The 100,202-nt window shown below is 59.2% G+C and carries 96 protein-coding genes, 1 tRNA gene, 2 pseudogenes and 1 riboswitch (1 of these 100 cut by a window edge); of the genes and pseudogenes, 53 read left to right on the forward strand and 46 right to left on the reverse strand.

The annotated features are described in order from the left end of the window. The 10 genes from CUN63_RS19960 to pcaC all read left to right on the forward strand — a co-directional run. A protein-coding gene (locus CUN63_RS19960; RefSeq protein ID WP_111450928.1) for an MFS transporter crosses the window boundary here: on the forward strand, nucleotides 1–572 show its end. The gene continues 775 nt to the left of window position 1, outside the view; only the last 572 of its 1,347 coding nucleotides appear in the window; the start codon falls outside the window, past its left edge; its stop codon occupies nucleotides 570–572. A 284-nt stretch (nucleotides 573–856) separates the two neighbouring features. Then, complete coding sequence (locus CUN63_RS19965; RefSeq protein ID WP_007947285.1) at nucleotides 857–1,714, forward strand: CoA transferase subunit A; 858 nt, start codon at nucleotides 857–859, stop codon at nucleotides 1,712–1,714. Then, the gene (locus CUN63_RS19970; RefSeq protein ID WP_129441811.1) at nucleotides 1,714–2,493 is read left to right on the forward strand and encodes a CoA-transferase subunit beta; all 780 of its coding nucleotides are present in this window, start codon (nucleotides 1,714–1,716) and stop codon (nucleotides 2,491–2,493) included. The genes CUN63_RS19965 and CUN63_RS19970 overlap by 1 nt, the downstream gene beginning before the upstream one ends. Further along, nucleotides 2,490–3,695: a 3-oxoadipyl-CoA thiolase gene (gene pcaF, locus CUN63_RS19975; protein ID WP_178082711.1), complete on the forward strand. Its 1,206-nt coding sequence runs from the start codon at nucleotides 2,490–2,492 to the stop codon at nucleotides 3,693–3,695. Before CUN63_RS19970 ends, pcaF begins: the two co-directional genes overlap by 4 nt. 37 nt (nucleotides 3,696–3,732) lie before the next feature. Continuing rightward, complete coding sequence (gene pcaH, locus CUN63_RS19980) at nucleotides 3,733–4,437, forward strand: protocatechuate 3,4-dioxygenase subunit beta (RefSeq protein WP_129441815.1); 705 nt, start codon at nucleotides 3,733–3,735, stop codon at nucleotides 4,435–4,437. A 1-nt stretch (nucleotide 4,438) separates the two neighbouring features. Next, nucleotides 4,439–5,005, forward strand: a complete 567-nt coding sequence (pcaG, locus tag CUN63_RS19985; RefSeq protein ID WP_129441817.1) for a protocatechuate 3,4-dioxygenase subunit alpha — start codon at nucleotides 4,439–4,441, stop codon at nucleotides 5,003–5,005. Between the two features lie 194 nt (nucleotides 5,006–5,199). Beyond that, nucleotides 5,200–6,504 carry an MFS family transporter gene (locus tag CUN63_RS19995; RefSeq protein ID WP_129441818.1) on the forward strand — a complete coding sequence of 435 codons (1,305 nt, stop codon included), beginning with the start codon at nucleotides 5,200–5,202 and terminating at the stop codon, nucleotides 6,502–6,504. Between the two features lie 45 nt (nucleotides 6,505–6,549). Beyond that, a complete protein-coding gene (locus tag CUN63_RS20000; RefSeq protein ID WP_129441820.1) occupies nucleotides 6,550–7,914 on the forward strand; it encodes a 3-carboxy-cis,cis-muconate cycloisomerase in 1,365 nt (454 codons plus the stop codon). Between the two features lie 11 nt (nucleotides 7,915–7,925). Further along, a complete protein-coding gene (pcaD, locus tag CUN63_RS20005) occupies nucleotides 7,926–8,732 on the forward strand; it encodes a 3-oxoadipate enol-lactonase (RefSeq protein WP_129441822.1) in 807 nt (268 codons plus the stop codon). Between the two features lie 10 nt (nucleotides 8,733–8,742). Next, on the forward strand, nucleotides 8,743–9,135 hold the full coding sequence (gene pcaC, locus CUN63_RS20010) for a 4-carboxymuconolactone decarboxylase (RefSeq protein ID WP_033060940.1): 393 nt from the start codon (nucleotides 8,743–8,745) through the stop codon (nucleotides 9,133–9,135). Between the two features lie 159 nt (nucleotides 9,136–9,294). On the opposite strand, the pseudogene CUN63_RS20015 reads toward pcaC, so the two are convergent. The 7 genes and pseudogenes from CUN63_RS20015 to emhA all read right to left on the reverse strand — a co-directional run bounded on the left by CUN63_RS20015 (nucleotide 9,295) and on the right by emhA (nucleotide 19,408). Next, nucleotides 9,295–10,113, reverse strand: a pseudogene (locus CUN63_RS20015) (methyltransferase domain-containing protein). 20 nt (nucleotides 10,114–10,133) lie between these two features. Continuing rightward, nucleotides 10,134–10,517, reverse strand: coding sequence for a DUF1641 domain-containing protein (locus CUN63_RS20020; protein WP_129441824.1), 384 nt, complete (start codon nucleotides 10,515–10,517; stop codon nucleotides 10,134–10,136). Between the two features lie 21 nt (nucleotides 10,518–10,538). Then, the gene (locus CUN63_RS20025) at nucleotides 10,539–11,729 is read right to left on the reverse strand and encodes an FAD/NAD(P)-binding oxidoreductase (protein ID WP_129441826.1); all 1,191 of its coding nucleotides are present in this window, start codon (nucleotides 11,727–11,729) and stop codon (nucleotides 10,539–10,541) included. A 197-nt stretch (nucleotides 11,730–11,926) separates the two neighbouring features. Continuing rightward, nucleotides 11,927–13,186, reverse strand: a complete 1,260-nt coding sequence (locus tag CUN63_RS20030; protein ID WP_129441828.1) for an OprD family porin — start codon at nucleotides 13,184–13,186, stop codon at nucleotides 11,927–11,929. A 439-nt stretch (nucleotides 13,187–13,625) separates the two neighbouring features. After that, entirely contained in the window at nucleotides 13,626–15,086 is a 1,461-nt protein-coding gene (gene emhC / locus CUN63_RS20035) for an efflux RND transporter outer membrane subunit EmhC (protein WP_129441830.1), read from the reverse strand. After that, nucleotides 15,086–18,247, reverse strand: coding sequence for an efflux RND transporter permease subunit EmhB (gene emhB, locus CUN63_RS20040; RefSeq protein ID WP_129441831.1), 3,162 nt, complete (start codon nucleotides 18,245–18,247; stop codon nucleotides 15,086–15,088). Before emhB ends, emhC begins: the two co-directional genes overlap by 1 nt. Before the next feature lie 3 nt (nucleotides 18,248–18,250). Beyond that, the gene (gene emhA, locus CUN63_RS20045) at nucleotides 18,251–19,408 is read right to left on the reverse strand and encodes an efflux RND transporter periplasmic adaptor subunit EmhA (protein WP_129441833.1); all 1,158 of its coding nucleotides are present in this window, start codon (nucleotides 19,406–19,408) and stop codon (nucleotides 18,251–18,253) included. 265 nt (nucleotides 19,409–19,673) lie between these two features. Between emhA and emhR the strand changes: the two genes are divergently transcribed. Continuing rightward, nucleotides 19,674–20,306 (forward strand): efflux system transcriptional repressor EmhR, encoded by a 633-nt coding sequence (emhR, locus tag CUN63_RS20050; protein ID WP_129441835.1) that lies wholly within the window; start codon nucleotides 19,674–19,676, stop codon nucleotides 20,304–20,306. A gap of 150 nt (nucleotides 20,307–20,456) precedes the next feature. Here the strand turns inward: emhR and CUN63_RS20055 are convergent, their stop codons facing one another. From CUN63_RS20055 to CUN63_RS20065, 3 genes are read right to left on the reverse strand one after another with little or no spacing between them, the layout of a single operon-like run. Next, nucleotides 20,457–21,506, reverse strand: a complete 1,050-nt coding sequence (locus tag CUN63_RS20055; protein ID WP_129441837.1) for an alkene reductase — start codon at nucleotides 21,504–21,506, stop codon at nucleotides 20,457–20,459. 21 nt (nucleotides 21,507–21,527) lie between these two features. Continuing rightward, nucleotides 21,528–22,694: an MFS transporter gene (locus CUN63_RS20060; protein WP_129441839.1), complete on the reverse strand. Its 1,167-nt coding sequence runs from the start codon at nucleotides 22,692–22,694 to the stop codon at nucleotides 21,528–21,530. Nucleotides 22,695–22,697: 3 nt separating this feature from the next. Further along, entirely contained in the window at nucleotides 22,698–23,018 is a 321-nt protein-coding gene (locus tag CUN63_RS20065) for a helix-turn-helix transcriptional regulator (protein WP_129441841.1), read from the reverse strand. Nucleotides 23,019–23,171: 153 nt separating this feature from the next. Between CUN63_RS20065 and CUN63_RS20070 the strand changes: the two genes are divergently transcribed. Continuing rightward, a complete protein-coding gene (locus tag CUN63_RS20070; RefSeq protein WP_129441843.1) occupies nucleotides 23,172–23,750 on the forward strand; it encodes an ACP phosphodiesterase in 579 nt (192 codons plus the stop codon). Nucleotides 23,751–23,858: 108 nt separating this feature from the next. On the opposite strand, the gene CUN63_RS20080 is transcribed toward CUN63_RS20070, so the two are convergent. Then, the gene (locus CUN63_RS20080; protein ID WP_129441845.1) at nucleotides 23,859–24,650 is read right to left on the reverse strand and encodes a 1-acyl-sn-glycerol-3-phosphate acyltransferase; all 792 of its coding nucleotides are present in this window, start codon (nucleotides 24,648–24,650) and stop codon (nucleotides 23,859–23,861) included. Then, nucleotides 24,650–25,405, reverse strand: a complete 756-nt coding sequence (gene olsB, locus CUN63_RS20085) for an L-ornithine N(alpha)-acyltransferase (RefSeq protein WP_008152922.1) — start codon at nucleotides 25,403–25,405, stop codon at nucleotides 24,650–24,652. Before olsB ends, CUN63_RS20080 begins: the two co-directional genes overlap by 1 nt. A gap of 154 nt (nucleotides 25,406–25,559) precedes the next feature. On the opposite strand from olsB, the gene CUN63_RS20090 reads away from it, so the two are divergent. The 5 genes from CUN63_RS20090 (at nucleotide 25,560) to CUN63_RS20110 (ending at nucleotide 29,998) form a co-directional block, all read left to right on the forward strand. Further along, nucleotides 25,560–26,447: an acyl-CoA dehydrogenase family protein gene (locus CUN63_RS20090; protein ID WP_129441847.1), complete on the forward strand. Its 888-nt coding sequence runs from the start codon at nucleotides 25,560–25,562 to the stop codon at nucleotides 26,445–26,447. Nucleotides 26,448–26,619: 172 nt separating this feature from the next. Continuing rightward, nucleotides 26,620–27,714, forward strand: a complete 1,095-nt coding sequence (locus CUN63_RS20095) for a serine hydrolase (protein ID WP_129441849.1) — start codon at nucleotides 26,620–26,622, stop codon at nucleotides 27,712–27,714. Further along, the gene (locus tag CUN63_RS20100) at nucleotides 27,711–28,040 is read left to right on the forward strand and encodes an amidase (RefSeq protein WP_129441851.1); all 330 of its coding nucleotides are present in this window, start codon (nucleotides 27,711–27,713) and stop codon (nucleotides 28,038–28,040) included. The genes CUN63_RS20095 and CUN63_RS20100 overlap by 4 nt, the downstream gene beginning before the upstream one ends. Before the next feature lie 208 nt (nucleotides 28,041–28,248). Then, nucleotides 28,249–28,839: a YceI family protein gene (locus CUN63_RS20105; RefSeq protein ID WP_129441853.1), complete on the forward strand. Its 591-nt coding sequence runs from the start codon at nucleotides 28,249–28,251 to the stop codon at nucleotides 28,837–28,839. Between the two features lies 1 nt (nucleotide 28,840). Beyond that, complete coding sequence (locus tag CUN63_RS20110) at nucleotides 28,841–29,998, forward strand: phosphatidylserine/phosphatidylglycerophosphate/cardiolipin synthase family protein (RefSeq protein WP_129441855.1); 1,158 nt, start codon at nucleotides 28,841–28,843, stop codon at nucleotides 29,996–29,998. A gap of 97 nt (nucleotides 29,999–30,095) precedes the next feature. On the opposite strand, the gene bglX is transcribed toward CUN63_RS20110, so the two are convergent. After that, a complete protein-coding gene (gene bglX, locus CUN63_RS20115; RefSeq protein ID WP_129441857.1) occupies nucleotides 30,096–32,387 on the reverse strand; it encodes a beta-glucosidase BglX in 2,292 nt (763 codons plus the stop codon). A gap of 236 nt (nucleotides 32,388–32,623) precedes the next feature. Between bglX and CUN63_RS20120 the strand changes: the two genes are divergently transcribed. The 4 genes from CUN63_RS20120 to CUN63_RS20135 all read left to right on the forward strand — a co-directional run bounded on the left by CUN63_RS20120 (nucleotide 32,624) and on the right by CUN63_RS20135 (nucleotide 36,168). Then, nucleotides 32,624–33,235: a LemA family protein gene (locus CUN63_RS20120; RefSeq protein WP_129441859.1), complete on the forward strand. Its 612-nt coding sequence runs from the start codon at nucleotides 32,624–32,626 to the stop codon at nucleotides 33,233–33,235. Between the two features lie 43 nt (nucleotides 33,236–33,278). Further along, nucleotides 33,279–34,034 (forward strand): YgcG family protein, encoded by a 756-nt coding sequence (locus CUN63_RS32575; RefSeq protein WP_129441861.1) that lies wholly within the window; start codon nucleotides 33,279–33,281, stop codon nucleotides 34,032–34,034. 43 nt (nucleotides 34,035–34,077) lie between these two features. Then, a complete protein-coding gene (locus CUN63_RS20130) occupies nucleotides 34,078–34,695 on the forward strand; it encodes a TPM domain-containing protein (RefSeq protein ID WP_129441863.1) in 618 nt (205 codons plus the stop codon). Nucleotides 34,696–34,950: 255 nt separating this feature from the next. Beyond that, complete coding sequence (locus CUN63_RS20135; RefSeq protein ID WP_129441865.1) at nucleotides 34,951–36,168, forward strand: SAM-dependent methyltransferase; 1,218 nt, start codon at nucleotides 34,951–34,953, stop codon at nucleotides 36,166–36,168. Between the two features lie 92 nt (nucleotides 36,169–36,260). Here the strand turns inward: CUN63_RS20135 and CUN63_RS20140 are convergent, their stop codons facing one another. Then, nucleotides 36,261–37,151, reverse strand: a complete 891-nt coding sequence (locus CUN63_RS20140; RefSeq protein ID WP_129441867.1) for a DMT family transporter — start codon at nucleotides 37,149–37,151, stop codon at nucleotides 36,261–36,263. A 330-nt stretch (nucleotides 37,152–37,481) separates the two neighbouring features. On the opposite strand from CUN63_RS20140, the gene CUN63_RS20145 reads away from it, so the two are divergent. The 3 genes from CUN63_RS20145 to CUN63_RS20155 all read left to right on the forward strand — a co-directional run bounded on the left by CUN63_RS20145 (nucleotide 37,482) and on the right by CUN63_RS20155 (nucleotide 38,869). Then, the gene (locus CUN63_RS20145; RefSeq protein WP_129441869.1) at nucleotides 37,482–38,063 is read left to right on the forward strand and encodes a DJ-1/PfpI family protein; all 582 of its coding nucleotides are present in this window, start codon (nucleotides 37,482–37,484) and stop codon (nucleotides 38,061–38,063) included. A 14-nt stretch (nucleotides 38,064–38,077) separates the two neighbouring features. Next, on the forward strand, nucleotides 38,078–38,377 hold the full coding sequence (locus tag CUN63_RS20150; protein ID WP_129441870.1) for a ribbon-helix-helix domain-containing protein: 300 nt from the start codon (nucleotides 38,078–38,080) through the stop codon (nucleotides 38,375–38,377). 147 nt (nucleotides 38,378–38,524) lie between these two features. Beyond that, the gene (locus CUN63_RS20155; protein ID WP_129441871.1) at nucleotides 38,525–38,869 is read left to right on the forward strand and encodes a YegP family protein; all 345 of its coding nucleotides are present in this window, start codon (nucleotides 38,525–38,527) and stop codon (nucleotides 38,867–38,869) included. 63 nt (nucleotides 38,870–38,932) lie between these two features. Here CUN63_RS20155 and CUN63_RS20160 read toward each other — a convergent pair whose 3' ends face one another. Continuing rightward, nucleotides 38,933–39,952 carry a DUF4917 family protein gene (locus CUN63_RS20160; protein WP_129441872.1) on the reverse strand — a complete coding sequence of 340 codons (1,020 nt, stop codon included), beginning with the start codon at nucleotides 39,950–39,952 and terminating at the stop codon, nucleotides 38,933–38,935. 157 nt (nucleotides 39,953–40,109) lie between these two features. Between CUN63_RS20160 and yiaY the strand changes: the two genes are divergently transcribed. Next, nucleotides 40,110–41,258 (forward strand): L-threonine dehydrogenase, encoded by a 1,149-nt coding sequence (gene yiaY / locus CUN63_RS20165; RefSeq protein WP_129441873.1) that lies wholly within the window; start codon nucleotides 40,110–40,112, stop codon nucleotides 41,256–41,258. Here yiaY and CUN63_RS20170 read toward each other — a convergent pair. Then, on the reverse strand, nucleotides 41,255–42,421 hold the full coding sequence (locus CUN63_RS20170; protein WP_129441874.1) for an MFS transporter: 1,167 nt from the start codon (nucleotides 42,419–42,421) through the stop codon (nucleotides 41,255–41,257). The genes yiaY and CUN63_RS20170 overlap by 4 nt on opposite strands. Nucleotides 42,422–42,442: 21 nt before the next feature. Then, a complete protein-coding gene (locus tag CUN63_RS20175; protein WP_129441875.1) occupies nucleotides 42,443–43,678 on the reverse strand; it encodes an aminotransferase class I/II-fold pyridoxal phosphate-dependent enzyme in 1,236 nt (411 codons plus the stop codon). Nucleotides 43,679–43,917: 239 nt separating this feature from the next. Here CUN63_RS20175 and CUN63_RS20180 point away from each other — a divergent pair, with 239 nt between their 5' ends. The 4 genes from CUN63_RS20180 to CUN63_RS20200 all read left to right on the forward strand — a co-directional run bounded on the left by CUN63_RS20180 (nucleotide 43,918) and on the right by CUN63_RS20200 (nucleotide 48,568). After that, on the forward strand, nucleotides 43,918–44,826 hold the full coding sequence (locus CUN63_RS20180; protein WP_129441876.1) for a LysR family transcriptional regulator: 909 nt from the start codon (nucleotides 43,918–43,920) through the stop codon (nucleotides 44,824–44,826). Nucleotides 44,827–44,932: 106 nt separating this feature from the next. After that, a complete protein-coding gene (locus tag CUN63_RS20185; RefSeq protein ID WP_129441877.1) occupies nucleotides 44,933–46,126 on the forward strand; it encodes a CaiB/BaiF CoA-transferase family protein in 1,194 nt (397 codons plus the stop codon). Continuing rightward, nucleotides 46,123–47,049 (forward strand): hydroxymethylglutaryl-CoA lyase, encoded by a 927-nt coding sequence (locus CUN63_RS20190; RefSeq protein WP_129441878.1) that lies wholly within the window; start codon nucleotides 46,123–46,125, stop codon nucleotides 47,047–47,049. Before CUN63_RS20185 ends, CUN63_RS20190 begins: the two co-directional genes overlap by 4 nt. Before the next feature lie 187 nt (nucleotides 47,050–47,236). Beyond that, on the forward strand, nucleotides 47,237–48,568 hold the full coding sequence (locus CUN63_RS20200; RefSeq protein ID WP_129441880.1) for an MFS transporter: 1,332 nt from the start codon (nucleotides 47,237–47,239) through the stop codon (nucleotides 48,566–48,568). Nucleotides 48,569–48,636: 68 nt separating this feature from the next. Here CUN63_RS20200 and CUN63_RS20205 read toward each other — a convergent pair whose 3' ends face one another. Then, a complete protein-coding gene (locus tag CUN63_RS20205; protein WP_129441881.1) occupies nucleotides 48,637–49,125 on the reverse strand; it encodes a DMT family transporter in 489 nt (162 codons plus the stop codon). 77 nt (nucleotides 49,126–49,202) lie between these two features. Between CUN63_RS20205 and CUN63_RS20210 the strand changes: the two genes are divergently transcribed. The 6 genes from CUN63_RS20210 to CUN63_RS20235 all read left to right on the forward strand — a co-directional run bounded on the left by CUN63_RS20210 (nucleotide 49,203) and on the right by CUN63_RS20235 (nucleotide 53,925). Next, complete coding sequence (locus tag CUN63_RS20210) at nucleotides 49,203–50,114, forward strand: LysR substrate-binding domain-containing protein (protein ID WP_129441882.1); 912 nt, start codon at nucleotides 49,203–49,205, stop codon at nucleotides 50,112–50,114. A gap of 405 nt (nucleotides 50,115–50,519) precedes the next feature. Then, nucleotides 50,520–50,936, forward strand: coding sequence for a fosfomycin resistance glutathione transferase (gene fos, locus CUN63_RS20215; RefSeq protein ID WP_129445122.1), 417 nt, complete (start codon nucleotides 50,520–50,522; stop codon nucleotides 50,934–50,936). Nucleotides 50,937–50,998: 62 nt separating this feature from the next. Beyond that, nucleotides 50,999–51,637: a LysE family translocator gene (locus CUN63_RS20220; protein ID WP_129441883.1), complete on the forward strand. Its 639-nt coding sequence runs from the start codon at nucleotides 50,999–51,001 to the stop codon at nucleotides 51,635–51,637. An 85-nt stretch (nucleotides 51,638–51,722) separates the two neighbouring features. Beyond that, the gene (locus CUN63_RS20225) at nucleotides 51,723–53,072 is read left to right on the forward strand and encodes a GGDEF domain-containing protein (protein ID WP_129441884.1); all 1,350 of its coding nucleotides are present in this window, start codon (nucleotides 51,723–51,725) and stop codon (nucleotides 53,070–53,072) included. A gap of 117 nt (nucleotides 53,073–53,189) precedes the next feature. Beyond that, on the forward strand, nucleotides 53,190–53,348 hold the full coding sequence (locus CUN63_RS20230) for a KGG domain-containing protein (protein WP_129441885.1): 159 nt from the start codon (nucleotides 53,190–53,192) through the stop codon (nucleotides 53,346–53,348). A gap of 73 nt (nucleotides 53,349–53,421) precedes the next feature. Further along, the gene (locus tag CUN63_RS20235) at nucleotides 53,422–53,925 is read left to right on the forward strand and encodes a DUF4142 domain-containing protein (RefSeq protein ID WP_129441886.1); all 504 of its coding nucleotides are present in this window, start codon (nucleotides 53,422–53,424) and stop codon (nucleotides 53,923–53,925) included. A gap of 45 nt (nucleotides 53,926–53,970) precedes the next feature. Here CUN63_RS20235 and CUN63_RS20240 read toward each other — a convergent pair whose 3' ends face one another. Next, nucleotides 53,971–54,381 carry a low affinity iron permease family protein gene (locus CUN63_RS20240; RefSeq protein WP_129441887.1) on the reverse strand — a complete coding sequence of 137 codons (411 nt, stop codon included), beginning with the start codon at nucleotides 54,379–54,381 and terminating at the stop codon, nucleotides 53,971–53,973. 300 nt (nucleotides 54,382–54,681) lie between these two features. Here CUN63_RS20240 and CUN63_RS20245 point away from each other — a divergent pair, with 300 nt between their 5' ends. Further along, the gene (locus CUN63_RS20245) at nucleotides 54,682–55,767 is read left to right on the forward strand and encodes a type I restriction endonuclease (protein ID WP_129441888.1); all 1,086 of its coding nucleotides are present in this window, start codon (nucleotides 54,682–54,684) and stop codon (nucleotides 55,765–55,767) included. A gap of 49 nt (nucleotides 55,768–55,816) precedes the next feature. Here CUN63_RS20245 and CUN63_RS20250 read toward each other — a convergent pair. The 3 genes and pseudogenes from CUN63_RS20250 to CUN63_RS20260 form a co-directional block, all read right to left on the reverse strand. Then, nucleotides 55,817–56,874 (reverse strand): annotated as a pseudogene (locus CUN63_RS20250) (transposase domain-containing protein). Nucleotides 56,875–56,988: 114 nt separating this feature from the next. Beyond that, nucleotides 56,989–57,528 carry an AidA/PixA family protein gene (locus CUN63_RS20255; protein ID WP_129441889.1) on the reverse strand — a complete coding sequence of 180 codons (540 nt, stop codon included), beginning with the start codon at nucleotides 57,526–57,528 and terminating at the stop codon, nucleotides 56,989–56,991. 124 nt (nucleotides 57,529–57,652) lie between these two features. Beyond that, nucleotides 57,653–58,156: an inclusion body family protein gene (locus tag CUN63_RS20260; protein ID WP_033061388.1), complete on the reverse strand. Its 504-nt coding sequence runs from the start codon at nucleotides 58,154–58,156 to the stop codon at nucleotides 57,653–57,655. Between the two features lie 445 nt (nucleotides 58,157–58,601). Here CUN63_RS20260 and tam point away from each other — a divergent pair, with 445 nt between their 5' ends. Beyond that, on the forward strand, nucleotides 58,602–59,372 hold the full coding sequence (gene tam, locus CUN63_RS20265) for a trans-aconitate 2-methyltransferase (protein ID WP_129441890.1): 771 nt from the start codon (nucleotides 58,602–58,604) through the stop codon (nucleotides 59,370–59,372). 79 nt (nucleotides 59,373–59,451) lie between these two features. Here the strand turns inward: tam and CUN63_RS20270 are convergent, their stop codons facing one another. Beyond that, nucleotides 59,452–59,793 (reverse strand): hypothetical protein, encoded by a 342-nt coding sequence (locus CUN63_RS20270; protein ID WP_129441891.1) that lies wholly within the window; start codon nucleotides 59,791–59,793, stop codon nucleotides 59,452–59,454. 439 nt (nucleotides 59,794–60,232) lie between these two features. Here CUN63_RS20270 and CUN63_RS20275 point away from each other — a divergent pair, with 439 nt between their 5' ends. From CUN63_RS20275 to CUN63_RS20295, 5 genes are read left to right on the forward strand one after another with little or no spacing between them, the layout of a single operon-like run. After that, nucleotides 60,233–61,705 carry a cytochrome c oxidase subunit II gene (locus CUN63_RS20275; protein WP_129441892.1) on the forward strand — a complete coding sequence of 491 codons (1,473 nt, stop codon included), beginning with the start codon at nucleotides 60,233–60,235 and terminating at the stop codon, nucleotides 61,703–61,705. Between the two features lie 49 nt (nucleotides 61,706–61,754). Next, nucleotides 61,755–63,530 carry a cytochrome c oxidase subunit I gene (ctaD, locus tag CUN63_RS20280; protein WP_129445123.1) on the forward strand — a complete coding sequence of 592 codons (1,776 nt, stop codon included), beginning with the start codon at nucleotides 61,755–61,757 and terminating at the stop codon, nucleotides 63,528–63,530. Further along, a complete protein-coding gene (locus CUN63_RS20285) occupies nucleotides 63,527–64,213 on the forward strand; it encodes a cytochrome c oxidase subunit 3 (protein WP_129441893.1) in 687 nt (228 codons plus the stop codon). Before ctaD ends, CUN63_RS20285 begins: the two co-directional genes overlap by 4 nt. 6 nt (nucleotides 64,214–64,219) lie before the next feature. Then, on the forward strand, nucleotides 64,220–64,933 hold the full coding sequence (locus CUN63_RS20290) for a heme-copper oxidase subunit III family protein (RefSeq protein WP_129441894.1): 714 nt from the start codon (nucleotides 64,220–64,222) through the stop codon (nucleotides 64,931–64,933). Nucleotides 64,934–64,946: 13 nt separating this feature from the next. Then, a complete protein-coding gene (locus CUN63_RS20295) occupies nucleotides 64,947–65,264 on the forward strand; it encodes a cytochrome C oxidase subunit IV family protein (RefSeq protein ID WP_033061398.1) in 318 nt (105 codons plus the stop codon). A 32-nt stretch (nucleotides 65,265–65,296) separates the two neighbouring features. Here the strand turns inward: CUN63_RS20295 and CUN63_RS20300 are convergent, their stop codons facing one another. The 13 genes from CUN63_RS20300 to CUN63_RS20360 form a co-directional block, all read right to left on the reverse strand. Further along, nucleotides 65,297–65,857: a magnesium transporter gene (locus CUN63_RS20300; RefSeq protein ID WP_129441895.1), complete on the reverse strand. Its 561-nt coding sequence runs from the start codon at nucleotides 65,855–65,857 to the stop codon at nucleotides 65,297–65,299. Between the two features lie 290 nt (nucleotides 65,858–66,147). Then, nucleotides 66,148–66,221, reverse strand: a tRNA-Gly gene (locus CUN63_RS20305). Nucleotides 66,222–66,401: 180 nt separating this feature from the next. Continuing rightward, entirely contained in the window at nucleotides 66,402–67,286 is an 885-nt protein-coding gene (locus tag CUN63_RS20310) for an alpha/beta fold hydrolase (RefSeq protein ID WP_129441896.1), read from the reverse strand. A gap of 312 nt (nucleotides 67,287–67,598) precedes the next feature. Then, nucleotides 67,599–68,291, reverse strand: a complete 693-nt coding sequence (locus tag CUN63_RS20315) for a pseudouridine synthase (protein WP_129441897.1) — start codon at nucleotides 68,289–68,291, stop codon at nucleotides 67,599–67,601. Nucleotides 68,292–68,347: 56 nt separating this feature from the next. Further along, the gene (locus CUN63_RS20320; protein ID WP_008153014.1) at nucleotides 68,348–68,542 is read right to left on the reverse strand and encodes a cysteine-rich CWC family protein; all 195 of its coding nucleotides are present in this window, start codon (nucleotides 68,540–68,542) and stop codon (nucleotides 68,348–68,350) included. Between the two features lie 6 nt (nucleotides 68,543–68,548). Then, entirely contained in the window at nucleotides 68,549–70,036 is a 1,488-nt protein-coding gene (locus CUN63_RS20325) for a sensor domain-containing diguanylate cyclase (protein WP_129441898.1), read from the reverse strand. Between the two features lie 224 nt (nucleotides 70,037–70,260). After that, a complete protein-coding gene (gene atzF, locus CUN63_RS20330; protein ID WP_129441900.1) occupies nucleotides 70,261–72,039 on the reverse strand; it encodes an allophanate hydrolase in 1,779 nt (592 codons plus the stop codon). Nucleotides 72,040–72,064: 25 nt separating this feature from the next. Beyond that, a complete protein-coding gene (uca, locus tag CUN63_RS20335) occupies nucleotides 72,065–75,727 on the reverse strand; it encodes an urea carboxylase (RefSeq protein WP_129441902.1) in 3,663 nt (1,220 codons plus the stop codon). A gap of 306 nt (nucleotides 75,728–76,033) precedes the next feature. Further along, entirely contained in the window at nucleotides 76,034–76,675 is a 642-nt protein-coding gene (locus CUN63_RS20340) for an urea amidolyase associated protein UAAP2 (protein WP_129441904.1), read from the reverse strand. 11 nt (nucleotides 76,676–76,686) lie between these two features. Next, nucleotides 76,687–77,412 (reverse strand): urea amidolyase associated protein UAAP1, encoded by a 726-nt coding sequence (locus CUN63_RS20345; RefSeq protein ID WP_129441906.1) that lies wholly within the window; start codon nucleotides 77,410–77,412, stop codon nucleotides 76,687–76,689. Between the two features lie 14 nt (nucleotides 77,413–77,426). Further along, nucleotides 77,427–78,215: an ABC transporter ATP-binding protein gene (locus tag CUN63_RS20350; protein WP_129441908.1), complete on the reverse strand. Its 789-nt coding sequence runs from the start codon at nucleotides 78,213–78,215 to the stop codon at nucleotides 77,427–77,429. After that, entirely contained in the window at nucleotides 78,212–79,027 is an 816-nt protein-coding gene (locus CUN63_RS20355) for an ABC transporter permease (RefSeq protein WP_129441910.1), read from the reverse strand. Before CUN63_RS20355 ends, CUN63_RS20350 begins: the two co-directional genes overlap by 4 nt. A gap of 16 nt (nucleotides 79,028–79,043) precedes the next feature. Then, nucleotides 79,044–80,111 carry a putative urea ABC transporter substrate-binding protein gene (locus CUN63_RS20360; protein WP_129441912.1) on the reverse strand — a complete coding sequence of 356 codons (1,068 nt, stop codon included), beginning with the start codon at nucleotides 80,109–80,111 and terminating at the stop codon, nucleotides 79,044–79,046. A 62-nt stretch (nucleotides 80,112–80,173) separates the two neighbouring features. Beyond that, nucleotides 80,174–80,274: riboswitch (guanidine-I (ykkC/yxkD leader) on the reverse strand. Between the two features lie 277 nt (nucleotides 80,275–80,551). Here CUN63_RS20360 and CUN63_RS20365 point away from each other — a divergent pair. Both CUN63_RS20365 and CUN63_RS20370 read left to right on the forward strand, forming a co-directional pair. Further along, the gene (locus tag CUN63_RS20365) at nucleotides 80,552–80,794 is read left to right on the forward strand and encodes a hypothetical protein (protein ID WP_129441914.1); all 243 of its coding nucleotides are present in this window, start codon (nucleotides 80,552–80,554) and stop codon (nucleotides 80,792–80,794) included. A gap of 167 nt (nucleotides 80,795–80,961) precedes the next feature. Further along, entirely contained in the window at nucleotides 80,962–81,390 is a 429-nt protein-coding gene (locus CUN63_RS20370; RefSeq protein ID WP_129441916.1) for a hypothetical protein, read from the forward strand. A 60-nt stretch (nucleotides 81,391–81,450) separates the two neighbouring features. Here CUN63_RS20370 and CUN63_RS20375 read toward each other — a convergent pair whose 3' ends face one another. Beyond that, entirely contained in the window at nucleotides 81,451–82,554 is a 1,104-nt protein-coding gene (locus CUN63_RS20375; protein WP_129441917.1) for an enoyl-CoA hydratase/isomerase family protein, read from the reverse strand. Between the two features lie 132 nt (nucleotides 82,555–82,686). Here CUN63_RS20375 and ung point away from each other — a divergent pair, with 132 nt between their 5' ends. After that, the gene (ung, locus tag CUN63_RS20380) at nucleotides 82,687–83,379 is read left to right on the forward strand and encodes a uracil-DNA glycosylase (RefSeq protein ID WP_129441919.1); all 693 of its coding nucleotides are present in this window, start codon (nucleotides 82,687–82,689) and stop codon (nucleotides 83,377–83,379) included. An 84-nt stretch (nucleotides 83,380–83,463) separates the two neighbouring features. On the opposite strand, the gene CUN63_RS20385 is transcribed toward ung, so the two are convergent. The 5 genes from CUN63_RS20385 to CUN63_RS20405 form a co-directional block, all read right to left on the reverse strand. Beyond that, a complete protein-coding gene (locus CUN63_RS20385) occupies nucleotides 83,464–84,504 on the reverse strand; it encodes an AbrB family transcriptional regulator (RefSeq protein ID WP_129441921.1) in 1,041 nt (346 codons plus the stop codon). Then, the gene (locus CUN63_RS20390; protein ID WP_129441923.1) at nucleotides 84,497–86,011 is read right to left on the reverse strand and encodes a tripartite tricarboxylate transporter permease; all 1,515 of its coding nucleotides are present in this window, start codon (nucleotides 86,009–86,011) and stop codon (nucleotides 84,497–84,499) included. Before CUN63_RS20390 ends, CUN63_RS20385 begins: the two co-directional genes overlap by 8 nt. A gap of 1 nt (nucleotide 86,012) precedes the next feature. Beyond that, nucleotides 86,013–86,471 (reverse strand): tripartite tricarboxylate transporter TctB family protein, encoded by a 459-nt coding sequence (locus tag CUN63_RS20395; protein WP_129441925.1) that lies wholly within the window; start codon nucleotides 86,469–86,471, stop codon nucleotides 86,013–86,015. A 59-nt stretch (nucleotides 86,472–86,530) separates the two neighbouring features. After that, nucleotides 86,531–87,508: a tripartite tricarboxylate transporter substrate binding protein gene (locus CUN63_RS20400; protein WP_129441926.1), complete on the reverse strand. Its 978-nt coding sequence runs from the start codon at nucleotides 87,506–87,508 to the stop codon at nucleotides 86,531–86,533. 84 nt (nucleotides 87,509–87,592) lie between these two features. Beyond that, complete coding sequence (locus tag CUN63_RS20405; RefSeq protein ID WP_129441928.1) at nucleotides 87,593–88,885, reverse strand: OprD family porin; 1,293 nt, start codon at nucleotides 88,883–88,885, stop codon at nucleotides 87,593–87,595. Nucleotides 88,886–89,120: 235 nt separating this feature from the next. On the opposite strand from CUN63_RS20405, the gene CUN63_RS20410 reads away from it, so the two are divergent. Further along, nucleotides 89,121–89,792 carry a response regulator gene (locus tag CUN63_RS20410; RefSeq protein ID WP_123366793.1) on the forward strand — a complete coding sequence of 224 codons (672 nt, stop codon included), beginning with the start codon at nucleotides 89,121–89,123 and terminating at the stop codon, nucleotides 89,790–89,792. Further along, nucleotides 89,785–91,170 carry a sensor histidine kinase gene (locus CUN63_RS20415; RefSeq protein ID WP_129441930.1) on the forward strand — a complete coding sequence of 462 codons (1,386 nt, stop codon included), beginning with the start codon at nucleotides 89,785–89,787 and terminating at the stop codon, nucleotides 91,168–91,170. The genes CUN63_RS20410 and CUN63_RS20415 overlap by 8 nt, the downstream gene beginning before the upstream one ends. A 126-nt stretch (nucleotides 91,171–91,296) precedes the next feature. Here CUN63_RS20415 and CUN63_RS20420 read toward each other — a convergent pair whose 3' ends face one another. Continuing rightward, nucleotides 91,297–92,118 carry an HDOD domain-containing protein gene (locus CUN63_RS20420; RefSeq protein ID WP_129441932.1) on the reverse strand — a complete coding sequence of 274 codons (822 nt, stop codon included), beginning with the start codon at nucleotides 92,116–92,118 and terminating at the stop codon, nucleotides 91,297–91,299. Between the two features lie 34 nt (nucleotides 92,119–92,152). After that, nucleotides 92,153–93,094, reverse strand: coding sequence for a folate-binding protein YgfZ (locus tag CUN63_RS20425; protein ID WP_129441934.1), 942 nt, complete (start codon nucleotides 93,092–93,094; stop codon nucleotides 92,153–92,155). Between the two features lie 149 nt (nucleotides 93,095–93,243). On the opposite strand from CUN63_RS20425, the gene CUN63_RS20430 reads away from it, so the two are divergent. Further along, nucleotides 93,244–93,498: a succinate dehydrogenase assembly factor 2 gene (locus CUN63_RS20430; protein WP_033054070.1), complete on the forward strand. Its 255-nt coding sequence runs from the start codon at nucleotides 93,244–93,246 to the stop codon at nucleotides 93,496–93,498. Continuing rightward, the gene (locus tag CUN63_RS20435; protein ID WP_129441936.1) at nucleotides 93,482–93,934 is read left to right on the forward strand and encodes a protein YgfX; all 453 of its coding nucleotides are present in this window, start codon (nucleotides 93,482–93,484) and stop codon (nucleotides 93,932–93,934) included. Before CUN63_RS20430 ends, CUN63_RS20435 begins: the two co-directional genes overlap by 17 nt. Here CUN63_RS20435 and nadB read toward each other — a convergent pair. Continuing rightward, nucleotides 93,903–95,519 carry an L-aspartate oxidase gene (gene nadB, locus CUN63_RS20440; RefSeq protein WP_033054068.1) on the reverse strand — a complete coding sequence of 539 codons (1,617 nt, stop codon included), beginning with the start codon at nucleotides 95,517–95,519 and terminating at the stop codon, nucleotides 93,903–93,905. The genes CUN63_RS20435 and nadB overlap by 32 nt on opposite strands. A gap of 558 nt (nucleotides 95,520–96,077) precedes the next feature. Here nadB and rpoE point away from each other — a divergent pair. The 4 genes from rpoE to CUN63_RS20465 all read left to right on the forward strand — a co-directional run bounded on the left by rpoE (nucleotide 96,078) and on the right by CUN63_RS20465 (nucleotide 99,851). Then, entirely contained in the window at nucleotides 96,078–96,659 is a 582-nt protein-coding gene (gene rpoE / locus CUN63_RS20445) for an RNA polymerase sigma factor RpoE (protein ID WP_007944079.1), read from the forward strand. A gap of 30 nt (nucleotides 96,660–96,689) precedes the next feature. Beyond that, nucleotides 96,690–97,277, forward strand: coding sequence for a sigma-E factor negative regulatory protein (locus CUN63_RS20450; protein ID WP_033054066.1), 588 nt, complete (start codon nucleotides 96,690–96,692; stop codon nucleotides 97,275–97,277). 8 nt (nucleotides 97,278–97,285) lie between these two features. Beyond that, the gene (locus CUN63_RS20455; protein ID WP_129441938.1) at nucleotides 97,286–98,242 is read left to right on the forward strand and encodes a MucB/RseB C-terminal domain-containing protein; all 957 of its coding nucleotides are present in this window, start codon (nucleotides 97,286–97,288) and stop codon (nucleotides 98,240–98,242) included. A 181-nt stretch (nucleotides 98,243–98,423) separates the two neighbouring features. Then, the gene (locus CUN63_RS20465) at nucleotides 98,424–99,851 is read left to right on the forward strand and encodes a DegQ family serine endoprotease (RefSeq protein WP_129441940.1); all 1,428 of its coding nucleotides are present in this window, start codon (nucleotides 98,424–98,426) and stop codon (nucleotides 99,849–99,851) included. Nucleotides 99,852–100,011: 160 nt separating this feature from the next. On the opposite strand, the gene CUN63_RS31925 is transcribed toward CUN63_RS20465, so the two are convergent. Continuing rightward, on the reverse strand, nucleotides 100,012–100,202 hold a 191-nt coding region (locus CUN63_RS31925), incomplete at its 5' end, for a hypothetical protein (RefSeq protein WP_218570133.1).

The following is a 100,202-nucleotide window of genomic DNA, read 5'->3' on the forward strand; positions in this document are numbered from 1 at the left end:
GTACCTACAGCACCGGCACCTTGTTGCTGTGGCTGACCTACTTCATGGGGCTGGTGATCGTCTATCTGCTGACCAGTTGGCTGCCGACGCTGATGCGTGACAGTGGCGCGAGCATGGAGCAGGCGGCATTCATCGGCGCGTTGTTCCAGTTTGGTGGGGTATTGAGCGCGGTGGGCGTGGGCTGGGCGATGGACCGATTCAATCCGCACAAGGTTATCGGCATTTTCTATCTATTCGCCGGGGTATTTGCCTACGCGGTAGGGCAGAGCCTGGGCAACATCACGCTATTGGCGACGTTGGTGCTGGTGGCCGGGATGTGCGTCAACGGCGCGCAATCGGCAATGCCTTCACTGGCGGCGCGGTTTTATCCGACGCAGGGGCGGGCGACTGGGGTGTCGTGGATGCTCGGGATTGGCCGCTTTGGCGCGATTCTCGGTGCGTGGATGGGCGCAACGCTACTGGGGCTGGGCTGGAACTTCGAGCAGGTGCTGACAGCGCTGGTGATTCCAGCGGCATTGGCGACCACGGCGGTGGTGATCAAGGGCATGGTCAGTCATGCGGATGCGACCTGAGGGTCTGATCCGAATCTCATGTGGTTTTGATGACCTCTTCGCGAGCAAGCCTGCTCCCACAGTTGATCGCATTCCCCTGTGGGAGCGGGCTTGCTCCGGGCGGCGTTCCGACGAAGCATTTGATCTTATCGATAGCCAGACAACAATCTGTTCGATAAACGAACACTCAGTCGATTATCGGATTGTTTGGCGTTTTTCAGGGGCTTACTCTTCAGTCATTCCGGCGCTGCGCATCGCGCCTTTTTCTTCCACTGTCGGTTCATAACAAAACGGGAGCCTGCCCCATGGCTGAAATCCTTTCGCTGCACGACGCGGTGAAGCAATTCGTTAACGACGGCGATACGGTCGCGCTCGAAGGCTTCACTCACCTGATCCCTACGGCGGCGGGTCACGAAATCATTCGCCAGGGCAAGAAAGACCTGACCCTGGTGCGGATGACGCCTGACCTGATCTACGACCAGTTGATCGGCGCCGGTTGTGCTCGCAAGCTGATTTTCTCCTGGGGCGGAAACCCGGGCGTCGGTTCGCTGCATCGCCTGCGTGACGCCGTCGAGAAGCAGTGGCCGCACGCGCTGGAAATCGAAGAGCACAGCCACGCCGACCTGGCCAATGCCTACGTCGCTGGCGCTTCCGGCCTACCGTTCGCGGTGCTGCGTGCCTACGCCGGCTCCGACCTGCCGAAGGTCAACCCGCTGATCAAAACCGTCACCTGCCCATTCACCGGCGAAGTATTGGCGGCCGTGCCTTCGGTGCGCCCGGACATTACCGTGATTCACGCACAGAAAGCCGACCGCAAAGGCAACGTGTTGCTGTGGGGCATTCTCGGCGTGCAGAAAGAAGCCGCACTGGCCGCCAAGCGCTGCATCGTCACCGTCGAGGAAATCGTCGACGACCTCAATGCACCGATGAACTCCTGCGTTCTGCCGACCTGGGCCTTGAGCGCGGTCTGCCACGTTCCCGGCGGTGCGCATCCGTCCTACGCTCACGGCTACAACGAACGTGATAACCGTTTCTACCAGGCTTGGGACCCGATTGCCCGCGACCGTGAAACCTTCACCGCGTGGATCAACGAGTACATCCACGGCTGCGCTGACTTCAGCGAGTTCCAGGCCAAACTGGCCGCTGCTTCGGAGGCCAAGTAATGACTTACACCACCAATGAAATGATGACCGTCGCCGCTGCCCGCCGTCTGAAAAACGGTTCGGTGTGCTTCGTTGGCATCGGCCTGCCGTCGAAAGCCGCCAACCTGGCGCGTCTGACTTCTTCGCCGGATGTAGTCCTTATCTATGAATCGGGTCCGATCGGTGCCAAGCCGAGCGTACTGCCGCTGTCGATCGGTGACGGTGAGCTGGCGGAAACCGCCGACACCGTCGTCCCGACCGGTGAGATTTTTCGCTATTGGTTGCAGGGCGGGCGCATCGACGTCGGTTTCCTCGGCGCCGCGCAAGTCGACCGCTTCGGCAATATCAACACCACCGTGGTGGGCGACTACCATCAGCCGAAAGTCCGCCTGCCGGGTGCCGGCGGTGCGCCGGAGATTGCTGGCTCGGCCAAAAGCGTGCTGATCATCCTCAAGCAGTCGGCGCGTTCCTTTGTCGACAAACTCGACTTCATTACCTCGGTCGGCCATGGCGAGGGCGGTGATTCGCGCAAGCGTCTCGGCCTGCCGGGCGCGGGTCCGGTCGGCATCATTACCGACCTGTGCATCATGGAGCCGGAAGCTGAAACCCATGAATTCGTGGTCACCGCGCTGCACCCAGGCGTGACCCGCGAGCAAGTCATCGCGGCTACCGGTTGGGCGATTCGTTTTGCCGAGACAGTTGAAAACACCGCCGAGCCGACCGAGGTCGAACTGAAGGCGCTCAGGGATCTGGAAGCCCGCACTGCCGCGGCCCACGGCCAAGCACCCGGAGAAGCCTGATGCGTGACGTTTATATCTGTGATGCGATTCGCACCCCCATCGGCCGTTTCGGCGGTGGCCTGTCGGCGGTTCGCGCCGACGACCTGGCCGCCGTGCCGATCAAGGCACTGATGGAACGCAACCCGTCGGTGGACTGGAACGCGGTGGACGAGGTGTTCCTCGGTTGCGCCAACCAGGCCGGCGAAGACAACCGCAACGTGGCGCGCATGGCGCTGTTGCTGGCGGGCCTGCCGGAAACCATTCCGGGCGTGACCCTCAATCGCCTCTGCGCCTCGGGTATGGATGCCATCGGCACCGCTTTCCGGGCGATCGCCAGTGGCGAGATGGAGCTGGCAATTGCCGGCGGCGTCGAGTCGATGTCCCGCGCACCGTTCGTGATGGGCAAAGCTGATGCGGCGTTCTCGCGCAACATGAAGCTGGAAGACACCACCATCGGCTGGCGCTTCATCAACCCGTTGATGAAAGCCCAATACGGCGTGGATGCGATGCCGCAGACCGGCGATAACGTGGCTGACGATTACGAAGTTTCCCGCGAGGATCAGGACGCTTTCGCACTGCGCAGCCAGCAACGGACAGCCGCCGCGCAAGCTGCAGGATTTTTCGCCGAAGAAATCGTTGAAGTGCGCATTGCCCACAAGAAGGGGGAAAGTGTCGTCAACCAGGATGAGCATCCGCGCGGCGACACCTCGCTGGAAGTCCTGGCCAAACTCAAACCGGTCAATGGCCCGGACAAGACCGTCACCGCCGGCAACTCCTCGGGTGTGAACGACGGTGCCGCGGCGTTGATTCTCGCCTCAGCCGAAGCCGTGAAAAAGCACGGCCTGACCGCTCGCGCCAAAGTGCTGGGCATGTCCAGTGCCGGTGTCGCACCGCGTGTAATGGGCATCGGCCCGGTCCCGGCGGTACGCAAATTGACCGAGCGCCTCGGCCTGGCCGTCAGCGATTTCGATGTGATCGAAGTCAACGAAGCCTTCGCCAGCCAGGGATTGGCAGTGCTGCGAGAACTGGGGCTGGCGGACGATGCTGCCCAGGTCAACCCGAACGGTGGCGCCATTGCCTTGGGCCATCCGTTGGGCATGAGCGGCGCCCGTCTGGTACTGACCGCGCTGCATCAGCTGGAAAAGACCGGTGGCAAGAAAGGTCTGGCGACCATGTGCGTCGGCGTGGGTCAGGGTCTGGCCTTGGCGATCGAACGGGTCTGACGCGCAGCGTTGATGAATAAGAACTGAGGAATGCTTCATGACTGACAAGCCTGGTTACCGCCGCCCACAAGAGGGCACCCAGCCGGACTACCTGCACCCGGCCTATCAATCCACCAACCGTCGCTCGCCGTCCAAACCATTGGTGTTTTTGCCCCATTCGCTGTCGGAAATTACCGGTCCGACCATCGGTGCCGAGCGCATTCAAGCGCAGGACAACGACCTCACCGCCCAGCACAAGGGTGAGCCACTGGGTGAGCGCATCATCATTCACGGCCGCGTGCTGGATGAAGATGGTTTGCCGGTGCCGGGCATTCTGGTGGAGATCTGGCAGGCCAATGCCGCCGGTCGCTACAACCATGACCGCGACCTGCACGATGCGCCGCTGGACCCGAATTTCACCGGCACTGGCCGCACCGTGACCGACGCCGATGGCGGGTACCAGTTCCAGACCATCAAGCCCGGCGCCTACCCATGGGGCAACCACCACAACGCGTGGCGCCCGGCGCACATCCATTTCTCACTGTTCGGGCCGAGCATTCTGACGCGCCTGGTCACGCAGATGTATTTCCCGGGCGACCCGCTGTTGGCCTATGACCCGATCTACAACTGCGTACCGGATACCAGCGCCAAAGAGCGTTTGATCGCTAGTTTCGACCTGGAAAAAACCATCCCTTCCTATGCCCTCGGTTATCGCTGGGACATCGTCTTGCGCGGCCGCGAAGCCACGCCGATGGAGAAATAAGATGACGCTGAACGCGACCACATCCCACACCGTCGGGCCGTATTACCACATCGGTTTGACCTGGCTGAACCGCGAAGACCTGACGGTCGAACAAACCCTGGGCGAGCGCGTGGCGATCACCGGGCAAGTCATCGACGGCAACGGCGACGTCGTCAACGACGCGATGCTGGAAGTCTGGCAAGCCAACGCCGCCGGCAAGTATGACCACCCCGAAGACGATCAGGACAAACCCCTGGACCCGAACTTCGAAGGGTTTGGCCGGGTGCCGGTGGATGCCGAAGGGCGCTTTCGTTTCACCACGATCAAGCCAGGTACGGTAGAAGGCTTGAAAGGCACGAACCAGGCGCCGCATCTGGTGGTGCTGGTGTTTGCTCGCGGGTTGGTGAAGCACTTGCTGACACGGATTTACTTTGATGGCGAACCGACCAACGTGGGGGATCCGTTGTTGGAGTGTGTGCCGGCTGAACGTCGCAGTACTTTGCTGGCGAAGAAGGATGCGTCGGGTGTTTACCAGTGGAATGTGATCCTGCAAGGCACCGATGCCGAGACAGTGTTCTTCGACTATTGAGTAAACACCACAACCCCTGTGGGAGCGGGCTTGCTCGCGAAGGCGTCGTGTCAGTCGATATCAATGTTGCCTGACACACCGCTTTCGCGAGCAAGCCCGCTCCCACAGGGGGATCTGTGTTGCTAATGCTTCTGTGGAGCGGGACTGTTGCGAGGTGTGTCTAGACTCTCACTGTCCCCATTGAGTGAAAAACAATGACAACTAACACTGCTACTACAGCGCACTACACCGGCGAAGAGCGCAGTAAACGGATCTTTGCGATTGTCGGCGCCTCGTCCGGCAACCTCGTCGAATGGTTCGACTTCTACGTCTACGCCTTCTGCGCGATCTATTTCGCCCCTGCCTTTTTCCCGTCCGATAACCCGACTGTGCAGCTTGTGAATACGGCTGGCGTATTCGCCGCCGGCTTCCTGATGCGGCCCATCGGCGGCTGGATCTTCGGCCGGCTGGCGGACAAGCACGGACGCAAGAATTCGATGATGATTTCGATTCTGATGATGTGCTTCGGTTCGTTGCTCATCGCCTGCCTGCCGACGTACAACAGCATCGGCGTCTGGGCGCCGATCATGCTGCTTTTCGCCCGCCTGATTCAGGGGTTGTCGGTGGGCGGTGAGTACGGCACCACCGCGACCTACATGAGCGAAGTCGCCCTCAAGGGCCAGCGCGGTTTCTTCGCCTCGTTCCAGTACGTGACGCTGATTGGCGGGCAATTGCTGGCGGTGTCGCTGGTGGTGATCCTGCAACAGTTCCTCACTGAAGATGATTTGCGTGCCTATGGTTGGCGGATCCCGTTTGTGGTGGGTGCGTTGGCGGCGTTGATTTCGCTGTTCCTGCGTCGTTCGCTCAAGGAAACCACCAGCAAGGAAATGCGCGAAAACAAGGACGCCGGCAGCATCCGTGCGCTGTTTCGCGACCACAAGGCTGCGTTCATTACCGTGCTCGGTTACACCGCCGGTGGCTCGCTGATTTTCTACACCTTCACCACGTACATGCAGAAGTACCTGGTGAACACCGCCGGCATGCAAGCCAAGACCGCCAGCTACATCATGACCGGCGCACTGTTCCTTTATATGTGCATGCAACCGTTGTTCGGCATGCTCGCGGACAAGATCGGCCGACGTAACTCGATGCTCTGGTTCGGCGCCCTCGGTACGCTGTTCACCGTGCCGATTCTGTTGAGTCTGAAAAGTGTCAGCAGTCCGTTCCTGGCCTTCGTGCTGATTACCGTGGCGCTGGCGATCGTCAGTTTTTACACCTCCATCAGTGGCCTGGTAAAAGCCGAAATGTTCCCACCGGAAGTGCGCGCCTTGGGCGTCGGCCTGGCGTATGCGGTGGCGAATGCAATCTTCGGCGGTTCGGCGGAATACGTGGCCCTGAGCCTCAAAGCCGGGGGCATGGAAAACTCTTTCTACTGGTACGTGACGGTGATGATGGCGGTGGCGTTCCTGTTCAGCCTGCGCTTGCCGAAACAGGCGAAGTATTTGGAAAACGACCATTGATCTTTACCCGTGGGCCTGACCGGCCCACGCCTTCAGGGACTGTTTATGAACGAGCGACCGGGCAATCAATTGTTCGATGCCTATTTCACTGCCCGCGACATGCGTGAGGTGTTCTGCGATCAGGGCCGGGTTCAAGCGATGCTTGATTTCGAAGCGGCACTGGCCCGGGCCGAAGCGCGAGTCGGGCTGATTCCGCAAACGGCTGTCGCGCCGATTGAAGCGGCCTGTCAGGCCGGGCATTACGACTTCACCGCCCTCGGCGAGGCGATTGCCACGGCGGGCAATTCGGCGATTCCGTTGGTCAAGGCGCTGGGTAAACAGATCGCGGCCAACCATGCCGAAGCCGAGCGCTATGTGCATTTGGGCGCGACCAGCCAGGACGTGATGGACACCGGCCTGGTGTTGCAACTGCGTGGCGCGCTGGAGCTGATCGAAAGCGATCTGGCGCAACTGGGCGAAACGCTGGCGACCCAGGCGTTGCGCTATGTCGCCACACCACTGGCCGGACGCACCTGGTTGCAGCACGCGACGCCCGTCACCCTCGGTATGAAAATCGCCGGTTGGCTGGGCGCTGTCACTCGAAGCCGTCAGCGTCTGCGGGAACTCAAGCCGCGACTGCTGGTGCTGCAATTCGGCGGCGCCTCTGGAACCCTCGCGGCCCTCGGCGAGCAGGCGATGCCGATTGCCCAGGCGCTGGCTGAAGAATTGAAACTGACACTGCCGGATCAACCTTGGCACACCCAGCGAGACCGCTTGGTGGAGTTCGGCTCGGTACTGGGATTGATCGCCGGCAGCCTCGGCAAACTCGGCCGCGACATCAGCCTGTTGATGCAGACCGAAGCCGCTGAAGTGTTCGAACCCTCGGCACCGGGCAAGGGCGGTTCTTCGACCATGCCGCACAAACGCAACCCGGTGGGCGCGGCGGTACTGATCGGCGCAGCGACGCGCGTTCCGGGTTTGCTCTCGACGCTGTTCAGCGCCATGCCTCAAGAACACGAGCGCAGCCTGGGCCTGTGGCATGCCGAGTGGGAAACCCTGCCGGAGATTTGCTGCCTGGTGTCCGGCAGCCTGAAGCAGGCGCGGCTGGTGGCGGAAGGACTGGAAGTGGACGCCGAGCGCATGGCCCGCAACCTCGACCTGACTCAAGGGCTGGTGCTCGCCGAAGCGGTGAGCATCGTCCTCGCTCAACGGGTGGGGCGCGACACTGCGCACCATTTGCTGGAGCAATGCTGCAAGCGCGCAGTGGCTGAACAACGTCATCTGCGAGCGGTACTCGGCGACGAGCCGCAAGTGACCGCCGAACTCTCGCCTGCTGAACTCGATCATCTGCTGGACCCCGCCCATTACCTCGGTCAGGCCCATACCTGGGTCGAGCGAGCGGTGGCTGAACATTCTGCGTTGACTGCCTGAAGGAGATTGCTGTGGCTTTCGTACAACTCGCCGAGGGCGAACTGCACTACCAAATTCAAGGGCCGCAACTCGATGGCCCGGCTGATGCGCCGGTACTGGTGCTGTCCAACTCGCTGGGCACCGACCTGCACATGTGGGACGCGCAGATTGCGGCGTTCACCGAGCATTTTCGCGTGTTGCGTTTCGACACCCGTGGCCATGGCAAATCGCTGGTCACACCGGGGCCGTACAGCATCGAGCAACTGGGCCGCGACGTGCTGTCGCTATTGGATGCCTTGCACATCGAGCGCGCGCATTTCTGCGGTCTGTCCATGGGCGGGCTGATCGGCCAGTGGCTGGGGATCAACGCTGGTGATCGCCTGAACAAACTGGTGGTGTGCAACACCGCGGCGAAAATCGGTGATCCGTCGGTATGGAACCCGCGCATTGAAACCGTGCTGCGTGACGGTCCGGCCGCCATGGTCGCGCTGCGCGATGCGTCGATTGCGCGCTGGTTCACCGCGGATTTTGCTGAAGCCAATCCTGCTGCCGCGAAGAAGATTACTGACATGCTCGCCACCACCTCGCCTGAAGGTTATGCCGCGAATTGTGCCGCCGTGCGCGATGCCGATTTCCGCGATCAGTTGTCCTCGATCAAGGTGCCGCTGCTGGTCATCGCCGGCACCGAAGACGCGGTCACGCCGCCGTCCGGCGGGCACTTCATTCAGGAACACGTGCAGGGCGCCGAGTACGCCGAGTTCTACGCCGCGCACTTGTCCAACGTCCAGGCCGGTGCTGCGTTCAGTGACCGGGTAGTGACGTTTTTGTCAGCTCATTAAGGGGATTGTTGTGGACGAGAAACAACGTTACGACGAAGGCCTGAAAGTCCGCCGTGCCGTACTCGGCGACGCCCATGTCGACCGCAGCCTGAACGCGCTGACCGAGTTCAACTCGGAGTTTCAGGAGATGATCACCCGTCACGCCTGGGGCGACATCTGGACCCGTCCGGGCCTGCCGCGTCATACCCGCAGCCTGATCACCATGGCCATGCTGATCGGCATGAACCGCAATGAAGAACTCAAACTGCACCTGCGTGCCGCCGCCAACAACGGCGTGACCCGCGGCGAGATCAAGGAAGTGATCATGCAGAGTGCGATCTACTGCGGCATTCCGGCAGCGAATGCGACGTTCCACCTGGCGGAGTCGGTGTGGGATGAGTTGGGGGTTGAATCGCGGGAGTGATCCTGGCGATTTGCGGTATCTGAGCTGACGCCATCGCGAGCAAGCTCGCTCCCACAGTTTTCCGGTGTGAATTCAAATGATGTGTTCACCCAAAATCCCCTGTGGGAGCGAGCTTGCTCGCGATGGCGGTGGCCGGCTTGATACATCATTAGCGGTCAATCAAACCGTGGCCACAATGAAGATCCGCTTGAACGGAAACAACGTGTGCCCGTCGCTCTCCGGCGGGTAATGCGCATGCACGCGCATCAGGTAGTGGTAAATGAACCGCGCCTGTTCATCATCCTTCAGCCCCTGCATCACCGGCCGCAACGCCGAGACTTTGACCCAGTCATAGATCGGCGACTTGCCGTCGACAACCTGTAGCTGTTCGGTCTCCCAGATATCCAGTGTCCGGGTGATCGGCGAGAGCAACCGGTAGTAATTTTCCAAAGACAACAGCGGCCGTGCAGCCATGGCCTCGCGCAATTGCGGGGTGCCAAGTGGTTTGCCACCGGGGCCTGCCTCTTCAAGGGTGTCGAGCATCAGTTGATACCACAGCGCATCCCGCCAGTCGGGCATGTGCGCGGCCAGGCATCCACCCGAATTGAGCTGGCCGAGCAGTCGCGGCAATAACTGTTCGTGACCACTGACGAAGTGCAGTACCGCGGCGGCGAACAGCAGGTCCGCCGGTTGTTCGGGTTGCCAGTCGAGTAGATCGCACTGTTTCCACAACGCCTTGATCGGCAGGTAACGGGCTTCGTCCAGCATTTGCTGCGAACTGTCGATGCCCTGCAACTGCGCTCGAGGCCAACGCTTGGCCAATAGTTGCGTGGCTATGCCGGTGCCGCATCCCAGGTCATAGATGCGTTTGGGCTGTTTGAGTTCGACACGGTCGAGCAATTCATTGACCGGTCGTCGCCTGAGGCGGGAAAACTACTGGTACGCCTTGGCGTCCCAGTCGGTGCAGGCTTTCCCTGCCGATTCAAGTTTGACGCTCATGAGGTGATCCTCTCTGGCGGTTACAGCTGCCTTCCGATGACGTTCAGTGTTTTCAGGACAACGGCCACGCCTTTGCGCGTGTCCGGCTCGTTTAGCAGTTTGATCAAGGCATAGGCCCCCGGCGGCTCGGGGGCGGCTGCGACCTCGGCCTTGGCCAGGCGCACGGCGTTACTGACGGTCCAGGTGGCCGCCGTAGCGTTTTCGAACAGCCGCGCCAGCTTTTCCACCATCGCTGCGTCCAGCAGGTCGGTCATGTCCGAGACCAGCGATAGCACATCGACAATGTTGTCCAGCCGACCGCCGTCGATCAGCGGTTGAATTTTCGCCATCAAGGCGACGAGTCCCGGCGTCGCTGGCATGCCGGCAGCGCTGGTCGCCAGCGTTTCATCTGATAGGTTCGTCATTGTTTACGCCTCCTGAGCGGATCAAAGCATTCCACGGGCAACCGCCCAGTACAGGCCACGATTGAAGCCATTTCTCAACAGGCCGCCGAGCTTGGTCGGCGGTGTCGGCAGGACGTCATGGGCGTAGTCGTACCACAGCGGCATACCGGCGTTGAGACCCATCTGCGCCACGGCCTGAACCCGTCCGTCGTAGACGCTGTTGGGCGCACCGAGGCGAATCTCGGCAGCAATGTTGTTGGCGATGACCGGCGCCTGGTTATGGCAAGCACCACCGGCCTTGCTCACCGGCAGATCGACGGTGTCGCCAATCACGTAGACGTGTTCCAGGCCGTAGACCTGCAGGGTCTCGTGGTGGGTCGGCAACCAACCTTCGTTGTTGGGCGCTTGAGACGCTCCGGACTCCAGCACGGCATCGACGGCGCGGATCGGCGGTGTCGCCATCAGGATGTCGAAGGGTTGCTCTTCGCCTTCTTCTGAATAGGCGATTTTTCGTTCGGGATCGACACGGCTGAGGGTGAAACCGCGTTGGAAGCGGATGTTCTTCTGCTCGAAAATGCCGGGCAGAATGTCCCCGGTGGGGCGTTGCAGAAACAGGCAGTTACGCAGCAACTGAGCCGTGGTCGGGTAGGTGTAGACGATTTCCACCTGGTCCCGCACGCCCCGACGACGCAGGAAGTCGTCGAGCATCAACGTCGTTTCTACCGGTGCAATGCCGCATTGGTGCGGCACGTTGGGTGTCTGCGGGAAAGACACAGTGATGAAGATCCGGCCTTTTTTGATCGTGTTCAGCCGTTCTGCCAACTGCCGGGCGGGCTGATATTGGTAGAAGTGGTCGCCGGCTTCTTTCAAGCCATCGATGCGTTCCGGCGCAGGCACGCAACCAGTGGCGATGACCAGAAAGTCATAGCCATAGCGCTTGCCGCTGCGGGTTTTCAGGCCTTGCCCGGGGAAATCGAAACCCGTGACCTCTTCGACGTAAAAGCTGATTTCCGGGCGCAACAGTGAACGTTCCGGACGCTTGAGTTCTTCTTCAAAGAACTGATTGAACGCCACGTACATGAACGCAGGTTTATAGAAGTGATCGGGGGAGTTGGACAGCAGTGCAATCGAGACTTCGCCGCGCAGGATTTCTGGATACAGCTTGCTGGCCAGTTGATTGGCCAACATGGTTCCACCTACGCCGCCACCGACGATAACTATTCGCTTGCTCATACCTGACCTCCGTGGTCATGGCCGCTTCGCGTACAGCATCCGGAGATAACGGAAGAAAAAAAGGGGCTCCTACATCAGGATGGAGAATTAAACACGCTTCTTGCCTGTATCTGCGAACACACAAAGCGCTAGTTTGCGCCGACAGGTGGTTACAGGCACGCGACCGCCTCAATCCAACGGTCGCTGCCAGAACGCGGCTATAGCAGGCTGATCGGATAGCTGGCGATTAACCGGTTCTCGTCAAACTCGTTGTTGCTGAAGTCGCGGCGAATGGTCGAGTTGCGCCATTTGACGTTGAGGTTTTTGAGCGCGCCGCTTTGCACGGTGTAACCCAATTCGCTTTCGCGGCCCCATTCCTTGCCGTCGGTAATGGTGCCGGTGTGCACATTGTCGCCGCTGATGTAGCGGTTCATCAGGGTCAGGCCGGGAATGCCGAGGGCGACGAAGTTGTAGTCATGACGTACCTGCCAGGATTTTTCCTGAGCGTTGTCATAACTGGCGTTGTAACTGTCGTTGGCCAGGGTGCCGCCGCTGGTGCCGTTGACCCGCATCCAGGCGTTGTCGCCGGTGAGTTTTTGCAGGCCGACGTAGAAGGTGTTGCCGCCGTATTTGGCCGAGAACAGGCCCGACCAGGTCTTGTTGTCCAGCTCGCCGGCCCGGGCGCTGCCGTCATCCTTGCCATAGAAGAAACCGAGGTTGGCGCCCAGGGTCCAGTCGCCGATGGGTTGGCTGTGGATCAGATTCACGTACTGCTGGCTGTAAATGTCCTTGAGTTCGGCGTTCCACACACCGATCTGGGTGCGCTTCTCGTTGAAGACGTATTCGCCGCCCTGAAAGTTGAAACGGTCGGAGGTAAACGCCGGTTTGCCGGTCATCGACATGTCGCTCATGCTGCTGTCGTCGCGCGGGCTGTTGGCGCGGAACTGGCCGCCGTAGAGCGTCAGGCCGTCGATTTCCTTCGAGGTGATCTGGCCGCCACGGAAGGTTTGCGGCAGGGAACGACCATCGTCCGAACGCAGGATCGGCAGCACCGGCATCCATTCGCCCACCTTCACTTCGGTCTGCGACAGCTTGGCCTTGAACGCCACGTTGGTGCGCCCGAAGTTATCCGCCGGGCGACCGTCGTGATCCAGCGGCAGCAACTGCGTACCGCCGGTGCCTTTACCGCCGTCGAGTTTCACCGAGTACAGCCCCAGCACGTCCATGCCGAACCCGACGGTGCCCTGAGTGAACCCGGACTTGGCGTCGAGAATGAAACTTTGTGTCCACTCTTCTGCCTTGCCCTGAGCTTTGGTCGGGTTGGTGAAGTTGCGGTTGATGTAGAAGTTGCGCAAGTTCAGGTTGACCTTGGCACCTTCGACAAAGCCTGACTCCTCGGCCAAGGCAGGCAGAGCCGTACTGGCCAGTGCAACGGCGATGAGGCTGGGGAACAAGTATTGCGTGCTGGAAGGTGTCATGTGTTCGGGGCTCTCTAGTATTTAGGCGTGAAACGGGGCGCTGCCGCAACGTGGGGTTGCAGACAAAAATTTGAAATCAGGGCAAAAACGAACGGGATCAGCCGGACAGGGCAGGGCGTGGGGGCATGGTGTCGAACCTGTTGTTATTGGTCTTGTGCGACGAATGGTGCGGGGGATGGGCGGGGCGATTCAATTGGGGAAAGCGGGTTTTGGGCGATTATCGAACGTAAGATTGGCTCGGAATTTGTGTTGTCTGTTCCGGCCTCATCGCGAGCAAGCTCGCTCCCACAGTTGATCTCTGCTGGTCATCAATATTGTGTTCACCCTAGATCCCCTGTGGGAGCGAGCTTGCTCGCGATGAGGCCAGTCCTGGCGCCACAATTTTCCTGTAGACAACAAAAAGCCCACCAATCGGTGGGCTTCTTGTTTTACAGCGCTATCAGAACAACTTCAGCTTCGGCGCTTCTTCTTTCAGCGGTTCGTTCTGCGCCGTCTGCTCGTTCCAGCCACCGCCCAGTGCCTTGTACAGATTGACGGCACTGACCAGTTGCGCCAGACGGTCGGTGATCAGTACCTGTTGGGCACTGAACAGCTGGCGCTGGGCATCGAGGAAGGTCAGGTTGCTGTCGACACCAATGCGGTAACGACGCTCGGCCAGACGGTAGTAGTCCTGGTTCGCGGTGACGAAATCACGCTGGGCCTGTAACTGATCGGTATAGGTCTGGCGGGCAGCCAGGCCATCGGCGACTTCCTGGAAGGCCGTTTGAATGGACTTCTCGTAGTTCGCCACGCCGATGTCTTTCTGGATTTTTGAATAATCCAGGCTGGCGCGCAGGCTGCCGGCGTTGAAGATCGGCAGGTTGATCTGCGGCTGGAACAACCATGTGCCCGAACCGCCCTTGAACAGACCGGACAGGTCCGGGCTCAGGGTCCCGGCGTTGGCCGTCAGGCTGATGCTCGGGAAGAACGCAGCCCGCGCCGCGCCGATGTTGGCGTTGGCGGCTTTCAGGTTGTATTCGGCCTGGAGGATGTCCGGACGACGTTGCAGCAAGTCCGATGGCAGGCCGGCCGGCACTTCGCTCAGCAGGTCGTCAGCCAATGGCTTGGCCGCTTGCAGGTTGGCCGGGACGCCGGTGCCGAGCAGCAGCACCAGGCTATTTTCATCCTGGGCAACCTGACGGGTGTACTTGGCCTGTTGCGCGCGGGCGTTTTCCACCGAGGTACGCGACTGGGCCAGGTCCAGCGCCGAGGCGACACCCACTTCGTTGCTGCGGGAGGTGAGCTTGTAGCTCTCCTCGAACGCACCCAGGGTGTCCTGGGTCAGTTTCAGCAGCTCCTTGTCAGCCTGCCAGGCCAGATAAGCATTGGCCACGCTGGCCACCAGGCTGATCTGGGTGCTGCGTCGTGCTTCTTCGGTGGCGAAGTACTTCTGCAGCGCTTCTTCGCTCAGGCTGCGAACCCGACCGAACAGGTCGAGTTCATAGGCGCTGATGCCGACCGTGGCCGAGTAGGAACTGGTGATGTCCGCTTCGCCGGTCTGCGAGGCCCGAGCCGGGACCCGCTGACGGCTGCCGGTACCGTTGGCCGACACGGCCGGGAACAGATCGGCACGCTGGATGCGGTATTGAGCCGCAAAGGCGTCGATGTTCAGCGCTGCGACACGCAGGTCACGGTTGTTTTCCAGGGCGACCTGGATCAGCTGTTGCAGTGCCGGGTCATGGAAAAACTGCTTCCAGCCCTGTTCGGCGGCAGCCTGGGCAGGCGCCTGGGCCGACGAATACGCCGGACCTTGCGGGTACTGACCCGCCACCGGAGCTTCAGGCTGCTGATAATCGGGAATCAGCGAGCAGCCGCCGAGCACGAAGGCGGCAACAGCCAGGGAGAGTAGCGACTTGCTCATTAGCTAGCCTCTTTAGAAGGTTCAATAGCGTCGTCCTGGTCAGCGGTTTTGCGCTGCCCCATGGCCGACACGGTGACGAAAAACAGCGGGACCCAGAAGATCGCCAGGATCGTGGCCGTGAGCATACCGCCAATCACCCCGGTACCGATCGCATGTTGGCTACCCGAACCTGCACCCGTGGAAATCGCCAGTGGTACCACACCGAGGACGAAAGCGAGCGAGGTCATGATGATCGGTCGCAAACGCATCCGGCAGGCTTCAATTGCCGCATCGCGCAGGCTACGCCCTTGTTCATGCAGTTCCTTGGCAAATTCGACAATCAAAATGGCGTTTTTCGCCGCCAAACCAATGGTCGTCAACAGGCCCACCTGGAAATACACGTCGTTGGACAGGCCGCGCAGGCTGGTCGCCATCAGCGCACCGATGATCCCCAGTGGTACCACCAACATCACCGCGATCGGGATCGACCAGCTTTCGTACAGCGCCGCCAAACACAGGAACACCATCAGCAGCGACAGGGCGTACAGCGCTGGCGCTTGCGAACCGGACAACCGTTCCTCGTACGACAGACCCGTCCAGGAAATACCGACACCGGCCGGCAGTTTCTTGGCCAGGGCTTCGACTTCGGCCATGGCTTCACCGGTGGAATAACCGGGTGCCGGAGCACCGAGGATTTCCATCGCTTCGACGCCGTTGTAACGCGACAGCTTCGGTGCACCGTAGATCCACTCACCCTTGGCGAACGCCGAGAACGGAACCATGGTGCCGGCGCTGTTGCGCACATACCATTTCTTCACGTCTTCAGGACTCATGCGCGCACCCGGCTGGCCTTGCACGTAAACCTTCTTCACCCGACCGCGGTCGATGAAGTCGTTGACGTAGCTACTGCCCAAGGCAATCGACAAGGTGTTGTTGATGTCGGTGAGGGTGATGCCCAGGGCACTGGCCTTCTCGTCATCGATTTCCAGTTGGTATTGCGGTTCGTCGTTTAGACCGTTGGGGCGCACTTGCGACAGAATCTTGCTTTGCGCCGCCATGCCGAGGAACTGGTTACGCGCTTCCATCAGCTTGTCGTGACCGATACCGGCGCGGTCTTGCAGGAACACGTCGAAACCGGTGGCGTTACCCAGTTCCAGTACCGCCGGCGGTGCGAAGGCAAACACCATGGCGTCACGGAAGGTGAAGAAGTGCTGTTGGGCACGGGCCGCGAGTTTGAACACGCTGTTTTCGGCGTTACGTTCGCCCCACGGTTTGAGCATGATGAACGCCATACCCGAGCTTTGGCCACGGCCGGCGAAGTTGAAGCCGGTCACGGTAAACACCGAGGCCACCGCATCGCCTTCACCGCCGTCCTTGCTCGGACGCAGCAGGAATTCACGCATTTCATCCACGACCACTTGCGTGCGCTGGGCACTGGAACCGGCCGGGGTTTGCACCTGAGCAAACAATACGCCCTGGTCTTCTTCCGGCAGGAACGCCGTTGGGATGCGGGTGAACAGCCAGATCATGCCGACCAGGATGATGAGGTAGGCCAGCAAGTACGGGGCCTTGTTCGCGAGCATGTTGCCCACGCCACGCTCGTAGCTTTTGACGCCACGGTCGAAATTGCGGTTGAACCAGCCGAAGAAGCCGCGTTTCGGCACGCCGTGCTCGCCTTTCGGAATCGCCTTGAGCATGGTTGCGCAGAGTGCCGGGGTGAAGATCAGTGCGACCAGTACCGACAGGGCCATGGCCGAGACGATGGTGATCGAGAACTGCTTGTAGATCACACCGGTGGAACCGCTGAAGAACGCCATCGGCAGCAGTACGGCCGACAGCACCAGGGCGATACCGACCAGTGCACCCTGGATCTGCCCCATGGATTTCTTGGTGGCCTCCTTGGGTGACAGGCCTTCTTCGCTCATGACCCGTTCGACGTTCTCCACCACGACGATGGCGTCGTCCACCAGCAAGCCGATGGCCAGCACCATGCCGAACATGGTCAGGGTGTTGATGCTGAAGCCGAACGCCGCGAGGATCCCGAAGGTACCCAGCAATACGACTGGCACGGTCATCGTGGTGATGACGGTGGCGCGGAAGTTTTGCAGGAACAGGAACATCACCAGGAACACCAGCACGATCGCTTCGACCAGGGTTTCAACCACACCCTTGATCGACTCGGTCACCACCGGCGTGGTGTCGTACGGGAACACCACTTCCATCCCTTGCGGGAAGAACGGTTTGAGGGTTTCGATGGTCTTGCGCAGGGCTTTTGCAGTGTCGAGGGCGTTGGCACCGTTGGCCAGTTTCACTGCCAGACCGGAGGCCGGGCTGCCGTTGAACTGGGCGCTGATCGAGTAGTTTTCACCGCCCAGACCGACATCCGCCACGTCGCCGACACGCACTTGCGAGCCGTCCTTGTTGACCTTGAGCAGGATCGCCTTGAACTGCTCGGCGGTCTGCAGGCGGGTCTTGCCGATGATCGTCGCGTTCAGCTGTTGACCGGCGACAGCAGGCAAACCACCGAGTTGACCGGACGACACCTGGACGTTCTGCGCGGCGATGGCGGTTTTCACGTCCACCGGGGTCAGGTTGAAGTTATTCAACTTGGCCGGGTCGAGCCAGATCCGCATTGCGTACTGCGCACCGAAGACCTGGAAGTCTCCGACACCGGCGGTCCGCGAGATCGGATCCTGCATGTTCGACACGATGTAGTTGGACAGGTCGTCCTTGGTCATGCTGCCGTCGCGCGACACCACGCCGATCACCATCAGGAAGTTTTTCACTGACTTGGTCACGCGGATACCCTGTTGCTGCACTTCTTGCGGCAGCAGCGGGGTGGCCAGGTTCAGCTTGTTCTGGACCTGAACCTGCGCGGTATCGGAGTTGGTGCCCTGCTCGAAGGTCGCGGTAATGGTCATGCTGCCGTCGGAGTTACTTTCCGAGGAGACATAACGCAGGTTATCGATACCGTTGAGCTGTTGCTCGATCACCTGCACCACAGTGTCCTGCACGGTTTGTGCGGACGCGCCCGGGTAGGTCACCTGGATCGCAATGGCCGGAGGCGCAATGCTCGGGTATTGGTTGATCGGGAGTTTGAGGATCGAGAGTGCCCCGACCAGCATGATGACCAGGGCAATTACCCAGGCGAAAATCGGACGGTCGATAAAAAATCTGGACATGGTTTACTCCCCTTTGCCGCTGGAAGCCTTGTTAGCTGCCTGTGCGGGGGCCGGGTTCTTTGCGCCAACGTTAGTCGCTTCACTGGCTTTTACTTCAATGCCAGGTTTGACGTATTGCAGCCCTTCGGTGATCAGTCGATCGCCGGCCTTCAGACCGTCTTCGATCAGCCACTGGCTACCGACAGTGCGGCTGGCCTTGAGCTGACGCAGTTCGACCTTGTTGTCAGCACCGACGACCAGCGCGGTCGGGGTGCCTTTAAGGTCGCGCGTCACGCCTTGTTGCGGGGCCAGAATGGCTGCGGCGTTTACACCGGCCTGAAGCTGGGCGTGTACGAACATGCCCGGCAGCAGGGTGTGGTCAGGGTTGGGGAACACTGCACGCAAGGTGACGGAACCGGTGGTCTGGTCAACCGAGACTTCCGAGAACTCGAGCTTGCCTTCCTGTTTGTACTGGCTTCCGTCTTCGAGGGTCAGCTTGACCGCGGCCGCGTTGTCGCCAGATTTTTGCAGACGACCGCTTTCCAGTTCGCGGCGCAGTTCCAGCAGCTCTACCGAAGACTGAGTGACGTCGACGTAGATGGGGTCCAATTGCTGAATCACTGCCATTGCGTCGACCTGGCCGCTGGTAACCAGCGCGCCTTCGGTCACGGTCGAGCGGCCGATGCGGCCGGAGAGTGGCGCGTAAACCTTGGTGTAGCGAACATTGATCTGGGCGCTTTGCAGGGCGGCTTCCGATTGCAACCGGTTGGCCAGGGCCGTGTCGTATTCCTGACGGCTCACAGCCTGTTCGCTGACCAACTGCTTGTAGCGATCCGAGATCGATTTGGTCTGTTGCAGGCTGGCTTCGGCACTTTTCAGAGTGGCTTCATAAACGGCCGGATCGATCTGATACAGCTGCTGGCCGGCCTTGACGTCGCCGCCTTCCTTGAACAGGCGCTTGAGAATGATGCCGTTGACCTGGGGGCGAACTTCGGCGATGCGGTACGCGCTGGTACGGCCCGGAAGCTCGGAGGTCAGGGTGAAGGCTTGAGGTTGCAGAGTAACGACGCCGACCTGAGGGGGTGGTGCGGCAGGTGCCGCCTCTTCCTTTTTGCATCCGCTGAGTAGCGATGCCAAGGCGAGGGCGGTGACCAGAGCGGTAACAGCTGGCTTGAATTGCATGAAAATCCTCGGGTCAGGCGCGCAAATTGCGCACTAGAAATGTGGAAAGGTAAAAAATGTGCGCTGAGTAGATAAGTAGCTTGCTAAGGAATATACTTACGTTCATGGTTGTTTGTAAATACCTTGACCGCGTATCCACACCGTTACAAAAGCCGTTCAAGGGTTCGAATTGTAGGCCGGGGACGACGCCCAAGAACGCTCGCCCCACTTTTATTCAGCGGATGTTCAGACATCGCTGAAGCATCCTGATTGAGGTTGTACTGCCATGGTCCGTCGTACCAAAGAGGAAGCTCAAGAAACCCGCAGCCAGATACTGGAAGCGGCAGAAAAAGCCTTTTACGAAAGGGGCGTGGCGCGCACGACACTGGCGGATATCGCTACCCTGGCCGGGGTCACGCGCGGCGCTATCTACTGGCATTTCAGCAACAAGGCGGACTTGGTGCAGGCCATGCTTGATACCCTGCAAGAGCCGCTGGATGAAATGGCCAAGGCCAGTGAAAGCGAAGATGAACTCGACCCCCTCGGCTGCATGCGCAAGCTGCTGATTCATTTGTTTCATCAAGTTGCCCTGGACCCGAAAACCCGACGCATCAATGAGATTCTGTTTCATAAGTGCGAATTCACCGATGAAATGTGCGACCTGCGCCAGCAGCGTCGAGAGGTCAGCCTTGATTGCAATGTGCGAATCGCCCTGGCGCTGAGTAATGCGGTCAATCGGGGGCAGTTACCGGAAAACCTCGATACGGCCCGCGCGGCCATCAGCCTGCATGCGTACATCGATGGCATCCTGTATCAGTGGCTGTTGGCGCCCGACAGCTTTGAACTGCACATCGACGCCGAGCGTTGGGCCGATGCGGGGTTGGATATGCTGCGCTTGAGCCCCAACCTGCGCAAATGAAAAAAAATACGTAATGGGGTGCTTTTATATACGTGCGCTCGCCAGGTTGATAGGTAGTGAACTACCTGATTTGTAGGGATTTTGTGAGTAACCGGCGCAAAAAAGCCCCGGCTCTTTCGAGTCGGGGCTTTTGCGTTTCAAGGGGGACGCTTACAACACCGGGTAGTCGATGTAGCCGACCGCGCCCTTGGAATAAAACAGCTCAGGACGTGGCTCGTTCAGCGGCGCATCGGCCTTCAAACGTGCCGGCAGGTCCGGGTTGGCAATGAACGGCACGCCGAAGGCGACTGCATCAGCCTTGCCGCTGGCCAGCCAGGCGTTGGCGCTGTCCTTGGTGAAGCGTTCGTTGACGATATACGAGCCGCCGAACGCTTCTTTCAATTGTGGACCCAGGCTGTCGCCATCTTCTTTCTCGCGGGAGCAGATGAAGGCGATGCCACGTTTGCCCAGTTCGCGAGCGACGTAAGTGAAGGTCTCTGACAGGTTGTCGTCGCCCATGTCATGGAGATCGGCACGGGGTGACAGGTGCACACCCACGCGGCCCGCGCCCCAGACTTCGATCGCGGCATCGGTCACTTCCAGCAACAGACGCGCACGATTTTCCACGGAACCGCCGTAGTTGTCGGTGCGTTGGTTGGTGCTGGTTTGCAGGAACTGGTCGAGCAGGTAACCGTTGGCGCCGTGGATTTCCACACCGTCGAAACCAGCCGCCTTGGCGTTCTCGGCACCGACGCGGTAGGCGTCGACGATGTCGGCGATTTCAGCGGTTTCCAGGGCGCGTGGGGTAGGGTAGTCGGCCAGTGGACGAACCAGGCTAACGTGACCTTTTTGCTGGATGGCGCTCGGTGCAACCGGCGTTTCCCCGTTGAGGTACGACTCGTGGGAAACCCGGCCAACGTGCCACAGTTGCAGTAAAATCTTGCCGCCTGCGCCGTGGATCGCTTTGGTGACGTTAGCCCAGCCACGCACCTGATCGTTGGACCAGATACCCGGGGTGTCCGGGTAACCGACGCCCATCGGCGTGACCGAAGTGGCCTCGCTGAGGATCAGGCCGGCCGAGGCGCGTTGTACGTAGTACTCGGCCATCAGCGCGTTTGGTACGCGGCCTTCGTCGGCACGGCAACGGGTCAGCGGCGCCATGATGATGCGGTTGGCCAACTCAAGGTCGCCCAGTTTGATCGGATCGAAAATAGTCGTCATGAAATAGCTCTCTTGTAGAGATCAGTTGGTAGCAAGGGCCAGTTCGGGATCACCGTTCTGACGGAAAGTAATCAGGGTCACCAGCAGGGCGAGTACCGCCAGTGCGGCTGCCGCGAGAGGAACGCTGGTCAAGCCGAAACCGTGGGCGATGACGCTGCCACCGACCCAGGCACCCAGTGCGTTGCCGATATTGAAAGCGCCGATGTTCAGGGTCGACACCAGGTTCGGTGCGGCCTTGCCGTAGGTCACGACGTTCACTTGCAGGGCGGGCACGGCGGCAAAGCACGCGGTGGCCCAGAGGAACAGGGTGATTTCGGTCGGAATCAGCGCGACGCTGGTCCAGGTCAGTACGGTGGAGATCACGGCCATCGAGATAAAGACGCCGATCAACGTTGCGGCCATGCTTTTGTCAGCCAGCTTGCCGCCGATGATGTTGCCGACCGTCAGGCCCAGGCCGATGAGCATCAGGGTCCAGGTCACGCCTTTGGGCGAGACGCCGGTGACATCGCCGAGCAGCGGGGCGACATAGGTGAACAGGGTGAATACGGAAGCCGCGAACAACGCGGTCATGCTCAACGACAGCCAGATCCCGGCGCCTTTGAGGGCGCGCAGTTCGGCGCGCATGTCGAGTTTCTCTTCATCGCGCTTGGCCGGCAGGAAACGGATCAGGCCGATCAACGCGATGACACCAATCACGGTCACCGCCCAGAAGGTCGAACGCCAGCCGGCTTCCTGACCGAGTGCGGTGCCCAGCGGAACGCCAAGCACGTTGGCCAGGGTCAGACCGGTGAACATCAGAGCCACGGCCGAAGCGCGCTTGTTCGCCGGAACCAGACCCGCTGCCACCACCGAACCAATGCCGAAGAACGCACCGTGGCAGAGGGCCGTCACCACGCGGGCAAACATCAGCACGTTGTAGTCGGTCGCCATTGCGCAGAGCAAGTTGCCGACGATGAAAATCCCCATCAACGCTACCAGCGCGGCCTTGCGCGGCAATCGAGAGGTGGCCAGTGCCATGAACGGCGCACCAATGGCCACGCCCAGGGCGTAACCGGTCACCAGCCAACCGGCGCCGGGGATCGACACACCGAGGTCCGCCGCGACATCGGGCAGCAAGCCCATGATGACGAACTCGGTGGTGCCGATGGCGAAGGCGCTCAAGGCCAGAATGAGTAGCGAGAGGGGCATTGTTTAATTCCTGGTCGGAGCGCTGAGCTCCTTGACGATGGCGTCGAGGAACGCCTGGATCACGTCCTCGTTGCGTTTAAAGAAGTGCCATTGACCGGCTTTCTGGCTGCTGATCAGTCCCGCACGTTGCAAGTTCGCCAAATGGGCGGACACAGTCGACTGCGACAGGCCGCAGCGTTGGTCGATCTGTCCGGCGCAGATGCCGTACTCGTGGTTGTGGATCTGTTCCGGGAACTGGGCTTTGGGGTCTTTCAGCCAGATGAGGATGTCTCGGCGTACTGGGTGTGCCAGGGCTTTTATTATTTCGTCGAGGTCGATGGTCATGATTTGGGCTCGTGATGAGTAAACGCTATATCGCGATGGGGCGAACTTTAAATCGGTACTTCGCGATATACAAATATGATTTTGGTCTGATGACCGTGCAAATCGGTATATCGAGTTATAACGATATGTATGACGCAGTGCTAAGCTGCGCGCATGAACTATCTCGCACATCTGCACCTCGGTGGCCAGCGCCCCGGTCAATTGCTCGGCAGTCTTTATGGCGATTTCGTCAAAGGGCGGCTGCAAGGGCAGTTCGATCCGGAGATCGAAGCGGCCATCCAGCTGCATCGCAGCATCGATGTCTTTACCGACCGCCACCCGTTGGTGGACGTTTCGTTGTCACGGTTTTCCATGACCCGCCGGCGTTACGCCGGGATCGTGCTCGACGTGTTTTTCGACCATTGCCTGGCGCGTGACTGGACGCTTTACTCGGATCAGCCACTGGAACAGTTCACTTCGGGCGTGTACCGGGTGCTGTCCGCCGAGGCGCAATTGCCGGAACGTCTGGCGCAGATCGCGCCGCACATGGTGGCCAATGACTGGTTGGGTTCTTATCGGGAATTTGCGGTGCTTGAGCAGGTGCTGCGAGGGATTTCACGGAGGCTGACGCGACCGGAGGAACTGGCCGCAGCGATGCAGGAATTGCGGGTGTTGTATGAGCCGTTGAGCGATGACTTCAGATTGTTCTATCCGCAGCTTCAAGACTTCGCGCAGAACTACCCAGCAACATAAACCCCTTGAGGGAGCGGGCTTGCTCGCGAAGGCGGTGTATCAGTCAACATCAGTGTTGGATGACAGACCGCCTTCGCGAGCAAGCCCGCTCCCACAGGGGATGTGTGTTTAAGCCGCGATTGCGGGGCGCAGCGGTTCCGGTTGTGCCTGCGGGATCGCCCCAAACAACGCCTTCTGCACCGCCTGCTGCGCCTCGAACGCCAGCGCTGCACGCTCGCGACCTTCACACGCGATCGGTTTGAGCAGATGGATCTCCACGTCCCCCCGATCATGGGCAAACAAGCGCATCAAGTGCGAGAGCAAATCATCATCGCCAATGAACGGCGCCAGCGAATCGAGCTTCCCGTCGCGCAGATAACGAATCGCCACCGGCTGCAACTTCACTTCGGAGTCGATTGCCGCAGACAGCAGGCGACCGTGGAAAGTGCGCAGCGAACGGCCGTCGGTGGTAGTGCCTTCCGGGAACATCAGCAGCGGATGTTCCTGCTCCAGATGACGGGTCATCTGTTTGCGGATCAACTGACTGTCGCCCGACCCTCGACGAATGAACAAACTGCCAGCCTTGGCCGCCAACCAGCCCGCCACCGGCCAGGTGCGCACTTCGGCCTTGGACAGGAACGACAGCGGCGTGAGCATGCCGAGCAGCGGAATGTCGGTCCATGAAACATGATTGCTGACCCAGAGCATCGGCGCCTTCGGCAATTCACCGTGCATGGTCACGCGAAAGGGCAGGGCATTGCTCAGGCGCGCCATGAAAAATCGCGACCAGCGCTGGCGACGGACCATCGAATGAGCAATCCCCAAGCGCTCGAATAGTCCAAACACTCCAGCCATGCTCAAACCTAATGCCACCACCACCAACACTCGCGCAATCCGCGCGTATACCCGTAACCGACTCATCACACGGCCGCCTTGAAGTGTTTGGCATAACGCGGGCAGAGTTCGTCGCGCTTGAGCAGGATGAACACGTCGGCAACCTGGAAGTCTTCGTCCCAGCACGGCTCGCCACAGATCTTCGCGCCAAGACGCATATAGGCCTTGAGCAGCGGTGGCATTTCGGCGATGACGTTGGATGGGATGTCGAGGCTCGGCAGCGGCTTTTTCGGTTCGGCCCGCAGGTGTTCCGTACACAGATAACGTTCGCGCAGTCGCTGCATGATCGCGTGGGCCTGGATGCCGCCGTCCTGCATCGGGATGCTCGCGCAACCCATCAAATAGCTGTAGCCGCCCTGGTTCAGCACTTCGGCCAGTTCGCCCCAGAGTACGGCGATGGTGCCGCCGTTGCGGTAGGCCGGGTCGACGCAAGTGCGGCCGATTTCCAGAATCGGGCCTTTCAGATGGACCAGGCCATGCAGGCTGAATTCTTCTTCGCTGTAGAACTTGCCCAGGCTGCTGGCGGCCGTGTGGTCGAGCAAACGGGTGGTCGCCACCAGACGTCCGGTGTTCAGGTCACGCACGCCGATGTGGGCGCAGTGAACATCATAATCATCCATGTCCAGACCCAGCTCCGCGCCTTTCAGCTTGGCGTTGAATTCGCCGCTGAACACGTTGAAGCGCAAGGCCTGGGCCTCCTGCAAGGCCTCGGCGCCCACCAGGCGTTCGGCTTGCAGGCGGCGTTCATTGCCGGTGTCGCTGATGCGGGCGATCTGAGTCATTGTGAATCTCCATACGGGCCGGTCACCCGTCTTGGGTTGCAGCCGATCGACTTTCTTTATGCAGCCGTGTTGTGCAAAGTCAGGCTATGTAGCCCCGGTGTCATCGCCATGAAGCTTTGGTGATGCTTATATGACAGCCCACGAGGAGCCTCTTATGCCCTGGCAAAACCTGCTGCGCCGCCGCGATCGTCTGCCCGCCAACCCGGACCTGGGCGAGGGGTTCGCGACCTTGTTGCACCAGTTGGGCAACGTCACGCCGTTCGAACTGGCGGTGGCCGGCGGGCGTTTGATGTCGACGCCGGGGCTGGCGTTTCTGGTGGGCTATCAGGCGGCGTTGCGCATGCTCTGGCCGAGCGCGCCGCTGAGCCTCGGCGCCTTGTGCGCGACCGAACAGCGCAGCCTGCGGGTGGCGGACATGCGGACCCGTCTGCACGATTTGCGTCTGAGCGGGCGCAAGGATTTTGTCACCGCAGGCGATGCCGCTGATTGGCTGCTGATTGCTGCTCGCAGTGAAGCCCCTGACGAAAAACCGCGCCTGAGTCTGGCGGTGGTCTATCCCGATGAACCGGGCGTGCGTCTGGAAAAACTACCGGCGATCCTGTTGATGCCAGACATCAGCCATGGCCGGCTGTTTCTCGATAACGCTCAGTGCGAACTGTTGGCAGGGGATGGCTGGGATGCTTACATCAAACCGTTCCGCACCCTTGAAGATATCTACGTTCTGAGCGCGATGACCGCCTGGCTGTACGGCATCGGTCAGGACAGCGACTGGCCGCAAGCCTTGCAACTGCGTTTGCTGGCGTTGCTGGCCGGGTGTGCGGAAGTCAGCCGGCAGGCGCCGAATAATTCGTCCGGGCATGTATTGCTCGGTGGCTTGTTTGCGCAGTTCGATGGGCTCAAGACTGAGGTGGCTCAGGCACTGGCCGATGGCCCGCAGCATTGGGCCGCGATGTGGCAGCGTGATCAGGGCGTGATGGATTTGGCGGCGGGTGCGCGGGGGAAGCGGTTGGCCAAGGCGCTCGCGGGATCTTCGCTGGATTGACTGGCCCCTTCGCGAGCAAGTCGAATCGTCGCACCGCCGCTCCCACATTTTGAAATGCATTCCCCTGTGGGAGCGGGCTTGCTCGCGAAGGCGGCCTCATTGGCAACACAAATTCCAGAACTGTCATCAACCGCGACTAGGCTCAGCAGGTCCATCCTTCCGAGCCCCCACCATGTCCAAAGGCTTGTCCCTCATTTTCCTGCTCCTGCTCAGCCTCACGGCCCACGCCGAGCATTGGCCTGCCGAACAATGGTCGACCGGCCCGACAGTCACCGGGCCGGCGCTTCAAGCCCTGGAGACTTACGCCTTTGCACCCCGTGATGAGGCCACCCGAAAAGGCATCCGCACCGACGCCTTGCTGGTGATCCGCGACGGCCAATTGATCTACGAACGCTACGCCGGCCCGACCACCGCTGACACCCCGCACCTGACCTGGTCCATCAGCAAAAGCCTGATGGCCACGGTCCTCGGCGTGGCCTATGGCGAAGGTCTGTTCAAGCTCCAGGACCCGGTGCAGAAATTTTATCCACCGCTGGAAAAACACCCGACGATGACCATGGCCGACCTGCTGCACTGGGCCTCGGGCCTGGACTGGCAGGAAGACTATGAATACGCGCCGTTGAAATCCTCGGTGGTCGCGATGCTCTACACCCGCGGTCACCAGGACATGGCCGCATTCACCGCCAATCACGGTCAGTACGCCAAGCCCGGTCAGGCATTCCGTTACTCCAGTGGCGACAGCAATCTGTTGTCCGCCGCGCTGAAAACCATCGTCGGTCCGAGCCGGTATCCAGACTATCCATGGACTGCTTTGTTCGAGCCTTTGGGCATTCATCACGCCGTCTGGGAAACCGACGCCACGGGAACCTTCGTCGCTTCGTCCTACACCTATCTCACCGGCCGGGACCTCGCGCGAGTCGGTCTGTTGATGGCTCGCGATGGTCGTTGGGGCGACCGGCAACTGCTGCCCAAAGACTGGGTCGCCTTCAACCGCGAACCGTTCGCCCGCTATCAAGCCCATCAGGACGACGCTGTGCCCGGCGGCCATTGGTGGCTTAACCGCGCGGTGGAAGGCGCCGCAAAACCATGGCCCGATGCACCCGCCGACACCTTCGCCGCGCTGGGTCATTGGGGTCAGGCGATGTACGTGATTCCCGGCGAAAACCTGGTGATCGTGCGCTACGGCGATGACCGCGACGGAAGTTACCGGCACAACGATTTGCTCAAACTCGCGCTCAAGGCATTTGCCGCGAAGGGGCAGCCATGAAGCGTCGCTGCTTTGTTCGTCGTCGACCGTTCAGCACGTTGTTGTTGATCCTGCTGATCGCCTTGCTCGGCTGGATCTGGCAGGAGCGCGTGACGCTGTGGGCATTCCCGGACATCATCAGCGCCTACACCGCCAAGGAATATTGTTCGTGCCGTTATGTGATGAACAACCCGACCGAGTACTGCTACAGCTATGTGAAGCAGTGGCTGCCGACCAGTGGCTTTACTGATGACACCGCCAGAAAGCGCGTTACCGTCAGCGGTATGGGCCGCAGAAACAGTGCCGTGTGGGTCGGAGAACGCCAAGGCTGCCGCCTGAATCCCTGAGCACCACTGTCCTTGTAGCAGCTGGCGAAGCCTGCGTTCGGCTGCGCAGCAGTCGTGAAATCAGACACCGCGGTGTGTCTGGAGAATCTTGCATGCAGGATTTACGACTGCTTCGCAGCCGAACGCAGCCTTCGGCAGCTGCTACAAGTTTGCAATTGGCTCACGGGCGGTTAAGGTTCGTGCAGGTTTATCTGCCCCACGAGTCTCTATGTTCAACCGCTTCCTCTGCAAAACCCTCGCCTTCCTGCTGCTGGCCGGTGCCACGCTGTCGGCCCACGCCGATTGGTATCTGGATGGCGAGTCCTCGCGGCTGTCGTTCATCAGCACCAAAAACACCAATATCTCCGAAGTGCAGCGCTTTCTGGTGCTGCACGGCAAGGTCGATCCCAAAGGCCTGGCCGAGGTGGAAGTCGAGATGGACTCGGTCAACAGTGGCATCCCGCTGCGCGATGAACGCATGCGCAAGGACCTGTTTGAAATCCAGACTTTCCCCGAAGCACTGATCACCGCGCAGATTGATCTACGCCCGATCAACGATCTGGCGCCCGGCGCGCAACTTGAATTGCGCCTGCCGCTGACCGTCACGCTCCATGGCAAACAACACGAATACAACGCCGAACTGCTGGCAACCCGTCTCGATGACCGGCGTTTCCAGGTGGTGACCCTCGAACCGTTGATCATCAATGCCGCGGATTTCGACCTGGCCCCCGGCCTGGAAAGTTTGCGCAAGATCGCCGGTTTGTCGGCCATCAGTTTGTCGGTGCCGGTGGGTGCGGTACTGATTTTCACGGCGCGCTGACATGGCCGGCGCGATTTTCCCCTGGCGTGAAGGCAACCGTTTTGAACTGCTGATCGACGGTCCGCAATTTTTTCCACGGATGTTGGTCGCAATTGCCCGCGCCGAAGAGCAGGTCGAGCTGGAGTTGTACCTGGTGGAGGCGGGTGCCTGTGCCGAGGCGATGGTTCAGGCGTTGGTCCAGGCTGCCGAACGTGGCGTGCGCGTGCGCTGCCTGTTCGATGATTACGGCAGCCTCGCGTTCACCCTGACCTTGCGCCAGCGATTGATGGCGGCGGGCGTGGAGCTGCGTTTTTACAATCGCCTGAGCTGGCGGCGTTGGGTGGGCAACTTCTACCGCGATCACCGCAAGCTGTTGCTGGTCGATCAGAGCATGGCCGTGGTGGGCGGCACTGGGGTGACCGATGAGTTCTGGACACCGGGTGACGACACCAGCGAATGGCACGAGGTGATGGTGGAAATCACCGGCCCCTTGGTCATCGACTGGCAGTTGCTGTTCGACCGCCAATGGATCGCCAACCGCCATCGACGCGCCTGGAAACCCGCTTCGCATTTCGGCCGGCCGCGTCTGCCACGCGTGCCGTCCATGGGCGAGGGCATGGGCCGGGTCGCCTATGCCGACGCCCGCCAGCACCGGGACATCCTGCAATCATTGATTCGCGCGCTGAACAGCGGCCAGCGGCGGATCTGGCTGGCGACGCCGTATTTTCTGCCGACCTGGAAAGTCCGCCGCTCACTGCGCCGGGCTGCCGCCCGAGGCGTCGACGTGCGCTTGCTGCTGACCGGGCCACGCACCGATCACCCGTCGGTACGCTACGCCGGGCATCGCTACTACCCGCGATTGCTTAAGGGCGGAGTGAAAATCTTCGAATATCAGCCGTGTTTCCTGCACCTGAAAATGGTCCTGGTCGATGACTGGGTGAGCATCGGCTCGTGCAATTTCGATCACTGGAATTTGCGCTTCAACCTGGAAGCCAACCTTGAGGCGCTGGACCCAGGGTTGACGCGAGCGGTGGCGGCAAGTTTCGAGAGGGACTTTGCGCAGAGCCAGGAAGTCAGCCTGGAGGCATGGCAACGCCGGCCGCTGTGGCGGCGAGTGAAGCAAAGGATTTGGGGATGGGTGGATCGGCTGGTGGTGAATCTGCTGGATCGGCGGGGGTAGGGCAAGATCAAAAGATCGCAGCCTGCGGCAGCTCCTACATTGGGATGATGTACACCTTGTAGGAGCTGCCGCAGGCTGCGATCTTTTGCTTTAAGGGTTACAGCAATTCGAAGCTCTGCTGTGTCACGTCCTGTGAATCCAGGCCGATCTCCACGTTGAACTTGCCCGGCTCGGCAGCGAACTTGAGCTGGGTGTTGAAGAACTTCAAGTCATCCTCGGTGATGGTGAAGTGCACGACTTTCTGTTCACCGGCCTTCAGCGTGATTTTCTGGAAGTTCTTCAGTTCCTTGATCGGTCGGATCATCGAGCCGGTCACGTCCTGGATGTACAACTGCACCACGGTTTCGCCGTCACGCTTGCCGGTGTTTTTCACCATGACGCTGGCGTCGAGTTTGCCGGTTTTGTTCAGCGTGGTCGACGACAGCGCCATGTCGCTCAGGCTGAAATCGGTGTAGCTCAGGCCGAAGCCGAACGGGAACAGAGGACCTGTGGTGTCATCGAAATACTGCGAGGTGTAGTTGCCCGGTTTGCCCGGCGTGAATGGCCGGCCAATGCTCAGGTGGTTGTAGTAGGTCGGAATCTGGCCTACCGAGCGCGGGAAGGTGATCGGCAATTTGCCCGACGGGTTGTAGTCGCCGAACAGCACGTCGGCGATGGCGTTGCCGCCTTCGGTGCCGCTGAACCAGGTCTCCAGAATCGCGTCAGCCTGTTCCTTCTCTTCGAGAATCGACAGCGGACGACCGTTCATCAGCACCAGCACCAGCGGTTTGCCGGTGGCCTTCAGGGCCTTGATCAAATCGCGCTGGTTGGCCGGGATGTTCAGGTCGGTGCGGCTCGACGATTCGTGGGACATGCCACGGGACTCGCCCACCGCTGCCACCACCACATCGGCATCCTTGGCGGCTTTCACGGCTTCGTCGATCAGTACTTGGGCCGAACGCGGATCGTCCACCACTTCCGGTGCGTCGAAGTTGAGGAAGTTCAGGTAATCCAGCACCTTCTTGTCGCTAGTGATGTTGGCGCCGCGAGCGTAGATCAGCGTCGATTGCGCGCCCAGTGCGTTGGTCATGCCGTCGAGCAGCGTCACCGATTGCGCCGGTTTGCCGGCGGCGGCCCAGCTGCCCATCATGTCGATCGGTGCCTTGGCCAGCGGGCCGACCAAGGCGATTTTCGCGGTTTTCTTCAGCGGCAGGGTTTCGCCCTGGTTCTTCAGCAACACCATGCTGCGGCGCGCGACGTCACGGGCTTCGGTGCGGTGCAGACGGCTTTCGGCGTAAGTGTCGGCCGGATCATCCTCAGCCTTGCCGATGCGCAGGTACGGGTCCTTGAACAGGCCCATGTCGTACTTGGCGGCGAGCACTTCACGCACGGCGTTGTCGATGTCGCTTTGCTGGATCTCACCCGCCTTCAACAGCCCCGGCAGCTCTTTACCGTAGAGGGTGTCGTTCATGCTCATGTCGATGCCGGCCTTGATCGCCAGCTTCGCGGCTTCGCGACCGTCACGGGCGACGCCGTGTTTGATCAGCTCGAAAATCGCCCCGTGGTCGCTGACGGCCAGGCCCTTGAAGCCCCATTGCTTGCGCAACAGGTCGTTCATCAGCCAGGTGTTGGCGGTGGCTGGCACGCCGTTGATCGAGTTCAGCGCAACCATCACCCCGCCAGCACCGGCGTCGATGGCGGCGCGGTATGGTGGCAGGTAGTCCTGGAACATCTTGACCGGGCTCATGTCGACGACGTTGTAGTCGCGACCGCCCTCGACCGCGCCGTACAGGGCAAAGTGCTTGACGCTGGCCATGATGCTGTCGGCCGCGTTCGCGCCCGTGCCCTGGAAGGCTTTGACCATGACGCCGGCAATGCGCGATACCAGGTAAGTGTCTTCACCGAAGCCTTCGGAAGTCCGGCCCCAGCGCGGATCACGGGAGATGTCGACCATCGGCGCGAAGGTGATGTCGAGGCTGTCCGCCGCGGCTTCCTTGGCGGCGATGCGCCCGGACAGGCCGATGGCGTCCATGTCCCAACTCGAGGCCAGGGCTATCGGGATCGGGAAAATGGTGCGGTGGCCGTGGATCACGTCATAGGCGAAGAACATCGGGATCTTCAACCGGCTGCGCATGGCCGCGTCCTGCATCGGACGGTTTTCCGGGCGGGTAATCGAGTTGAACGTGCCACCGATGTTGCCGGCTGCGATTTCCTTGCGGATCAGCTCCCGAGGCATTTCCGGGCCGATGCTGATCAGGCGCAGCTGGCCGATTTTTTCATCGAGGGTCATCTGCTTCATCAGGTTGCTGACGAACGCGTCCTTATTTTCCAGAGGTGCGGGCGTCGTGGCGGCCAATACGGTATGACTGGCCAGGCTGACGAACAGGCCCAGCAAACACAGCTTCTTCATGAATAGTTTTCTCAAAAGCCTAAACGGCAGTGAATACGCGCCGGTCAGCCAAAATTTAGGGAGCGACTATTGTTGTTCAGGTAAATGCAGCACACTTCTGCGTGTTTTCGCGCTGGGGCATCTTTTAGCCCATTGGCTCGATGCAATCCAGTGGCGGCGGCAGATTATGCCCCAAGAGCCGGTTTCAAAGTTCGTAGGTTGTTTTTCAACGGAATGTGCAAGGGAGCATCAACCAGATGAATGTACGACACCACTATCGGTCGAGCCTGCAGGTTGCAGCCTTGATGTTGCTGACCACGCTGCTGGCCGGCTGCGGCATCAACACGATCCCGACCCTCGACGAACAGGCCAAGGCCGCCTGGGGCCAGGTGCAGAACCAGTACCAGCGCCGCGCCGACCTGATTCCCAACCTGGTGGAAACCGTCAAGGGCTACGCCAAGCACGAAGAAGAAACCCTGACCGCCGTGATTGAAGCCCGGGCCAAGGCCACTTCGATCCAGGTCGATGCCAAGACCCTGGATAACCCGGAAAAACTCAAACAGTTCCAGCAGGCCCAGGATCAGCTGACCGGTGCCTTGAGCCGTTTGATGGTGGTGTCCGAGCGTTACCCGGACCTCAAGGCCAACCAGAATTTCCTGGCCCTGCAATCGCAACTTGAAGGCACCGAGAACCGCATTGCCGTGGCGCGTCGGGACTTCATCCTCGCCGTGCAGAAATACAACACGGAAATCCGTACGTTCCCTGGTCGCCTGTGGCACACCGTGATGTACAGCGATTTGCCGATCCGCGAAACTTTCGAGGCTACCAGCCCCGATGCGGAAAAAGCGCCGCAAGTGAAGTTCCAGTAAGCGCCGGGACGGATTTGAAGCGTCACCACGGATGAGGTTGCCCATGCGCGTGTTGAAAATTGGCCTGGTGCTGTTGCTCTGGGTGTTTGCCCTGACGGCCCAGGCTGCGTTGAAGTTTCCGGAACTGACCGGGCGGGTGGTCGATAACGCCCAGATGATCGAGCCTGCGGTGCGTGAGCAGCTGACGCAACAGCTTCAGGCCCATGAAAAAGCCACCGGCGAGCAGCTGGTGGTGGTCACGTTGCCGGATTTACAGGGCACCGACATTGCGGACTTCGGTTATCAACTGGGGCGTTACTGGGGCATCGGCCAGAAGGACAAGAACACTGGCGCGCTGCTGATCGTTGCGCGTGACGATCGCAAGCTGCGGATTGAAGTCGGTTATGGCCTGGAAGACCGGCTGACCGATGCGCAAAGCTCGGTGATCATCAATCAGGTGATCACCCCGGCGTTCAAGACCGGTAACTTCAGCAAGGGCATCAGCGACGGGGTCGCGGCGATGCTCGTGGTATTGGGCGGCAATCCGCTGGATGAGCCTTCCACGGTGTATGACTCTGGCGGCAATCAGGAAAGCGACTTCGTCTCACGGCATCCGGGGATCTTCGTGTTTCTGGTGATGCTGTTCATCCTGACGATGTTTGTCTGCCAGATGCTCGGGATCCTACCTAGCGGCGGCGGTGGTCGAGGCGGTTCGAGCGGCGGGTTCGGCGGTGGAGGGTTTGGTGGCGGCGGTGGAGGCGGGGGCTTCAGCGGTGGCGGGGGCAGTTTCGGGGGCGGTGGTTCCTCGGGCGGCTGGTGATAACACTGCAGTTAATAACAATAGCGAACGGGCATTGGTGAACATGGCTTTATTGACTGAACACGAACAACGCAAAGTTGCCGAGGCGATAGCCCGGGTCGAGCGCGACACCGACGCCGAACTGGTGACCGTGCTCGCGGCCCGCGCCGACGACTACGCGTACATCCCGCTGCTCTGGGCCAGCCTGCTGGCGCTGGTGGTGCCGGGTATCGTGCATTACCTCACGGGCTGGCTGACCCTGCACAGTTTGCTGCTGGTGCAATGGATTACGTTCATCGTGCTGTGCCTAGTGTTCCGCATTCCGAAAGTCACCACGCACCTGATTCCGCGCTCGGTGCGTCACTGGCGTGCATCCAATCTGGCGCGTCGGCAGTTTCTAGAGCAAAACCTGCACCACACGGTGGGCAGCACCGGCATGCTGATCTTTGTCTGCGAAGCCGAGCGCTATGTGGAAATCCTGGTGGATGAAGGGATTTCCAAACGGCTGGACAACAAGAGCTGGGATGGGATTGTTGCGGCGTTTACTGAGCAAGTGAAGCAGGGGCAGACGTTGCAAGGATTTGTGACGTGTGTGGAGGCGTGTGGCGAGTTGCTCAAGGTGCATGTGCCGGTGACGCATGTGAGGAATGAGTTGCCGAATCGGTTGGTGGTGTTGGGCTAAAAGCCCTCGGCAACGACTCGTACTTTGTAGCAGCTGGCGCAGCCTGCGTTCGGCTGCGAAGCAGTCGTGAATTCAGGCGCTGCGGTCAATCAGGCAAACCATGCATACCGATTTTGCGACTGCTGCGCAGCCGAACGCAGGCTGCGCCAGCTGCTACAGATCGCACCGTTCGGGAAATTACCCGTGCCCTGCATCCACATCCCCCCTAAAATACCCGCCATTCCCCGATCCGTACCGCCCGAGGCCGTTTTTCCCATGTCTGTCACCGCCACTCCCGCCAGCCTCTCGCCGGATCACCACGCCCAGTTCATCGACCTGCTGCAATCCAGCCTTGACCAGAACGCCTTCATCAAACTGGTGCTGGCCAAGTACGTCGGCACTGAAGCGGACTTGCAGCGGCTGATCATCAAGCAGCTGACAGTCAAGGATCAGCCCTGCCTGTCCTTCGTCTACCGCTACAAGACGCGCGACATCACCAAGAATTTGCCGATTGCCGAGGGTGTAGCGACCATCGCCGCACTCTTGCCAGCATCGTTCAAAAATGCACATTTGCTGTCGCTGACTGATGAAGCTCAGCTGGAATACAGCAAAAAGGGCAAGTCTTCGCTGTTCAAGAGCAAACCTCAGCAATTGCGTGAAGTGCCATCCGCCGAGCATAACCGCGAGAAGAACCGCTTTCTCGACCTGAGCCGGCCGTTCCTGGCCGACCTTGGTGTGACGAACAGCAAGCACGAGCTGATCCCGGCGATGTCGCGCAAGTGGAAGCAGATCAACAAGTTCATCGAAGTCTTCAGCCACGCGCTGACCACCTCACCCCTGGCGCTGGACAAACCGGTTCAGGTGGCGGACTTCGGCTCGGGTAAGGGTTATCTGACGTTCGCGATCCATGACTATCTGCGCAACACCTTGAAGGCCCAAGGCGTTGTGACCGGCGTCGAGCTGCGTGAAGAGATGGTAGATTTGTGCAATGCCGCGGCCGCAAAGCTCGAGCATCCGGGGCTGGTGTTCAAGTGCGGCGATGTGCGCAGCGTCGCGCCGAGCGAGCTGGACGTGATGATCGCGCTGCATGCCTGTGACATTGCCACCGACTATGCGATTCACACCGGCATTCGTTCCGGCGCCTCGATCATCATGTGCTCGCCGTGCTGCCACAAGCAGATCCGCCTGCAAATCCAGAGCCCGGCGCTGCTCAAGCCGATGCTGCAATACGGTCTGCATTTGGGCCAGCAAGCGGAAATGGTCACCGACAGTTTGCGCGCGTTGTTCCTTGAAGCCTGCGGTTACGAGACCAAGGTGTTCGAGTTCATCTCACTGGACCACACCAACAAGAACAAGATGATCCTGGCGGTCAAACGTGCCGAGCCGGTTGATCCGGCCCAGCTGTTGGTGAAGATTCAGGAACTGAAGGATTTCTACCACATCAGCGAACATTGCCTCGAAACGCTGCTGCGTTCCGACGGTTATTTGGGTTAACGGCAAAAGATCGCAGCCTTCGGCAGCTCCTACATTTGGACGGCGTACGCCCTGTAGGAGCTGCCGAAGGCTGCGATCTTTTGATTTTATTTTCAGGCTGTAGCCACTCGTGCTGGCTTCACGGCGGTCTTGCGTCCCAACATCACGGTCACGATCACCCCGGCGGCAAACAGCCAGGTGATCGGCTCAATGTGTTCGCCGAAGAACAGTGCCGAAAAGGCGATGGTGAAGAAGATCTGTAGCAATTGGATCTGACTGACCCGGGCAATGCCGCCCATCGCCAGCCCGGCGTACCAGGCAAAGAAACCGATGAATTGCGAAAACAGCGAGACGTAACCGAAGGCCCACCAGGTCTTGGCCGAAATCTCGCCCTGATGTTGCAGCCCCAGGTACACCACCGGCCCGATCAGCAACGGCGTCGACAACACCAACGCCCAGCAGATCACCTGCCAACCGCCCATCTCCTTGGCCAATCGGCCGCCCTCGGCGTATCCCAAACCGCCCACGGCAATCGCGCCGAGCATCAGCAAATCACCGGCCTGAATGCTGCCGGCCCCGCTGATCAGCGCATAACCCAGCACCAGCGCGCTGCCCAGCGCAGCGCAGGCCCAGAAGGCTTTCGACGGTCGTTCGTGGGACAACCACGCGGCGTACAGCGCCACGCACAGCGGTTGCAGGCCGTTGACCAGTGCGCCGTGGGACGCCGGCAAGGTTTGCATGGCCCAGGCCGACAACACCGGGAAGCCGAGGATCACCCCGGCAATCACCAGGGTCAGGCCTTTGACCTGTTTCCACGTCGGCCACGTCTCCCGGCGCCACAGCAACAGCAACGCCGCCGGAACCGCCGCGAACAGCGCACGACCCAGGCCGTTGAGCAGCGGATGCAGTTCCTGCACGACGATCCGTGTGAAGGGCAGGGTGAGGCTGAAGATCACAACGCCGAGCAGGCCGAGGGCCATGCCGGTGTTTTCGCGCGAGGACATGATGGCAACCAGAATCGAGGGTGGCGGGAAGAGTCTTCATCTAGCCATAAACCGGAGGCGTTGCTCTGTTACAGCTAGGTGCAGAGTTATCCGTACAGTTGCGAGTAATGCTCGCAACGTAGGAGCTGCCGAAGGCTGCGATCTTTTGAACTTGATCTTCAACAATCTTCGAAATCGCTTAAAGATCGCAGGCTTCGCCAGCTCCTACACTGACCGCGTACAACCATCAACTATAGGTTGTCGTAGTAGCTGGTTATTACCCGACTCGCTGGATAAGGACTACCTTGAATACTCCTGCAGGCCCACGTATTTCCCAGAGGAGTCCTCCCCATGGCGGCTAAAAAAATTCTGATGCTGGTCGGCGATTACGTCGAAGACTACGAAGTGATGGTGCCGTTTCAGGCGCTGCTGATGGTTGGCCACACGGTGCACGCCGTTTGCCCGGACAAAACCGCCGGTCAGACCGTGCGCACGGCCATCCATGACTTCGAAGGCGACCAGACCTACAGCGAAAAACCCGGTCACCTGTTTGCCCTGAACTTCGACTTCGCCAAGGTCAAGTCCGAGGACTACGACGCCCTGCTGGTGCCGGGCGGTCGTGCGCCGGAGTACCTGCGCCTGAACGAAAAAGTCCTGGAACTGGTGCGCGCGTTCGACAATGCCGGCAAACCGATCGCCGCTGTGTGTCACGGTGCTCAATTGCTGGCGGCCGCGGGCATTCTCGAAGGTCGCGAGTGCAGCGCCTACCCGGCCTGTGCCCCGGAAGTGCGCCAGGCCGGCGGTACGTTCATCGATATCCCGGTGACGGAAGGTCACGTACAAGGCAATCTGGCCACTGCGCCAGCCTGGCCGGCGCACCCGAGCTGGCTCGCCGGTTTCCTCGGGTTGCTGGGCACTAAAATCACGCTGTAACGAGGGACCTGTCCATGTGCGAGCTCTACGTCAAAGCCGATCCGATTTTCTACGAATCGCGCTCCCGCTCGCTGCGCATCTGCGGGGTGGTCACCACCCTGCGGCTGGAGAATCAGTTCTGGGACATCCTCAGCGAAATCGCCGAGGCCGACGGCATGACCACCAACCAGTTGATCGCCAAGCTGTATGAAGAGGTGATGGACTACCGTGGCGAGGTGGTGAATTTCGCCTCGTTTTTGCGGGTCAGTTGTACGCGCTATCTGAGTCAGCGACGGATTGCTCCTCCACAGATGAGCGTGGTGCGGTCGGCCTGAACATCAAAAGATCGCAGGCTTCGCCAGCTCCTACAGAGGTACGCGATCCCATGTAGGAGCTGGCGAAGCCTGCGATCTTTTGATCTTGCGGTTGAGGTGGTCTTTACTCTGAAGCGCGAAACCTCTCAATTGCCAAGGAGAAACAGCATGTCTGGATGGTATGAAGTGAGCAAAAGCAGCAATGGTCAGTTCAAATTTGTGCTGAAGGCCGCCAACGCGGAAACCATTCTGACCAGCGAGCTATACACCACCCGCGCTGCCGCTGACAAAGGCATCGCGTCGGTTCAGAGCAACAGCCCGAAGGATGAACGCTACGAGAAGAAAACCACCAAGGATGGCCATCCTTACTTCAACCTCAAGGCCGGTAACCACGAGATCATCGGTAGCAGCGAGGCTTACACCTCCGCTGCCGCGATGGATAAAGGCATCGCCAGCGTGAAGGCCAACGGGCCGACCACGATGATCAAGGACAAGACCTTGCCGGTGCTCTAAATCCTCCCTTCAAGTCCTACCATACAAGCGAACCTGCTCGCGAAGGCGTCAGCGGCGTCGCCGCTAAACCTCAACCGGGACTGTGAGCTTCGGACTGCCGAGCGAATGCGTCTTCGAATCAAAAAACCGCAACTCACTCCCGGTTCCTTCAAAAACCTTCGCGTAGTGCCGCTTCTGGTGCTGAATGAACGCCTTGCTGCGAGGATAAATCGAGATCGCCACCACCTGCGGTTTCGCCTGGCGCAAGGCGTGAATGATGTGGCTGTCCTGCTCACCCAATGCATGACCGAACAGGCACAACCCGTCGCCATGGCCAAGTAACTGGTCGTAGCAGAATGACAGATAGTCCGAGCTGCGAATGGTCTTGAGCTTGTCCTGCGCCGGACCTTCATTGACGAACAGCGGCACGTCGTCGAGGGTCTTGATCGAGTTGTTGATCGCGAAACTGCCGAGCAACGTGCCCTCGGTCGACATCAGTTTGCGCGCCGTGCCGTCCTGATTCCGCACCAGATGCAACCCGCCATGCAGGTAAAGCAGGCGGGTTTTATCGGTCGCCGTGGCGCTCAGATCGAAGCTCGGCTCTGCCCCCTGAAACAGGTCGCTGATCGCATCAGGCTGGTGCTGGAGCGCCCAGGAATTGAGCAGGTCGTAGTTGGTGGTGAACACGGTCCGGTAGCAGCCCAGTTCCTGATTGATCGTCGCCAGCGTCGAAGGCACCACCAGCCGCCACGGGATGTGCACCGCGTGCACGGTGTTGATCAGCGCTTCCTTGATCGCGTAGTAACGATTGCGCGGCGCGGCGGAACTCACAGCCAGGGCCTTGTTGACCCGGCTGGTGGTTTTCAGTGCGCTGAGCACCTGCTCGAAGCTGCGCGTCTGCATGGCGTCGAACACGCTCAGCTCGGACTGGCTCAGGGGTTTTTCTTCTACGGTACGGGCGTTTTCGAACAGCGAGTCGTAGCCGAAGTCATCCCACACGGCGCGACTGGCGCCGTTGCCCACCAGCAGGCCGCTGAACGAGGCGGTGGCGCGCAAGGCGTTCCAGTCTTCAAGTTGGGCATCAACATCCTGGAAATCGGTCATTGCGGTCAAAGTCTCAAAGCAAAAGGTCTTGATGGGCGGCGACTTTATCACGACCAAGACTTGAGCCAGATCAAGTTACTGCGTGACTGATAGGTCGATCCTGTGGGTACCCGCTGGATCGGCGCTGCCGATTCGGCCTCAGCCAGGAGACTCGCTCATGAGCAGCACGTTTTTCATCCCCTCCGTGAACATCATGGGCATCGGTTGCCTCGACGAAGCCATGGACGCCATTCGCAAGTACGGTTTTCGCAAGGCGCTGATCGTCACCGACGCCGGGCTGGCCAAGGCGGGTGTAGCGAAGATGATTGCCGAGAAACTGGCGATGCAGGACATCGATTCGGTGATTTTCGACGGCGCCAAGCCTAACCCGAGCATCGCCAACGTCGAGAGCGGTCTGGGGCTGCTGAAAGAAACCCGCTGTGACTTCGTGGTGTCCCTGGGCGGCGGTTCGCCCCATGACTGCGCCAAAGGCATCGCGTTATGCGCAACCAACGGCGGGCAAATACGCGATTACGAAGGCGTCGATCAATCCACCCAGCCGCAACTGCCGCTGATCGCCATCAACACCACCGCCGGCACCGCCAGCGAGATGACCCGTTTCTGCATCATCACCGACGAATCCCGTCACGTAAAAATGGCCATTGTCGATCGCAATGTCACGCCGCTGCTGTCGGTCAACGACCCGGCGTTGATGGTCGCCATGCCCAAGGGCCTGACGGCTGCCACTGGCATGGACGCACTGACCCACGCCATCGAAGCCTACGTTTCCACGGCGGCCAATCCGATCACCGATGCCTGCGCACTGAAGGCGATCACGTTGATCAGCAACAACCTGCGCCTGGCCGTCCGCGACGGCAGTGACCTGGCCGCGCGGGAAAACATGGCGTACGCGCAGTTCCTCGCCGGCATGGCGTTCAATAACGCATCCCTGGGTTATGTCCACGCCATGGCTCACCAGTTGGGCGGGTTCTACGACTTGCCGCATGGTGTGTGCAACGCGATCCTGCTGCCTCACGTACAAAGCTTCAACGCGCTGGTTTGCGCCGATCGCCTCACCGATGTCGCCCTTGCGATGGGCGCCGATGTTCACGGTTTCACCCCGGAAGCGGGCGCCCAGGCGGCCATCGTGGCGATCCGCAGTCTGTCCAAAGACGTGGAAATTCCCGCCGGTTTGCGTGAGCTCGGCGCCAAGCTCAACGACATCCCGATCCTCGCCACCAATGCCTTGAAAGATGCGTGTGGCCTGACCAACCCTCGCGTAGCGGATCAGCGTCAGATCGAGGAGATTTTCCGCAGCGCCTTTTAGGAAGTTTTACGACCGGGCGCGAGCATCACGCAGAGCATCGCGCCCAACGCCAGCAAGGTACACAGCAGTGAAAGCGGCCATGCTTGCGGGCTCGCGATCAAACTGGCGATCCCGCCGATAACCGCGGCCATCAGTTGATGAATGAAACCGCTCAACGCCATCGCATACGCACCGCCGACCGGCGAACCGTCATTGGCCAGGGACAGGCTGATCGGATAAGTCAAAGACTGGCCGAAAACCGCCACGCAATAGGGCAACCAGAACAGCAGCGCCACTGAAGTGCCCGCCAAACTCCCCAGCAACATCACCGCGCTGCCGGCCAGCACCAGCCCCACACCCGCCGTCATCAACCCGCGTTGACCGGTGCGAAGTACAAAGCTATTGACCGCCAAAGCCCCCAGAAAATAGGCCGCGCTGATCGGCCAGCCCAACACCCCGTATTCCACGGCCGACCAGTTGAACGGTCCTTGCAGAATCAGCGGCGCTGCGGTGTTGAACGCGACAATCACCCCGTACCCAAGGCCGCCGGTGAGGGCCGGCAACAGAAAGGCGCGATGACGCAAAATGCGCCAGTAACTCGGCCAGGCGGATGACGGGGCATTCTCCTCGGCCAGCACCGGGAACGTAACCCGAGCCACGACCAGCCCCATCATCAGACTCACAGCACCCAACAGGTAGAAAATCGCTGGCCAGCCCAGCGCCACCTGGATGATCGACCCCAGGTATTGGCCGATCCCCAGCGCCACCACAAAGGAAATCGAAATCCAGGACAACGCCTTGGCCAGCAGGTCGCCGCGGAAACTGTCGCGGATCAGCACCCGGGCCATGACCGAAATGCCGCTGGCGCCAATGCCCTGAACCAGTCGAAACGCCAGGAACGATTCAAGCGTCTGGCTCAGGGGCAAGGCCAGATTGCCCAGCCCGTAGATGCCCAGCGCGGCGAGCAGCACCGGTTTTCGGCCGATGCGCTGGCCCAGGCTGCCCCAGAACAACATCGGCAACGCCATGCCGATCAGATACACCGCCAGCCCCCAGGAAACCTGCGAGGCGTCGGCGGACAGATCACGGGCCATGTCCGGCAGCGCCGGCAGGTAAATGCTCATGCCTAATTGGGCGAGAAAAACCGTGCAGCAGGTGACGAGGAGGGTGGTGCTGCTCTTCATTGAATCTTCCCTGATTTCAGTTCAACAGCCGATGTCCCGGCCTTGAGTGCGTAAAAGCTCGGTAATGAGTTCACAAAAGTGGCGGATCAGCGTCGGCTCCATGTCGGCGCGCAGGGTGATTCTGATGGCCGCCTTGCCTTGTGCGACCACCGGAAAAAACACGGCCGAGGTGAAGAAGCCGTGATTGGCCAGTTCCATGGCGATGTTGTTGGCCAACGCTGCTTCGCCGCAGTTGACCAGTCGAATGGCCATGTTGCTGTTGTGTTGATCGGTGCGTATGAGGCTGTCGAACAGCCGGATATTAACCTGAAGTTTTTCCTGCAACGCGGCAAATTCCGGTGTGCGATGAAGCAGGATGGACGCTCTGCCCGCGCCAATGGCTGCACTGTTCAGGCTTTGCGACCAATTGCTGGGGCCGCCGTAACGGGCAATGACCTTCTTCTGCCGTTCATTGCCCAGCATTACCAGACCACCGCTGGCGCCAAACGACTTGGCCAACGAGGCGACGATCAGGCAGTCATCCTCCAGTGCGTGCAACCTGGGGCGCACGAGGCCAGCGCCCATTGTCCCGACGGCGGACAGCGCGTGGGAATCGTCCAGGTAGAGAAACAACCCATAGCGGTCCTTCAGATACAAAAGACTGTCCAGGTCTGCGACCCCGCCCATGCTGTAGGCGCCGTCTGCGACATACGCGACGGTGCGGTGCTGCTGGCACTGCTTCTCGAGAAAATCCATGTCGTTATGAGGGCAGGTCACGACCGTGGTTTCATCCGCGCAGGCGGCTTTGAGGTGATTCATCGAGTAATGCGCCAACCGGTCGAAGACCATCACGGGAGGGCGGTTTTCCGTGAACACGCCGCTGGCCAGCAACGGCAGGATTCCGGCACTCGCAGCACTGCACGACAAGGTGCTCAGGCAACTGGCGCCGAACAACTCGGACAGTTCGGTTTCGTACTGTTCCAGAATTGCCAGCTTGCAGCGGTTCTTAGAGTTGGCGACGCGAAGGGTGCCGGTTTCCCACAGGGTATTCATGGCGCCGTCGAGAATATCGGGATGGTGATCCAGGCCCAGGTACGACGTCGTGCAGAAATGATGAAACGCGCGCCCGTGCTGATCGAGCATTCGGTTGGCACTTTTGATTTCGACGTTAAGCCCCGAAATTTTCCCGGCTTCAGAGCTCTCCCAATCGTGATCGGCCAACGCGATGACTTTGCGGTAGTTGGTGTAGCGGTTTGCCGCCTGTGCTGTCTGGTCCATATGAAAATGACTTTCCTTGAGTGAAACGATCCATGGAATTGTTGCAGTTCGTGTGTGTTTCCAGACTTTACAGAGCGCGGCGGAGGCTTTGAATCGGCTGTTTCCGGTACGGCTGAGTGTTACAAGAGATTTATGTGTAGGGCGATGCCTCGTGATGTTGTGGGCAATTTGCTTTGCCGAGTCGCGTAGAAACCGGGCTATCCTGCCGACTCAGTCGAACAGAAGTCATCGAGCCCTCCATGCTGGAAAAAAGCCTGATCCGCCGCCTCGACCTGATCACTCTCCAGCTGTTTGTCGCCGTTCATGAGGAGGGCACGCTGACCCGTGCCGCCGCGCGTGAAGCCATCGCCGTGTCGGCGGCCAGCAAGCGGCTGATGGAGCTGGAAGTAGCGCTGGGCATCAGCCTGTTCGTGCGCCAGGCCAAGGGCATGACCCTGACGCCGGCCGGTGAAACCTTGTTGCACCATGCTCGGCAGATGCTGTTCAACGTCGAGAAAATGGGGCTCGAACTGGGCGAACACAGCCACGGTATCCGCGGCTATGTGCGGATGCTCGCCAACCTGTCGGCGATCATTCAGTTTCTGCCCGAAGACCTGCGGGACTTTTCCGAGCGTCATCCTCAGGTCAAGACCGACCTCGAAGAACGCCCCAGCAGCGGGGTGATTCAGGGTGTGCTCGATGGCGTGGCGGACCTTGGGATCTGCTCCAGTGACAGCGACGTCAAAGGTCTGCACAGCGTGCTTTATCGACAGGACAAGCTGATGGTGTTGATGCTGCCCGATCATCCGTTGGCGAGTCGTTCCAGCCTGGCCTTTGCCGATACGCTGGGCAGCGATTACGTCGGTCTGCATTCCGCCAGTTCGATCAATATGCGTACCCACGCAGCCGCGCGCGAGGCCGGCAAAGTGCTGCGGCTGCGGATTCATGTACCGGGTTTCGACGCCATGTGCCGGATGGTCCAGGCCAACATGGGCATCGGCATCCTGCCGAAAAAGGCCTATGAATTATTTGGCCGGGCGTTGGGGTTGCACGCGGTGCCGTTGACGGATGACTGGTCGGATCGCGCGTTGGTTTTGGTGGTGCGCGATGAAGCGGCGTTGTCGCCGGTGAGCCGGATGTTGTTCGAGCATTTGCGCGGAATGGATTGAGCGTTCGCGTTTCGCGAACGCTCGTTGCCAACTGAAGGTTGGATTCCAGGCCCCGTGGTCCTCTAGCCTTGGCACATATTCCAAGAACAACATGAGGTACCCCGCGATGACTGCCCCCTTGAGTGCAATCAAAGTGATCGAGATCGGCACGCTGATCGCCGCGCCGTTCGCCGCGCGCATGCTTGCCGAGTTCGGCGCTGAAGTGATCAAGATCGAAGCCATGGGTCAGGGCGACCCGCTGCGCAAATGGCGCAAGCTGCACGAAGGCACGTCGCTGTGGTGGTACCTGCAATCGCGAAACAAGAAGTCCCTGGCGCTGAATCTCAAATCCCCCGAAGGCATTGAGCTGGTCAAGCAACTGGCGACCAGCGCCGACGTCCTGATCGAAAACCTGCGCCCCGGCGCCCTGGAGAAACTCGGTCTGGGCTGGGACGTGTTACACGCCCTCAATCCTAACCTGACGCTGGTGCGTATTTCCGGTTATGGGCAGACCGGCCCGTACCGCGATCGTCCTGGGTTCGGCGCCATCGGCGAGGCCATGGGCGGGATCCGCTACACCACCGGCACACCCGGTTCACCACCGGCCCGGGTGGGCGTCAGCCTCGGCGATTCCCTGGCTTCGCTGCATGCGGTGATCGGTGCCTTGATGTCGCTGCTGCGGGTCAAGACCGGGCAGGGCGGTGGGCAAGTGGTCGATGTGTCCCTGGCTGAAAGTGTGTTCAACGTCATGGAAAGCCTGGTGCCGGAATACGACATGCTCGGCCATGTTCGTGAGCGCAGCGGCGGGGCCTTGCCGGGCATCGCGCCCTCCAACACCTATCTGACGGCCGATGGCGCCTACGTGGTGATCGCCGGCAACAGCGACCCGATCTACAAGCGCTTGATGGACGTCATCGGTCGCCGTGATCTGGCCGATGCGCCGGAGTTTGCCCATAACGACGGGCGTGCCGCCAAGAGCAACGTGCTCGATGCGGCGATCACTCACTGGACCAGCAGCCTGCCCATTGATGAGGTGTTGTCTGCTCTCGAAGCCGCCGAAGTCCCAGCCGGGCGCATCTATTCAGTCGCCGACATCGTCGCCGATCCGCACTATCAGGCGCGGGACATGTTGCTCAACGCCGACCTGCCCGGCGGCGCCACGGTGAAGATGCCCGGCATTGTGCCGAAAATGTCCGAGACTCCCGGTGGCGTGAACTGGTCCGGACCTACATTGGGCCAGCACACCGACGGCATTCTCGCGGGACTGGGCCTTACCGGTTCGGACATCGAACGGCTGAAAGCTCAAGGGGTGGTGCAATGATCACTGATTTTTCCGAGACCCTGATTGTTCAGGAAGTCTCCCCTCGCGACGGCTTGCAGATCGAGCCGACCTGGGTCGAAACCGTCGACAAGATTGCATTGATCGATCAGCTGTCGCTGGCTGGTTTCAGCCGCATCGAAGCAGGCTCGTTCGTTTCCCCCAAGGCGATTCCGGCGCTGCGCGATGGTGAGCTGGTGTTCAAGGGCATCATCCGGCAACCGGGGGTGATTTACGTCGCGTTGATCCCCAACCTGAAAGGCGCGCAACGGGCGCTGGCGACGAGGGCCGACGAGTTGAATCTGGTGATGTCCGCCAGCCAGACCCACAACCTGGCCAACATGCGCATGCGTTGCGAAGCCTCATTGGCTGCGTTCGGCGAGATCGTGCAATACGTTCTCGGGACGACGGTGCGACTCAACGCCAGCATCGCCACTACCTTCGGCTGTCCGTTTGAAGGCAAGATCGACGAGGATCGCGTGCTGCAAATCGTCGAGGCTTATCAGGAACTCGGGATCCAGGGCATTACCCTGGCCGACACCACAGGCATGGCTAATCCGCGGCAGGTTGATCGTCTGGTGCGGCGGGTCTTGCAGCGAGTTTCACCCACTGACTTGACCCTGCATTTCCACAACACTCGCGGGCTCGGTCTGTGCAACGTACTGGCCGCCTATGAGGCCGGTGCCCGACGCTTCGACGCGGCACTGGGCGGGCTCGGCGGATGCCCGTTCGCGCCGGGTGCCTCCGGCAATATCTGCACCGAAGACCTGGTTAACCTGTGCGATGAGATCGGCATTCACACCGGCATCGATCTGCCGCTGTTGCTGCAATTGTCGCGTGGATTACCCGCGCTGCTGGGCCACGAAGTGCCCGGTCAGCTGGCCAAGGCCGGACGCAATTGCGATCTGCATCCAAGCCCTTCCTGACCACCCCGAATCCCCTGTGGGAGCGGGCTTGCTCGCGAATGCGGTTTGACATTCAGCATTGATGTCGACTGACACGCCGCCTTCGCGAGCAAGCCCGCTCCCACAGTAAAAGCGTTCACACCCGAATATCTCAACCAGACAACAAAAACAATCGGACACCCACGGGCAGTCCGCCTGGAGAACCATCATGAGCCTTAATGTACTGGAGGCGGGCGCAAGCCCTTCCGTTAGCCACGACGAAGAAAAAGCCCTGGTCAGCAAAGTCGCCTGGCGACTGATGCCGCTGATCATGGTCTGCTACCTGTTCGCGTTTTTCGACCGCATCAACATCAGCTTCGCCAAGTTCCAATTGCAGACCGACCTGAGCCTGAGCGACACCGCTTACGGCCTCGGCGCCGGGCTGTTCGTGGTTGGTTACGTGATCTTCGAAGTGCCGAGCAACATGATGCTCTACAAGGTCGGCGCCCGGCGCTGGATCGCCCGGATCATGATGTCCTGGGGCCTCGCCACCGCGGCCATGGTCTTCGTCAATAGCGAATGGCAGTTCTACGCGCTGCGCTTCGTCATTGGTGCGATGGAAGCAGGTTTCGCCCCAGGCGTGCTGTATTACCTGACGCTGTGGTTCCCGCAGCACTATCGCGGACGCATCACTTCGATGTTGTTTCTGTCGTCGGCATTTGCAGGTCTGGTCGGCGCACCGATCTCCGGGCTGGTGCTGCAGCACCTCGACGGTTTTATGGATATGCGCGGCTGGCACTGGCTGTTTCTGCTGGGCGGCGTGCCTTGCATTGGCCTCGGCTTGCTGGTGCTGACGTTGCTCAAGGACCGCATCGAAGACGCTCACTGGCTGACACCGTCAGAGAAGACGCTGCTGGCCAGCCGTATCGCGCACCATGAACCGCACAAGAGCGGTGGCTCGTTGCTCGCCGCACTGCGGATTCCGGGTTTCCTGACCCTCGGGCTGATCTACTTCCTGATTCAGGTGGCGTCCTACGGCTTGAACTTCTGGGCCCCGCAACTGATTCGCAGCGCCGGCACCGAGAGCCCGGTGATGATCGGTTTGCTGACCGCCATCCCTTACATCTGCGGCGCCATCAGCATGGTGGTGATCGGGCGGTTGTCCGACTCGACTGGCGAGCGGCGCAAGTTTGTCGCAGGTCTGGTTGCGGTGGGCGCGGTAGGGTTCTTCTGTGCGGGTATCTTCGCTAACCACACGACCTTCCTGATTGCCGCGCTGGGCTTGCTCGGTGCCGGGATCATCGCCTCCATCCCGAGCTTCTGGACCCTGCCGCCCAAACTGCTGGCCGGTGCTGGCGCAGGGGCTGCTGGCGGGATCGCGGTGATCAACACCCTCGGCCAGTTCGGCGGCATCGTCAGCCCGGTGATGGTGGGGCGGATCAAAGACCTGACGGGCAGCACCACGCCGGCACTGTATGTCATCGGCGTCGCTGCGCTGATCGCCGTCGCGCTGCTGCTGTGGGGGTTGCCGCAGAAGCTGCGCACGCTCGACAAGTTTTAAAAGTTTCGCAGGCTACGCCAGTTTCTGCATCGACCACGCATCGCTGCAGGCGCTGGCGAAGGCTGCGATCAAGACGTTGCTGTTATCGCTTTTTCCAATGTGCCACCGAACTGAATCAACACCACTCCAGCCATTAACAACACCGCCCCAAACACCCGCGGTACTGTCATCTCCCGCTCCACCAACCCAAACCACCCGAAGTGATCCAGCACTAGCGACGCCACCACCTGTCCCGCCAGCGCCAAAGCAATAAACCCCGATGCCCCGAGTTTGGGCAGCAACATCAGCGCCAGCGAGATGAAGCACACCCCAAACGCACCACCGGCCCACATCCACAGTGGCGCCTTGCTGATGAACGCCAGCGACGGCAACGGCAAACGCAGCGCCAACATAACCGGCAACAACACCACAATACTCACCAACAACGACGCGAGGGTTGCCCACAACGGATGACCCAAGCCGCGACCGAGGTTGGCGTTGATCGCGCTTTGAAAAGGCACCACCGCCCCGGCTATCACGGCCAGCAGCAACAGCCCGGCCCAATGCAACGTACTCATGATAAATCTCCAACAGGTTTTGCTGGACTCTAGAGTATTCGTCGCGCAGATTTAAATTCCAAATAGCTATCAAGAACATGCATCAGATGAATGATCTGCGCCGTGTCGACCTCAATTTGCTGGTGATCCTCGACGCCTTGCTCAGCGAGCAACACGTGACCCGTGCCGCCGAGCGCTTGCACCTGAGTCAGCCGGCCGTCAGTCATGCCTTGGCGCGACTACGTGATCTGCTTGGCGATCCTTTACTGGTGCGGGCGGGCGCAAGTCTTGTACCAACCCCACGAGCCCTGGAGTTGATGGCACCTTTGGCCGAAGCCCTGGCTCAGGTGCAATCGCTGCTGGCACCGAATACTTTCGATCCGGCCACCGCCAAGCGCACGTTTCGACTGGCGATGTCCGACTATGGCGCTGCAATCGTCCTGCCGGGGTTGATACGGACCTTGCGCCGGGAAGCGCCGGGCATCGATCTGCAAATCAGCCATGCCAGCCGCGAAGGCATGCTCGAGGGGGTGCTCAACGGCGACATCGACGTGGCGGCAGGCGTCTTTCCAGAATTGCCGAACGAGTTGCGCAGCACTCCGCTGTTCGAAGAGCACTACGCCTGTCTGGTAGACCGCAACAGCCTGCCCACCGATGGCGTGCTCGACCTGCCGACCTACCTCGCCCGCCCCCATGTCCTGCTGGAAATGCGCGGCAGCGGCACCCCGGAAATCGAACGGGCCCTGACAGCCCTGCGTGAACGCCGTCGCGTGGCGATCAGCCTGCCGCACTGGAGCGTCGCCCCGGAGTTCATCAGCGGCACTGATCTGATTCTTACTGTTGCTTCCCGAGGGTTGCTGAACATCGATGAGCAGTCGTTGATCGTGGTCCCGCCGCCGTTTCACATTCCGTCGTTTACGTTTGTGTTGGTTTGGCACAAGCGGCGGGGTGGGGATCAGGCGTTGAACTGGTTGAATGGGCGGATTGAGGAGGGGATTGGACGCGGTTGATGACGCAATACTGTTCACTTAAACGTGGTATTTCAGGTATGCCTGCATTTGTGGCAAGGGGGCTTATCGGAATGCCACAGATTTCTCGCTCGCCTCAAGATTTTCTTAAGCGAACAGCATTGTGGTTGATGACGAGCATTTTGGTTTGAAAGCGGCGCATCAGCTGATGTTTGTCACCCACTTGCTTAAAACCGCTTTCATTTCTTTTGGACTCGCGAAATCACCGCTATCCGCTTCACTCAGCGCTTGCTGGATTTCGTCGAACATCAAGGTCTGGTGTGCTGAGTGTCTGTGCGATATGTCTGTTGTATGAAACGCATCGCTGTGTCTTTTGGTTTTAGGCTTTTCCACTGCTTTTACGCTCCAGATACCGTTGGTTCAGAAAATACCCTCGAGGAAATAAAATTGCTAACAGGCCTCAACCACCTGACCCTCGCCGTCACCAACTTGAACCGCAGCGTGGCGTTCTATCACGATCTGCTGCAACTTCAGCTTGAAGCCACGTGGGACACCGGCGCCTATCTCTCGCTGCCGGGTCTATGGTTGTGCCTTTCCCTCGATCCACTGCGCAACTCCGAATCCGCCGCCGATTACACCCATTTCGCCTTTAGCATTAACGCAACAGACTTCCCGCTCTTCGTCGAACGCCTGCGATCCGCCGACGTCCAGGAATGGCGTGATAATCGGAGCGAAGGCGCGTCCTTCTATTTCCTCGACCCGGATGGGCACAAGCTCGAAGCCCATGTCGGTAATCTCGAATCGCGTCTGGCAGCCTGTCGGCAGCGGCCCTATGCGGGAATGAAGTTCTTCGACGATCAGTAAGTCGGGTCCCGGAGACCTGAGATAGACTTGCGTGCATTCACCCCGGCTCAACAGGACTTCCAATGACCCCATCGCTGCTAATGGCTGTTCTCGCCTCGGGCTTTATCTACGGCATCACGCCGGGGCCGGGTGTGTTGGCGGTGTTCGGCATCGGTGCGGCGCGTGGTCGGCGGGCTGGGGCGGGGTTTCTCTGCGGGCATTTGCTGGGGGATGTGGTCTGGTGCAGCACTGCGCTGATCGCAATTGTTGGTGCACGGGAAATCGGCAGTACCGCGTTCGATGTGCTGGGTGTGCTCAGCGGGTTGTATCTGTTTTGGCTCGGTCTGCGTGCGGTTCGCGCTCGTCGCAGCAGTGTCGAAGCCCCTCAAGGCCCGGCGCGGCAGCCGTTCTGGCACGGCATTCTGTTTGGCCTGACCAATCCGAAGGCTTACCCGGTGGCGGTAGCGACTTTTACGGCGCTGCTGTCCAGTCGTGCCGAATTGCTGCACTGGTCGATGCTGCCGTGGCTGATTGTCCTGAGCTTCGTCGGTGGCCTCATGGCCTACGCTATCCTCATTGGCATTGTCGGTGCGCGGCAGGTGCGCATGTTGTACCAGCGCCATGAGCTGTTGATCACCCGGTTGTGTGGGGTGATGTTTATCGGATTCGCCATCAATGCCCTGGCGCATGCATTGCCGGGGCTGGTGACGAACAAGGCGTGAGGCTGATTGCAAGGAGGCGTCAGTTGTACTGATGGGTCAGGGAGGGTTCTTTATTGCTGCATTGGCCGGACACGCTCACCGCACTATGGCAACCAGAAATTCCGCGCCGTTGGCGAGCTTCATCGATCTCTTGCTGGACGCCGTCTGTGCGGTCGACAAACAAGGTCGCTTCGTATTTGTCAGCGCGGCGTGCGAGCGTATTTTCGGTTATACCCCCGAAGAGCTGATCGGCCAGCCGATGATCGACCTGGTGCATCCCGCCGATCGTCAGCGCACCCTCGATGCCGCGCGGGAGATCATGGGTGGCGACCCCAAGCTCAATTTCGAAAACCGCTACCTGCGTAAAGATGGCCGAGTGGCGCACATCCTCTGGTCGGCGCGCTGGTCGGAGGTCGACCAACTGCGCATCGCCGTGGCACGCGACATCACTGAGCGCAAGCAGGCCGAATCCCGACAAGCGGCGTTGTATGCGATTTCCGAAGCGGCCCACGCGGCGGAAGATTTACTGGCGCTGTTCAAACGCATCCATTTGATTATCGGAGAATGGCTGCCGGCGCTGAATTTCTCCGTGGCGCTGTATGACGAACACTGTGCACAGCTGAATTTCCCTTATCACGTGGACGACCTGGAGCTGCAACCTGAGCAGCCCGGAACGATCACCGGACGTCTCTGCGCCGAGGTGATTCGCAGCGGTCAGCCGATTCTACTGACCCCGGATCAGGACAATTTGCCGGAAGGGTTTGAGGCGCTGGTCGCGGGCCAGCATTCGCCTTGCTGGCTGGGTGTGCCGTTGAGTTCACAAAACGGCACCATCGGTGCGCTGATCGTTAAAAGCGTGCCCGGTGGTGAGCGCTACACCGAACAGGACAAGGAGCTGCTGCAATACGTTTGCGCCCAGGTCGCCACAGCGATTGAGCGCAAGCAATTGCATGCCAGACTGCAGCGCATGGCCCAGTACGACCAACTGACTCAACTGCCCAACCGAGAGTTACTCCGTGACCGGCTTAAAGACTCACTGACGCTGGCGCGGGCGGATTCCGGGCGTATGGCATTGCTGTATGTCGACCTCGACCGTTTCAAAGAAGTCAACGACACCCACGGCCATGCGGTCGGCGACATGCTGCTGCAAGCGGTCGCCAATCGGCTCAAAGGCTGCGTGCGCGAAACTGACACGGTGGCGCGCATTGGCGGTGACGAGTTCGTGGTGTTGTTGCACAGCATCCGCGCCTCGGAAGACGCCGACAGCGTGGCGGGAAAAATCCGACAGGTCCTGGCTCAACCCCTGCGTCTGGACGGCCACAGTCTGAGCATCCAGATGAGCATCGGCGTTGCGCGATACCCCGACCATGGCACTGAAGAAAAGCAGTTGTTCCGGCATGCCGATGAGGCCATGTACGCCGCCAAGCGCCAACATCACCAGCGCCTCGGGGCTTGAAAAATCTGCCACCGTTCGTCGCGGCGATTTCAACTTTTCTAAACCTTTGCGGCGATCGAAATTCTGATTCTATGCGGGCTCCTGCTCGCCGCGATCATCACCAAGAGGTAGAGAATCATGCCTAATTCAAGAAACTCGAACTCGGGAAACTTCGCCAACGATCGAACGAAGGCGTCTGAAACCGGTCGCAAAGGTGGGAAAACTACCACCACGACTGTCGATAAAGACCCTGTGAAACCCGACATGGGCCGCAAAGGTGGTCAGAAATCGAAATAGCGGTGAAGGTAGTTTTGATTGAGAGGCGGGAGCGTAAGCTCCCGTTTGAATTTTTTACGAGGAGGGCGCGACCATGAGCCGGATGGCCACCCGATTACGCAATGCCAGTTTTGCTATGTTACTGGGCCTGTGTGCCAGCAGTGCCTTTGCCCAGTCCCCCGCCGAATTCATCAACGAAGCATCGGCCAAAGGCATGGCCGATATAGAAGCCAGCCGCCTGGCGCATCAGAAAACCGAATCCAAAGAGGTCAAGGACTACACCATCGTCGTTATCAACGACCGCACCACCGCCAACCAGCATCTGGCGAAAATCGCCAAGCAACTGGATTTACCGGTGGCCCCGCGCGAAGAGGTCGTTGATAAAGCCAAAGCCTTGATGCCGGACGTGAAGGACGGCGCGAGCTTCGACCAGGCCTACGCGGCCAGCCAGGTGAAAACCACCCAGGAAGCCATCGAACAGCTTCAACAGGAAGCGCAGACCACCGACGTGCCTGAAATCAAAGCCTTCGCCGAAGAAATGTTGCCAAAACTGCAGAACCATCTGCAAATGGCCAAGGCGCTGCAAGCCAGTCGATAGCTGTCAGGTTGCGCGGGTGACCTCGGGCCGCCCGCGATCCTCCAATCAGCTTTGATTCAAATCCTGCTTACCTTTTTCCTGGACGACGGTGCCGTCCAGGGAAATCGTTTCGCCCTCGCCAAGTTTCCGATACTGCTTTCTCAGCGCTTCCAGCTGCTTTAGGTCCAATGCCTCAAGCCCCAGCATCGCGTTCTGCGCCTCCTTCGTCACCCGCAGCAACTCATCGACCTTCAAGTGCAAAATGTCCGTGTCGCGGTTCTGGGTGTTCTGGATCAGGAACACCATCAGGAAGGTGATGATGGTGGTCGACGTATTGATGATCAGCTGCCAGGTGTCGTTGAAGTGAAAAATCGGCCCACTCAGACCCCACAGAAAAATCAGAATGATCGCCCCCATGAACGTCTTGGGGCTGCCCGCCCACAGGGCAAGTTTCTGAGCGACTTTTGCGAATTTCATTGCCGTGTTCCTTATAGGGATGCGCCTGATTTTCAGACAGCACGGGCATGATGAAAATTCTGATTAAATTCTGGATTCAATGAAAAGCCGGTAGCTAGTACCTCGGTATTTTGGAGGAGCTGCCGGGACTACGATCTGGCGATCTTGTAGGACGAATTGAACCGGATATGGATGGAAGAAATCTCTGTTGTTCCCAATTCTTGGTTGGATTCTTTCTTTGTGCCGGTTTGTGTCTAGTATCAAAGGCAATCAATTTGCCAGCATGCAAACACACGGATCGAACCAGATAAGAGGCCACTCATGGAATTCTTCGAAAAGTTAGCAAGCTTAGCCGCCAAAGTTCGTTTGCAAGGCGCTGCCATTAAGACGGAAGAAGCGACCAAGAACGCGTTTGTCATGCCATTTATCAGCACGGTGCTGGGCTACGATGTCTTCGATCCGACGGAAGTAACTCCCGAATTCGTTTGCGATATTGGAACGAAAAAGGGTGAAAAAATTGATTACGCAATCATGAAGGGAGGAGACGTTCAAATCCTCATCGAGTGCAAAAAAATTGGTGAGTCGTTGCACATCAATCACGCCTCTCAATTGTTTCGCTATTTCCACGTCACCAGCGCCCGAATCTCTATCCTTACCAACGGTCAGGTCTACAAGTTTTTCACCGACCTGGATGCGCCCAACAAGATGGACGAGAAGCCATTTCTTGAACTCGACCTTCTGGATATCGACGAGTATTCCGTCCCCGAATTGGTCAAGCTCACCAAGTCAGCCTTCGATGTGGATTCGATCATCAGCGCCGCAGGTGAGCTGAAGTACGTCAGCCAAATCAAAAAGGTCATTGCTTCGCAGGTCAGCAAGCCTGATGACGACTTTGTGAAAGTGTTCGCTTCGCGTGTATACGAAGGTGTGATTACTCAGAAGGTCCGTGAGCAGTTCCATGAGCTAACGAGAAAAGCCGTGGTGCAGTTTCTCAACGACCAAATCAACGACAGGCTCAAGTCGGCCATGAGCGGCGCCATTCAACCCGCGTTGGCCTCTTTACCGGTTTCTTCCAGTGGTGCTGAGCAGCCGGATTTGCGAGACGAGTCAGAGGACAAGGTTCTGACCACCTTGGAAGAGCTGGAGGGATATCACATCGTCCGTGCCGTCGTTCGGTCTGTTGTCGATGCGAAGCGGATTGTTCAGCGCGACACCCAGAGTTACTTCGGCATTTTGCTCGACGACAACAACCGCAAACCGATCTGTCGTCTGCACTTCAATCGTTCACAGAAGTACATCGGTATTTTTGACGAAGAAAAGAATGAAACCCGGCACGCAATAAATTCGATAGACGATATCTACGAATACTCGGATCACTTGAAGAAGACTGTTGGATATTACGACTAACCGAGCTTGCTCGGCGCGAAAAAAAACCGGCCATCGCGGCTAATGCCAGTCAGTTAAGCTGACTGGCATTTTTGTTTTTTATCGGATACTTCGGGGATTTAAGCCTGATAGCCCGGGGATAAACGCGCTCCTCTCGTCGATGAGGCAGAACGTAATGCAGGGCTGAAGCATGCAGCTCGGCCAGGTATGTGGGGATGTTCCCGGAACGGTCGGCCGAGACGCTGTTGATAAAGCCGAGGATCGCCCAGGTGCAGGCGGTAAAACTCATTTCACATGGGTAAATTCCGGGACAATGGCGGCTCATTTCCACCATCTGATAGCGCAACAAGTTGTAGCCCAACAACACACCCCACAACTCCTGCTCGATCATCTCGGGCGTCTTGCTGCGCAGCGTGTAACTGCTGTTGAGCAGTGTCTGTTTCATTTCCAGAAAGCCTAATTCGATCTCCCATCGCTGGCTGTAAAGGTCAACGATTTCGTCGGACGGGAAGCGCAGTGGGTCGACCATCGAGGTCAGTATCTGACACACCTTGCCCTTGACGGTTTTACTTAAGAGTCGTGCGGTCAGGCGCTCCGGCAGCCCCGGCCATTGCTTGCGGGCCTGCGGCGAAGTGCTTAAAGAGGAAAACCGGTGTCGCCATGCTGGTTGCTGGCGGAGTCATAGCGCGCCCGATTTTCCGGCGTGTCGGGCGTGCGCCAGACGACGCCATCGACGCCCAACAAACGCAGACCGGCCCAAGTCGGATGACCGGCCGCCTCATGCTAACTTTTCTGGGGCAGATCGAAGACTTGTCGTACAGCTTCGCTGCCTAATCTCTGGCGGGCCTGGACTACGGCGCTGGGGGCGACCAACGGGCGCTGGCCCGGCAGCATGATGTTCATGCGACTGACCACATCCCAGGCCGACATGCGCCGGAAGAACGCCATGGAGATCACGCACCAGAGCATCATTTCCAGCGGCAAACGGCGCTTGCGCAGCGTCGCCACACCGGCCTGTTCAAGCGCCTGCTCGACCAAAGAAGGATCGAGTAAGGAATCCAATCCCTCGATGGCGTTGGGGGTAGAGGCGATGTTGTGGGTCAGTTCCAGTGCCCGAGCGAGACGCATAAAAAATCCGATGCCAGTACAGGCATCGGATTTTGATTTCTTGCGGCCAAAGGTCAAGCGAGAAGGCTTAACTGATCGGCATTAGCCCTTGAGGCCGGTTTTTTAGGCGTCCATTCACTCCGCCAACTTCACGTCCACCGACCAACTGAAGTACCCCAATGCCTCGCAACTTTTATTGATCAACATGAATTTCAGTTCGCACGACGCCACCCCAGCCGCCAATTGCGTGCAGTGCCAGTAATGATCATCGGCCGTATGGCTGCCCGGTTGGGTTGGGTTTTCGGGGTCGGGTGCGGGGACTGTCAGGTCTGTGTGGACCACCAATTCAGGCGGTGAAAGGACCCCGGCATTACCTACATGTATCTCGTAGAACACCACGCTGTGTTCGGCGAGCAAGCTGACGGTCCTGCCACGGATTTGGAAGTTCTTTCCGTTATTGGCGGTAAGCGTCATTAAGCTGTCATTAATTGTACTTTGTGTTGGTTTTGTGCCGCTGATGGCAAAGATGAAGCCTTCTTCAATCTCGGTCGGGTTTTGCGGCTCAAGACTGGGTTGTGGATAACGTGAAAGCAGTGATTCGGCATCGACGATCAGCAGCACATTATTGGCTGGCGCGATACTCGCCGAGGGGGAGGCAATCGGTTCGGAAGTCATCATGGATTCCTTTCATGATGTTGATTCAAGACGGCAGCCGCATCGGTTCAAGCAAGGCATCCCGTCCCGGCCGAAGCGGCAACGAACTCGGTAGACCCCTCGTCGCCAAGGGGCCTGGTCATCGTCAGTTACGGATGGTAATGAACGGATCCCACGAGCAGCAGCCTACGATCTTGCAGTCGCGATCAACGATCAGGAAATGGAAGTGGTAGGTCACGCTACCGCACGAAAGTGTTTCCGAAGACCAGTAATGGTTATCAACTTTCTGGCAGCTTGGAACCGACGGGTTGCTGGTGTTGGGAACGGCAACGCACGCTGTAGCCTTGCGGGGCGTGGGTGTGGAGATCAACTCGTTGCCGACGTTGCCAACAAACTTGTAGAAAATCACTGCAGTCTCGAAACTCTGCGACAGACTGGTTTCACGCCAGCGAATCAAGTCGCCTACCTGGGCTTTTAAGTTAAGTTCGCCACCGGCCTGGCCGCTGACCACGTTGTTCTGATTGGTCACCATGTACACATGATTGACGTCGATTAACGTCGGCGAGGCAGGGTTTTTGCTGATGTTCGGGTAGTTTTTCAGAATGGTTTCAGTGTCGATTGAAACAAGTACATCCGTGACTCGAGACATAGTAAAGCTCCTTGTTCATAGTGAATGCTTGGCATCTTCCAGGCACAACAACGCTTGCTTGCCTTACGGCCGTTGCGAACACACTACGGGCGGAACCCACCTGTCACGGGCATGAGCTGGCCTTGCTCCTTGCGTGCAAACTAACGGGTTCGGGTTCCTTCCGACGGGCCGCGATAGGACTATAGATGTGAATTTTAGGCTGTCAAAATTGCTTGGCTTCTAGTTCGACGAACGGTCGATTTGGTTATGACTTCAGAAGATTTTGCGATAGAAATGCTCATTCAAATCCTCTTTGTGCGTTTGGTCCCGTGGGTATCGCAACGAGGGGTTGGGTTACCTGACACCTTTCGCCATAGGTCGGATAGGGCAGAGCGCACCGGTCGAGGTATCGTAGCGAACCGGTTTTCCGCCTCTTGCTACAACAACGCACCGACAGGAGAACGCAATGAGTTGGTCCTCCAAACAATACGTCGCCTTTGAAGATGAACGCACACGCCCCGCGCGTGACCTGCTGGCCGCGATCCCTGCTGTGGACGCGCGCTCGGCAATCGACATCGGTTGCGGCCCCGGTAATTCGACCGAGTTGTTGGTTGAGCGCTTCGCCAATGCCACGGTACGTGGCTTGGACAGTTCGACCGATATGATCGACGCCGCCCGCAAGCGCTTGCCGCAGGTGCAATTCGATACGGCTGATATTGATACCTGGAACGAAAACGGCCCGTTTGATGTGATTTTCGCTAACGCGGTGTTGCAGTGGGTTCCCGACCACGCGAAGTTGCTACCTGCACTGGCGAGCAAGCTGGCCCCTGGTGGCAGCCTGGCGATCCAGATGCCGGACAATCTCAACGAACCTTCGCATCGCTTGATGCGCGAAGTTGCAGCCGATGGCCCATGGGTTGGGAAACTGGCGGGCGCCGCCGGGCAGCGGACAGAGATGGCAGACGCCAGTGGTTATTACTCGATGCTGCGAGCCCACTGTTCCCGTGTCGATGTGTGGCGCACGACTTACCATCATCCACTGGCTGGCGGCGCGTCTGGTGTGGTCGAGTGGTTCAAGGGCAGCGGTTTGCGGCCGTTTCTCGATCCGCTGGATGCGGCGGAGCGGGCGCAGTATCTCAAGCAGTATCAAGCGGCAATCGAACTGGCCTATCCGCCGTTGGCCGATGGTTCAGTGCTGCTGCCGTTCCCACGGTTGTTTATCGTTGCGACGCGCTGATGCGTTAATGAAAAAGGGACAGATCCCGCTCTTTTCGTCTGTCCCTTTCGCGTACCAATGGCCGAGAATTCCGTCGTAGCTAGGCGTCAATCAGCTGATCAATCAAAACCGCGTTGCTATAGATCAAGCTTCCATCACTCGCGCGATGCCCGACCAGATGGAACTGACCACGTTCGTTGTGTATATAGACGCGCATCTGGCAGTCGGACAAGGGGGCGTATCCCTCCGGCAATTGCAACTCCAGTGTGTCCATGTCGACATCCACCATGGCTTCACGCTCATGGGTCTTCTGCAGGCGTTCTTCTGCTTGCTCCAGACCCAGATGGAGGGGGCCATCGACGTAAAAATGGATTTCACCCATCGGGGTCGACTTTTGTTCTCCGTTGACTTTGCACCAGCCTTCGATCGTCAAGGCACTCATGACGAAATCTCCGTTGTGGACGGCTGGACGCTATCGCCCTTGGCCGTCTTGTCTGACCGCTATGCATAGGCGAGGATCTTTGCGGGCGCTTTTAGCCGATCTTTGCCTTCCGTAATCAGACCTAATTATAGCTGGCAACCGGACCTCGCTTGCTCGACGTGTCGTCCAGACGAGATGTGTTGCTGAATAGTTACAGCTATATATAGCGAATAGGTTTCAAGTAATGAAGTTGGTGCTGAGGTTGGAATATCCAGGCAACACGGCTTTTCAGGAAAAGCGCTTGTTCCGGCCATGAACTATACTTCCTGCGGACTTTGCCACGAAGATAGGTGGTATTTGTCTAGCCTGTTTTGGCGTCAGATTAGTATTGATTTGACGATGTTGTTCTGTGGCGATGTTTATGCATACCGATGAGTAACAGGAATAGGATGAAAGCAAAATGGCAATGGCAATTATTCTTGTACTAATCGTTATTGCATCTGTGCTGTTCCATATACTTGCGCCTTGGCATGCGACACCGGCAGCTTCCAACTGGGGGTCAATAGACAGCACCCTGTTCATCACCCTGATCATTAGCGGAATATTTTTCATCGCCGTCACCCTCTTCATGGCGGTGGCCGTGATACGTTTCCGTCACAAGGAAGGTGCCAGGGCGGCCTACCAGCCAGAAAATAAAAAGTTGGAAACATGGTTAATTATCGTGACCTCGGTAGGTATTGCCGCGATGTTGGCGCCAGGTCTGGTTGTTTACAGTGACTTTGTCCGGGTGCCGAATAATGCTTATGAACTTGAAGTGGTCGCCCAGCAGTGGCAGTGGGCCTTTCGTTTTCCCGGCCAGGACGGGAAACTGGGCAAGTCGGATATTAAGTTTGTTGATTCCGTCAATCCCTTTGGCCTTGATCCCAAGGATCCTGTTGGGCGAGACGATGTACTTATAATAAACAATGAAGTTCGCCTTCCGCTCGATAAGCCGGTAAAAGTTTTACTGCGCTCTAAAGATGTGCTGCACGATTTCTATGTACCACAAATGCGCAGCAAGATGGACATGGTGCCAGGGATGGTGTCGTATTTTTGGTTTACACCGACTAAAACCGGAAAGTATGAAGTCCTTTGCGCTGAATATTGTGGCGTAGGTCATTACAACATGCGCGGTCATATGATCGTGGAGGAACAGGACGCCTTCGATCAATGGCTGAACAGCCAACCGACTTTTGCGCAGACATTAACGACAGCTGCCAAGCCCAGTCGGGACAGCGTGCTGGAAAAAGGTCGGCTGTTGGTCGAAAAATACGGCTGCGGTGCCTGCCATAGCCAGGATGGCAGTGCCAGTCTCGGCCCGGGATGGAAGGGTCTGTACGGCCGCACTGAACAGTTTGCCGATGGCACCAGTGCGCTGGTCGATGAGGCCTACGTGAAAGAGTCGATCCTCGATCCGAAGGCCCGACTGGTACAGGGCTACCCGCCAGTCATGGTGGCCTATACTCTCACTGACGATGAGCTGGGCGCACTTGTAGCCCTGATCAAATCACTGGGTGCCGCGCAGCAAGACAATGAACCTTCTGCCAGCGAAGCGTCGGGCCCAGGTGACGACTTGGCGGCGCAGGGACAGCGGCTGGCTCAGTCGCTCGGCTGCCTGGCCTGCCACAGTGTCGATGGCAGCAAGGGTGTCGGCCCCAGTTGGCAGGGCCTGTATGGCAAGACAGAAGCCCTTGCCGACGGTACAAGTATCAAGGCCGACGAGGGCTATATAAAAGATTCGGTTCTTAATCCCGGAGCCAAAATCGTCAAGGGCTATGCAGCCGTCATGCCGCCCTTTACTCCGAGCGACAAGGACCTGAACGCACTGATCGCTTTTATCAAATCCAAAGCGAATGCTGACGCTGACACGAGCAAGGCTGAGCCAGGGAAATAGCCGTAAAGCAGCCAGAAATACACTGAAACTTCGGCAGGAGGATGACGTGATGGCCTATGCGGAGCAAGCCGAAACAGAAGCACTGCACGAACCCAGAAGTTTCCTGACCAAATATATCTGGAGTCAGGACCACAAGGTCATAGCCATTCAATATTCCTTGACGGCTCTGTTCGTGGGGCTTATCGCCATCGTGTTGTCTGACTTGATGCGCATACAGATAGGCTTCCCCGGTAGTTTGGCGTTCATGGACGCCAGTACTTACTATCAGGCGATGACCATGCACGGCATGATCATGGTCATTTATTTGCTGACGGCCTTGTTTCTGGGGGGCTTCGGCAATTATCTGATCCCGCTGATGGTGGGCGCCCGCGACATGGTCTTCCCCTATGTCAACATGCTGAGTTACTGGTTCTACCTGCTGGCGGTACTCGTGCTGCTCTCCAGTTTCTTTGTCCCTGGCGGCCCCACCGGTGCGGGCTGGACGCTCTATCCGCCACAGTCCATTTCTCAGGGGACACCGGGGGTCGAGTGGGGCATCGTCCTGATGCTCGTCTCACTGGCGATTTTTATTGTCGCAGCCACCATGGGCGGGTTGAACTACGTCACCACGGTGTTGCAGGCGCGCACGCACGGCATGACATTGTTTCGCATGCCGCTCTCCGTATGGGGAATCTTCATGGCCTCGATCATGGCCTTGCTGGCGTTCCCGGCGTTGTTCGTCAGTGCGGTCATGATGCTGTTTGACAAGCTGTTGGGCACCAGCTTCTTTATGCCGGCGATGATCTCGCTGGGGCAGCAGCTCGATCACCAGGGTGGCAGCCCGATCTTATTCCAGCACCTGTTCTGGTTCTTCGGCCACCCGGAGGTCTACATCGTTGCTCTCCCGGCGTTTGGTCTGGTCTCCGATTTGATCAGCACGCATGCGCGTAAAAATATCTTCGGCTACCGAATGATGGTGTGGGCCATTATTGCGATTGGCGTACTCAGCTTTGTGGTCTGGGCGCACCATATGTATGTCAGCGGAATGAACCCGTACTTTGGCTTTTTCTTCGCCGTCACCACCTTGGTCATCGCGGTGCCGACTGCACTGAAAGTCTACAACTGGGTGCTGACCCTGTGGCGCGGCGACATCCATCTGACCGTGCCGATGCTGTTTGCCCTGGCCTTTATCGTCACTTTCCTGGTCGGCGGTCTGACCGGCTTGTTTCTGGGCAATGTGATCGTGGATATTCCGCTCTCGGACACCTATTTCGTCGTAGCCCATTTTCATATGGTCATGGGGGTTGCACCGGTACTGGTGGTGTTCGGTGGCATTTATCATTGGTTCCCGAAAGTCACCGGGCGCATGTTGAACGACACCCTGGGCAAGTTGCATTTCTGGATTACCTTTCTGGGCACCTACGCCATCTTCTTCCCCATGCACTACCTGGGTTTCCAGGGCATGCCACGTCGCTACTACGCCTATGAAAACTACGCGTTCATCCCGCAGTCGGCGCAAGAGTTGAATGCCTTCATTACGGTGATCGCATTGACCGTCGGCGTTTCCCAGTTGCTGTTCCTGTTTAACCTGGCCTGGAGTGTGTTTAAGGGCAGGCCCGCAGGCAGTAATCCCTGGGGCGCGGCCAGTCTGGAATGGCAAACGCCGAACACCCCGCCGATACACGGTAACTGGGGAGCGAAGCTGCCGGTCGTGCATCGCTGGGCCTATGACTACAGTGTGCCGGGGATAGAACAGGATTTCGTTCCGCAAACAATCTCCGCCGAGGAGCTGGAGCACATGCGGCAACTGAGTGCCGGAACCAAGATAGCGGACGTTAAAACATGAGCCGAATGCTATTGAGAAACGCCGATGGCGCTGACCCCGGCGGCAGTTGGAGTCGCGATCCTGAAGGTATTCAGGCCGCCGCTGATAGAAGCAAAACTGCAAGAATAGGCCTGCGCTTGTTTCTGGCCGTGGTGAGTTCGTTATTCTTTCTCTTCCTGCTCGCCTTTATCGCCCGCTCACAAATGGCCGACTGGCTACCCCTGACAGACCCCTTGGCCCCGTTAGCCAATCCATGGCCGCTGTGGGTGAATTCGGCTTTTCTGGTATTCAGTTGCATCGCACTGCAGTGGTCGCGCATGGCCGCGCGACAGGCTCGACTGGACGCAACGGTCATTGGCTTTGTATTGGGGGGCGTATTTGCAATTGCCTTTCTGGTGGGACAATTCTGGGTCTGGCAGCAGTTTGTCGCCTGGGGCTACTTTGTCGCCAGCAATCCGGCCAACAGCTTCTTCTACCTGTTGACCGGTGTGCATGGACTCCACCTGCTGGGCGGGTTGATCGCCTGGGGCAGAACCGTCGCCAAATTCCTGCGTCATGTGCCGTTGCCGCAACTCAGCGCCAGCGTAGAACTCTGTACCATCTATTGGCATTACTTACTGGGTCTTTGGTTCGTGCTATTCGCTCTGCTGACCAGCACGCCGCAAACCTATGAAGCCATCGCCAGATTCTGCGGCCTGAGGTGAAAAGCCATGGCATCGCATTCACCCGCCCCAGGCGAGTCCAGTTCATCCAATCCACCCAGCTTGCCGCCTACAGCAGGATGGCAGGGCATCGCCAGCGACTGGTCCTCGGATAAGGAGGCTTTCAAGCAGGTCCCTTGGGGCAAGGCGATGATGTGGATATTCCTGCTCAGCGATACGTTTATATTCACCTGTTTTTTAACCGGCTACATGTCGGTACGCATGACCATCACTACCGCCTGGCCGAACCCCAGTGAAGTGTTCGCATTGACGATCGGCGGTAGAGAAATCCCGCTTATTCTGATCGCCATCATGACCTTTGTGCTGATCAGCAGCAGTGGCACCATGGCCATGGCAGTCAATTTCGCCTATCGCCGTGATCGTGCGAAAACCTCTGCCCTGATGCTGGCGACCGCTGCCTTGGGTGTGACCTTCGTCAGCATGCAGGCATTCGAATGGAGCAAGCTCATCGCAGAAGGGGTGCGTCCTTGGGGGAACCCTATGGGGGCGGCGCAGTTTGGTGCGAGCTTTTTCATGATTACCGGTTTCCACGGACTGCATGTGTCAATCGGCGCCATTTATCTCAGCATTGTGGCGATGAAAGTAATGCGGGGAGATTATGAGCGCTCCGGGAACTATCAGAACGTCGAGATAGCCGGGCTTTACTGGCACTTCGTGGATTTGGTGTGGGTGTTTATTTTTGCTTTCTTCTATTTATGGTAGAGGAGCACGGGTGATGGCACATGCTCAGGGTCAGCAACATCCGATCAGCTTGTACCTTAAAATCTGGGGGCTGTTGTTCGTCCTCAGTACGATGTCGTATCTGGTCGACTACTTTCACTTCCATGGTTACCTTCGTTGGGCCCTGATTATTACTTTCATGTTGTTGAAGGCAGGTTTAATTGTCTCCATCTTCATGCATATGGCCTGGGAACGGTTGGCCATGGTCTACGCCATACTGGTGCCACCGTTGTGTTTGCTGGTACTCGTCGGACTGATGGCCACCGAGGCGGACTATGTTTTCCTCAGTCGGGTCATTTCCTTCGGCCAATAAGCAGCTTCCGGATGGCCTTCAGTCTCCAGGGGCTAACCCGATATCACTCGCTTGAACTGATGCCATTTGTGCTGCCAGGCGACTGTCCAGTGGGGGGCTGCCGTTCCCGTACCGGCGATCTCCAGCATTGGATGATGTTCGATAACCCCGTCCAATACCGACTCCTGATTCGGCTCGACATCTACGAAGAAAATATGTTTTCCCTCTGCTACCACCTGTTTAAAACTGCGGAAGTGAGTGTTTGGCACCTGGATACCAAAAAAACCGCCTTCCCAGATGCAGAAGCCACATACAACAATGGCAAGAAAGATGAAAGGCATCCAGCCTGCGGCGGATTCGGTCCAGCCCAGCCAATAGGCGCCGCCAAGAACCAGCGCCGCGAGTGGCACACCGATCACTGCACCAATTTCGCCAGAGTGGACAACATCCTGTTCCATTAACGAGTTAACTTCGTGAAGGTGATGTTGTTCAACATCGGCAACGTGCTCACTGAGCACATGAATTTGTTCGGAATTGATGCCGCTGGCTTCCAGCTCATTTTCAACGGCTTCAAGATCGTCGAGATTGTTGCTGATGTAATAGTGTCGATTCATGCCAAACCTCCCATCTCGTGCTTGCCGTAGACCTCCTTTGTCTTGCAGCTGCCAGTCGAGATTTACAGTCGGTATCAGTACCCGTGGGCACGTTGCGCGCTTCATTCAAACCATAAAAAAGTATAGCACTGCATATCATTCCGGCATGGGGACGGAAGCATGCCGTCTGATCTCCCGGCAGGTTCCCCGGCACCCCAAATCCTGGACACAAAAAAACCGCTCACAACGGACCGGTTTTTGTGTTCCTGCATCTCCCGTCAAAACCCGCCTGACGTGAGATCAAATTCGATTGGAGCGGGTGAAGGGAATCGAACCCTCGTTATCAGCTTGGGAAGCTGGAGTAATGCCATTATACGACACCCGCTCAGAGCGGCTGACTTTGTACCAGATGTGGGCGTGGAAATGAAGTTTTTCTTTGCGTGGGACGGCTTTAGCGCAGGTGAAACAAGACACAGACCGGGTGGCGGTCTATCGCGGGCAAGCCTTGCTCCTACAGGAATGCATTCAACACTGTAGGGCGGGGCCTGCTCGCGATGACGCTGTTTCAGATGGCCAATGCATGTTGGTCCTGGACGTAGTGATAACGCGGTCGACTTTCGTGTTGCGAAGGTTTCAGAAAGCCCAGCAATGCGTTGCGGCTATCTCGGCAAGCAGCTTTGTGTTCCATGTCGAGAAAGTGGCCGGTGGCCTGCAGGGTGGTGAAAGTAGCGTGTTGCACATGGTTGGCGAACAGTTGAGCGCCGTCGGCAGCGGTGTACTCGTCCCATTCGCCGTTCATGAACAGCACCGGCACGTTGATTTTCTCCGCGGCTTTGAAGAAGCACTGGCGATCACTGTGCAGCAGATCGCTGATGTGGAAGTGCATCTGTCCGTACTCATGCTCGGCCAGGGAACTGACGTGCCGATAATTGAAGCGCTTGAACAGTGTCGGCAGGTGTTTGCCGATGGTGCTGTTCACCAGGTTGCCGACCCGGTCACCGTCCCGGCTGCCGAGGTAATCGATGCCGCGCTCGAGGTAGTCGAGCATGTGCGCGTTGATCTCCGGAGAGAACGAGCTGATCACGGCTTTCTCGATGCGTCGTGGCTGGTGGGCCAGGGCGACCAGGGTCGCGGCGCCACCCCAGGAAAACGACAGCACGTGTTCGGCGGCGAAGTGGTCGATCAGCTCCAGGAGGATCTGCCCTTCGATTTCCTTGGTCAGCAATTTCTCGTGCAGGTTGTGGGCTTTCGACTTGCCCGCGTAGGGCTGGTCGTAGCAAACCACATTGAACTGCGGGTGAAGGTTTTTCACGGTTTGTGCAAACGACGCAGTCGTGGCCATCGAGCCGTTGACCAGAATAATGGTCTTCTCTGCGGCGTCTGCGCGATAGAACTCCGTGTAAACCCGATACTGACCCTGTATATCCAGCACAGCGATTTCTGGCCTCATGTCATAAGACTCCTGGCAAGCGGGTATGCGTGCAAATCAGATTGCACGAGCTTTGTGACAGGTAGGCATACGCCTGGAATTTGAGAGGCCCATGTCGATCCATTGCAGTCCGGTCGACGGGTATTGTTATTGGCGGGCAGTCTGCCGGGGGAAGGCGGAACCTGAGGGTTCTCTACCGGCAAAAAGTTTCTTAGAAGTATATTGTGACTCGTCGGTCACATTTCGGCCGACGTCCTGATTCAAGCAGGGGTCACGTCATCACGCAAGTATCTTTGCAAATTGTTCGACAACTTCTGCTGAGCGGTCGAGTGCTTAGATCAATTGAATCTCTTCGGTGCGTAATGCGCGGTACTCGCCCGGTTTCAGGGCACTGTCGAGCACCAGCGGGCCCATGCTTTCACGGTGCAGGCGCAGCACCTTGTTGTCGAAATGGCCGAACATCCGCTTCACCTGGTGATAACGGCCCTCGACGATGCTCAGTCGTGCGGAGTTTGGCCCGAGTACGGCCAGCTCGGCGGGTTGGGTGGTGAGGTCTTCGAAGGCGAAGTACAGGCCTTCGGTGAATTTCGAAGCGTATTCCGGGCCAATCTCTTGCTCGGTCTCTACGTAGTAGACCTTGGGCAGTTTGGTTTGCGGCTGGGTCAGGCGTCGCGACCAGCCGCCATCATTGGTGATCAGCATCAGGCCGGTGGTGTTGAAGTCCAGGCGCCCGGCGATGTGCAGGTCCTCCTTGTCCGGTTCATGGATCAGGTCGAGCACGGTCGGGTGTTGCGGATCGCGGGTGGCACTGACGCAGCCGGGCGGCTTGTGCAGCATGAAGTAGCGTGCAGGCTTGCCGACTTGCAGCTGCTCATCGTCGACTTCCACGCGGCTGAATTCCAGTACGTCGGCGTGAGGGTCGCTGACGACTTTTCCGTCGATCCTGACGCGCTTTCCCACCAGCAACAGACGCACCTGCTTACGGTTGAAGCGCGGCAGGTTGCTGAGGAAACGGTCAATGCGCATGACGAGGGATCGGTAGGAAAGGGGGGCGTATCTTACGTGATCGGTTGTGCGGTTGCTTACAGCTGCGCCTCGACTTGCGCGCAGCGTGGGCACAAACAGGATTTGTCGCGCAGTTCGGGCGGCAGTGCTTCGAGCACTGCCGGGTCGATGCTGACGCCGTAGCACCAGCAGGCCCGATCGGCGGTTCGCGGGTCGGCCAGAGTGCAGTCGTTGGAGGCGCCGCAGGCCGGGCAGAAATCTGGCTTATTCATTTAGGGTTATGCATAACTGGAGTGAGGCATTTCCACGCAGGTGCGGTTACGGCCGGCTTGCTCGGCCCGGTACATCGCATGATCCGCTCTCGAGAGCAGCGTGTGCAAGGTGTCATCGGTCTGCAGGGTGGTCAGGCCGATGCTCACGGTCAGCTGCAAGGCCTTATCGTTGTAGGCATAACGCTGTTGCTCGACATGCTGACGAATTTTCTCGGCGACCATCAGACCGGTCTCACCATCAGTGTCCTTGAGCAGCACGATAAATTCCTCCCCGCCCCAACGGCAGACGATGTCGGAGTGCCGCAGGCAACTCTCCAGATCCCGTGCAAAGCCGATCAGCACCTGATCGCCGGCAAGATGACCGTAGGTGTCGTTCAAGGCCTTGAAATGGTCCAGATCCAGCAGCAACGCGGTCAGCGGTTTGGGCTCGCGCTGGGCTTCGTGCATGGCTTGCGCCGCCAACAGGTCGAAACCGCGGCGGTTCGGCAACTCGGTCAGGCTGTCGAGGATCGCCTGGGCCTGGATCTTGCCCTGGTAGCGCTTGATCACCCGGTTGAGCAGGGCCAGCACAATCAGCGTGACGATCAGGCAGATCAAGAGGTTGAGGTACAGCGACTGGCGGATTTCACTGAGGGCACCGTCTTCGCGTTTGTCGACGAACAAGTACCAGTTCAGCTCCGGAATGAAACGCACATTGAGGAAATGTCCCTGGCCCCGGACGGAATATTCGTAGCTACCGCTGTGAGGTTTGGGCAGTTGGCTGACCAGGTCCTTCATGCTGTCGAGCTCGCCGAGGGTCCGCCCGATCCGCGCGCCTTCTGGGCCACCCTCGGCGCCCGTAAGCGCCAGGCGCCCGAAGTTGTCGACGAAAAACACGCTGCGTTGATAACGCTGCTGGTACTTGTCGATCAGCTTGATCACCGCATCGACTGTCAGACCGACGCCAGCCGCGCCAATGAAACGGTTGTTGTAGTCGTAGACCTTGTAGTTGATGAAGAAGGTCAGGTTGTCCTTGTTGGCAAGGTCCGGGGCGACATTGATTTCGTAGGGATCGGCCATGTCTCGTACGCGGAAATACCATGCATCGCGGGGTTCAGTGGCTTTGACCTGTTTGAGTACCCCGTTGGCGTGGTAGTAGGTGAGGCTGGTGTTGGAGACGAAAAATGCGGTGTAGGCCCCGTAGTGGGTCATGACCTCGTTGAGGTAACGGGTCATTTTTTCGGGATCTTGCTCGCCGTTTACCACCCAGTCACGCATGAAGGTGTCGCGGGACATCATCGAGGAAATCAGGATCGGTCTGACGAGGTCTTTCTGGATTTCCGAGTAGACCGTGTCCGACGTCAGCGGCAGTTCGGTGTTGATGATGTTGTCGCGGATCGACGCTCGCGAGGCGTAGTAACTGAGGAAGGACGTGGCGAGAAAACCTGCGCTCAGCAACGCGATCAGCGTGAGGACCAACGAACGTTGCGAATACAGCGGCGAGCGAAGCGGCATGACGATTCCGTTGGCAGTGATCCGATGGCAGGCATTCTAATGGCACCGCCGGGAAATAACTGTTCTATGTGCAAGGCGAATGATGGCTCCCGCACTCCATGCAGGTTGCACCCGGACCCTGTGGGAGCGAGCTTGCTCGCGATAGCGGACTGTCAGACAACATGGTTTTTGCCTGTTAGACCGTCATCGCGAGCAAGCTCGCTCCCACAGGTTCCTGCGTGCTGTCAGACAAGGCTTCTCAGATACGCACGCCATCCGCCCAGATGGCTGATATTGGCTGCCCCCTCCAACCCATACGCCTCACAAATAAACCCACTCTCCCAACGCCCATTCGCCAATTGCACTTTGCCCAACCCTAGTGGCGCCGGAATACCGGTCAAAAACGAGCCCAACTCACGGCTCGGCAATTCCCAAACCTCCACTGCAATCGCCACACCCCCGTCCTTCACGCGAACCATCCCGGGACGAAACGGCGGGCCGCCAGCCAGGGCATACAGTTGATAGTCCGGCGAGCTGAACGTCGTCTCGACCCGTCGAGCCCCGCGCTGCTTGAGCTGCCAGTTCAGCGCCAGCCCATCCAGATGCGCGCCACACACCACCAATCGCGCCCGGTCATTACGTGCGACAGCCGACGGAAGCGGTGTCGCCAAACCTTGCTGGCGCTGCAACGCATCCGCCACACCCAACAAATACTGATCAGTAAACGCCCGTCCGAACAACGTCACGCCCCAAGGCAAACCATTGCCCATGAAGCCGCTGGGCACGGCGACGGCGGCGTAATCGAGCAGGTTCATGAAGTTGGTGTAGTAGCCCAGTTCCGAATTGCGCAGCACCGGTTCGGCATCCAGTTCCGCCCGCGTGACGGGGCGGCCGATGGTGGGTGTGAGCACGCAGTCGAGGCCTTCCAGCGCCTGGTCGCACAGGGCTTTCAGCGCTTGCAGCCGGTACTGGGCGCGGAAGGTTTGCACACCGTTCACCGCTGGAGCCTTGGCCAGCACCGCGCGAATCACCGGCAGCACAGCTTCTGGATTTTTCTCCATCAACTCACCGGCCACGCTGTAGCGCTCAGCCACCCAAGGCCCTTCATAGAGCAACCGCGCCGCTTCGAGAAATGGCGACAAATCCAGTTCCACGGCTTCACCGCCCAAAGCCTTGAGCTGATCGATGGCATCACCAAACAACAACGGGCCTTCAGGGCAGCCGAAGAACTTCAGATCCTGAGCACGCGGCACGCCGAAGCGGAAGGGGCGTGGTGCACCAAACGCCGAGCCGTCATTCCACAGCGGATTACTGCGGCTGTATTCATCAAGGGGATCAAGGTGCGCAGTGAGCGCGAGCAACTGACTGGCTTCCCGAGCAGTCGCGGTAAACGTGGTCACGCAATCGAGGGTGCGGCAGGCCGGAACCACACCCGCTGTAGAGATCAATCCTTTAGTGGCTTTCAACCCCACCAGATTGTTCAGCGCCGCCGGCACGCGCCCGGAACCCGCCGTGTCAGTGCCCAGGGAAAAACTCGCCACGCCGAGCGCCACCGCCAGCGAAGAGCCGGCACTGGAACCGCCCGACGGATACTCCGGCAACACGCTGTTCGGGCACGCGCCATACGGTGAGCGACTGCCGTTAAGCCCGGTGGCGAATTGATCAAGATTGGTCTTGCCCAACGGAATCGCACCCAGCGCCAGCAATTGCTCGACGATGGTCGCCGAACGTTCCGGCACGTAGGCAAACGCCGGGCACGCCGCGGTCGTCGGAATGCCCGTCAGGTCGATGTTGTCCTTGATCGCGAACGGCACGCCGAACAGCGGCAAGCTGTCGGGGTCGCGACCGTCGAGCGCGGCAAGGTACGGTTCCAGTTCTTCAACACTGAGCAAGTGGATGAACAGGTGATAATCCGGGTTCAGCGCAGCGGCTTTGTCGCGCAGGTTCAGGAGCAGTTGCCGAGGTGTGATGCTGGCGTCGCGATAGGCGTTGCGCAGGGCATCGAGTTGCAGATTGATGTTCATCGCGTTAATCCTTTTCAACATGGGTTCACTCAAGTTCCAGCACCACGACGCGCTGTCCGGCGCGCACTGCCGAACCCGGTTGCACGCGAATCTCGCGCACCACCCCGGCCATAGGCGCGAGCAGCGGGATTTCCATCTTCATCGACTCCAGAATCACCAGCACATCACCCGCGGCAACCCGGCTACCGGTTTCAACCTGAACCTGCCAAAGGTTGCCGGCGATGTGGCTGTCGACGCTCTGTTGACCGCTGGCCAACGGCGCGTCTTCGGTCACCTCCGGGGTCAGCTCTTCACTGTCGAAATGCGCCTGGCCACTGGCGATCCAGCGCTCGCGCTCGGCGTTGAATGCACCTTTTTGCTGATCGCGAAACGCGGCAATGCTCTCGGCTTCCTTCGTCAGGAAGGCTTGGTAATCCGCCAGATTCAGCTGACTGTGCTCGATATTCAGATCGAAGCGCCCGAGTGGGAAATCCCGTCGAATGCGCAGCAGTTCATCGGCACTGACCGGGTAGAACCGGATCTGATCGAAGAAGCGCAGCAGCCACGGTTTGCCATCGAATGCGGCGACCTCGCGATAGCGATTCCACATCTGCAAAGTGCGGCCGACGAACTGATAACCGCCAGGGCCTTCCATGCCGTACACGCACATGTAAGCACCACCGATGCCCACCGAGTTTTCCGCGGTCCAGGTGCGGGCCGGGTTGTACTTGGTGGTCACCAGGCGATGCCGCGGGTCGAGCGGCGTGGCCACCGGCGCACCGAGGTAGACATCGCCCAGGCCCATCACCAGGTAGCTGGCGTCGAATACGGTGCGCTGCACTTCGTCGAGGTTTGGCAGGTCGTTGATGCGGCGGATGAACTCCAAGTTGCTTGGGCACCACGGGGCGTCCTTGCGCACGGTGGTCATGTATTTTTCGATTGCCAACTGACAGGCCGGGTCGTCCCAGGACAACGGCAGATGGACGATGCGCGAGGGCACTTGCAGGTCCCTTGCGGCGCACACAGCGTCCCATTCGCCGGCGACGATGCCGAGCAGATCGGCCAGCGGCAGTTGTTCGGGTTGGTAGTGCACTTGCAGCGAGCGGATGCCGGGTGTCAGGTCGATGACGCCGTGCAGGTTTTGGCTTTCCAAGGCTTGCATCAGGGCGTGGGCGCGGAAGCGCAGGACGAGGTCGAGTTCGGGGGCGCCGATTTCCAGCAGCAGATGAGTGTCCCCCGACAATCTCGCGACCAGCCGTGTATCGTCCTGACCAATATCCAACACCACCGGCGACACAATCCCCTGTGGGAGTGGCGGTGCTACGATTCGACTTGCTCGCGAAGAGGGCGTGTCAGTCGACATTGATGTGTCTGACATACCGCTTTCGCGAGCAAGCCCGCTCCCACAGGGGGTATTCCATTTCAAGGCGAGGTTGCGGGCGGTTTTGAGATCGACCGGTTGGAACTGCACTTTATCCCCAGCCTTGAGCTGCCCAAGCTGCCAGAGGTCAGCTTCGATCACCGTCACCGGGCAGACAAACCCGCCGAGACTAGGGCCGTCGGGGCCGAGGATCACCGGCATGTCACCGGTAAAATCCACCGCCCCAATGGCGTACGGATTGTCATGAATATTCGACGGATGCAGACCCGCCTCGCCACCATCGGCACGCACCCATTCAGGCTTCGGCCCAATCAACCGCACACCGGTTCGGCTGGAGTTGAAATGCACTTCCCAATGAGTGGCGAAGAAGGTGCCGATGTAGTTTTCGGTGAAGTATTCCGGTGCGCCATGAGGGCCGTAGATCACCCGGATCTGCCGCAGAACGGGCAACTCGGTGACCTGTTCTTCAGCCAGTTGTTGACCGGCACTGCGGTCGTTCAAAGCAGGGAGATGCAACACGTCGCCGGCTCGCAACGCACGACCACCATGCCCACCAAACTGGCCGAGGGTGAAGGTGCTTTTGCTGCCCAGATAGTCTGGAACCTGAAGGCCACCGCGCAGGCACAAATAACTGCGAGCGCCTGCTCCAGCAATCGTGCCGAGGCTCAAAGTCGCCCCCGCCGGAACCAGCAGTGCGGTGTTCATCGGTACGGTTTCACCGTTTAGCGCCAATGGAATCATCGTGCCTGTGACCGCCACCACCGCGTCGCAATTGAAGCGCAGCAGCGGCCCGCTCATGGTGATTTCCAGCGCCGCTGCACCTTCATCGTTGCCCAGCAGACGATTGCCAAAACGCAACGCGCGACTGTCCATTGGCCCTGACGGCGGCACGCCCACTGCCCAATACCCAAGACGACCCGGATAGTCCTGAACGCTGGTCTGAGTCCCGGCACTGAGCACTTCAAACGTGTTGGTCTGATACACCAAACCTTCCAGGCAACGGGTCCACGGCTGACCGCTGGCGAAGGGCACATCGAGCAGAATCTGCCGCAAATAGTTGCGGTTGGTTTCCACTCCGTAGAGCAGGCTGTCGCCCAACGCCTGATGCAGATCGGCAGCGGCTTCTTCACGGGTCGGCGCCCAACTGATGACTTTGGCGATCATCGGATCGAAGTACGGTGGGATCTCGCAACCGGCTTCAACCCACGTGTCGATACGCAAGTGTTTGCCATCGGCGGCAGGGAAGTTCACGGCGGTCAGCAAGCCGGGGCTTGGCTGAAAATCGCGGCCCGGATCTTCGGCATAGAGCCGTGCTTGAATCGCATGACCATCGGCTTTCAAACCTTGGCTCAACGTGCTCAACGGTGGCAAATCACCCGCCGCCAGTTCGACCATCCAGCGCACCAGATCCACACTCCAGACTTGCTCGGTGACGCCGTGCTCCACCTGCAAACGGGTGTTCACTTCGAGAAAGTAGAAACGCTGATCCTCGCTGTCGAAAACGAATTCAACGGTGCCGGCGCTGCGGTAATTCACCGCTCTCGCCAGTTTGATCGCCGCCGCACACAGCGCCTCGGCCATGCCCTCGGGCAGGCTCGGCGCCGGGGTTTCTTCGAGGACTTTCTGGTTGCGGCGCTGAACCGAGCAGTCGCGCACGCCGAGGGCAATCACTTCGCCCCGGCCGTCGCCGAACACCTGCACTTCCAGATGTCGGGCGCGCTGGATGTACTTCTCGATGAACACCCCGGCGTCGCTGAAGTTGTTCTGGCCGAGGCGCTTGACGGCCTCAAAGGATTCGCTCAACTCGGCCGCACTGCGACACACGCGCATGCCGATGCCACCACCACCAGCGGTGCTTTTGAGCATCACCGGGTAGCCGACCTGTTCGCCGGCAATCAGCGCCGCGTCGAGGCTGTCGAGCAACTCGGTGCCTTCGAGCATCGGCACGCCGTGTTGCTTGGCCAAGGCGCGCGCGGTGTGCTTGAGACCGAACACTCGCAGCTGCTCTGGCGTCGGGCCGATGAAGGCGATGTTGGCGGCTTCGCACGCTTCGGCGAACGCGGCGTTTTCCGAGAGAAAACCGTAGCCGGGATGGATCGCCGTGGCGCCGGTGGATTTGGCGATGGCGAGGATTTTTTCGACGGCCAGATAGGTGCCGGCGGCTGCGCCTTCACCGAGACTGTGGGCTTCATCGGCTTGCAGGATGTGCAAACTGGCGGCATCGGCTTCGGAGTAAACGGCAACGCCCTGGACCTGCAACTCACGCAGGGTGCGCAGGATGCGACAGGCAATGGCGCCACGGTTGGCAATCAGGACTTTTTCGAACATGGCATAACCCCTGGAGGCGATAACGCATCAGCCTCGACCTGGGATGCGGGCCGTCCCGCAGTTTTTCGATAGGCGCCAGGGTCGTCCCCGACGGCAAAAACAGTTCGCTTCAAACCACCGCGTAACCCTGTGGGAGCGGGCTTGCTCGCGAAGGCGGAGTGTCAGTCGACATTAATGTTGAATGTGACGGCCCCTTCGCGAGCAAGCCCGCTCCCACAGTAGATTTAGGGTGTTCTTACTGTTTGATGCACTGGCCTGAACGGGCCTGGCACAGGGCAAACAACCATCGACGTAACCGCACGAATTTCAGTTCCATACCAGCAGCTCCGCAGGGGTGGGGTTATAGGCATTGCATGGATTGTTCAGTTGCGGGCAGTTGGAGATCAGCACGATCACGTCCATCTCGGCCCGCAAGTCGGCGTATTTGCCCGGCGCCGAAATCCCGTCTTCAAACGTCAGCCCGCCATCCACCGTGACCGGTACGTTCATGAAGAAGTTGATGTTCGGCCCGATGTCGCCCTTGCCCAGTCGTCCATCGTGAACGCAGGCCCGCAGGTAGTTGTCGCGGCAGCTGTGCATGTAGCGTTTCTCCAACGCGTAACGCACGGTGTTGCTCTCTTGTGCGCAGGCGCCGCCGAGGGTGTCGTGACGGCCGCAGGTGTCGGCGACGATGGTCAGCATCGGCTTGCCGAGGTTGGAATAAAGCACGCTGCCGGTGCTCAGGTAGACGCTGTTCTGTCGGCGCAACGTGCGTTGCACGTCGTAGCGCTCCTTTGGGTTGGCAACGCTGTAGAACAACGTGTCGACAGCCTGATTGCCTTCCAGATCGAGGATGCGCAAAGTCTGGCCAGCCTTGACTTCCATCAGCCACGGTTCGCCGGCCGGGATGGTGGCGCGGTAGACCGCAGCTTCTGGATGCTTTTGAGCGTTAGCGATTGCGAGTGACATGGCAGCGATCCTCAGGCGAACAGACGGTCGGTGTTGATGAAGCCGCGCTCGTTTTCCGGGCGCGAGGTGCGGCAGTGTTCGGCGACGCTGGCGTCAGCGTTCATCCAGCTCAACTTCAATGGTTTTGGCGCGTATTCAGGCGAAGGGTCCATCGGATGTTGCAGGGCGGTGAGCACCACCAGCGTGTCCATCGGCGCATACAACTCGATGTAGTCGCCGGCCCTGGAATTGCCTTCGACGAAGTGGAAATGCCCGGCCTCATCGACGTTCACCCGGCTAAACAAATTGAGCGTCATCAGCAGGTCGGAAAGGCCCAGCCCCCACTTGCCCAGCTCCACCAACAAGTTGTCGGTGCCGTTGCGGAAGAAGCCGTTGCGCAGTTCCTGATAGCGCCCCGCGCCGTATTTTTCAGCGACCTCTTCAGCACAGAGCACACCACCGAGGCTGTCGCTCCAGCCGCAGGTGTCAGCAGTGATGGCGGCCAGCACGCGACCCATGTCCGAGTACAGGCAATGGCCGGTGGTGAGCTTGGCGGTGTGTTGGCATTTGAGGCTGTCGGGCAGGTTCAGGCGTTCGGTTTTTTCATTGGCGTTGAGCAGCGTCAGGCTGACGTTGGCGCCGCCACGCAGGTCGGTCAGGCGCAGCAGTTGGCCGCGTTTCAGGACGAAGGAGCGATGACCGCCGCCGGGGAGCATTTCTTCGACGAAGGGCGGGAACAGTTGGGTCGAATCAGTCATGTGCAAAAGTCCTCTTAAGCGGTACGAAGCGTGCCTGCCAGCTCAGCCGGCAAGGCGTCGACGGCGGCGCGATGGGCGCGGCGGTCGCTGTTCAAAGGGATGTCGTAAGTGATGCGCGCGCCATAGGCGCCGGGGGCGTGCGGGTCGAGGCGGACCTTGTCGAACACCAGCAAGCGAGTGCCGAGGCTGAAGCCTTCGGACAGGTCGTGGGTGACCATGAACACCGTCAGTTGCGTCTCGCGCCACAGCTCCAGAAGCAGGCCATGCATGTCTTTGCGGATGCCTGGATCGAGGGCACCGAACGGTTCGTCGAGCAGCAACACGCGCGGTTTCATGATCAGCGCCTGGGCGATGGCCAGCCGTTGTTGCATGCCACCGGAGAGCTGCGCCGGGTACTTGTCCAGCGAATGGCCGAGGCCGACTTTGTGCAGCAGTACTGAGGCTTGTTCGCGTGCATCTTTTTTTGCGCTGCCGAACAACCGCCCGAGCAACGGTGAGCGCGGCAGTTCAAGGCCCAGGGCGACGTTGTCCAGCACGCTCAAGTGCGGGAACACCGAGTAACGCTGGAACACCACGCCACGGCTGGCATCCGGCTCGCCAGCCAAGGCCTGGCCATCCAACAGAATCTCGCCGCGACTGGCGCGTTCCTGGCCCAGCAATAGCCGCAGGAAGGTCGACTTGCCGCAACCCGACGCACCGACCAAGGTGCAGAACTCGCCCTCGTTGACGTTCAGGTTCAGCCCTTCGAGCACCACCTGATCGGCGTATTGCTGCCAGACGTTTTTTACCGTGATGAAGCTCATGCGCGGGCTCCCTCATACCAAGGGAACGCCCGTTGGGTCAGGCGTTTCAGGCCCCAGTCCATCAGCCAGGCGAGCAGGGTGATCCAGACCACATAGGGCAAAATCACGTCCATCGCCAAGTAGCGGCGCACCAGGAAAATCCGGTAACCGAGGCCGTCGGTGGAGGCGATGGCTTCGGCGGCGATCAGGAACAACCACGCCGAGCCAAGCATCAGCCGCAGCGAGATCAGCAGCCGTGGCAGCAGTTGCGGCAGCACTACCCGCAGCATCAGCGTCCAGGTCGAGGCGCCGAGGGTCTGGGCTTTGATCAGCAACTCGACGGGGATTTCCCGGGCGCGTTGCTCCAGATCACGGGCCAGGCACGGGGTGATACCGATCACGATCAGCATCACTTTCGACAATTCCCCCAACCCGAACACGATGAACAGAATCGGCAGAATCGCCAGCGGCGGCACCATCGACAGCACCGTCAGCAACGGCGACAACGGCGCGCCAAACAGCGGCAAAGTCCCGGCGGCGATGCCCAGGCACAGCCCGGCCAGCGCACTGATGCCGAGGCCGATGGCCAGGCGTCGAAGGCTGGACGCGGTGTCTTGCCACAGCACGTATTCACCGGTGCGGCTGTCGGCGGTAAACGCCAGGCGTTTCACCGCGTCAGTCATCTGCACGGCGCTCGGCAATAGCTTGTCGTTGGGGTTGTCCATCAGCCGCTCGGCCGAGCCCATGAAGTAGGCGAACAGCACCAGGGCGAACGGCAGGATCACCAACAGCAGGCGACTCGGGCGATCCGGGTGGCGATTGATCAGGCGCATGGCCAGGTCCTCCTGATTACAGCTTCGCGTCGGCGGCCATCTGCACGTAGGTCGGGTCGAAGCGCAGCTTGAGGTTGGTTTTGTCGCCGCTGGTTACACCATTGGCGAACGCCATGCCGACGGCGCTGGTGTCCTTGGCGCCTTCACCGAGCAAGCCGTGCTGGAACGAGAACTCGGCCACCTTGCGCATGGTTTCCGGCAGTTGCTTGCTGGTGGAGAACGCCAGGGCTTCTTTGGGGGTGGCGAACAATTTGGTGGTGTCCAGTTGCGACTGGAAACCGGTCAGATCGGTGCCGGAAGCTTTAGCCATGTGTTCGAGGGCGGCTTTGCTGGCGGCGTTTTTCGCGTTCATCAACTCGACCACTTCGAACCAGGCACCGGTCAGTGCTTTGCCCAGGGCCGGGTTGTCTTTGAGGGTGGCGCTGTTGACCACCATCATGTCCATGATTTCGCCGGGGATCTGACTGGAGTTGAACACTTCGGTCACCGCAGGCTTGGCCTTGATGTCCGAAAGCATCGGGTTCCAGGTGGTGACGGCGTTGACCTGATCGGTGTTGAAGGCAGCAGAGATGTCGGCGTCAGAGGTGTTGACCACTTTCAGGTCTTTCTCGGTGAGATCGACCGAATCCAGCGCCCGGGCCAGCAGGTAGTGGGAAACCGACAGCTCCACCAGATTGACGTCCATGCCTTTGAGGTCGGTGACTTTCTTACCGTCGCCCTTGAGCACGATGCCGTCGTTGCCGTTGGAGAAATCGCTGACGATCAGCGCGGTGCTGTCGACGCCACCGGCTGCCGGAATGGTCAGCGCATCCATGTTGGTCATGGTGCAGCCGTCGAACTGGCCGGCGGTGTATTGGTTGATGGATTCGACGTAGTCATTGAGCTGCACCACATCAATCTTGATGCCGTACTTCTTTGCCCATTTGTCGACGATGCCTTGGCTGCCAGCGTATTCCCAGGGCATCCAGCCGGCGTAGATGGTCCAGCAGACGCTGAAGTGGTCTTTTTGTGCGGCCTGGGACGAGACGCTTACGAAGGCTGCGAATGCAGCGGCGAGCAGGGCGGGTAAACGAAGCTTGAGCATGGGTGGTTCTCCAGTTGATCAAGGGCGGGCAGGAGTCAACGCGGCACCGTGAACGGTGGCTTGTCTCCCGGGCTTTTGTCCCGCCGTGTAACCTCAACTGGAGGTCGCCAACTCTCGGACCAGCCACTCGCCTTAGCGAGCCGGAACCCTAGTCAGCCATTGCAAATTGTGGTGCCGCGAACCTGTGATGACTCCTGCACGTCTTTGCTAAAGCGAGAGCCGTGCCAAGTCGGCTTGAGCCGTCTGGCCTGCGGCATTGCGCGATTGGCGCTTATGGACGGGGAGAAATACTTGCCTTGTGATGGTGCGCCGGCGCACCGCAATGGGACGTATCGGCCGCCGATCTGAAGGTTGGCGTCGCCCGGCACTCGATGGAGCATTGCCAGTCAAAACAGGTGTCAGCCGGCCTGTTCCGGCTGTGGGTCTTTCAGGAGGCCGCCATGTTTCGTCGACTGTTGCTTGGTGTTGTTCTGGGCCTTGGGCTATCCGGCTGCTACTACTACGCCGGTGGCTACGATGTGTATTCCGCGCCTTATTACTACCCCGGTTACTCGCCCTATTCCTACTATTACGGACCGCGTTATTACTATGGTCCGCGCTTTTATGGCGGCTATCGCTACTACTATTGGGGCGGGCATTCACCACGTTATTACGGAGGTGGATATCGTGGTGGTCACCCTTAGTCAGCGGGTGAATGGATGAAAAACCTTTCATCGGCGACTTGTTTCAATGTGTTTCAGGAGCGCACCAGATTTGGAAAACGATGTCTGATCTTTCGACAGTCACCGAATAATTGACTGTCGCCTGCCAGCGTCGCTGGTGTGGCTCACTCGCGGTCCAGGAGGCCGCCATGTATCTGCGAATTCTTCTGATTGCTGTATTGGGATTGTCTCTTGGTGCATGCGTGCCTTATTCCGATGGAGGAGCCAGCTACTACAGTTCCGAGGTCTATTCCTCGCCAGCCTATTATGACGGCGGACCTTACTATTCAGGCGGCGGCGGTTATTACACGCAACCACGCCGGTACTACGCACCGCCAGCGCGGTATTACCAGCCAACACCGCGGTATTACTACCAGCCGCGGGTTTATCAACCTGCACCACGCTATTACCAGCCGCAACGAGGCGACTATCGGGCCCATCAGAATGAGGGTTGGGACGGCCGTAACCGTGGCGATTGGAACAACGACTACCGTGGCAATGGTGGACGCAATAATCACGGCGGACGGGGCGACCACAACGGTCGCGGTGATCACGATGGCCGAGGCGGCCACCGTTAAACACTCATAAAAAAAGCGGCGCATGAAGCGCCGCTTTTTTATGCCCGACTTTCAGTATTCCTACAGATCGGCCAGAGGATGCCGGCCTTCCCAGGCCTTGTGGAAATGCGCGTCTACCACTGCATCCGGCAGATTATTGATATCTGGCCAGTGCCAATGCGGTTTTTGATCCTTGTCGATCAACCGTGCGCGCACGCCTTCGCTGAACTCAGGATGACGGCAGCAGTTTAGGCTCATGGTGTATTCCATCTGAAAGACTTGAGCCAGCGACATGTGCCTGGCGCGGGCGATTTGTTCCCACACCAGATGAGCGGTCAGGGGCGAGCCTTCGCTCATGGTTTTCGCGGCACGGCTGAGCAGCAGATCCGTGTTGTCGCGCAGCTGACTGATGGCCTTCCAGGCGCAGCGCACGTCACTGACATCCAGCAGCTCATCGATTTGCTGGCGTCGTGGCAGCCACTGGGCTTCGGGCATTTGCGCGATGGCTTCCTGTTGCAAGGCCTTGAGCAGGCTGTTCAGTTGCATCGGCGTCTGTTCCTGCCAGTTCAACTGCAGCAGGCCTTCCATCAACTCTTCCTGCTGCTCATCGAGCAGGAAGCGGTCGGCCAGGTCGAGATCGATCGCATCGCGACCGTTCATATGGGCGCCGGTCAGGCCGAGAAACAATCCGAGCTTGCCGGGCAGGCGCGACAGAAACCAACTGGCCCCGACATCCGGGTACAAACCGATACTGATCTCCGGCATCGCCAGGCGGCTGCTCGGCGTGACAATCCGGATGCTCGCCCCTTGCAGCAGCCCCATGCCGCCGCCGAGCACATAGCCATGCCCCCAGCAGATCAGCGGTTTAGGGTAAGTGTGCAGATTGAAGTCCAGGCGATATTCCGCCGCAAAGAAATGCGCTGCCAGCGGCGGCACTTCGCCGGGATGGGCGCGACAGGCTTCCACCAGGCTGCGTACTTCGCCACCGGCGCAAAAGGCTTTGGCGCCGTTGCCGCGCAACACGACGCAGACGATTTGTGGCTCTTTGGCCCAGGCGTCCAGTTGATCGCGCAAAGCGTTGATCATCGGCAAGGACAGGGCATTGAGGGAGTTTTCGGCATCCAGGCTGGCGACTCCGATGCGTGCGCCGTCGGTGCCAGTGAGTTCTTCGAAGTGCAAATTCATCGTGACCTCGATCGGGAATTTGAGCGTTCAGTATGATCGCTGTACAGGAAAGTGCCGGATCTGCGTCAGATCAATTGACAAGCGTGATGGGCTTTCCTAGGGTTCGCCCCATTGTTTTTGCCGGATGTAACCATGACTGCTGACGACCGTATCAAACTCGAACCGAGCTGGAAGGAGGCACTGCGTGCCGAGTTCGACCAGCCCTACATGGCAGAGTTGCGTAACTTCCTGCAAGAGGAGCGCGCGGCCGGCAAGGAAATCTACCCTCCCGGACCGATGATTTTCAACGCGCTCAATTCGACGCCGCTGGATAAAGTCAAAGTCGTCATCCTCGGCCAGGACCCGTACCACGGCCCGGGACAGGCCCACGGCTTGTGCTTTTCGGTGCAACCGGGCGTACCGGCGCCGCCGTCGCTGGTGAACATCTATAAAGAGTTGAAACGCGATCTGAACATCGACATCCCGACCCACGGTTGCCTGCAAAGCTGGGCTGACCAGGGCGTGCTGATGATCAACACCACCATGACCGTGGAACGCGCCAACGCCAATGCGCACAAGGACAAGGGCTGGCAGTTTTTCACCGATCGGATCATTGAAGTGGTCAGCGAACATCAGCCGCATCTGGTGTTCATGCTGTGGGGCGCCCATGCGCAGAGCAAGCAGAAACTGATCGATGCCACCAAGCATCTGGTGCTCACGTCGGTGCATCCGTCACCGTTGTCCGCCTATCGAGGCTTCCTCGGGTGCGGGCACTTCAGCCGAACCAATAAGTATCTTGAGCAGAATGGCGAGACGCCGATCGAGTGGCGGTTGCCGCCAGTCTAAAAAGCATCGCGAGCAAGCTCGCTCCCACAAGGATCACGCGAACCCTGTGGGAGCGAGCCTGCTCGCGAATGGGGTGACGGTCTTTCAGACGGAATCCGGCACCCGATTCCAATACTTGAACAACGGTTCCGCCAGAAACAACACAAACAACAGCCGCATCACCTGCATCGCCGTCACCAGCGGCACCGACAACTGTAATGTCTCTGCCGTCAGGCTCATCTCCGCAATCCCGCCGGGCATCATGCCGAGCGTCAACGAGCGCAAATCCAGGTGGGTCAGCGCACTCAACCCCAATGCTGCCAGTGTGGCGATCAACATGGTCAGCACCGTGCCGATCAAGGTCCGCCCCATAAAAGAAGGCGCACGCCGGAAAAACTGCCGATTGAAGTGACACCCCAACCCGCTGCCAATCAGCCATTGGCCGATCTGGCTGCCGCCGTTGGGCAAACTGATGTGCAGATCCCAGCCAATGCTCACCGCCGCACTCACCAGCAACGGCCCGAACAGCCACGGATTGGGTTGACGCAGACGTTCCCATAGCCACGCGGCCAATGCGCCGGCCGGGAATAGAAAGGCCAGCCACCACCAATTGACGGCGGACGGATGAAAAACCGGCGTGCCGCTGCCCAGCAAATACTTGAACGCCGCCGGCACACACAGCACCACCACCAACACCCGCAGACTTTGCCCCGCCGCAACACGACTGAGCACCGCGCCGTTACGCGCGCCGAGGTTGACCATCTCCCCGGAGCCGCCGGGCATGCTGGAAAAGAACGCGGTGGCGCGATCTTCACCGGTACGCCGCATCAACCAGACCCCGACCACGGCCGAGAGGCTGGTGACCAATGCACCGAAGAAGATCAGACCGAAGTGGCTCAGCACCTGCTCCATCACCACCGGGGTGAAGTGCAGACCGATACCGATGCCGACAATCCACTGGCCGCACTTGCGGCCGCCAGGGATTTCCGCCAATTGCCAGGGTGTCAGGCAACGCACCAGGATGATCGCTAGCAACGAGCCGATCATCCACGGCAGTGGCCAGCCGATCTGGCTGGCCAGGTAACCGCCCAGCAGACCGACCAGCGGAGTTCCCCACCAGGCTTTGAAGGGTGTTCGATCAGACATCGGCGATGGCGCGACGGGCGACCGAACGTTTGCGCCAGATTCGGATGATCGGCATCAGGAGCATGATCGCGGTCAGTACCCAGCAGCCGAAGGTGATCGGGCTCGACCAGAGGATTTCCAGCGCACCATTGGAAATCGACAGGGCGCGACGCAGGTTCTGCTCCATCAGGCCACCAAGGATGAAGCCCAACAGGACCGGCGACAAAGGGAAATCCAGCTTGCGCAGGATGTAACCGAAGATGCCGATACCGATCATCAGGAACAAGTCGAAGGTTGTGGCATGCACCGCGTAGACGCCGATCCCGGTGATGATCGCAATCACTGGTACCAGCGCCCAGTTCGGCACGGCAAGGATGCGGGTGAAGATGCGGATCATCGGAATGTTGAGGATCACCAGCATCACGTTGGCGACGAACAACGAAGCGATCAGGCCCCAGACAATGTCCGGTTGCTGTTGGAACAACAGCGGACCCGGGGTGATGTTGTACAGCGACAGCGCGCCGATCATCACCGCCGTGGTGCCCGAACCTGGAACACCGAGGGTCAGCATTGGCACCAGGGCGCCGCAGGCTGCGCCGCCGATGGCGGTTTCCGGGGCTGCGAGGCCGCGCATGTCGCCCTGGCCGAAGGTGCCTTTGGCGCCGGCGATGCGTTTCTCGGTCATGTAAGCCACGGCGCTGGCCAGCGTTGCGCCCGCACCCGGCAACACGCCCATGATGAAGCCCAGCACGCCGCAACGAATGTTCACCACGAACACTGCCGAGGCTTCCTTGAAGTTGAACATCATGCGGCCGGTGGCTTTCACCGCTTCCTGGCCGTGATGGGTTTTTTCCAGCAGCAGGAGGATTTCACTGATGGAGAACAGGCCCAGCACCAACACAACGAATTGAATGCCGTCGGTCAGGTGGATGTTGTCCCCGGTGAAACGGTACACGCCGCTGTTGGCATCGATCCCGACGCTCGACAGAAACAACCCGATCAACGCGGCAATAAAGGTTTTCAGCGGTCGGTCACCGGCCATGCCGCCCAGGCAGACAATCGCAAACACCATCAACACGAAATATTCGGCCGGGCCAAAGGCAATCGCCCATTTCGCCAGCAACGGGGCGAACAGCACCATGCCGCAGGTGGCGATGAACGCACCGATAAACGAACTCCACGCCGACAGCGACAAAGCTACACCGGCCAGACCCTTGCGGGCCATCGGGTAACCGTCGAGGGTGGTCATGACGGTGGAGGCTTCGCCCGGAATGTTCAGCAGGATCGAGCTGATCCGGCCGCCGTATTCACAACCCAGGTACACCGCCGCCAGCAGAATCAGCGCCGACTCCGGTGGCAGACCGAGGGCGAACGCGATCGGGATCAGCAGCGCCACGCCGTTGATCGGGCCCAGGCCCGGCAACAGGCCGACCACGGTGCCGATGAGGGTGCCGCAGAGCGCAGTCACCAGGTTGTACGGGGTCAGCGCAACGCCAAACCCTTGTCCCAAATAGCCAAGAGTATCCATATCAGTTCTCCAGAACGTCGAGCACGCCCAACGGCAGTGGCACGTCCATCACCTTGTCGAACAGCAAGTAAAGGCCGACAGCCATCAGGCTGATGATCACCACACTGGGCAACCAGCGGCCGCCGTACAGGCGCGCCATCGGGATACCGATCAGGATGCTCGCGACAATGAAGCCAAGGGGTTCGAAGGTGCCCGCGAACACCAGCAACAGCACCACGCAGATGCCGATTTTGGTCAGGGTTTCGCGGTCCATCGGCGGTTCGTCAGGGTTGTGCTTGATCGGTGCGGGACGAAACACCATGTACAACAGCGCCAGGCCCATCAGTCCGAGCATCAACAGCGGGAAGGCCCGAGGCCCCACCGGTTCGTAGGAAAAAGACGCTTGGTACGGCCACGCCATCAGCGCCAGGCCAATACAGGCCAGCAACAGCACCGAAGCAAAAATGCGTTGTAAGAGCATGGGAAACTCCTGTGCCGCAGCCCCGCGCAAACGGGGCCGCAGCCGCTAGACAGAGGCGATCACTGAATCAGGCCGAACTCTTTGGCCAGCACTTTGTAGTCCGCAACCTGCTTCTTCACGTAGGTGTCCAACTCCGGGCCGGTCATGGCGAACGGGAAGAGCTCACGTTGATCGCGAAGCTTGGCGAATTCCTCGGAAGCCAGCAGCTTGTCGAAAGCGTCTTTCCACCAGGCGTAGTCTTCGTCGCTGACCTTTGGCCCGAGGTAGAAGCCCCGAACCACTGGCCAGACGATGTCGTAGCCTTGTTCTTTGGCGGTCGGAATGTCTTTCATTTCCGGCTCGTCCAGACGCTTCTCGGAGAACACAGCCAGCAGGCGCATGTCACCGCTCTGGATGTGCGGCATGGAGTCGGAGATGTCGGTGCTGCCGACCTGGATGTGGCCGCCGAGCAGGGCGGTGGCGATTTCACCACCGCCTTCGAGGGCGACGTAACGCAGGTCGCGCGGGTTGATCCCGGCAGCCTTGGCGATCAGGGCGGTCTGCATCCAGTCCTGGCTGCCGACGGTGCCGCCGGAGCCGATCACCACTTTGCTCGGATCTTTCTTCAACGCCTGAACCAGATCGTCCAGAGTCTTGTAAGGCGAATCGCTTTTCACCGCGATGGCGCCGTAGCTTGTTCCAACCGCCGCCAGCCAGCGCACGGCGCTTTCATCGAAACGACCGAATTTGCCTTGGGCCAGGTTCAACAGCGAACCGCTGGACCACGCCACCAACGTGCCAGCGTCGGCTGGACGCTGAGCGACCACCGCGTTGTACGCCACCGCGCCGACACCGCCGGGCATGTAGGTCACGCGCATCGGTTTGGTCAGCAGTTTCTGATTCACCAGCGCGCTTTGCGCCAGCTTGCAGGTCAGGTCGAAACCGCCACCGGGCGAGGCCGGGGCGATGCATTCCGGACGTTTGGGTTCAGCGAGCAATTGGCCGGCGAACAGCAGGGCGCTGGCGGTGAGAGCAAACTTACGCAGTGACAAATTCATTGGATTCTCCACAGATTTTTTGTTGTATGGATATGTAGGAGCTGCCGAAGGCTGCGATCTTTTTGGCTTCGGCGGTTCAATCAATTACCAAAGGGCAACGCTATAGCTCACCAGCAGACGCACTTCATCGGCATCGCGAGCGGAGTAATTGGAACGGTAAGTGGCATTACGCAGGCGCACGGCAACATCCTTGAGCGCGCCGCTTTGTACGACGTATTTGATTTCGGTGTTGCGTTCCCACTCCTTGCCTTCATCGCCGCTCTTGAGCTTGATGTTGTCACCGCTCACGTAACGGCTCATGAAACTCAGGCCGGGAACTCCAAGCTTGGCGAAGTCGTAGTCGTAGCGTGCCTGCCAGGAATGTTCTTCGGCACCGGCAAAGTCGTTGATCTGCACGAAGTTGACCAGATACGGGTCACTGCCATCGACATAAGGGAACGCGCTGTCGCCGGACATGTGCTGGTAGCCGGCGCTGAATTTATGCCCGCTCAAGGCGTAGCTCACCAAGCCGTTGAGGGATTTGTTGTCGATTTTGCCGCCACGGGCCGCGCCCTGGTCATCACTGATGGCCAGGCGCAGATCGGTGCCGAAAGTGCCGGGGCCGAACGGTTGCGAAGCGACAACACCGAGGAAGTGCTGGTTGTAGACTTCATCAAGTTGCGCGAAGTGGTAGCTGCCGGTGATTTTGTCGGTGAACTTGTAGTCCAGGCCGCCAAAGTCAAAATGCTTGCCGGCGGCCGTGCCAGCAAAACGGCTGTTTTTGTTGTTGAGGGCAATGTCCTCGAAGTCGGTGCTGTCGCGGTCCTTGGCTTTCTCCAGACGCCCGCCGGTGAAGGTCAGGTTCTTGATCTCTTTGGAGGTCAGCAGGCCGCCTTCGAAGGTCTGCGGCAGGATGCGCCCGTCGTTGGACTTGAGGATCGGCAGTTCCGGAATCAGGCTGCCGATTTTCAGTTCGGTGGCGGAGATTTTTACTTTGCCGGTCAGGCCCAGCTTGGAGTACTCATCGGCGGCGCGACCGTCGTCGTGGGTCGGTAACAGGCCGGTGCCAGTGCGGTCGGGACTCGAATCGAGTTTGACCCCCAACATGCCCAGCGCATCGACACCGAACCCCACGGTACCGTCGGTGTAGCCCGATTGCAGATTGAGCATGAAGCCCTGGGCCCATTCGTCACGCTTGGATTGCTGGGCGCTGGTGCCGTCGCGAAAGTCGCGGTTGAAATACATGTTGCGGGTTTCGAGTGTTGCCGTACTGTCTTCGAAGAAGGCAGCCTGACTCAACGGCGAAAAGCCGGCGAGGGCGGCGGCACTGGCAAGGGCGGTGTGGCTGAGGCGGGGAAAACGAACAGGCGGACGAGCCTGTGGCTGCATGGACAGCATCTTGAAGTACTCCGTTTATTGTTCTTATTGGCGAAAACGCTTCGAGGCGTTTTTCGTATCGCTATGTGCGGTAGCGCACGGCAGTCGAAACTGTCCGTGGCTGGACTCTAACCGTCCAACCTTTCCCTAACCTTTCAGAAGACTTTCACGGTTTTCGGGCTTCACAGCGGCGGTTGCGGCTGTAAACTCCGCGCCAAACAATGGCATCGACCATCCCTGAATGAGGTAAAGATCCATGCGTGTTCTGCTCGTCGAAGACCATCTGCAGCTCGCTGAAAGTGTCGCCCAGGCGCTCAAGAGCACCGGGCTGACCGTGGATGTGCTGCACGACGGTGTGGCGGCGGACCTGGCGTTGAGTAGCGAGGAATACGCCATGGCGATCCTCGACGTCGGGCTGCCACGCATGGATGGCTTCGAAGTGCTGGCGCGCCTGCGGGCGCGGGGCAAGAACCTGCCGGTGTTGATGTTGACCGCCCGCAGCGACGTCAAGGATCGGGTCCACGGCCTGAACCTTGGCGCTGACGATTACCTGGCCAAACCTTTCGAACTGACCGAACTCGAAGCCCGGGTCAAAGCCCTGCTGCGCCGCAGTGTGCTCGGCGGTGAACGCCAGCAGCGCTGCGGTGTGCTGGCCTATGACCTGGACACTCGGCGCTTCACCCTCGGTGAAGAATTGCTGACCCTGACCTCTCGCGAGCAGGCAGTGCTCGAAGCCCTGATCGCCCGTCCCGGTCGGGTGATGAGCAAGGAACAACTGGCCTCGCAAGTCTTCGGTCTGGACGAAGAGGCCAGCCCCGACGCCATCGAGATCTATGTCCATCGCCTGCGCAAAAAGCTAGACGGCCAACCGGTCGTCATCGTGACCTTCCGCGGTCTCGGCTACTTGCTGGAAAGCCGCGATGCATAAGCCCAGCAGCCTGCGCTGGCGGTTGCTGTGGAATCTGGCGTTGTTGCTGGTGGTGTTGATGCTGGCCAGTGGTTTGAGCGCTTACTGGAACGGTCGCGAAGCGGCCGACACCGCCTATGACCGGACCTTGCTGGCCTCGGCGCGGACCATCGCTGCCGGTGTCTCCCAGCGCGACGGCTCGCTGAGCGCTGACGTACCGTACGTGGCCCTCGACACCTTCGCCTACGACAGCGCAGGACGGATTTTTTACCTGGTCAACGACATCAATCAGAAACTGATCTCGGGCTACGAAAACCTGCCACCGCCGCCGCCGGGAACGCCGCGCACCGATGACTATCCGGCACTGGCGCGTTTCTATAACGCCAAGTACCAAGGGGAGAACGTGCGCGTGGTGAGCCTGCTCAAACCCGTGAGCGACCCGAACATGAACGGCATGGCGGAAATCCGCGTGGCGGAAACCGATGAAGCGCGGGTCAGCATGGCCCGCAGCCTGGCAGCGGACACGTTACTGCGTCTGGGCATGCTGGCGGTGGGTGCGTTGTTGCTGGTGTGGTTTGCGGTCAGCGCCGCGTTGCGTCCGCTGGAACGCTTGCGCACTGCGGTGGAAGAGCGTCAATCGGACGATCTGCGGCCATTGCCGTTGGTGGAAGTGCAGCACGAATTGTGGCCGCTGGTGCGCGCGCTCAATCACTTTACCGAGCGCCTGCGCGGGCAGTTCGAGCGTCAGGCGCAGTTCATCGCCGATGCCGCCCATGAGCTGCGTACTCCCCTGGCGGCGCTCAAGGCACGACTGGAACTGGGTTTGCGCTCGACTGAACCCGAAACCTGGCGCAGTACGTTGGAAACCGTCGCCCAAGGCACGGATCGTTTGACCCACCTTGCCAATCAATTGCTCTCGCTGGCACGGGTCGAAAATGGTGCCCGGGCCATCGCCGAGGGCGGCGCGCAGTTGCTTGACCTCAGTCAGCTGGCTCGCGAACTCGGCATGGCCATGGCACCGCTCGCCCACGCACGCGGTGTGGCGCTGGCGCTGGAAGCGGACGAACCGGTGTGGTTGCGCGGCGAGCCAACGCTGTTGAACGAACTGTTGAGCAATCTGGTGGATAACGCGCTGGCCCATACACCGTCGGGTGGCAACGTGATTCTTCGGGTCACGGCACCGGCCGTGTTGGAGGTCGAGGACGACGGCCCCGGCATTCCTCTTGAAGAGCGCGATCGGGTGTTCGAGCGCTTTTACCGGCGTAACCAGCAGGTGGCCGGTTCGGGGTTGGGGCTGGCGATTGTCGGTGAGATCTGCCGCGCACACCTGGCTCAAATCAGCCTGCACGATGGCGAACAGGCGGGGTTGAAGGTGCGGGTGAGTTTTATTGCGGGGTAGTTTTTTGGTGTCTGGGCTGACCCCTTCGCGAGCAAGCCCGCTCCCACATTTGATCGCATTTTTCCATGAAGAACTCGGTCAAGTGTGGGAGCGGGCTTGCTCGCGAAGGGCGCGCTACGGTCTCGACTAATAAAACATCGACCGCGATTCTTCCAGATCCCGACACATCGCCTCGTTCTCCGGATCAATCCCCAGCTTTTTGAACGCCGGCACGCTGAATGCGTCGATGCGGGCGAGGGGATGGTCGGTGTCCTTGTGGCAATACAGGCTGGCCACTTGCACCAGATCGACATAGTCGACCCGCTCGGACTGTCGATTGAAGTCCAGATAAAGCCCCGGCACCTGTACCAGCATTTCCGGAAACTCCCAGACCCTAAGCAGTTTGTCGCCGAGCAGTGGATGAATGTGATCGATCACATGATTGAGGCTGACCGGGTCAGACAGCAGTTCATAGTGATCTTCGGCGTAGGTCAGGATCGGCAACACACCGATCTGATGCACCAGTCCGCCAAGGGCTGCCTGATCGGGCTTGAGTTGCGTGTACCTGCGGCACAATGCATAGCTGATCCCGGCGATTTCCAGGCTTTTGCGCCAGACTTCGCGCATTTTCTGTTCCACCACCTCGGAGCGGGCATTAAAAATCTGCTCCATGACCAGACCGATGGCCAGGTTGCTGCTGTAATTGACGCCCAGTCGAGTGATTGCCGTGTGCAGGTCAGTGACTTCCTGGGTCGCACGCAACAGCGGACTATTGACCACTTTGATCAGACGCGCCGACAACGCGGTATCGCGGCCGATCACTTTGCTCAGGGTGCTGACGCTGATTTCCGGGTCTTCAGCGGCCTTGCGAATCTGCAGGGCCACTTCCGGTAACGTTGGCAGAACCAGGTCGTCGTTATCGATGGCCTCAACCAAATCCTGTTGGACCTTTTCCGCCAGCTCGCTCATTTCGTTTCTCTAGGTGTTGCGACAAGTGCTGCTGTTAGCGCTGGATTTCGCGATCGCGATCCAGTGGGTACGGCAGGTCGAGCAGGTGCAGGGCTGGCCCTTCGAGCGCGCCCAGATGGATATCACCCCCTTCTGCTGCTTCGGCTTGCAGCACGGCCAGGAGTTCAATGTTTTGCTCGGCGTTGGCGGCCAGCACCACTTCGCCGATAGAGCTGCCGTGGGTAGGGGAAAATAATTGTGTACCAGGTTCAGGCAACTCGTTGGCATCCAGTGTCAGGCGATACAAGCGGCGCTTGAGTTTGCCCAGGTACTGCATGCGCGCGACGATTTCCTGGCCGGTGTAGCAACCTTTCTTGAAGCTCACGCCACCCACGGCTTGCAGATTGAGCATCTGCGGGATGAACAACTCGCGAGTGCTCGACATGACCTGACCGATCCCTGCGCGGATCTGGCCCAACAGCCATTGATTCAGATCGCCTTCGGCCAATACGGCGGACAGCTTGCCCTTGATAAGGTCGGCCTGGTCGGCGGCGACCCAGAGTTCGGCGCGGTCCGGCGAGACGCGAATGGCGATCAAGCCGTCATTGCGCGCGACGCTGTCGGTGTCGGCCGGAAGATCAAGGCCGAGGCTGACCAGTGCCGCATCGCCATGGTCGATGCCGAAGCGGACCCAGGCAGCGCTTTCGTCGGTCAGTTTTGACTTGGAAAACACTGCGTACTTTTTCAGGTCAGCCAGTTGCGGTTCCAGCAGTTCGGTGGCCATGGCCATCAGAACGCCGTCGCCTTCCAGCAGGATGCGGAAACTCGACTGCATCCGGCCCTTCTGCGTGCAGCGGGCGCCGAGGCTGGCCTGGGTGTCACTCAGGTAATTGAGGTTGCAGGTCAATTGGCCTTGCAGGAATTTACTGGCATCCGCGCCGCGTACTGCGAGAACGCCTTCGTGAGACAGGGTGCAGAAAAAAGCAGAATCGGCCATGGGTCATCGCAGGGTAAAGAGTCTGGGGGACATCATAAGGGGGCGCTCTTGAAATGGGTAGTTCACAAAGGATCGTTGGTGGCCGACCAAAGCCGAGTGTTCGACTGTGCCTGGGGCTGTATACTTGCCGCCTATTTGAGGAGCGCTCCATGGTCGAAGATGTTGAACTGAATCGCCTCTACTGGCACAGCCGCCGCGGCATGCTTGAGCTTGACGTGTTGCTGGTGCCGTTCGTGAAAGAGGTCTATCCGCACCTCAATGATGTCGACCGCGATTGCTACCGCAGGCTGCTCGAATGCGAAGATCAGGACATGTTCGGCTGGTTCATGGAACGCGCCGAATCGGAAGATCCGGAGCTTCAACGCATGGTTCGCATGATTCTGGATCGTGTCCAGCCCAAGTAATGCGTTCGAATGCCGCTGGCATGCCTCACGGCAATTGCTGGCGGCGTATCTCTTGGCCCAGCTGTTCGCGCTGGGTTCGCTGTTCCTTCTCTCAATACCGGTCTGGGCCAGTCTGCTCGGCGCTTTTTGCTGTCTGGCTCATGGCGTTTGGGCGTTGCCGCGTCAGATTCTGCTGACACACCCTCAGGCATTTCGCGGCTTGCGTCGCAATGCCGATGGCTGGCAGTTGTGGAATCAGGAGGAAGGTTGGCAATCGGTGCAGCTACGACCGGACAGCCTGGCGCTACCTTTGCTCGTTGTGCTGCGTTTTCGTCTGCGGGGTGAGCGGCGGGTCAGGGCGATTTGTGTGCCCCGTGACTCGCAGGCGGCGGATCTGCACCGGCGCCTGCGGGTTCGGCTCACGTTCAGTCGACGTAGGTGGGCGGCACCAGAATAGTGTCCAGGGCAACCGGCAGCATGTTTGGATAGTCGAGGGTGTAATGCAGGCCGCGACTTTCCTTGCGTTCCATGGCGGACTGGATCATCAGCTCGGCCACTTGGGCCAGGTTACGCAATTCGATCAAATCGCGACTGACCTTGTAGTTGCTGTAGAACTCGTCGATTTCGTCCAGCAACAACCGCACGCGGTGCTGTGCCCGTTGCAAGCGCTTATTGGTGCGCACGATGCCGACATAGTCCCACATGAATCGCCGCAGTTCGTCCCAGTTGTGCGCAATGATAACGTCCTCATCGGAGTCGGTGACCTGGCTCGCATCCCAGACGGGCAGGGCGATCGGAACCGAAACCTGCGGCAGCTGCTCAAGAATGTCCGCCGCCGCCGAACGCGCGTAAACGAAACACTCGAGTAACGAGTTGCTGGCCATGCGGTTGGCGCCGTGCAGGCCGGTGAAGCTGGTTTCGCCAATGGCATATAGCCCCGGCACGTCGGTGCGACCCTGCTGATCGACCATCACGCCGCCGCAGGTGTAGTGCGCCGCCGGAACCACCGGAATCGGTTGCTTGGTGATGTCGATGGAGAATTCGAGGCAGCGTTCGTACACCGTCGGGAAGTGAGTCTTGATGAACGCTTCCGGCTTGTGGCTGATGTCCAGATAGACACAATCGACGCCCAGGCGCTTCATTTCATGGTCGATGGCCCGGGCGACGATGTCGCGTGGGGCCAGCTCGGCGCGAGGGTCGAAGCGTTGCATGAAGCGTTCGCCGTTGGGCAGTTTCAGGTGTGCGCCTTCGCCGCGCAGGGCTTCGGTGATCAGGAAACTCTTGGCTTGCGGGTGATACAGGCAAGTGGGGTGGAACTGGTTGAATTCCAGGTTCGCCACCCGGCAGCCCGAACGCCAGGCCATGGCAATGCCATCACCGCAGGCGCCGTCGGGGTTGCTGGTATAGAGATAGACCTTTGCTGCGCCGCCCGATGCGAGGATCACAAAGCGTGCACCGTAGGTGTCGACTTCACCGGTCCCGCGATTGAGGACGTAGGCGCCGAGGCAGCGATCACCTTCAAGGCCCAGGCGCTTTTCGGTGATCAGGTCGACCGCGACCCGCTGCTCCAGCAGTTCGATGTTCGGTCGTTGCCTGGCCTTGTCGAGCAAGGTTCTGAAAATCGCTGCGCCCGTGGCATCGGCGGCATGGATGATGCGCCGATGGCTGTGACCGCCTTCGCGGGTCAGGTGGAACTCGAATCCGCCATCTTCGGTGCCGGATTGTTCATCGCGGGTGAAAGGCACGCCTTGGTCGATCAGCCATTGAATCGCCTCTTTACTGTGCTCGACGGTAAAGCGCACGGCGTCTTCGTGGCACAGGCCGCCGCCAGCATTGAGGGTGTCATCGACATGTGATTCAACGGTGTCGGTGTCATCCAGGACGGCAGCGACGCCACCCTGGGCCCAGAAAGTCGAGCCATTGGCGAGGTCGCCTTTGCTCAGGACGGCGATGCGCAAATGACCGGGCAAGGTCAGCGCAAGGCTCAAGCCGGCAGCACCGCTGCCAATTACCAGAACATCGTGTTGAAACTGTTGGCTCATTTCAGGATTCCGCTCAAAGCGACCCGGGTCGGGGTTGGCGCAAGACACCTGGATCGGCGAGTCAAGACAGCCACACAGCCCACTAGTATATAGAGGGGGGGAGCGGCACAATAGCGAGCACACATGGCATTGTGAAACTACTGTGACGGAAAATACCTGACGCTTCGTCGGATGGTTTTTCGGTCGGTTTGGCGACAAGACGACTGTATCAGCGATTTAACAGTCTTTTTCTATTCACGGTTGCACAATGTCGGTTCTGCGCAGCTATAAATATTTGGAACTTTTGCCAAAGGCCCAAGATCAATAGACCGTTACCTGATTCAAGGGACAGTTTCGGCTTCAACGCGGGATCTGTGATTTGATCCTTGCCGGCGAATCCGATGACTAGATTATTCGCGCAGCCGGGTTGACCCGCGCTGCGCTTTTCGTGCGTGCCAAATCAGAGCCCGCAGGAAACTTGCTTGGAGGGGGAGAACTTTTGCGAAAAGCCCGAGTCTATGTTTGCAAGTCTGGTTGTTTAGTTATGCAAGCCTCCTCCGAGCTTATCGAGGAGTGTTCATGCTAACCCAGGAAGAGGATCAGCAGCTGGTCGAACGCGTTCAGCGCGGCGACAAGCGAGCTTTCGATCTGCTAGTGCTGAAATACCAGCACAAAATTCTCGGGTTGATCGTGCGTTTCGTGCACGACACCCATGAAGCCCAGGATGTGGCGCAGGAAGCCTTTATCAAGGCGTACCGTGCACTTGGAAATTTTCGCGGGGACAGCGCGTTTTATACGTGGCTTTACCGCATCGCCATCAACACGGCGAAAAACTATCTGGTTTCACGCGGCCGTCGGCCGCCGGATAGCGATGTCAGTTCCGAGGATGCAGAGTTCTACGATGGCGATCATGGCCTCAAGGATCTCGAGTCGCCAGAACGTGCATTGCTGCGGGATGAGATCGAAGGCACCGTCCATCGAACCATTCAGCAACTGCCAGAAGATTTGCGTACGGCTTTAACTTTACGTGAATTCGATGGTCTGAGTTACGAGGACATTGCGGCCGTCATGCAATGTCCGGTGGGTACCGTGCGCTCCCGGATTTTCCGCGCTCGGGAAGCCATCGATAAAGCCCTGCAGCCGTTGTTGCAGGAAAACTGAGACAGCGGCGACAGCCAAGAGAGGAACGCCATGAGTCGTGAAGCCCTGCAGGAATCGCTGTCCGCGGTGATGGATAACGAAGCGGACGAATTGGAATTGCGTCGGGTATTGAATGCCTTTGACGATGTTGAAACCCGTGATACCTGGGCTCGTTATCAAATCGCTCGGGCAGTTATGCACAAGGATTTGCTGCTTCCACGTCTGGATATCGCTGCGGCAGTCTCTGCTGCGCTGGCTGACGAAGCTGTACCTGCAAAAGCCTCCCGTGGTCCATGGCGCAGCCTGGGTCGTCTGGCGGTCGCTGCTTCGGTAACCCTCGCCGTACTGGCAGGTGTTCGTCTGTATAATCAGGACGAGATCGCCGGGGTCGAACTGGCTCAACAATCCAGTCAACCAGGTCTGGCCGTTCCTCAGGTCAAGGGTCCAGCTGTATTAGCAGGCTACAATGAGAGTTCGGAAGCCACTGGCCCTATGGCCAACGGCGTATTGCAAGGTCAGCCAGGCTGGCACGATCAGCGTCTGCCAGGCTACTTGCGCCAACATGCTCAACAGGCTGCACTGAAAGGTACTGAGAGCGCTCTGCCTTACGCCCGTGCAGCAAGTCTGGAAAACCGTTAAGGAGGATCATGCGCGCCATCCCTCTACTTACGCTTCTGCTCGGTGGCTGGTTTGTTGTTCCAGCCCATGCTGATGAAGCCCAGGACTGGTTGACCCGTCTGGGCCAAGCCGAGCAACAGCAAAGCTTTCACGGTACATTCGTCTACGAGCGTAACGGTAGTTTTTCTACCCACAACATCTGGCACCGCGTCCAGGATGGCAAGGTCCGCGAGCGGTTACTCCAGCTCGATGGCTCGGCACAGGAAGTCGTGCGCATTGATGGGCGTACTCAATGCGTCAGTGGCATTCTGATAGCAGGGCTTGGAGATTCCCCCAGCTCCGCTGCTCGTACACTCGATCCACAAAAACTAAAGAATTGGTATGACCTTGCCGTCATTGGCAAGTCGCGTGTGGCCGGGCGTGCGGCGGTGATCGTTTCACTGACGCCTCGCGATCAACACCGCTACGGTTTTGAATTGCATCTGGATAAAGAAACCGGCCTGCCTCTCAAATCATTGCTTCTGAATGAACGAGGGCAGTTGCTGGAGCGATTCCAGTTCACGCAACTGGATACCGCCGATGTTCCGTCCGACAGCGACTTGAAGCCTGGCGCCGATTGCAAAACTATTGCCCTCGACAGTGACAAGGCTTCTGCAATCAAGACAGCGCAAGTCTGGCGTTCGGACTGGTTACCACCAGGTTTCGAGCTGACCAGCAGTACCTCCCGCAAGGATCCAGAGACCAAAACCCAAGTCAACAGCCTGATGTATGACGATGGTCTGGCCCGTTTCTCGGTTTTCCTTGAGCCGTTGAATGGCGCAACAATTACTGACACTCGCACCCAGTTGGGGCCGACCGTTGCAGTTTCCCGACGCTTGACTACCCCGCAAGGCGAGATGATGGTGACCGTGGTCGGTGAGATTCCGATTGGCACCGCCGAACGGATTGCGCTATCCATGCGCAGCGACGCCACTGCAACCAAGTAGTGAGCTGAAATCGAAATGTTTGGTGAGCATTTCAACTTGCAAATATCCCCGATTTTTTCTATAGGTCAGAGCCTCTCGGCTCTGGCCTTGTTTGTTGTTCCCGGAACAAAAATACCGGCGTATCGTTCCCGGTGTTCCTTGCTCCATATCGCTTAACCATGCTCGTCGTAACGGGAGCCGTATGTCGATACCACGCTTGAAACCTTATCTTTCTATTTTTGCCACCGTGCTGGTGCTTGGTCAGGCGGTCGCTGTTCAGGCGGCCGAGTTGCCTGACTTTACTCAGTTGGTCGAGCAGGCCTCGCCTGCGGTGGTAAACATCAGTACCACGCAGAAACTGCCGGACCGCAAAGTGTCGAGCGAGCAGATGCCTGACCTTGAAGGCTTGCCGCCAATGCTGCGCGAGTTCTTCGAACGCGGCATGCCACAGCCGCGTACGCCACGCGGTGATCGTCAGCGCGAAGCCCAGTCCCTGGGTTCGGGCTTCATTATCTCGCCTGATGGCTACATCCTGACCAATAACCATGTGATTGCCGATGCCGACGAAATTCTCGTTCGTCTCGCCGACCGCAGCGAATTGAAGGCCAAGCTGATCGGCACCGATCCACGTTCCGACGTGGCGCTGTTGAAAATCGAAGGCAAGGATCTGCCGGTCCTGAAACTCGGCAAATCCCAGGATCTGAAAGCGGGCCAGTGGGTCGTGGCGATTGGCTCGCCATTCGGTTTCGACCATACCGTGACCCAAGGTATCGTCAGCGCCATTGGTCGCAGCCTGCCGAACGAAAACTATGTGCCGTTCATCCAGACCGACGTGCCGATCAACCCGGGTAACTCGGGTGGTCCGCTGTTCAACCTGGCCGGTGAAGTGGTTGGCATCAACTCGCAGATCTACACCCGTTCCGGCGGCTTCATGGGCGTGTCGTTCGCGATCCCTATCGATGTCGCCATGGACGTTTCCAATCAGCTCAAAAGCGGCGGCAAAGTCAGCCGTGGCTGGTTGGGTGTGGTGATTCAGGAAGTGAACAAGGACCTGGCCGAGTCGTTCGGTCTGGAGAAGCCAGCCGGCGCGCTGGTGGCTCAGATCCAGGATGACGGCCCGGCTGCCAAGGGTGGCCTGCAAGTAGGGGACGTAATCCTGAGCATGAACGGCCAGCCGATCGTCATGTCCGCCGATCTGCCACACCTGGTGGGCGCGCTGAAGGCCGGCTCGAAAGCTGATCTGGAAGTGATTCGTGAAGGTAAGCGCAAGAATGTCGAGTTGACAGTCGGCGCTATCCCGGAAGAAGGCAAAGAGCTGGATGCGCTGCCGAAATCCAGCACCGAGCGCAGCAGCAACCGCCTGGGTGTTTCCGTGGTCGAGCTGACTGATGAACAGAAGAAAACCTACGACCTCAAAGGCGGCGTCGTCATCAAGGAAGTCCAGGACGGTCCTGCTTCTCTGATTGGCCTGCAGCCAGGCGATGTGATCACTCACCTGAATAATCAGGCAATTGGTTCCACCAAGGAGTTCACGGATATCGCCAAAGCGCTGCCGAAGAACCGCTCGGTGTCGATGCGGGTTCTGCGTCAAGGACGCGCCAGCTTCATTACCTTCAAACTGGCTGAATAATCCGGTTGTCGGTTGAATAAAAAACCGCCTCGAAAGAGGCGGTTTTTTTATGTGTGCGCCAGGCATGGCGCGTTGCGCGCAAGCGCAACCAGCTTGGCTGTGGTGGCCTCGCTGGTGACTTGGAGGTGAAAGTCCTCTACACACCCGGCAAGGGGAAGTGTTAGCCAGAGGCAAGGGTGTCGCGGGTGACCGCGAATCTGAAGGAAGCCCGAGGCAAAATGCTGGCTTGACGAACAGCAAGCGGATAGAGGCGGCGCAGCGGGGTAAAGGGGCGTGTTTCCCTAAAGCCCAATACTTGCACGGGACGCTGCGACGTAGATCCGACAGGCATAAGCAGGAAGGTCGCGCGAA

It is taken from the genome of Pseudomonas sp. ACM7, assembly GCF_004136015.1.
In the GTDB taxonomy this organism is placed as follows: Bacteria; Pseudomonadota; Gammaproteobacteria; order Pseudomonadales; family Pseudomonadaceae; genus Aquipseudomonas; species Aquipseudomonas frigoris.

Coding starts and splice junctions, on each gene's coding strand:
- CUN63_RS19995 (WP_129441818.1), top strand. CDS start 5,200: ATGACAACTAACACTGCTACTACAGCGCACTACACCGGCGAAGAGCGC.
- CUN63_RS20290 (WP_129441894.1), top strand. CDS start 64,220: ATGGCATCGCATTCACCCGCCCCAGGCGAGTCCAGTTCATCCAATCCA.
- ctaD (WP_129445123.1), top strand. CDS start 61,755: ATGGCCTATGCGGAGCAAGCCGAAACAGAAGCACTGCACGAACCCAGA.
- CUN63_RS20285 (WP_129441893.1), top strand. CDS start 63,527: ATGAGCCGAATGCTATTGAGAAACGCCGATGGCGCTGACCCCGGCGGC.
- olsB (WP_008152922.1), bottom strand. CDS start 25,405: ATGACTCAGATCGCCCGCATCAGCGACACCGGCAATGAACGCCGCCTG.
- CUN63_RS20175 (WP_129441875.1), bottom strand. CDS start 43,678: ATGGACCAGACAGCACAGGCGGCAAACCGCTACACCAACTACCGCAAA.
- emhR (WP_129441835.1), top strand. CDS start 19,674: ATGGTCCGTCGTACCAAAGAGGAAGCTCAAGAAACCCGCAGCCAGATA.
- CUN63_RS20140 (WP_129441867.1), bottom strand. CDS start 37,151: ATGTCCTCGCGCGAAAACACCGGCATGGCCCTCGGCCTGCTCGGCGTT.
- CUN63_RS32575 (WP_129441861.1), top strand. CDS start 33,279: ATGCGCGTGTTGAAAATTGGCCTGGTGCTGTTGCTCTGGGTGTTTGCC.
- uca (WP_129441902.1), bottom strand. CDS start 75,727: ATGTTCGAAAAAGTCCTGATTGCCAACCGTGGCGCCATTGCCTGTCGC.
- CUN63_RS20000 (WP_129441820.1), top strand. CDS start 6,550: ATGAACGAGCGACCGGGCAATCAATTGTTCGATGCCTATTTCACTGCC.
- CUN63_RS20240 (WP_129441887.1), bottom strand. CDS start 54,381: ATGAAATTCGCAAAAGTCGCTCAGAAACTTGCCCTGTGGGCGGGCAGC.
- CUN63_RS20135 (WP_129441865.1), top strand. CDS start 34,951: ATGTCTGTCACCGCCACTCCCGCCAGCCTCTCGCCGGATCACCACGCC.
- CUN63_RS20055 (WP_129441837.1), bottom strand. CDS start 21,506: ATGACGACTATTTTCGATCCGATCAAACTGGGCGACCTTGAGTTGGCC.
- CUN63_RS20320 (WP_008153014.1), bottom strand. CDS start 68,542: ATGAATAAGCCAGATTTCTGCCCGGCCTGCGGCGCCTCCAACGACTGC.
- CUN63_RS20185 (WP_129441877.1), top strand. CDS start 44,933: ATGACTGCCCCCTTGAGTGCAATCAAAGTGATCGAGATCGGCACGCTG.
- tam (WP_129441890.1), top strand. CDS start 58,602: ATGAGTTGGTCCTCCAAACAATACGTCGCCTTTGAAGATGAACGCACA.
- CUN63_RS20025 (WP_129441826.1), bottom strand. CDS start 11,729: ATGAGCAAGCGAATAGTTATCGTCGGTGGCGGCGTAGGTGGAACCATG.
- CUN63_RS20260 (WP_033061388.1), bottom strand. CDS start 58,156: ATGTCTCGAGTCACGGATGTACTTGTTTCAATCGACACTGAAACCATT.
- CUN63_RS20180 (WP_129441876.1), top strand. CDS start 43,918: ATGCTGGAAAAAAGCCTGATCCGCCGCCTCGACCTGATCACTCTCCAG.
- CUN63_RS20130 (WP_129441863.1), top strand. CDS start 34,078: ATGGCTTTATTGACTGAACACGAACAACGCAAAGTTGCCGAGGCGATA.
- CUN63_RS20235 (WP_129441886.1), top strand. CDS start 53,422: ATGAGCCGGATGGCCACCCGATTACGCAATGCCAGTTTTGCTATGTTA.
- CUN63_RS20465 (WP_129441940.1), top strand. CDS start 98,424: ATGTCGATACCACGCTTGAAACCTTATCTTTCTATTTTTGCCACCGTG.
- CUN63_RS20245 (WP_129441888.1), top strand. CDS start 54,682: ATGGAATTCTTCGAAAAGTTAGCAAGCTTAGCCGCCAAAGTTCGTTTG.
- CUN63_RS20395 (WP_129441925.1), bottom strand. CDS start 86,471: ATGCTCTTACAACGCATTTTTGCTTCGGTGCTGTTGCTGGCCTGTATT.
- CUN63_RS20390 (WP_129441923.1), bottom strand. CDS start 86,011: ATGGATACTCTTGGCTATTTGGGACAAGGGTTTGGCGTTGCGCTGACC.
- CUN63_RS20370 (WP_129441916.1), top strand. CDS start 80,962: ATGTATCTGCGAATTCTTCTGATTGCTGTATTGGGATTGTCTCTTGGT.
- CUN63_RS20225 (WP_129441884.1), top strand. CDS start 51,723: ATGGCAACCAGAAATTCCGCGCCGTTGGCGAGCTTCATCGATCTCTTG.
- CUN63_RS20190 (WP_129441878.1), top strand. CDS start 46,123: ATGATCACTGATTTTTCCGAGACCCTGATTGTTCAGGAAGTCTCCCCT.
- CUN63_RS20080 (WP_129441845.1), bottom strand. CDS start 24,650: ATGAGTCGGTTACGGGTATACGCGCGGATTGCGCGAGTGTTGGTGGTG.
- CUN63_RS20200 (WP_129441880.1), top strand. CDS start 47,237: ATGAGCCTTAATGTACTGGAGGCGGGCGCAAGCCCTTCCGTTAGCCAC.
- CUN63_RS20120 (WP_129441859.1), top strand. CDS start 32,624: ATGAATGTACGACACCACTATCGGTCGAGCCTGCAGGTTGCAGCCTTG.
- CUN63_RS20375 (WP_129441917.1), bottom strand. CDS start 82,554: ATGAATTTGCACTTCGAAGAACTCACTGGCACCGACGGCGCACGCATC.
- CUN63_RS20315 (WP_129441897.1), bottom strand. CDS start 68,291: ATGCGCATTGACCGTTTCCTCAGCAACCTGCCGCGCTTCAACCGTAAG.
- ung (WP_129441919.1), top strand. CDS start 82,687: ATGACTGCTGACGACCGTATCAAACTCGAACCGAGCTGGAAGGAGGCA.
- CUN63_RS20255 (WP_129441889.1), bottom strand. CDS start 57,528: ATGACTTCCGAACCGATTGCCTCCCCCTCGGCGAGTATCGCGCCAGCC.
- atzF (WP_129441900.1), bottom strand. CDS start 72,039: ATGAACATCAATCTGCAACTCGATGCCCTGCGCAACGCCTATCGCGAC.
- CUN63_RS20385 (WP_129441921.1), bottom strand. CDS start 84,504: ATGTCTGATCGAACACCCTTCAAAGCCTGGTGGGGAACTCCGCTGGTC.
- CUN63_RS20350 (WP_129441908.1), bottom strand. CDS start 78,215: ATGAGCTTCATCACGGTAAAAAACGTCTGGCAGCAATACGCCGATCAG.
- emhA (WP_129441833.1), bottom strand. CDS start 19,408: ATGCAATTCAAGCCAGCTGTTACCGCTCTGGTCACCGCCCTCGCCTTG.
- nadB (WP_033054068.1), bottom strand. CDS start 95,519: ATGAGCCAACAGTTTCAACACGATGTTCTGGTAATTGGCAGCGGTGCT.
- CUN63_RS20415 (WP_129441930.1), top strand. CDS start 89,785: ATGCATAAGCCCAGCAGCCTGCGCTGGCGGTTGCTGTGGAATCTGGCG.
- CUN63_RS20360 (WP_129441912.1), bottom strand. CDS start 80,111: ATGCTCAAGCTTCGTTTACCCGCCCTGCTCGCCGCTGCATTCGCAGCC.
- CUN63_RS20150 (WP_129441870.1), top strand. CDS start 38,078: ATGTGCGAGCTCTACGTCAAAGCCGATCCGATTTTCTACGAATCGCGC.
- CUN63_RS20145 (WP_129441869.1), top strand. CDS start 37,482: ATGGCGGCTAAAAAAATTCTGATGCTGGTCGGCGATTACGTCGAAGAC.
- CUN63_RS20310 (WP_129441896.1), bottom strand. CDS start 67,286: ATGAGGCCAGAAATCGCTGTGCTGGATATACAGGGTCAGTATCGGGTT.
- CUN63_RS20410 (WP_123366793.1), top strand. CDS start 89,121: ATGCGTGTTCTGCTCGTCGAAGACCATCTGCAGCTCGCTGAAAGTGTC.
- CUN63_RS20155 (WP_129441871.1), top strand. CDS start 38,525: ATGTCTGGATGGTATGAAGTGAGCAAAAGCAGCAATGGTCAGTTCAAA.
- CUN63_RS20420 (WP_129441932.1), bottom strand. CDS start 92,118: ATGAGCGAGCTGGCGGAAAAGGTCCAACAGGATTTGGTTGAGGCCATC.
- CUN63_RS20060 (WP_129441839.1), bottom strand. CDS start 22,694: ATGCCCCTCTCGCTACTCATTCTGGCCTTGAGCGCCTTCGCCATCGGC.
- CUN63_RS20365 (WP_129441914.1), top strand. CDS start 80,552: ATGTTTCGTCGACTGTTGCTTGGTGTTGTTCTGGGCCTTGGGCTATCC.
- CUN63_RS20070 (WP_129441843.1), top strand. CDS start 23,172: ATGAACTATCTCGCACATCTGCACCTCGGTGGCCAGCGCCCCGGTCAA.
- pcaG (WP_129441817.1), top strand. CDS start 4,439: ATGACGCTGAACGCGACCACATCCCACACCGTCGGGCCGTATTACCAC.
- CUN63_RS20345 (WP_129441906.1), bottom strand. CDS start 77,412: ATGACTGATTCGACCCAACTGTTCCCGCCCTTCGTCGAAGAAATGCTC.
- CUN63_RS20095 (WP_129441849.1), top strand. CDS start 26,620: ATGTCCAAAGGCTTGTCCCTCATTTTCCTGCTCCTGCTCAGCCTCACG.
- CUN63_RS20030 (WP_129441828.1), bottom strand. CDS start 13,186: ATGACACCTTCCAGCACGCAATACTTGTTCCCCAGCCTCATCGCCGTT.
- CUN63_RS20425 (WP_129441934.1), bottom strand. CDS start 93,094: ATGGCCGATTCTGCTTTTTTCTGCACCCTGTCTCACGAAGGCGTTCTC.
- CUN63_RS20400 (WP_129441926.1), bottom strand. CDS start 87,508: ATGAATTTGTCACTGCGTAAGTTTGCTCTCACCGCCAGCGCCCTGCTG.
- CUN63_RS20020 (WP_129441824.1), bottom strand. CDS start 10,517: ATGACGAACCTATCAGATGAAACGCTGGCGACCAGCGCTGCCGGCATG.
- CUN63_RS20270 (WP_129441891.1), bottom strand. CDS start 59,793: ATGAGTGCCTTGACGATCGAAGGCTGGTGCAAAGTCAACGGAGAACAA.
- CUN63_RS20275 (WP_129441892.1), top strand. CDS start 60,233: ATGGCAATGGCAATTATTCTTGTACTAATCGTTATTGCATCTGTGCTG.
- emhC (WP_129441830.1), bottom strand. CDS start 15,086: ATGAGCAAGTCGCTACTCTCCCTGGCTGTTGCCGCCTTCGTGCTCGGC.
- CUN63_RS20450 (WP_033054066.1), top strand. CDS start 96,690: ATGAGTCGTGAAGCCCTGCAGGAATCGCTGTCCGCGGTGATGGATAAC.
- yiaY (WP_129441873.1), top strand. CDS start 40,110: ATGAGCAGCACGTTTTTCATCCCCTCCGTGAACATCATGGGCATCGGT.
- CUN63_RS20230 (WP_129441885.1), top strand. CDS start 53,190: ATGCCTAATTCAAGAAACTCGAACTCGGGAAACTTCGCCAACGATCGA.
- bglX (WP_129441857.1), bottom strand. CDS start 32,387: ATGAAGAAGCTGTGTTTGCTGGGCCTGTTCGTCAGCCTGGCCAGTCAT.
- CUN63_RS20300 (WP_129441895.1), bottom strand. CDS start 65,857: ATGAATCGACACTATTACATCAGCAACAATCTCGACGATCTTGAAGCC.
- emhB (WP_129441831.1), bottom strand. CDS start 18,247: ATGTCCAGATTTTTTATCGACCGTCCGATTTTCGCCTGGGTAATTGCC.
- CUN63_RS20295 (WP_033061398.1), top strand. CDS start 64,947: ATGGCACATGCTCAGGGTCAGCAACATCCGATCAGCTTGTACCTTAAA.
- CUN63_RS20340 (WP_129441904.1), bottom strand. CDS start 76,675: ATGTCACTCGCAATCGCTAACGCTCAAAAGCATCCAGAAGCTGCGGTC.
- CUN63_RS20355 (WP_129441910.1), bottom strand. CDS start 79,027: ATGCGCCTGATCAATCGCCACCCGGATCGCCCGAGTCGCCTGCTGTTG.
- CUN63_RS19970 (WP_129441811.1), top strand. CDS start 1,714: ATGACTTACACCACCAATGAAATGATGACCGTCGCCGCTGCCCGCCGT.
- CUN63_RS20325 (WP_129441898.1), bottom strand. CDS start 70,036: ATGCCGCTTCGCTCGCCGCTGTATTCGCAACGTTCGTTGGTCCTCACG.
- CUN63_RS20065 (WP_129441841.1), bottom strand. CDS start 23,018: ATGACCATCGACCTCGACGAAATAATAAAAGCCCTGGCACACCCAGTA.
- CUN63_RS20110 (WP_129441855.1), top strand. CDS start 28,841: ATGGCCGGCGCGATTTTCCCCTGGCGTGAAGGCAACCGTTTTGAACTG.
- rpoE (WP_007944079.1), top strand. CDS start 96,078: ATGCTAACCCAGGAAGAGGATCAGCAGCTGGTCGAACGCGTTCAGCGC.
- pcaH (WP_129441815.1), top strand. CDS start 3,733: ATGACTGACAAGCCTGGTTACCGCCGCCCACAAGAGGGCACCCAGCCG.
- CUN63_RS20100 (WP_129441851.1), top strand. CDS start 27,711: ATGAAGCGTCGCTGCTTTGTTCGTCGTCGACCGTTCAGCACGTTGTTG.
- CUN63_RS20430 (WP_033054070.1), top strand. CDS start 93,244: ATGGTCGAAGATGTTGAACTGAATCGCCTCTACTGGCACAGCCGCCGC.
- CUN63_RS20170 (WP_129441874.1), bottom strand. CDS start 42,421: ATGAAGAGCAGCACCACCCTCCTCGTCACCTGCTGCACGGTTTTTCTC.
- CUN63_RS19965 (WP_007947285.1), top strand. CDS start 857: ATGGCTGAAATCCTTTCGCTGCACGACGCGGTGAAGCAATTCGTTAAC.
- CUN63_RS20210 (WP_129441882.1), top strand. CDS start 49,203: ATGCATCAGATGAATGATCTGCGCCGTGTCGACCTCAATTTGCTGGTG.
- CUN63_RS20160 (WP_129441872.1), bottom strand. CDS start 39,952: ATGACCGATTTCCAGGATGTTGATGCCCAACTTGAAGACTGGAACGCC.
- CUN63_RS20090 (WP_129441847.1), top strand. CDS start 25,560: ATGCCCTGGCAAAACCTGCTGCGCCGCCGCGATCGTCTGCCCGCCAAC.
- CUN63_RS20105 (WP_129441853.1), top strand. CDS start 28,249: ATGTTCAACCGCTTCCTCTGCAAAACCCTCGCCTTCCTGCTGCTGGCC.
- CUN63_RS20205 (WP_129441881.1), bottom strand. CDS start 49,125: ATGAGTACGTTGCATTGGGCCGGGCTGTTGCTGCTGGCCGTGATAGCC.
- CUN63_RS20405 (WP_129441928.1), bottom strand. CDS start 88,885: ATGCTGTCCATGCAGCCACAGGCTCGTCCGCCTGTTCGTTTTCCCCGC.
- CUN63_RS20220 (WP_129441883.1), top strand. CDS start 50,999: ATGACCCCATCGCTGCTAATGGCTGTTCTCGCCTCGGGCTTTATCTAC.
- CUN63_RS20455 (WP_129441938.1), top strand. CDS start 97,286: ATGCGCGCCATCCCTCTACTTACGCTTCTGCTCGGTGGCTGGTTTGTT.